Here is a 109,254-nt window from a genome sequence, read left to right as displayed (position 1 = left end):
TAATTTAAACATAAATAATCATCATGGCTTCAGAAAATAACAAGAGCTGCGGAAGTGGATGCGGATGCCACTCCGACGAAGGAATTGAACAGGAAAACTTGTTCAACCGCAGAACCCTACTCAAAGGCGCTGGCGCAACCCTCGGTATCGCAGCATTTGCCAAAGCTTTAGCCCCCATCACCGAATGGACAAAGGACATTTCAGTAGATGAATTTCTCCAGAAACACTACAGGGAGTTAGACAAGAGTGAACTGGCAGCCGTCATCAAGCGGATCGAAGCTGAGACAAAAGAAGACTACGGTAAAGAAGTCACAATCTCAGCCCCACAGGCACAAAAAGGTGTCAAATTTGCTTACGCCCTCAACTTGAGTATCTGTGTCGGTTGCAGACGTTGTGCCGAAGCTTGCCATATCGAGAACAACCACGACAGAGCGTCTGGCAACTCTTACATTCGAGTCCTGGAAATGAGCAAAGGCTCAATGGACATGGAACACGGAAACGCTGACTACAATCACCCTATTCCCCAAGACGACAAATTCTACATGCCGGTGCAGTGCCAGCAATGCGACAACCCACCCTGCGTCGATGTTTGCCCAGTAGAAGCCACTTGGAAAGAACCAGACGGCATTGTAGTGGTCGATTACAACTGGTGCATCGGTTGCCGCTATTGTGAAGCAGCCTGTCCCTACCACGCTCGTCGATTCAACTGGGAGAAACCACAAATCCCAGCGGCTGAAATCAATCCAAATCAAAGTTATCTCAGTAACCGAATCCGCCCACAAGGAGTGATGGAGAAATGCACATTCTGCCTCCACCGCAAACGTGAAGGAAAAATGCCAGCCTGTCTCGAAGCCTGCCCAACCGGCGCTCGTGTTTTCGGAAACATCCTAGATCCCAATTCTGAAATCCGCAAAGTGCTCGAAAATAAGCGCGTGTTTGTCCTCAAGGAAGAACTCGGCACCAAGCCAAGCTTCTACTACTTCTTCGACGAATAGGCCTCCAGCACGCATCCACCTTTCAAAAATTTATCCATAGATCTCGTAAATAATGTCACAAGACTCTGATCTCCACGACGCGACGCACGACGCCAAGTTCCACGCCACCACCTACCCGAAGTTCCTTAGGCTAGCCCTCCATCTCTGCACCCAAGGCAGTTGGTCATTCTATGCCTGGATGATTCTACTCAGCGGTATCACCCTAGTCGGCGCAAACGCCTGGGCCATCCAGGTGCGCGACGGCATGAGCGGCACGGGCATGAGCGACCACGTATCCTGGGGGCTCTATATTGCCAACTTCACCTTCATTGTTGGTCTCGCCGCAGGAGGCGTGATGATGGTCATACCTGCTTATCTTTATAAGGATAAAGACATGCACGACACGGTGATTATTGGCGAACTGCTCGCCATCGCCTCCATTGTTATGTGCCTCATGTTCGTCATTGCTGACCTAGGTCGACCTGATCACTTCTGGCATATGCTGCCCGTGGTGGGGAAATTTAACTGGCCAGTCTCCATGCTCACCTGGGACGTACTCGTACTCAACGGCTACCTACTGATCAACCTGCACATCTGCGGCTACTTGCTCTACAAGCGATTCCTAGGGGAAAACCCGAATCCTAAATTCTACATCCCCTTCGTATTCCTCAGCATCGCATGGGCCATCTCGATTCATACAGTCACCGCCTTCCTCTACTCAGGCCTCGGCGGGCGGCCGTTTTGGAACACAGCCTTACTGGCTCCACGATTCCTCACCACCGCCTTCTGTGCCGGAACAGCATTCATCATTGTCGTCCTTCAGATCATCCGTCGTATGACCAACATGAAAATTGGTGAAGGGTCTATTAGAACCCTCGCAAACATCATGCGGGTCACCATTTGGATCAATATTCTGATGCTTATTTCTGAGCTATTCAGCGAATTCTACACTGGTGGTTCACACGCCTCAGCAGCCCACTACCTCTACTTTGGACACAATGGGCTCAATGCCCTGCAACCATGGATCTGGACATCCACCGTCTTCGTCATTGTCGCTGCGATTCTCCTCCTTCGTCCCAATATTCACAAGCACATGCGCACACTCGATATCGCATGCGTGCTGGTATTCGTCGGCATCTGGATCGAAAAAGGAATGGGTCTCATCATCCCCGGCTTCATCCCCTCTACTCTACACGAATGGGTAGAATACATCCCTACAGCGCTTGAATGGAAAATCAGCGCCGGAATCTGGGCAGCGGGCCTCATGGTCTACACACTCTTACTTAAAGTCGCCATCCCGATCTTCACAGGTGAAGCAATGGAGGTTGCAAAGAAGAGAAAATAGAGCAGATTGCCGCCAGAAACATTATTCATCTATGATATCCTACGGAAAAACAGCTCGCTGCGCACTTGCCGCACTCTGTCATTTAGCCAAGTACTATGAAGACGGCATCCCCCTAGGCTCTCAGAAAATCAGTGAAGCTATCAATCTACCTCAGACACTTGTCGCCAAGGTTCTCACCACAGTTTCCACAGCTGGACTGATCGAAGGCACTCGCGGTCCAAAGGGCGGCTACCGACTATCCAAGGCCCCCAGCGAAATCAACGTCTACCAAATCGTCAAACTGTTTGGGCAGGACAAAAATAACGACGATTTCTGCCCAATGGGACCAGGATGGTGCGGGGTAAAAGACCCGTGTCCGTTTCACGATACGATACAAAAACTCCGCGACACTACCGACAAAGCCCTCCGCTCGACCACTCTCGATAACTTCGCTAGCAATCCTTAAGTCCATTTTGAGGGCAGCAATTGTGCACTCACCAAGCTTTACCGCGAGCCAAAGAAAGCTCAATATTCAGCAGACTACCCCATCATTATAACCCCTTGATAAAATTAAGGATAAAACACTCTTCAGTCTCCTTAATCATGCTGTAATCTTTTTATATCCGAAAGGACATCCTGTATCGTAGTATAGGAATCCCACAGATGGAGTGAACATTTCTAAACAAACACCACCCTAGAAAAATGACAAAACACACAAGAAAGACTCTCATAGCCATGGCCTGCGTTCTGAGCCCATTTATTGACGCTAGCCTCGTTCTAGCTGAAGCTGACGATCACCTCAGCATCCTAAAAGAGCCCTTAGTAGGAGAAGAAGTCGCCATCCTAACCGACGCTCCCAATGTTCCACCACAAATCACCCGAAAGCATCGCACCAAAATGGTTGTGAATTTGGAAGTCACCGAGGTAGTCAAACGCATGGCTGATGGCGTGGATTACACCTTCTGGACATTCGGTGGCAGCGTCCCAGGAAAGTTCATTCGTGTCCGCCAAGGTGACCTAGTCGAATTTCATCTAGCGAACCACCCGTCTAGCAAAATGCCTCACAACATCGACCTTCACGCAGTCACTGGTCCCGGTGGTGGAGCAGCCTCATCTTTCACTACACCTGGGCATGAGTCTGAGTTTTCATTCACGGCTCTAAACCCAGGCCTCTTCGTATACCACTGCGCGACAGCCCCAGTAGGCATGCACATTGCAAATGGCATGTACGGGCTCATTCTCGTAGAACCCAAGGAAGGCCTACCCAAGGTCGACAAAGAATTCTACGTGATGCAAGGTGACTTCTACACCAAAGGAAAATACGGTGAAGCTGGACTCCAGCCATTCAGCATGGAAAAAGCCATCAAAGAAGACGCCGACTACGTTGTATTCAACGGATCTGTCGGAGCGCTCACCGGCGACAATGCGATCACCGCAGATGTCGGTGATACAGTTCGCCTCTTCGTAGGAAATGGAGGGCCAAACCTCGTTTCTTCATTCCACGTGATTGGTGAAATTTTTGATAAAGTCTACACAGAAGGTGGACTGGGAACGCCTAACAAAAACGTCCAAACCACACTCGTCCCAGCAGGCGGCTCAGCTATCTGTGAGTTCAGATTAGACACATCTGGAACCTTCATCCTTGTCGACCACTCTATCTTCCGCGCATTCAACAAAGGTGCCATTGGAATGCTTAAGGTCGGTGGTGGAGATGAAGCTACGAACAAAATCGTTTACTCAGGTAAAACTGATGACCGTATTTACCAGCCAGAAGGCGGAGCTATACAAATTATCCCCCAAACTGCTAGAAAACCAGCTAAAGCTGCAAACAAGGGCGAACGTATTGAGCGTGGCAAGATCACCTACACCCAAGTCTGTAGCGTATGCCACCAGGCTAATGGAAAAGGAATTCCCGCTGCGTTCCCGCCGTTGGCAAAATCTGACTACCTCAATCGCAGCATCGATGATTCCATCAGCGCTCTCGTCAACGGCATCGCTGGAGAAGTCACAGTCAATGGCGCAAAGTTTAACAGTATCATGCCTAAGCTAGATCTATCAGACGATGATGTCTCAAATGTTCTCACCTACGTCTACAGCCAGTGGGACAACAACGGCACTGAAGTCACTCCTGACATGGTCAAGAAAGTCCGAGCCAAAGCTGTAAAGCCCCTCAATACTGGACACTAACGGCTTAACAAATTAGCTAAATGAAACTCACTCGCATCCTTTTAGTCAGTCTACTATCCTTGCTCACCTTGAGCTTAGGATGGGGTGCTAGTGAATCTATCACCGCTGTCCCCATGGTGGAGATTCCAGCAGGCTCCTACATACCGCTCTACACCACAGATAAAACTCCCCGCAAAGTCGACGCATTTAGGATCGACACACTCCCAGTCACCAAAAGACAATTTTGCGCATTTGTCATAGCAAACCCAAAGTGGCAACGCTCAAATCTTCCACGAATTTTTGCAGACAAAACGTACCTACAAGATTGGCTAACCGACACCGATCCAGGTGCCGATTTAGAATCACCAGTCACCCATGTTTCCTGGTTTGCAGCCCGTGCCTATGCCACTCATTTAGGTAAACGCCTCCCCACTGTCGACGAGTGGGAATTCATCGCCCGAGCCGACGAGACTAGGGCAAACGCCACCGCTGATGACTCATACACACAAACAATTCTAGGCTGGTACGCAGCCCCCAACAAATCCCCCATACCACAAGCTAATACCTTTCCCAAAAACTTTTACGGAGTCCAAGCACTCCACGGCCTCATCTGGGAGTGGAACGAAGACTTTAACAACTCCATGGTCACCGGTGAGTCTCGAGGTGACAGCGGCATTGAGCGCAATCTATTTTGCGCAGGTGGAGCGGTAAGTTCTACAGATGTTAGAAACTACGCTGCATTCATGCGTTACGCCTTTCGCTCCAGTCTTAAAGGGAATTTTAGCACCATAAACCTGGGCTTTCGCTGCGCCTCATCTCCGACACCTCTTACTGACTCAAAACCATGAAATCATCTACCTTCATTGCCCTCATTGCATGCTGCCTCGACGTTCACGCCGAGTCTCCTAACAAATCTAGCAAAGACGTGGCTCCCCCCGTAACTCCAAAAATCGAAAAAAAAAGTGGCTCCATGCTGCGCAAATCACCCCAAGCTAGCTGCCGGTGAGATATCGGACTCGTCCATTTACCAAATCGACTCGAGCTGGAAAAACCAAGCTGGATCACAAGTTAAACTAGCCTCGCTCAATGGCAAAATCCAAGTAGTCACTATGGGCTATAGCAAGTGCGAATATGCCTGCCCAAGGCTCATGGCCGACATGAAGGCCGTAGAAAAAGGGCTGCCAGAAAAATTAAGAAAACAAGTAGGTTTCAATTTTTTCTCCGTCGACACCACAGACACGCCTGAGCGCTTAAAAACTTTCGGTAACAGTCATAAGGTTGATTTCACACGTTGGAATTTTTTCAGCTCCAATACCCCCACCATTCAAGAACTCGCAGTGGTTCTTGGAACCAACTATCGTCGGATTAACGATAAAGACTTTGCTCACTCAAACCTCATCACAGTCCTTAACGAAAAAGGGGAAATCGTCCATCGCCAAGAAGGCTTATCAGGACCTCCAGAGCCCATTATTGCGGCTATTGTTAAAGCTGCACGAGCTTCTAAATAAAGAGATTACCTAACACATTTCCATAACAGCACTGAAACAGTCCTCCAGCTCGGAGGATAAAAAAAGCCGGACTCCAACAACTTGGAGCCCGGCTTTTAAAATAAGTGATACTCTACTGGCTAAAGCCACCAAGTGCTCCTTGCCCTTCGCCCTGGAGACGACGGTTCCACGGTATGGCACTGTGCTCACTCTGCGGCCCCAAATCTTTATCTACTGGCTTAGGAAGACTACCACACGAGATGCTCAAAACGCTGACTACTGCTGCCAGTCCTACTGCTATCCATTTTACTGCTTTCATTGGCCGCATACTAAGCCTCGCGCCGCCCCTCGCAAGTGAAATTTCACCAAACCAATAGTTCGTGAATAGTAAGCATTTGAGAATCTACTTCGCAGGAGCAACTACTAGGCCTAGAATCTTAGCTATTCCCCCATCCACGTACCAACGCACCTCGCAAGAATCGATGCTACAGCCATAGACACGGCCGGGATCCTCTTGGTAGGCTGGTCGAGGATCTAGCGAAATTGTCGACTCGATCAGCTCTCTGCGCTCTGGAGAAACCAAACACTCGCAATCCCAAATGACAGGCATCCGCTCGGGCGTCCCCGTTACAAAGCCACCTCTAGCTCCTTCCACTGAGTCACAAAACGGCACGTACGGCTTCACATCTAAAATAGGGGTCCCATCTACCAAATCCACGCCACGCACTTGCAACACAGGCCCTTTGGGGTGGCTTGAGTCGACCTTGACTAACTCAACCACAGAGAGACCAATCCCGTTAGGTCTATACGGAGCCCGCGTGGCAAATACCCCTTTGCGCTCATTCCCACCCAATCGTGGGGGACGCACCGTTCCTCTCCCCTTTTTTGCCTGAGCTTGATGGAACTGGAAGATTAGCCACAAGTGACTGAATCCCTCAATCCCTCTCAAAAAAGCTTCACCACGGTACGCTTCATCGAAAACGACCCGGCCCCATGCCTGAGGAACCAAGCCAGGCTGTCGTGGCACACCAAACTTTTCGCCATAACACGTCTCTACGACCCCAATTGGTTCCATCTGCAAACTCATGAGTACCATGCTTGGTAATCTCACTCTAACTGGCAACTGAAAACTCTCGCTATCCAGCTTCCCAGCATTGACCCCACACCAATCCACCTCTAGTTTGAATGCTCATGCGTATTGCCGCCTTATTTCTAGCTACTCTCATTCTGACGCCATTGGCATCGGCTGCACCCACTGCACCCGCAGCCATCACAGGAATGGAAGCTATCACTCCCTACCAACAAGGAGTCCAAGCCCTGAGCGACCACCTGCCCGACCTCGCAGTCACTCGCTTTGAAGAAGCCTACAAGATTCCCAAACTCACCACGGAACAAAACCGAGAAATCCTCTACAGGCTTAGCGAGGCTCAGGTCCGAGCAAATCAGCCTGAGAAGGCTCTCGACACACTTAATCATAAGTTTTTTAATGACCACCCCGAGAAAGAATTCTGGTTAGCTCAAGCATTGGCGGCCCAAGGAAAGTACATCGAAGCCATTGAACACTTTAAAAAGTTAGATCCTAAGTCGGACTATACTAATGAAGCAACGCTCAGTCTCGCATCCCTCCAGCTAGATCTTGGCTTCCGTGATGAAGCGATCGTGAACTACCTCAAGTCGACTCAGTCAAAAGATGAGGTCACTAAGCTCAAGGCCACCACAACACTCGCTGAGATCTATCTTGAAAGCGGCGATCTAAAGAAAGCTAAAGTGACGATCGAAAGCATTCCAAGCGGCAGTAAGACAGGTATCTTAAAAACAGTACTCGATGCGCAGTTCGCTCTCACCAGCAAAGACTATCCAGCTGCTATCGAGAAGTTCTCAACCTTTTTCAATGGAGAACAGAAACTCCATCCTAGGCTCTATCAGATAGCGCTGATCGGCTTGGCTGACGCACGCCACGCTGCAGGACAAACTCAAGAAGCTGTGCTAGGCCTCATTGATTTCATCAGCACACACCAAGACTCCCCCATCTTACTTCCAGCCTTTGAACGCCTGAGCGCCTGGGCAACCGTGCCAATGCTTATAACTGACCCATTCTACATCCAACTCAGAAAATGGGCCGAACGCGAGCAAGAATCAGCACCAGACTTCGGAATCAATTTCGGCTCAGACTTCATTGTGAGCCCACTCCCCCCTGCAATGGCTCTCAATACCACGAACCCCTATTTACGAGCAATTGCGCATTACTACTATGCCATACACACCGCACAATTAGACATAGCGGGCTCACTAACCAAAGCACAGTTCGAGCTCTCAGCCTTTCGTATAACTTACCCACAACACGCACTCTTTGGTGCATCGATTTTTGAAAGTTCGAAGATCCAGCTTAAACACAAAAAGCGTCTCGGCGCGCTCTACACACTACAAAGTCTAGCAGACCTAGCTCGAGTAAATGAAATTACTCTTGCCCCCGAGGCTCAGTCCCAGGCCGGCTTCATAGCTGGCATACTCAGTGTCGAGCAAGACAACTACTCTGACGCCCTCAAAGCATTTGAATTGGCCGCACGCTCAAACAACACACACCTAGCCAGGGCTGCTAAAATCAACTTGGGACTCTCAGCTCTAAGAAGTGCTGACCTCGCCGCCTTTGACGCCCAGCAAAGGAAGATTACTAACAAAGAGCTCGCTACCGAGCTCAGTATCGAGCGCGCCCTCTGGCTAGCCCACCAAAAGCACCCAGAAGCGCGTGAAGCCCTCAACAGTTTCCTACTAAAGAATCCTAAAAATCCACGTGCTGTAGATGCTCGTATTGCGTTAGCCTCCATCTGTGCGACTCAGCCACCGCTCGATTCATTACTCAGCAAAGCCCTCATCGATAGTGTTGACAGCTCAAATCTCAGCGAAGCACAATTCACCGACTACACCCGAACCAGCTACCTTCTAGCGGAACTCCAACAAGATTGGCCCGCCGCGATCGAAGCACTCGATACCTACTTCAAAAAATTCCCCAGTAATGTGAGTACATCAGAGTTCAAAATGCGTAAGGGTCTTGCCCTCTATCGAAATGGCGAGCACAACAAGTCACGTCAGCTGTTAGGAAAAATTGCCCTAGAAAACCCAGAGAGCCCACTCACCTCCTTTTGTCACTACTATGCTGGGATGGCGGCTAGATTAGAAGGCACACCGCAGGCTCTTAAAGAAAGTGTCGACCTCTTTGAGAACGTCCTCAAAATCAAAGGAGCCCTGGTGCTGGAAGCTCGAATTCAGCAAGCCCGCGTACTGCTCGACATCAACCGTACAGAGGAAGCTAAAATTTCTCTCAACACCGTCTACAAAACAGCATCTACCTCAGCCCAACAACGCGAGATTGGAATTCTTCTGGCCACAGCCCTCCACACCCAAGGTGCCGAAGACCCCGGTCAATACACCAAGGCCATCGCCATCTACGACCAGTTACTCACCCACAAAAAACTTCCCCTAGCATGGAACAACCAAATCCATTACATGAAGGGCCAGACGCTTGAAAGCATGCAGAAAGACAAGCTCGCACTCGACTCGTATTACCAAGTCGTCAACAAAGAAAATATCGACCCCAATGCTCCTGAAATCCAGCAGGAGTGGAAGTGGTTCTACCAATGCGGCTTCAAGGCCATCGCGTTATTAGAAAAAAACAAAAAATATAGGGCAGCAGTAGCAATCGCAAAAAAAGTAGCATCCTACGGCGGGCCCGAGTCAGAATCCTACCTGAAACGTGCACGAGCTCTAGAAATGCAGCACATGATCTGGGAAGAATAGGCCCTCGGGTGTCAATGGTCATGAGTCAAAAGTCAATGGGCCTCATGCTAATGAAACCTTGGCGCGGTATATTAAGATCTCTCCCTACTACGTAGCTGAAACAACCAACTGAACACTTAGCACACTTTATCCTTTCCCCTTTATCCATTTCCCTTACTAAGAACACTATGAACAGCAGAGATAGATTCCTCACCGCCGCGAACTGCGGAGAACTCGAGCGCCCACCCGTATGGATCATGCGTCAGGCTGGCCGCTACCTTCCTGAGTACCGCAAGCTCAAGGAATCCTATTCATTCACAGAGATGGTCAAATCTCCTGAACTGGCCACCGAAGTCACCATGCAGCCACTGCGCCGCTATGACCTCGATGCCGCGATCCTCTTCTCAGACATCCTAGTGATTCCAGAAGCCATGGGCCAACCTTACCACTTCCGCGAAGGCGGCGGCATAGGTATGGACTACGTGCTCGAAACTGAGGCCCAAATCGATGCACTCGATGAGACTGGCACAGCAGAAAAACTCATCTACATGGGCAACGCCCTCACCTCCATCCGCAAAGAAATCGGCATGGACAAGGCACTTCTTGGATTTGGTGGTTCACCGTGGACCCTCGCTGCTTATATGACTGAAGGAGGCTCCTTGAAAAATTGCTCACGTCTCAAGCACATGTTCTACGAGGACCGAGCCTTGTTTGAGAAGCTGATGGAAAAGATCTCCACAGCCCTCATCGACCTCTTCCTCATGCAGATCGCTCACGGTGCTGACGCACTCCAAATGTTTGACTCAGCAGGTGCGTGGTGTTCAGCAAGCGACTACGAAGAAATGTCAGTCAAATGGATGCGCCGCGTCATCTCAGCTCTCCCAACTGACTTCCCAATCATTATTTACGCTAAAGGAATGGCGCACCACTTCACCGCACTCATTGGAGCTGGCGCAAAATGCCTCAGCGTCGACTGGACTGTCGACCTCCCAACATTCCACTCAGCACTCCCGCAAGGAATCGCGGTCCAAGGTAACTTCGACCCAACTATCCTCGACGGCACCGCCGAACGCACAGTGATCGAAGCCACTCGTCTGCTCGACTCCATGAAAGGACGCAATGGCCACATCTTTAACCTAGGCCATGGCATTCTCCCATCCGCTAAGCCAGAAAATGTGGCTGCGCTCGTAGAGACCATCACCAACTACCGCTAGACGATCGTGAGTGAAGAAGAGAAATACCCCTACGCCACTCTCGAGAACGACGGATACGAACTCGATCTGATCGAAGCCGAAAACCGGCAAAAACAAGGCTTTCTCGAAGAGCCCATTCCAGCCGACGACGAGCGCTTCGCTGTCGAGGAGGGAGATATTGTCAAACTCGTATTCCACTACGCCAAGCCGTTTAAAGTAGAGGGTAAATCCCATTCACTTGAGCACATGTGGGCCGTCGTCACCAACACGGACGATGGTATCATCGTCGGCTACCTCGACAACCAACCGCAATACACCAAGCTACTCACACCTGGACAGGAAATCAACTTCCACCCAGAGCACATCATCGCCATCTGGCGCGGGGAGTAGGTACCTCGTAACTCATCATCTCAAGTCAAATGTGAGGTCACAGATTGCGATAGCTGCCAAAGGTAGGAACGTCGCAAGTCTAGCTGTAAAGTCTGGTGATTTCATCTTCTCTCCAATAGGTCTAACCTCTGATCTTTGTTTATTTTTTTGCTCTTGAACTTCTAATTTAGCTTCAAGAATACCATTTAACTGGTCAACTATTGCACAAGCGCTTTTGTATGGCTCTTCATCATCACTTCATGCTTGGATTCCAATTGGAAGTGCTCCCCTCGAAGTAGGGTTACTGCTTTGGGGTTGCGAGTTGCGGTACTGTCTTATCTCCATCGACTAGTGTCTCTGCGACAATGGTTTTTATTTTCCACTGACCAGTGCTCTCGAATGATGCGAGCTAGCTCTTTTGGCCTACGTTGCCCTTCTTCGAGGCCAGTGTGTTGCTTTGCATCGTGAAAACTCTCAGCAAGCAGTGGCCGGTACCGATGTGCGTTTTCCCATTCATATTGAAGAGATCTGAGGGAAATCGCCCTGATATTCAGCCCGTAACACATTTTACACCATTGCTTTACAAAATAAGCCTTCTAGGGTGACTGGAACCACGATGTGAATTCGAAGTCACAGGCTATTCTCAACCAAAACCCAATATACCCTTAAATTCGGCTTTCCACTGTAATTTCGGGATAAACTGTAAATTACAGATCCAAAAATTTACTTACTCCATATGAACTTTATCAGAAAACCTCACTTTCCGATCATTGCCCTTACAGTCATTGTTCTCAGCACATGGCTGGGACTAAAAACTGACAAATCCTCGTCTAATTCAGATGTCCCCGACCAACGCTCCGGGAGGCATACCGTTTCGCAAGTTGCGGATTCCACTTCTACCACAGGCTCTGAAAACACATCGGGCACTATGAACGCGTCAACCGCACCTGTTCAGGCCAAAGAAATCGTTGGAACCAATACGAAGGCGGATCATGCACACAATCACACCCAGCTCGTTGCTGCAGTTAAAAAGCTACACGCGGACAAAGCAAACCAAGCAAAAGCCGCTCCCGCACGCCCAGCAATCAACGATCCGAGGGCGTTGCGCCCATTCGGTAAAGATGCGCCATTTGTGATCAATGACCTGCCAGACGGTAAGCTCAAGGAAAACCTCCTGGCCCTGACTCCTAATCATAAAGCCTAAGCTCTCAAATGGCTTCATTCATTCACTTTCAGCGGTATTGATGCGATTGATAGCCTCAGAGCAGATAAAAAAGGTGGCATTTTCTATACCTGTCTCGGTACCGACGGCCACGGCAAAGGCTGCGCTCATCATTCTCACTCCTCCACCCCATCAACAAAATCAACAAAATCAACAAAATCAGCGAGTAGCGGCGAGGTGGTTGTCGAGGGAACTAGCGAGCCCACTGCTCCAGTCACTGCTGCTGCATCGGTTTCGATCAGTTCCCCTCCTATTTACAATTCAAAGCCTGATGCACCCAATCATATCTACCTCGATTTTAATGGTGGCATTGTCCCTGATACTACTGATTGGGAGGGGGCACCTGCAGGAGGCTGAGACTGTTATGCTTATTCTCTTGATAGTGACTATGATAATTTTTCAGACGCTGATCAGACTGCTATTCGTAGAATATATGAAAGAATTGCGGAGGATTATGCGCCTTTTAACGTCAATGTCACAACTGATAAGACCTATGACCCGGATACCTATACAGGTGACAAAAATAAAGTAGGCTGGCTTCTTACTACTAAGGCTAAGGACAAAAATAATGTTGATACTCCAACACAGAATGGCGGGCGCGCTTATGTTGGTGTATTTGGAAATAGCAACTATGCCACGGCAAAGCAACCAGCATGGGTCACGTATGACAACTTAAGTGGCGGTGATGAAGATAGTGTAGCTGAAGCTGCCTCTCATGAAATGGGACACAATATGGGACTTAGCCATGACACCACAACGAGCGATACCATTGGCTACTATGGTGGGCACGGTACTGGAGATACATCGTGGGGGCCAATCATGGGTACTGGGTTCAATCGTGATGTTACTCAGTGGAGCAAAGGTGATTACTACAATTCTTACAACGAAAGCACTGATGATGACCTAGCGATCATCAGTGCACGCGTGCCTTATCTGGCAGATGATTATGGAGACGACATAGCAACCGCCACGCCTTGGTTCTCCGAAACGGATGGCTCGATCACGCAAGCAGGTCTAATCGAAACCACCGACGACCCCGATGTTTTTGAATTCGCCACAGGTGCCGGCACCGTTGTTTTTAACGCGAATACCTTTAAATCTGATGCAGCCAACAGCCACACCAACGGGGGCAATCTTGATATTAATCTAGAACTACGCGATAGTAGTGGGACACTGATTGCATTAGACAACCCCGCCTTGGGTATGAACGCATCTATATCGCAATCAGTAGCAGCCGGTAATTACTTTCTATTTGTTATACCTAGTGGAGCGGGTTCACCACTAGCTAGTTCACCAACAGGCTACACAAGTTATGGCTCTTTGGGACAATATTCCATCACAGGAACTATCGTCCCAACTGACCAGATTGCTTTAACTTCCCCCAATGGTGGCGAGGAGTGGATGAGAAGCACATCACAACCTGTCACATGGCTTTCAGGAATGGGAGGCCATGTGAAAATCGAACTGTTTAAAGGTGGATCACTTGACAGCAGCCTCGCGGCAAACACTCCTAATGATGGTTTATTCAATTGGGTGATCCCATCGGATCAAGCAGAAGGAACCGACTACAAAATAAAAATTACCAGTATCGATCAACCCTCAAAATTAGATAAAAGCTCTTTAAATTTCTCCGTATTACTTGAATCGAATGATATTCTCATCGCAAATATGGATGCCGATCCAGGGTTTTCAACAACGGGTCTTTTCGAGTTTGGCATACCAAGCGGGGACAACGATGCGGCAAATACAAATACAGGCACAAACATTTATGACACTGATTTAGATAGTACCTGTTTCACGGCAAGCACCTTGACAACATACGCTCTTGATTGCTCGAATCATTCTAATGTGAGCCTTGAATTCTGGGCACATACTTATCTCTACCCAGATTACACTGCAGTGTTTGAGGTATCCAACGATAACATCAACTGGACGCCACTACTCTCGCAAGCTGGCATGTCCACTCGCAGTTGGACGAAATACAGTTACAATATTTCTTCCGTGGCTGATGGGCAACCCACTGTTTATGTCCGCTGGTCAATGCTTGGCAGTGGCACACAGAGGCCAGGCGGCGGACTTGCGATTGATGATGCCCAAGTGGTAGGCGACTTTGTTCCAGCTGACGATGTGAGTCTCACCAGTCCCAATGGTGGAGAAAATTGGATCCCCAATATTCAGAATCAAATCACATGGAACTCTAGCATGGGCGGTAATGTGAAAATTGAGCTTTTGGAGGGAGGCTCCGTCAATGCGGTCATTGCTTTGAGCACGCCTAATGACGGTTCTTACTTATGGACCGCACCCACAGCTCAAATGTTAGGCGGTGACTATAAAGTTCGTATCCAGAGTATTGAAAATACCTTCCCGTATCGACGAGAGTGATACAAACTTCTCTATTATATCTACACCTGTGACCGCCGCCTTACCCTACAACGAAAGCTTTGAGGGATCCACTAACAATTGGACTCAGGAACTATCTGACACTTTGAATTGGACTAAATACTCAGGGCAAACACCATCCGGTTCCGGCACCGGTGGCACAGGACCTACCACTGCTAAAAATGGCAATTATTACCTCTACACGGAAGCATCGAGCAACTCCAATAAAACAGCTGAATCATGCTATTGGTTTGATCTACGCGCAACAGTGAGTCCCGAATTTTCATTCTATTACCACATGTATGGTACAGCTATGGGAACTTTGAAAGTTGAAGGAAGCATTGATGATTCCAATTGGACAACACTATTCAATGAGCCGGGCGATAAGGGAAACGCCTGGAATTCGGCGCAAGTTGACTTGAGTGCTTATGCGGGAAAATATCTAAAATTGAGAATCACGGGTATGACTGGTTACAGTTGGACGAGTGATATGGCCATCGATCAACTCTCACTGGATGAAACGTCTACGACAACATACACCCTTAGCTACAATAGTAATGCATCAATCAGTGGCAACGTTCCCAGTAGCCAGGTGAAAGGTGCAGGTATCAGTCTGACCTTAGCGGATGCGGGCACTATGACGAACACCGGCTACAAGTGCACTGGCTGGAATTCAGCTGCGAATGGCAGCGGTACGGCTTATGCGCTCGGGAGCAGCTATACGACTGAGGCGAATCTAACCCTTTATGCGCAGTGGTCACTCACCGCATTTGAAACATGGACTGAAGGTGGACTTCTATTCTCTGGAGACACAAACAACGACGGTATCTCAAACGGTCTAGCCTGGTTATTAGGCGCGGGAAACTCATCGGAAACTGCCCTAAATCTACTACCAGAAGGTTCGGAGAGCAGTGGGAATTTGGTCATGACCTTCAACTGCCTCAACGCAGCCAACCGTGGTAGCGCTGTGATGAGTATCCAATACAGCAAGGATTTAGGAGTGATCGATTTGTGGACCAATAACTCCGTTGTGATTCCCGAAACAAGTGGCACCGTCGATAGAGTGATCTTCGTGATTACCCCGAACGGTAATGTCAATGAAGTGCAGGCTACCATTCCAGTAGCAGCTTCTTCTGTCTTTGGTAGGATTCACGGAAATGCGGCTCCTTGATGGAAGCGTGAAGGGGATTGATCTTACTACCCCCCCCTAGATTCAACTCCCAAACTATGCACAGGAAAGAGTGGATTTGAGTTGATGTGTCGAGGGGAGCAGGCCAAGCCAACTTACATTTATGAACCTTCTACCACTCCTGCCTTGAATTCGCTCATTCAAAAAAATCACCCAGTTTCCTGCGGCGAAGCAGAAACTGGACGCCAAGGGTTCCAATTCGCAGAAGCTTACACCTTGCCAAAGTCCTAGCCAGCCACTAAGAAATCACAAGTCTTTTGGAAAGTTACAGCCTTGGGTTACTTAGTGTCCCGCACCCCCCTTTCTCCTCTCTCAACAACGCCCTGCCCAAAAGCAAATTCCTAGCAATAACGCACCAAGATCCAACACCTTATAGAATGCACACTTTATTCAGAATCTGCGCGCTACTTACAGCCGCTTTATTTCTCCCCTACCAAGCGCAATCGGCCCCACTGGTTCACCACTGGAAAGACTGCACCCTGAAATTTGATGGTGAGCAGATCGAAGTCGCTAACTCCCAAATTCGACGCAGTTGGCAACTGGGAGCAACATTGACCCCTAAAAGCCTCACCGACCTTCGAACCAAGACCGAATGGATCAAGCCTTCAAACAAGACCACAGCGATCAAGGGATGGAAGGTTACCCATCAAACCACCAAGAGCAACGCCGTCGAAGATGAGTCGCTGCACATCCAACTCGAACACCCAGCCAATGGGCAAAAATACCAAATCCGTATTTTCCCAGACACCCCAACCATAGAAGTCGAACAACTTGCCAAACCCAAAGGCGGGCCGGAATCAAAGGTGGACGATTTAGCTCTGGCTGACCCCAGCAATCTCACATTTACCAATGTGACACTCAAAGACCACACCGACAAGAACCTCAAGGGTCTGGTTTTCACCAAGAACTATCCACTCTCTGAAGCATTCCAAACAAGTGGCAACATTGCATATATCGAGAATAACACTACGCGTTCAGGCATTCTTTTCATCAAGATGGCCCCCTTGCCGCACGCTCGAACCCAAAAGGTAAGTCATGATTTTTCGTGGGACGGCAAAGCCCTGCAATGGATCGGGCCGGGATTTAATTCTATCAGCAAACGCGGATATCCATGCGCTGTCATCTGCTACTCCGGAGGTCGCGCTGGCCGCATCGCTGCCAGCCAAAAGTATCAACGTTCACTGCGCCGCTACGTCCCAGGAAGGGATGGCCAACTTTTAAGCAACACATGGGGCGATCGCAGCCGAGATGCCAAAATTGGCGAAGAATTTCTAATTCGTGAAATCATCGCTGGCAAAAAGCTCGGGGTGGATGTGATGCAAATCGATGACGGTTGGCAGCGCGGCACCACCCAAAACTCCGCCGTCGCCCGCTCCAAATCTGGCGTTTGGTCAGGGTTTTGGAAAGCCGATCCTAACTTTTGGTCGCCTCACGAAGAACGACTCCCCAATGGGCTCAAACCCATCATGCTGGCAGCTCGAGAAGTCGGCCTCAAAACCGGCCTGTGGTATGCTCCCGATTCCGATGATGACTTTGGTAACTGGGAACGTGACGCCAATCGCATCCTAGAACTTTACCGTGATCATGGTGTCACCTATTTCAAACTCGACTCGATTGTCATGACAACGGAGATCGCTGAAAAGCGAGTACTGCTGCTTATGCATAAGGTGATCGAAGAATCCAAAGGCAAGGTAGTCATTGACCTAGATGTCACCGCTGGCATCCGTCCGGGCTATCTCGGAGCCGTCTCTGTGGGTACCGTCTTTGTGGAAAATCGCTACACCGATTGGGGCAGCTACTGGCCCCATAAAACGCTGCGCAACTTCTGGCAGCTCAGTGAATTTATCGACCCTGTTCGTCTGCGGATGGAGTTCCTCAACAACTTTCGCAATGCCACAAAATCTAAGAAATACATAGGATCCGAGCTGGCTCCTTCGACATACCCAGCCTCCTACCTGTTTGCCTCGGTCATGTTTTCCTCCCCTCTCGCATGGTTTGAGGTCTCAGAGCTTCCTGAGAAATTTTCCAGCGACGTGACGCCATTGATCGATGTTTGGAAGAAACACCGCAGCGCCATCCACCAAGGCGATATCATCCCGATTGGGCAAGTCCCCGATGGAAAAAGCTGGACTGGCTTGTGCTCCATTGCAGCCGACCGAAAATCTGGATACGCCGTGATCTTTCGCGAAGTGAATGAGCAAGCGAAGGCAACGTTTGACATCCCTCTGATCAAATCTATCAACGACATCGAAGTGCTGCATGGCGAAGGCGAAGTTTCATTCAAAGACGGCAAACTCCATATCAGCCTTGCCCAACCGCGCAGTTTCATTTTTGTCCGATTCTAGACTGGTCCTCAAAACAGCCATTATTTGCCGAAGCCTCATGTGGTCGCCATGTGGGGCTTTTTTTGTAAGTTACCAGTCGCCAGACTCTAACCTTCAACCAAAATAGCTGAGAGGAATGGTATCAGCTCTTTGCTATGTCAGAGAAGAGGCTGGAAACCTCTTCTACGCTCGCTTGAGCTTATGCTGCTCCCCAATAATCCAAGCCTGTCTCATTACGGTTGATTGGTCTACGGGTTGGATGCCCTATCCCCCCCGGTGATTGGGAGTGGGGTTGGCAGGATATTTATCCCCCGAGGCCGATTACTTGATCAGCGGAGGATCAGGGTCAGTCCACCCAAGCCGATAAGGGCGTTGGAGGTGGGCTCAGGAATAACATCGTTGATGGTGGGCACAGTAACAGCATCGTTCGTGATGGGTTCAAGGGCAACATCGTTGGTGGTGGAATCAGGAACAGCGAGGGCACCACTGCTCACTTTAACATTGTCGATTACCCCAGCAGTTCTGCTGTTACCTGCCGCCCATACGTCTCTGAATTCAACTTGCAAGTCCTTGCCGCCGGCTAAGCCCGCACCTTCATAAGTGAAGGAAATGTTGTGGAATAAAGCGTCATGGGTAACGCTCCCTAGTTTGCTCGCGACCTGCGAACCACCTGCATATAGTCTAACATCATACCAGTCAGCTACAGCGACGTTTTCACCGCCAAGATCCGTCTGGACGTCGAAGGAAACCGTGTAAGTCAGACCTCCTATGACGGACCCGATCATTTCATAGACATTTGCCCTATACCTCTCCGCCGTTTCTCCTCTCTGCCAGCTCAAGTTACCGAATCGATCAGGCAGGAGATCTGGAAAGTGAAGTGAAACTATACCAGGGAGGGGCGAGCCCCAATCAAGCAAGCAAAATAGTCTCGATTCCATTTACGGTTGATTGTTCTCCCAGCTACCAACTTCTCCTGATGAAGGGCCAATCAAAACACCAACGCGACCGCCAACAAGCAGCCAAAAAAGCAGCGGCGCGGAAAGGTCTCCCGCTATTACCAATCATGGTAATGATGTTTGCGTCGGGATTTGCCGGTTTGGTCTACCAAGTCCTGTGGATGAAACAACTCGGCCTGCTGTTTGGAAACACTGCCCATGCCACCTCCATCACATTGGCCGCATTCTTTGCTGGGCTCGGCTTTGGCAGTTGGTGGTGGGGAAAACGCACGAGCGCCTCAGCCAACCCGCTGCGGCTCTATGCCGGACTCGAAGTCGGCATCGTGCTGACAGCTCTGATCTACTTCGTGATCTTGAAGATCTTCTACGGGATTTACCCACACGTCTATGAGTCCCTCTCTGGCACCGCTTGGTTACTCACCATCAAGTTTGCGCTTTCGCTGCTACTGATCTTCCCCGCCGCCTTTTTCATGGGCGGCACTATTCCAGCAATCGGCCAAGCCATCATCCGCCAGCGTAGCCGATTTGGCCGGATGTCCGCCTTTATCTATGGCACGAACACACTTGGAGCGGCCTTAGGCGTGTCCTACGCAGCCTTTGTTCTGATCCCCACCTTTGGGTTCCAGACCACTTACGCAATAGCGATATCTCTATCGGCAGCAGTCGCCGGACTTTCCTGGTGGCTGTCACGCCGACCCGAGGCCGCGGTCGATACGACTGAATCCAACCACATGCTGGATGAGGAACCAGAAAGCGAATCGGTATCCCAAGACAACTCGCTCAGCGACCGCATGATCCTCCCTCTCTGTTTTTTCTCAGGCTTCTCAGTGCTCTCTCTCGAAGTCGTTTGGACCCGCATCTTCGCACAAGTGCATGAAAATTCAGTCTATTCATTTGCGATCATCTTAACAGTCGTGCTGATCTGCCTAGCACTGGGCGCGTGGATTAGCTCGCTGCTAGCACGACTCAAACTACCAGCACTCCAAGTCACAGCAGTGCTGGTGGTCATTGGCGGTGCCTTACTCTTGCTTAACCCATGGATGTTGATGCAGGTGACGAATGACTTACAACCGGTCCACAAGCTCGAGTCCTGGGACAACTACGTGAACCGAATTTTCAGCATCGGCTTTCGTGGCATCGGCTTAACGGTGCTGGCACTCGGCATGGTCTTTCCATTCCTGATGAAGACAACCGAGCAGCATGCCAATCAACCCGGTCGCACGCTCGGACGCATACTCGCAGCAAACACGCTAGGCGCCATCACCGGCGCTCTGATCTGTGGTTTCATCCTACTCCCATCCTTCGGCATGTGGGGTAGTATGCAATTACTCGCCGCCGGCTACCTGATCGTCGGTCTCCTCCTCCCTATCGGCTGGAAGCGTGCCGCCATCCTCACCCGATCTTGTGCTGCCGTCTGCCTCATTCTGCTCTTCACTTTACTGAACCCAGCAAAATTCCCAACCCAGGGACAACACCCAAATTTAAAGCCCTTCAAAGTTCTTCAAGCCTGGGAAGGCAGCGACTGTACGGTGACGGCTATCAAAAATTCCAACGGCCATATCGCGATCAAAATCAACGGCGCTTATTCCTTAGGGTCAACCCAAGTCTTCACCGAACAAGCGAATCAATCACGCATACCGCTGATGGTCTACCCGCAGGTCAAAAGCATTTGTAACATCGGCTTCGGAACCGTTATGTCGGCGGGGGCTTCGCTCGGCCCGGAATTCCCCAATGTGAACCGCGTCATCAGTTGCGAACTCACGGCTGCGGTGGTGGAAGCGGCAAAGCCCTACATCCCACCCGAAATGACCGGCGGCGTTTTTACCGACCCACGCTCGAGCATTCTGATCGAAGATGGCCGCCACTACCTTACGGCGTCGAATCAAAAATTCGACATGATCAATGCCGATCTGTTTCTTCCCTTCCGTCGCGGTGCTGGCAGCCTCTACAGCCTCGACCACTATCAAGCCGCTGCAGAACGCCTCAACCCAGATGGTGTTTTTGTCCAATGGCTACCACTCTACCAAATCACCGAGACCGAATTCGGAGTCATAGTACGGACGATGTTGGAAGCATTCGAGCAAGTCACCTTGTGGCGCGACAACTTTACCCCTGGCAATGAGAAGGTAGCTCTCATCGGACAACGAAACAACAAACCGCTGCCGATCCCGCCACCCGTGGAACGTGATACCATGCTGGAAACGTTGGAGGGTGCGAGCTGGTATCAGGCTTCCTCCAAAATGATAGCTCCATCACCATCGACGATTCTATTCAACTACGTTGGTAATTTGACCGAAGCTCGCCGGCTTTTCGATTCCTACCCGATCAACACTGACGACAAACCGATGATCGAATATCAAACTCCGCTGTTATTTCGTGAGGTGGCGGCAAAAGACAAAGTGATCTGGATGGTCGGCCCCAAACTCACCAACATGATAAATCAAATTTTGTTAGAATCTCCGATTGCGATCGACCCCATGCTTGTTGGCCACCCGACCTCCAGCCGACGACTTTCCATAGCAGGTGGGGCATTCCACCAATCCCTAGTCTCCAAAGCTCTTGGGGAATCAGAGGAGTCGCTGGACGCATGGGACCGATTCCAACAACAATGGCGCATCACGGCTGATGGCAAATAATGATAGCTTATTCAGCCACTTCACGACCTTGTGACGTGGCTCAAAGGCTCCAACACCCGACTTTCTCCTTTATCCCAGCAATCTCGCGGCTAGTGTTGCGGATGTTATTGGCCGCAAGGCTCAGCGAAGACCGCATCCATTCACCAGCCGCGGAAAAACAAACCTCATGAAACCACTGCGCATCAACCTCACGATTCTACTCTCCATGCTAGCCGTGGCCTTTACCACCCCATTACAGGCCAAGCCTCTCAAAGTCTTCATCCTTTGCGGTCAGTCGAACATGGAGGGACACGCACAGACCAAGACCTTCCCCGCGATTGCCAAGGACCCTAAGACAGCGGACATGTACAAGGAGATGGTGGATGCCGATGGTAAACCAGTGGTGTGCGGTGACGTGTGGATCGCCTATTCCTACGGCGATTTCTCGGGAAACCCGGTCGGAAAAAGATCCGGTAAACTAACGGCCGGTTTTGGCAGCCAGCACCATATCGGAACCGGCAAGATCGGTCCTGAGTTCACCTTCGGAATCTACATCCACAAGATCCTGAATGAGCCAGTCCTGCTGATCAAGGATGCCTGGGGTGGCAAAAGCTTGATGGTGGATTTCCGTCCGCCCAGTGCCGGTGAGATCCCCGATGAAAAAGTGCGGGAGAAAGCGAAAGGGAAGACTGGAAGATATTACAAACTTCTAATCGAGCATGTGAAGAAAGTCCTCGCCGATCCCAAGAAGGTGTATCCGGATTATAATGCCAAGGAAGGCTTTGAGCTGGCTGGCTTTGCCTGGTTTCAGGGTTTCAACGACATGGTGGGACCCTACCCGAGGGTTGATGCTGCCAAAGGCAAGAAGAGCCCCAAGGATTTTTCCGAATACAGCCGTCTCCTCTCCTGTTTCATTCGCGATGTGCGCAAGGACCTGTCCGTGGCTAACCTACCCTTCGTGATCGGGGTTATGGGTGTGGGTGGTGAAACGGCGGGTGAAAACACAGATGCATTCCGCAAGAGCATGGCCGCGCCGGCCGAGACTGATGAGTTCAAAGGTAATATCGCCAATGTATTCACTGCCAAATACTGGCCCACCGAATTGGATGCCGTCCTCGCCAAGTCAAAACCGCTCAAAAGTGAACTCTCCAGCAAGAAGAAAGAACTCAAAAAACAGGAACTGAATCGCGATGACCTGCGGAAGCAAGAAGCCAAGTTAACCGAGCTAATGCGCCGCGAATTGGAGAAGGTTCTGACCGACGATGAATTGTTTTTGCTGGACAACGGAATTTCAAATCAGGGGTTCCACTACTACGGTTCCGCCAAGTGCCTCGGACAGATAGGCAAGGCCTTCGCCGAGACCTTGATTGACCTGAAGAAGAACGGGCGAAAGAATCCGTAAGAACCGCTCCCATCCTCACCAACGTTAGTTGCTGGAGGCTCCCTTATACCATCTTCACAGTTACATTGGCGGAATGAGCAAATCTTGGGTTTTACTTTGCCAGCAGAGCTGGATTAATGAGGCGGCACTGATTCTTTCATATTCTCCCAGCGTTACGCGTCAGTCTCATAGCTCGCTATGCTCCTTCCTTGCGCCTTGTTAAAATCTAAAATTATCAGCGTCATTCCGACAATCTAACCGCTCAAATGGTAGTATGTCCCACAGGGGCGCTCTATTGAAGCCTCGAGGGCAACGCCTATGGATCATGATCCAATAAATATTAGAGCCCTGAATTGGGCGACCTCATTGTTGCTTAGCCAAATAGTGTCACGAATCATTTGATCATTCTCCTAAGTGCTTTCTATATGAGTGGCATTCAAGTAAAGATTTGAACCCTTATAAGGTAACACAAAACCTATGAAAGAAATCAGGGGTACAGCTAATGAAAGCTGTACCCCTTTCCCTCATAAAAAAGTACACCTCCCAATGTACTTCCTAGAAAAATGGTGGGCAGAGAAGGATTCGAACCTTCGTACACTTACGTGAGCAGATTTACAGTCTGCCGCCTTTAACCACTCGGCCATCTACCCATCGTAGAAATTTTAGAATCGCATTTGATTCAACGGTTAATACCTCATGCGAGGCGGGAGACTTCTAGGACGACTCTCAGAGATCTGCAAGCTAAAAAGAGATCTTTTTTAGAATTATTTCGCTCTGTTGTTGATTCAATAGAAATTCTGAGTGTAGTTTAACTAGCGATGGAGCTCACCCCAGAAACAACCAAGAACAACATCCAACTAATAGCCAATCGCTTAGGTTTTTCAGACTGCCGGATTGCTCGCGTGAAACGCGCTACACATGCCGACCGGTATTTAGATTGGGTCGAGCAAGGCTGCGCCGGAGAAATGTCTTGGTTAGAGAGAAACAAAGACAAAAGAGTGCACCCAGGTGAAGTTTTGGAAGGCGCTCAGTCGATTATCACTCTCGCTCTCAACTACTTCCCCGGTTCGCAGGCCGCTGACTCCGACTACAAAATTGCTCGGTACGCCTGGAACGATGACTATCACGATATTATCGAAGGAAAACTCAAAGACTTCGACCTAGCGCTATCAGACATGGGAGGAAAACAACGCTACTATGTTGATACCGGCCCTATACTAGAAAGAGATTTTGCCAACGATGCAGGTCTCGGATGGAATGGGAAATCTACAGTTCAGATTCACAAAGGCTTTGGTACATGGTTTTTCATCTGCGAGCTCATCAGCACGCTGAAGATTGAAGCGGATCAGCCATCTGCTGATCATTGCGGAAAATGCACGCGATGCATTGATCATTGCCCAACTCAAGCTATTACTGGCCCCCGTGAGATGGATGCTCGTCGCTGCATTTCCTACCTTACCATTGAACATGCTGGCTCTATCCCATTTGAGCTACGGCCCATGATGGGCGACCGCATTTACGGCTGTGACGTATGCCTCGAAGTGTGCCCATGGAACAGGTTTGCAAAACTCAGCAGAGAAACCAAACTACACGCACGCTCAGAGATCTTTGATCATAAGCTCAGGGACTTCCTAAACATGGATATCGAGTCATTCCGTAAGACCTTCGCTAAATCACCTATCAAGCGGATTAAGCACAATCGATTCATCCGCAATGTTTGTGTCGCAATAGGTAACACGGGAACCACAGAGGACATCCAACTCTTAGAACCTTTTGCAACCGGCGATGACCCTCTCATAGCCGAGCACGCTCAATGGGCAATCGACGAAATCCAAAGGAGATCCTGATGCCCTCAAACAAGTATGGCACAATGAAGCTCCCACCGCAGATTACTCAGATTCTTCCAGCATGATGAAACGTTTCTACCGCGAAAAATACCAAAGACGCTAAAAGGCTAGGGCGATGAAACTTTCCTTACCACGAATGGCACTAGTTGCACGAATGCTGGAAATGGATCCAAACCTAACAAAAAATGACACTCTATCTCTAGAGTGCCATTGTAAAAAATAGGTAATTCTTAGTAGAATTAGTGTGCGCGACAGAATTCCTCGAAACGAGAAACGCCTTCGTTAAGCACATCAAGAGTTGTACAATAACTGATGCGAATACAGCTATCATTACCAAATGCGATACCGGGAACAGCAGCAACACGGTAGCGATTAAGCAACTTGTCGCAGAGATTCACTGACTTCATGCCCAGCTTCTCACAATTGACGAAGAAGTAGAATGCTCCTTCAGGCTCAACCACGCTGATATTTGGGATTGCTTTGAGACGAGCGAGCATGAACTGACGTCGCACATCGTACTCAGCGCGGAGATCTTCCACGAAGGTACTTTTCTGCTCTAGTGCAGCAAGTCCACCGTACTGAGCGAAGGTACAAGCATTAGAAGTTGTGTGCCCTTGAATCTTACTAATCGCGTCGGCAATTGGCTGAGGTGCCGCGATCCAACCGAGACGCCAACCAGTCATTGAGTAGGCCTTTGAGAAGCCACCCACTGTGATTGTCAAGTCGTAGAGTTCCTTACTAAGTGAAGCGATGCTTACGTGCTTTGCTTCGTTGTAAATGAGGTGCTCGTAGATTTCATCGGACAAGATAATGATGTCTTCAAGAAGAGCCACTTCACCGAGAGCTTTAAGCTCGTCTGCTGTGTAGACTGCTCCAGTTGGGTTACCAGGAGAGTTGATAATGATCATTTTAGTGAGACCAGTCATGTTTTCCTCAAACTCTTCAGGAGTAAGCTTCCAACCATTTTCTTCTTTAGTCTCCACAATCACTGGAATACCACCAGCGAGACGCACCATTTCCGGGTAAGATACCCAGTATGGAGCAGGGATGATTACCTCGTCACCTTCTTCAACAATCGCAATGATTGCATTCATACACGAATGCTTAGCTCCACTATTGACGACAACCTGAGTGGCGTCGTAGTCGAGCTTATTTTCTTTTTTGAGTTTCGCTGCAATTGCCTGACGAAGCTCAGGAATACCTGCTGCAGGAGTGTACTTCGTCTTACCTTCCTGAATCGCCTTGATCGCGGCATCTTTGATGAAGTCTGGTGTGTCGAGATCTGGCTCGCCGCCAGCAAGTCCATAAACTTCTTCACCCTTGGCCTTCATTGCCTTAGCTTGATTTGTGATGCTAAGAGTCAGAGAGGGAGTAACTTGAGCTACGCGTGATGATATGCTTTCCATAGTAGTCTTTATTTAAAAAATGATTCGCTCTCAAATGACGAATTCTCAGAATTTTGGAAACCCTGAGATCGCCTTCAAGAGTCGATGCATTACTTAAAGCATCCACTCCAGCTTGCAAGAGAAATGGCATTTACTGACGAGAAATATTCTGCTCCTTCAGCCATTACTAATGCTTACTTCCACGTGCCGTTACCCACTTACCTTTTCGGATCACTTTAGAAAATTGTAAGCCCGCCTTCTCGGCAGCCTCACGTGTCGGCTCCCATTGCTCGAAAAGAATTCCCGAGACAATAAAGTCACCATCCTCTTTCAACGATTTCTCAATCGTCCCAAATGCTTGCTGAAGGATTGTAGAAAAAAGATTAGCTACAACGACTTGCCATTGTTGAGGCGGCGTCCACTTAAGCACGTCTTGCTCAAAGATTTTGATGCCGTCCACTTTGTTGAGAACCAAATTTTGCTCCGAAACTCGGACAGCCTGAGGATCGAAATCATGTGCCTCACACTTTTCCGCTCCGAGCATCCTAGCAGCAATCGCGAGAACAGCCGTGCCACATCCTAAATCCAGCATCTGCCAATCCGAATCTTTACGTTCCCTAGAAACATCCACTAACAACCTCAAACAAGTAGAAGTCGTGGCGTGGTCGCCGGTACCGAAAGCCATCTCAGCGGGCATCCTGATGACGTGCCTCTTTGGAAATTTTTTTTGTAGTTCACGCACCACACCTCCTTCGCGGCTGCCAGTGATCAATAGCGCATCTCGAATCTTCAACGGAGGACGAGTCACCTCACTCAACGCCGCCCAGTTTTGCTCTTTCACCAGGCGAATAGAGCCTCCAAATTGCTCCTGGATTCTCTTCGCCTCTTCTTCGCTCTCGCAATACACCTCCACACGGATCGATTTCCCCCCCTTGATCTCATTGATCACACTGTTCGGGTTTCCATAAAAGCGCTCTTCCCAAGCGTCGAGCCACTTGACTGATGATAGTTTGGACCAATGCCACATAAGCCAATAGTTAGAGTAATGAACCTCCAGAAGCAAGAATATAGCAAGATGGCTTGCTCAAATTTTCTCGACAAAAAAGCGAGTCATAGCTGACTCGCTTTTTTTAAGTATCCGATGGAGCGGGTGAAGAGATTCGAACTCTCGACATCGACCTTGGCAAGGTCGCGCTCTACCACTGAGCTACACCCGCTTTATCGGAATATTTTTACTGCAGGCCCAAATCCTTAGAAGAAAATGGAGCGGGTGAACAGATTCGAACTGTCGACATCGACCTTGGCAAGGTCGCGCTCTACCACTGAGCTACACCCGCTTTGTTGCCTGCGGCGGCGGTTTTCTACACGCTCACCAACTCTGCGCAAGCATTTTTTGACACATTCTTTATACTCATCTCCCCAACTACAAAAAGACCAAGCACTTCGGTCAATCGATTTTATTCCCGAACAATGGTTCTCGACTCATGCATATGAGAACATTAGTTTACTCCCCATGAAATCTTGCCTTTTTATAATCATCGGGGTCCTGATTCTAGCAGGGCTAGTACTATCGCTAGGCACACTCTTCTTTATCAACTCCGACACTAAAGTAAAAGAAGCTGAAGCGAAGACTGAAGAAGTTGCTCCCTAGTTCGACCAACTCTAACATACTCATAAACAAAAAGCCGCACTTCTCACGAAGTGCGGCTTTGCTTTGATTAGATTAGATTAAGCTAGCGAATTAAGCTTCTACTGGTGCCTCCTCTTTAGGAGCATCAGAGTTCTTAAGTTCGCGAACTGCGGCGCGGATGGACATCTTTACGCGACCTTTGTCGTCGATACCGATGCACTTTGCTTTCACCTTATCGCCGACGCTAACAACGTCTTCAGTCTTATCTACGCGGCCTTCAGCAAGCTCAGAGATGTGGATGAGTCCGTCCTTACCAGGAAGGACTTCAACGAATGCACCGAACTTTGTGCAAGAAACGATCTTACCGTCGTAGATCTTACCGATTTCAACTTCAGCAAACATCTGGTTGATCATTTCTTTAGCGCGCTCGAGAGACTCATTCTTAGAAGCGTAGATGTGCACAGTGCCATCATCTTCGATGTTAAGGTCAGCACCAGACTCAGCTTGGATAGCCTTGATGTTCTTGCCACCAGGTCCGATGAGCATTCCGATCTTGTCTGGGTTGATCTTCACAGACTCGATACGTGGAGCGTGCTCAGAGATAGTTGCTGTCTCGTTGATTACAGAGAGCATCTTCTCGAGGATTACGCCGCGACCTTCTTTAGCCTGATAAACAGCCTCTTCGAGGATGCTAAGTGGGATACCGTCGAGCTTGAGGTCAAGCTGGTAGGAAGTCACACCGTCAGGAGTTCCGCAAAGTTTGAAGTCCATGTCACCATAGAAATCTTCAGAACCGATGATGTCGAGGAGACGCTCGTAGCGAACCATTTCACCAGCATCGTTGAAGTCAGTCACGAGACCAACAGAGATACCTGAAACTGGAGCTTTGATTGGAACACCTGCACCGAGAAGGGACATTGTGCCTGCACAAACTGTAGCCATTGAAGAGGAGCCGTTTGACTCAAGAACTTCGGAAACTGTACGGATAGCATATGGGAAATCAGCTTCGTCAGGGATCACTGGTGCGATAGAACGCTCAGCGAGGTTTCCGTGACCGATTTCACGACGATTAAGACCACCGAAGCGACCTGCTTCACCAACGGAGAACGGTGGGAAACTGTAGTGAAGGATGAAGCGCTTGCTGTCTTCGCCACCTGCGTAGTTGTCGAAGTACTGACGTTCGTCAGCTGGAGCGAGTGTGGACACTGCGAGTGCTTGTGTTTCACCACGAGCAAAGAGTGCTGAACCGTGAACGCGTGGAAGCAGACCTTCTTCAGCGAAAAGTGGGCGAAGGTCAGCTGGCTTGCGGCCGTCTGCACGCACACCTTTTTCAAGGATAGAAACGCGGAATGCCTTCTTCTGAAGGTACTCGAATGCTTGCTCGATCTGGAAGTCATTAGTCTCAGGGAAACGCTCCATGATTGCTGTTTCCACTTCTTTACGAAGTGCGCCAACTTTAGTAGCACGCTCAACCTTAGAAGCTGCGTAGATAGCACCTTCGATACGGTCACCTGCGATTTCGTAGGCGATGTCGAGCAAGTCTTGCTCAGCCACAGAAACTGTGAATGGGCGAGTCTCTTTACCAGCGAGAGCTTTGAGCTCCACTTGTGCAGCTACGAGAATCTCCACCTGTGTTTGAGCGAAGTAGAGAGCCTTGACAAATTCCTCTTCAGGAACCTGGTCAGCACCACCTTCGATCATGATCACATTCTTCTCGTCACCAACGTACACGAGGTCAAGATCTGACTCTTCGCGCTGGTCGAATGTTGGGTTCACAATGAACTCACCTTCAACACGACCGATACGCACTGCACCGATTGGGCGAGCGAATGGGATGTCAGAGATAGAAAGCGCAGCAGAAGCACCGTTCATCGCAAGGATGTCAGCATCGTTTACTGCGTCAGCTGAAAGCATCAGCGCTACGATCTGAGTCTCGTATAGGTAACCTTTAGGGAAAAGTGGGCGGAGTGGACGATCAGTCATGCGGCAAGTGAGAATTTCCTTCTCAGTCGGACGACCTTCACGCTTGAAGTAGCCACCTGGGAAAACACCAGCAGCAAATGCGCGCTCTTTGTACTCAACAGAAAGCGGGAACCATGACTGGCCCGGCTTGATTTTTGTTAGGGAACAAGCAGTAACAAGTACTGTTGTATCACCTGATCTTACGACTACTGCGCCATCAGCGAGTTTAGCCATTTTACCAGTTTCGAAACTGATAGGATTCGCGCCGACCTGGCCCGTTACTTTGTGTATGTTCATTTCCATAATTTTCTTTTCTTCTTGTTTCGTCACTCCCGCAGCAAGCCGCAGGAAATTCTTACTTTGTGACCTCAGTCGTCTCGACTGGCCTCAGGAAGCAATGCTGATGACGCACCATCATCCCTCCCTTTTTTCAATCTGTGGACACATTCTCAGTGCGCCGCCATCAGTCGAAACCGACAGCCTTTTTTAACGAGAAAAGGTGCTCCATTTCAGAATGGGCACCTAGAAAGAGAAAGGCCACGGAGAACCGTGACCTTTCAAAAAGTAACTTAGCGACGTAGACCAAGACCTTTGATGGCCTTCTGGTAACGCTCTTCTGAGTTTGCCTTTACATAATCAAGAAGCTTACGACGACGTGACACCATGCGGAGAAGTCCGCGACGGCTGTGGAGGTCCTTCTTGTTCGCATTCATGTGATCGGTAAGATGAAGAATACGCACAGTAAGAAGTGCAACTTGATAATCGGCACTGCCAGTGTCACCTTCGTGAAGCTGGAAGTCTTTCGGGTTGATAGTAATATCGCTCATTTTGAATTAGTGTGTTCAGGACCAGTCGGAATTGACCAGACCTCCCTAGCGGGACGCGGCTTCGTAACCCACCCCAATCGATAAATCAAGCTTTATTCAGCAAGCCAACAACGCTCATGGAATCTGGAACTCCAATGATCAATGACCAATTTCTCTTGCCAGCAGTCTATCAGTCCTCTAATCCACGGGCATGGCAAAAGAAACAACTCTTATCCTTTTCAAACCTGACACCATCGAAAAGAACCTTTCAGGCACAGTACTCGAACGCTTCCTTAAAGAAGGCCTCGTGGTACGCGGCATCAAAATGATGACCCTCAGCGACGAACTCCTCGCTGAGCATTACGCACACGTCGCCGACAAACCGTTCTTCCCTAGCATCGTCGAGTTCATGCAGAAGACTCCAGTCATCGCTGTTGCTCTCGAAGGCGATGACGCGATCGGCCGCGTTCGCGACCTGCTCGGACCAACAAACTCCGAAGAAGCACCCGCTGGCACACTCCGCGGCGACCTCGGCGAGAACATGATGGTGAATGTCTGTCACGCATCCGACAGCCAGGAATCAGCAGCGGCAGAAATCAAGCGCTTCTTCAACGAAGGCGAAGTATTCAGCTTCTAAGACGCCCTCACTCTTTCAAAATGCCTGCCAGCTCACAGCTCGCAGGTATTTTTGTGCCTTTTTACTTCCCAGTCGGGCTCACCTTTTCTTTGTAAGAACGGACGGCCCAGTTGAGCCGAGCATAAACAGCAAGCATATCATCCGCTTTCTCTTGTGAGAAATGCGCCAATCTCCCATCAGCTATAGCCCTTTCGAACGACGACTTGAAGCGAAGGACATTCTGCTCGAGTAATTGATAATCACCTTCTAAATGTGCATTTTCAACACCCCTTCTCTTCATCTCCATATCTCGATACACTAAGATCGTTTCAGCCGCTACTGCTGCACTAAGCGCATCACCTGGGTCACTCACCCTCCCTTCACAAGCTTTAAGCGTATTTTGAGAAACTTTATAGAGTGCCTCGAAACCACCTTCCTCAGCAGCAAAATTCGAATACACAGCATAGTTACCTTGGTTAGTGGGGTCCATCTCGTACGCTAGCGTCATCAACTCCTTCACCTTCTCCTTTTCATAGGCCAACACCTCTGCGCTGCGGTTGCCGGGGAGATTATTTTGCCTAATACCACTCTCTAGCCTTCGTAAGTTTAACTTCAGCTCAGTCATCTTTGGTCGCCCCTCGACGCTGCCCCCTCCATGACTCACCCCACAAGTTTCACTCTCATCCCCTTCACCCACATGTTTATGCCCTATTCCACCATGGTGGATGATACTCACTGGATCCTGTAACGCAGCACCCACAATTTCCCCGTACGGACTAGACTTAAGCTCCAGAGGATTCAACTCCCTCAGCGCCCGCTCCTCAGCAGTCCGCTGAAAACCATCGACAACAAGACCTACTCCTAGGGCCGAAAGAACAAAGACGATCCAATACTTCATTTCTGTTTGGGGGTGAATGTTAGATACGCACAAGTACTCAGCAAAATACTCAAGCCTGCCAAATATTCAAAAACTCCCATAAACTCAGGTGTCGTCAAAGCCCCCTGCTGATGCACAAAACGATGCGTCAGATCCGCTAAATAAAAATGCGGCAACACCACATAGAGAGTATCAAGCGCAAAAATATCTTTCGATAGAACGATCTTCTCCACCACTAAAACCAAATAAAAGCCACACAGATATAAAAATAACCCGCCAGAGTAACCCACTAAAGCCCCAAAACGAGAAGCCAAAGCTATCACGAATTGATTCACCGCGGACACCACCACCAGAAAAAACACCGCGTGCTGCACGTTCAACACCAGCCAATGCCGAAACTCGGTCTCTCCTTCCGGAGCGGCAGCACACACACAAACCGTCACCGCTACCACGACCATCAAAAAGGCAAACAACATCGTCGTCAACCAAAGCCCACAGAGCTGCGAAGACTTGGTCACACCACCACTCAGAAAATACTCCCCGAGCCGTGAGCGCACGTGTCCCCCCCCATATTTGCCGCATTATAGACCAACCAAAAACATGCCCCCGCCCACACTAACTGCCATGCGGCCTGGGCAATGGCTGGGCGACTCACCGATGGGTCGACCTGAAAATTCGTCATCTGCTGCAACACAAACGGCAACACTGCTAACAACAATAACACCAAAAACACCGACTTCTGCCGGATCGCTGTCGCTAGAGATAATTTAAATATTTTATACATCCTTACTTCCTCAATTTTTATTTTAGCCCATTCTTAAGCGTACCCCAGCTACTACCCTGATCACTACTAGCACTAGTAATCTCACCATCAGAAATAAGCACCGCGCTATTGATAACCATACTATCGAAATCCGGATGGCAACTCACCAAACGACAAATTCCATCGTCATGTTCAGACCAGTATTCTAAAAATGCCTCACGCACGTAAGAGTCTAAACCTGTAAATGGCTCATCCAACAACATCACATTCCCTACATCTAAGTCACAACTAAACTCGGCCATCAGCCAGCTAATTTTACGCTTATTTCCAGTAGATAAATTGCGATAATTCTTTTTCAAATCGAGCTCAATATGATCAGCAAATGAGAAACACTCTTTTCGACGCACCTTCGGCACGAGAGCCCTCAAGATCACCTGAGCGGACAAATCGTCATTGTACTCAATGTCTTCAGGTACAAATTGAAGCTTGCCCTGAGTCAGCGTTCGCCCAGCCACGGAAGCCAAACTCCCAGCTATGGTTCGCAGCAAAGTCGTCTTGCCACGGCCATTACGGGCCAGAAGGTAGTGCGTCCCCTCTGCTAGATCTATCTCCTCTTTAGCCTCCGCGATAGAGTCATTTTTATACCCTATACCGAACCCTGGGGGGATAGTAATTCTACATTTTCCGTCCATTTGATCTAGAAGCTAACCATATAATCCTATAGCTCAAGAGAGAAATAGCATTCAGCAACCGTCATTTCTAACACACCTCAAACCTTTACAGAATACTTAGAATGCTGCAACAGCATGAATCAACCTAACACATAAATCTAACACCCTCTTGAAACAACAAGCCTCCACCTCAATAGCTCAAAAAAAAGCCACAACTAAAACTCGCATAATGAACACTGCGCACTCCATCCCTATAATACACTCAACTCACTAAATACGACAATCGCCGAACAAAAAAAAGCAAGAATGTTCAAATTTAGGTGTTGCCAACTTACCGAAATCTATTTATCTATAGGATTACTCAAGTGGTATATTTTTGGTTAGGGATTTATTTGAAACTCATTTTCTCCTTCACAAAAACTATCTAGCCAGCCATAGTATTACTTACCGTGAACCCTCTACGAGAAATTTCATAACCCGATGGAAGCAGCAATCAATATACCGAGTCCACCGCCATTGCCTACTGAGCACAGTTCACAGGCATTTAGCGAGAATATGTCAGGTGACGATCTCCTCAAAATCATGTTTCAGACTTGCCAGCAAAAAGGCGTTTCTGACATTCAGATGCGAGCGAATCGACCGATGTATATTGAGACCCACCACGGTATGGAAGCGCTGCCTTATCTGGGTGTGCTTACTGCGGACTCACTACTAAAGATCTATAAAGCTCTTCTCAACAACAAAGATGACGATTCTCATGGCTTTGGAGACTCAGCAGAAGACAAAGACCACGTCCAGGAAGCCTTTGACAAGTTCTTAGAAACGCGCGTTGACGACTTCTCCTGTAGCGGGGTCCAATACGGTGAGAACGGTGAGATTTCAGGACGCCTTCGAATCCAAGCCCACTTAAGCGCCCCAGGTCTAGGCATCACTTGTCGAATCCTCAACGATTCGATCCCAGAGCTTGAATCACTCGGCATCCTGCCGGATACGATTGTGTCTCTGCGCCAAGGCGTCCTCAAACGAGCCGGTCTTTGCCTCATCACGGGACCGACTGGCTCAGGAAAATCCACAACACTGGCGTCGCTCATTGACTGGGCTCGCCGTCACCACCCTAAACACATCGTCACCATCGAAGACCCTGTGGAATACCAATACCCGTTCGACATGGATGACCCAGATGTACCGGGAATGAAGACACTCGCTCCATCGATCGTCACCCAGCAAGAAGTTGGACGAGACGTAGCGAACTACCGCCAGGGCCTCAAAGATGTCCTGCGTAAAGCCCCACACATCATCCTTCTCGGAGAGATTCGTGACAGGGAAGCGATGGATACCTGCCTTGAGGCTGCACAAACAGGCCACCTCGTCCTCTCCACTCTCCACACCACTGGAGCGGTAAAGACCATGGGTCGTATTTTGGAGATGTACCCGAAAGATAAGCATGCCTCCATTCTTAATCGTCTCGGTGAGATCATGATTTTCATCCATTCCCAAGGCCTCATCACCGGAGTTCACGGACGGGTACTCACCTACGAATTCCTCAATAACAACGACGACTCAGTCGGCGCTGCGATTGCAGCCTACGACCGCGGGGCCAGCGCACTCGAGGACGCCATCCGCCGCTCAGGAAACATCCAGTGGGACAACAACCTACTCAGACTTCACCAACAGGGACTCATCTCTCAGGAAGCTTTTGAAAATGCTAAACTCGCCAAATCTGACGACTAAGCATCTTCAAATAATTCCCCCATACATAAACAATAAACATAAATAATAAATACCATGAAACTAAATAAATCCATCCGCAAGACACCACAAGGTGTGACTCTTATCGAGCTTTCAGTCGTTATCGCTGTGATCCTCGTACTTATCTCGGTTCTCTTCATCGGAGCTAGCTATTATAAAACATCCGCTAACGCAGCAGCCTGCGCAATCAACAGATCATCCATCCAAAAAGCGGCCGATTCTTATATGAATATATCTGGATCTGCCACTACGGCCACCATTTCAGGGCTTATCACAGGGGCCACTGGACCTATGAGCTCAGGTCTCCCGAATTGCCCAACCACGAATACAAGCTCTGTATATTCCATTGCAGTCGCCTCTGGCGCATCTACAGTAACTTGTTCAACAACTGGACATCCTTAATGCTACACAAAGGTTAGCCTCATATCATACACGAACCTAGTCTTACTAATACTCACAATCATAAATAACTTCACTCATCCCCACCTCCCCTAGAAATGAGGTGGGGATTTTTATTCCCCCAGTCCCCATAATGATCTTCGATCAATTCAATACTACACATGAATCTGAGCCAACCCAACACCCTCTCTTTCCCCCAACGCTACAAACAGGCAAAAAGCCTCATCAAACATACAAGCAGGGCCAGCAACCCCAATTGGTACGCTGACGCGCTTGCTATTAACATCCAGATACACATTTTCGTTGGCAGCGATTCGGGTGCGATCTCCTACATTCGCAACATGGAATCGGGCGCATGGGCAAAAGGCCCTAACATCTCTCCTGAAATGGAAGAGGATCCGTCACTCCTCAAGCCCGTACTCGACGGCATCATTACCGAACATTGCGCTAATACGAAAAAACCTGGTATCGGCGTGATCCTCTATGTAGCCGATGAATTTTCTACGGCTGAACTCGGACCTGAGCACCAAAACCCTGCGGAAGTGGCAGAACTCCGCAAGCTCATCAAGGAGAATCCACGTTCGATTCTAGAAGACCATTCCATCTCTAATGAGTCCCACTCCTGGAGACTCTTCCCTTATCCTGGGGCAGCGAGCGGCCAACCTTTCGCCACCGCCATCGCTTTCACCCGCCGCCACGAACACCTGATGCAGAAGTTTCGGAGCTACGGCGAACAAAACAATCTACCGATTCGCACCCGCGCTATCAGCGCGCCACTCTGCGCAATCAGCGCACTACCTTGGCTCCTCGATCAAAAGCCCGAAAATGGCTTTGTAGCTCTCTACCACTACCCGCAATTCACGGTACTGAGCTTTTTTAATACGCATGGCGACCTCGTACTTATCCGGACCCTACAACACCACGGCAACGTCCCGTTCTCACCGCAGTCTGCAAGTGCCATCATGACTACCACGGCTTCTCTAGAGCTAGAGAAGCCGCACGTTTTCATCATTCCAATGGCTGGAGCCGCCCCGATGGGGCTCAGTGACTCGCTGACGAGTATGCTCCCAGACTCACAAGTCATCACCCTTAGTCCCACCAGTTCAGCGCTGCACATTCCGACTGCCCCTAGTGAAACATCTGCCCCTAGTGACTTAGGCGTCACACGCGCATGGAAGTGGAGTGACCTAGCTGCACAAGCAGCAGTAGAATCTGACCCCCTTCCGGCAGCCCCATCCGAAGAAACCGCCATACCTGGAGTCACACGCCCATGGAAGCTCAAAGACATGGCAGCTGTGGCAATGCTTTCCCAAGTAAGGCTTGAAGTAGTCTCAACCACCAACCCACCCTCAGCGAGTAACTCGATCTTAGCAGAGAGCCATACATTCAACACTCTCGTGAAGGAGATGTGGCCGATCCAAGACTTCCTTCCCCCAACCTCTGCAGAAACCGCACTCTACCCAGATCAAGTGGAAATGAAGCTGCTGAAGTGCAGTAAATTAGTTAAACTTGCAGCCGCCTGCTTGGTCGTTGGGTCACTCGCTAAACTTGGCATGGACCTCTCAACATCCGTGGCTGACCCAGCTTGGGGATACGAAACCACACACCCACAAATACAGATCAACTCCTACCGAAAGAGCGCCCTCGAATATGATAAACTCAACAATCTACTCAGCGATCGCTCCCGCGCATGGAGCAACATGGAACTACTCGCACGCCTCATCCCCGCAAAACAAAATATCACCGTAAAGGATTTTATATATAAAACCTCTATTCAGGCTGCCAATGCGACTAATCAGCGGATTCCAGTCATCCGCACATGGACCATCACAGGTAGCGGAGACTCCGCTGCCAGAAATTACCTTGAAACCCTCAATTCTGCTACAGAAATGGCGAAAATATTTGAGAATACCTACCAAGGAACTCAAGATAAATCCTTTAACGTGAGCATTGCAAACCGAAAGCCGCGGCCAGACATCCAAATCAAAAGAGCCAACAACTCAAACAGTCAAAGAAACAGCGCCGCATCGTCACATCCTTTCAAGTTTAAAATGACAATAACCCAACGGCTTGACAACGAAGATGAGCTCACTCTGCCTCTAGCAAAATAGAAATAACCGCCACCACCAATTCTTTATGAAAAGACATTATATTCAATCGATTGGGACATTCTCCATCGCTGTCCCACTGATTGTAACATTGATTGTGATAGGCATTATATCCTTCACTAAATCCACCTTATTAGGAGACTTCTCGCAGAGCCAGCGAATATACAAAACTGAACAAACCCAGATAGCGGCGCTCAGTAAACTAGAAATTAAACATAAAGCACAACAGAGCCAACTCGAACAATGGGACAAACTGCTCACTAGCGACAGTTACAACGAGGTCAACAAACAGCTCCGTATAGCGATTACCAACAACAACAAAAGTAAAACACTCCAACTCACCGACCAAAAAAGTGCGACCCGACCTGCATACGCTGTCGATGCCCCACGATCAGCCTGCGAGTTTGTCCTAGAAGGCACTTTCACCGAACTTCAAAGGTGCACAACCGAACTGGAATGTAAAATGCCCAATCTCATGGTGAACACCATGAACATTAAGCCTCAAACAAACAGTAACCTACTCAACCTAAAACTCAATTACACGATATGGGAAAAGGATCAATAACCACTCTCTGCTGCTATCTCACGCTTCAAAGCTTCACTCTAGCTGAAGACCTAAATGCCGCAAAATTCAATCTCGATTCATCGATGGATTTCATCGCTGAAAAGACTTCAGTTTTTGTAATCAATCGGCGATCAGTCGGTCCTTTTGGTAAACCTCAAGACCCACATAAAAAATTTTAGTTACTAAAAAAATCGACCCTAAAAAACCGACCACTTCAATCACCTCCATAGAGGAACAAATCCTTATTGAGCAGGAAATTACTAAGCTTGGAAAAAAACTCAACGTTATGGGTAGACGCGTCATCATTGGTTCTAAAAACTATAAAAGAGGTGACAAAATCGACATCTCCGTCAAAGGAAAGATTTTCCCACTGAAGTTCAATTCAATCACCTCGAGTAAAGTCACATTCCTTGACCTCAGCGACAAGAGCATCATCTCCTTAGATATGAAATATCGCTCGGTCACTCCAAGGCCCAAAGACCCTACACGAGTTGACATAAACCCTAACAAAACAGATACTCACAAAATCGATTAGTTGATCTTGATCAAGAATAGCCTTGATCACTAACAACATTTCTGTTCATTATAACAAATCTCCCAAAATATAACTAAAAAAAATATGAGAAGCCACCCAACTAGCATGAAGCTACTACCAAGCACGCTTGCCGCATTCGCGCTCTACGCCGCGACTGCAACTGCGCAAGAACCAACTACCCTCCCCTCTACACCACCAGCGGTTGACGCACCAGATATCGCACCAGATATCGCGCCAGATATTGCGCCTGAAAGCCCTGAGCTGACGCCTCCAGCAGCAGCTGCGGCAGTCGCTCCAGCACCAGCCCTTCCCGGCGAGGAGCCCGCTGCCGTAGTTCCTGATCAACAGGAAGAACTAGAAGATGGCATACGACTCAATGATGCTAACCTTAACACAGTCTTTGAGGTACTTGCCCGCGACGCTGGACTCTCCTACTTCCACAACAACCGTATTGCTGGAGACGATTTTAAGGTAAATGGTTACCTCAAAGACGGTGACGCACTCACCCAAATGGAAGACCTCGCTTTCAGTAACGCTCTCACAATGCACCGCCGTGGTAATACTATCTACGCGTTGACTAGCGACCAGCTCAACCAACTTCCTTCCACAGAATGGTCCTACCAACTCAAGTACTTGCGCTCATCTAACATGAAGGATCATATGCGTGAGCTCATCTCTCCACTTCTGAGCCCGAACACAGGAATCGTAAATTATGAGGAGAAAACTAACACCCTCATCATCATCGACACTCCGCACAAAATTGAACGCGTAAAAAGCCTACTTGAGCGCATTGATCGCGCAAAAGGGCAGATCGTTGTTGAAGTGAAAATTTACCGAGTTCTTTCTTCCGTTGGCCAAAGCATCGGATTTGATTGGTCCGATTCATTGGGTGCAAACGCGTCAGTTCCGACCCGCGCAGTCTTGGGACTCAACGACATACTCGGTCTCCCATCAAGTGCTGCCACACCACTTGCCGCAGGAGACTTGGTATTTTCGCCGAACGAAATCAGTGCTGTTCTGACAGCTCTCAATGAAGGCGGCATCATCAAACTTCAGAACAATCCAGTTCTCATTACGGAAGATAACGAGGCCGCATCTATCGCAGTGATTGATCGTATTCCTATCATCACCACAGAAAGCACACAGAACTCATCTGGAGGCAACCCAACTGTCACAGAAGAAGTTCGCTACAAGATCGACGAAGAAGATTCTACAGATCCTGAAACAACTCGAGAAATTGGTACTACCATTTTTGTCACTCCAACACTCCTCCCAGACGGGACTATTCGCTTGAATATGCGTCCAAGAGCTGCCTCAGTTACGCGTCTCATTGTGAGCCCTCAAACAGGCAATTCCTACCCAGAGGTGCGTGAATCTACACTCACAACTATCGCACGTATTCCAGATGGCCACTCACTCATCGTTGGTGGTTTTTTCCAAGAATCTGAGATAGAGAACGAGAACAAAGTACCGCTGTTGGGAGACATCCCAGTTCTTAACTTCTTCTTTAAGAGCAAGACAACATCGAAAGAGCAATCCAGCCTGCTGTTTGTTGTCACTCCAAGTAGCTATAGCCCGGAAAACCATAAATCACATCACCGCACCCATAATCGCCTAGAAAGTAACCTTCAGATTCGCGATAAAGATATGACCTTTGATGATCCCAACAATTACGACCTTGAGAAGCCAAACCTCAAGCGCGCATTGAAAAATTTCGGAAAAGAGTCTGGATTTCAACAAAATCTAAACTCCTCTAACGGCACGAATAAGCCGTACCGCGTGCGTCGATAAACTCAACTCTAAGAACCGATCACCATTCAGAAATAATGTCAGATCTTAACGTGGAGAGCTCAAACCTCACCGAATGGCACTCCTATTCCCTCCAACAAAGCGCGGGAGCCTTTTTAAAGGCTAACATAGCGACTGAGGAGGAAATTACGACAGTTTCCGGACAGTGTATCGAAGCTTGGAACAACAACCTCGCTGCCGAGCCTTTATTTAGGCTCGCAACATTAGAGGACGACGACGAAAGTCAATATGAAGCGAGCATTGAGCGCTGGGGCACAATGCTCGCTTCCCTCGTCACTCCTATCATGCCCCCCGCTCCTTTTGCGGTAAAAATGATGACACCTAGTGCTTTCTACGAAAAGCATGAGCCCATATATGATCTCGCTAGGTCTCTTAAATGTCCCATTCTTTATAATGAAGATGCGGATGTTATTGGACTAGGTTCTATCAATCCAGTGACTGCAACTATCTTTGCTCAAGCATTACACGCCTACGTCACAGAGACCCTACAGATCTCTCCTTATATCACCTGCGTTCGTATGAACTACGAATCATGGAAAGCTCTCACTGAGAAACATTTTTCACGATGATCGAATTTGACGGCCTTCATTTCAATGATTTCATCAGTAAAAAAATCATGCTTAGCCTCGGTGAGCACGATCCTGCATTTGCTGAAATCACCCATGACCAAGTCCAAAACCGTGTCACAAAAACGACGTTTATGGCTGCGGTAGCAAAACTTAACGGACTCGCTTTTTTTCCGAAAATCGCTGAATTCTGTGATGGAGCACTACTAGAAAAATGCGATCCATCCACCCTCACTAGGGGCGACTTCACCCCTCTTTGTATCTACAACGACTCTCTAATTATAGCAGTTGTTGACCCGTGGAAATCTTCTGCAGAGGAATACCTTTCTCCAAGGTTTCCAGAGTACGAAATAATCAAGATCGTTACGATTAAGTCGGAAATTAGCCGGACAATCGAAGCCTCGTCTACCTCGGGTGGACCGACAAAATCTGAATTAGAATCAATCGATGTCGAAGACTTTGAAGAGTTCGACAAAGATTTCGATGTGACATCGACAGACTACGATGAGCCAATGGCGGCCTTGACTGCCACTATCATGGCGGATGCAGTCAAACAGCGCGCTTCGGATGTTCACTTTAAGGTTGAAAAAGAGTCTTTCTATTACTCATTTCGTGTAGATGGAGACCTTGGCGCGAAGCGAGAGCTTCCAATGAAACTTAAGGACAGGATTGACGCCTTTATCCTCAACTTGATGAAGCTTCCTACGGAGATCCGAAACACGGTTTGTGGTATATCTGGTCGATTTACCATTAGTTACTTTCACCGCCCGATTGACATTCGTTATGAACGTCATCGTACCTACAGGGGCTACCACCTTACCATGCGTCTATTGGACAAAGGTCATCTCAATGTGACACTCGGTAAGGGCTCACTGGCCTTTGATGAAGAAACCCTTTTTGCCATTCGCAAAGTGATGAAGGTTCCGGCTGGAATTATTGTGATGTCAGGACCCACAGGCTCAGGTAAATCAACCACCCTCAACGCGATGTTGAGAGAGCTTAATAGACCTGAAGTAAATATTCTCACCCTAGAGAACCCTGTGGAGGACGAAGTCCCAGGAATCACCCATTGTGACTTGAAAAACGCGGGAGAGTTTAAGCCCATGATTTCATCTTTCATGCGATCAGATCCAGATATCATTCTGATGGGTGAGGTCCGAGACACGGAATCCGCTGAACTCGCTATTGAGGCTGCCGTAACAGGCCACAAAGTGCTCACCACTGTCCACACCTCACGCGCTTCACAAATCATTGAACGATTCGAACAACTGGGCATTGAACGCTGGAAGATTGCTCAAACCCTCAAAGCGGCATGCGCTCAGAGATTGATTAAAATTCTCTGCCCGTATTGCAAAATCGAACTCGAAGGCATTTCTGAACTTGACCGAAGAACGTATAACCTTGATGATAGCTGGTCCAATAAAAAAGTTTACGAAGCTAATCACGATGGGTGCCAAGAGTGCCGCAACTCTGGATACGCGGGAAGAACAGCCATCCTAGAAATCATACCTATCACCCCAAAAACATCTGACCAACTTTCTAAAGGCGAAATATCCCCCTATGACCTTGAAGTGAAAATTGCAAAAGAAGGGATCCTTCCAAACCTTAGACGCAATGGCCTCAAGTTATTAGAAGCTGGGAAAACAGATATAGACGCCGTCAGTAAAGTTATCGATATGTCATCCGATGAATAATATCCAATCACCACCAATGACCGAGGGTGCTGCAGCTACAAGTGGTGCTAGCAAGCCAAAAACTGGAATGAACAGAGAGATCAAACTCCCATTCACTTCAAATAAACCCAAAACCTTCAAAACTAAGGAGCTTATTCAGTTCTATCGAGGTGTAGCTTCGATGCTTAAAGCTCAGATCAATACTGCAGATGCGCTAAAGTACTACGCTGACGGTCTACCTGACAAGGGAATGGCTGATTCACTCATGGGTATCCGTAACGATATTCATGCCGGTATATCCGTCTACGAGGCGTTCAAAAAGAGCGCGCGCTTTGACGACATGACTCTTGGATTGGTCAAAGCTGGTATGGATTCTGGTAAATTAGACTCTGCATTCACGGATCTCGCTGCGCGGGCCCAGACTGAAGCATTTTTTAGAAAACAAATCCGCAAAATCGTACTTATTCCAAGTTTTGTATTCCCATTCCTGATCATCGCTTTCATCTACAGTCAAACGAACATTATGCCCAAAATCAAGGGTATGGTTCTTGTTGGTGATTATCAACCACAGGGGCCGGTGAAATTCTTTTTCATGCTCAGTGACTTTGTCATTCAATGGTGGCCAGCAGGAGTCACTATCATCATCGGCATTGTGCTCGCGTTTGTCTTTTCTGAAAAACTCCGTAATATAGTACTTATTCTTGCGACATCGAAATGGCGTCTTTTGGGGAAATTGATCCAGGGGCTAAGACAGGTCACATTCTTAGGCGTTATTAAGCTTTTGCATTCCAACGGAATTAATATGTCCAAGGCGATCCGCACCTCAGCGACTGCAGTGAAAGGCACTCCGCTCCACGACGAATTGCTCAATGCGGCTGACAAGTATGAAAAATCGGGTGTCCCCCTGGCGATTGCTTTCACCAAGTACACCTCGGTAGATGACCAAGTCGTCCACATGATGGCGATCGGCGAGAGATCAGCCTCAATGGGAGCTCAGCTTGAAATGCTAACCGAGATGTATGAGGAAGACTGTAAACAGCACATGGAAGACTTCACTAATATCCTCAGCTTTTTCATCATGCTAGCAGCGGTCAGCATGATTGCCTTCGTATTCCTATCTGTCTTCATGCCAATCTTCCTGATGGGCCCTGAAATGATGCAACAATCCATGTAACTACTACTATTATTATGACTAAAACAAAATTTGACAGATGGCTCATCGAAAATTTCGTTTATGAGCATCACATTAGAGTAGTCCACCTGCCTGAAGTAATCCCTGCTGGCGTGACTGTGACTGAGTTGCAAACCCAAAACTACCACTATCTACTGACAGTGAAGAACAAGTCGAGAGCCGAGAAACTGATTCAACAACTCACGGACCAAGCAATATGTTTTCAACAAAAATCGCCGAGGGACCTCACTGGTACAACTCATTCATTTTCAATAAGAAAAAAAGCTTTTCCTTCAGTGTTTTCTGGTGGATCGTCATTCTCATCATTGCTCTTTATCTTTTCATTCAAATTACACAATTCATGAAAACTGATCTATATTTTGAACTAATCGAGCACACTAAAACGTTACTCAATCAATAATATGAAAATGCATCAAACATCACCAAGGAAAGGGGTAACTCTCATTGAAATCTCCCTTGTCATAGGGATTATTATCATCTTAGTATCAACGACTGGCATCGGTATTTCTTTTTACAAAGATTGGTCAAAAGGGCTCGCTGCTGGCGAGGATCTCAAAGCTGTCTATCAAGCACAAAAATTGTTACTTGCTGATAACCCCACGATTCAGGTAACGGCCATTCAAAGTAACGACCCAACAACACCAAGTACTTACATCATCCCGTATCTACCAAACAACATGACTGCTATACCCTCAGTGACTGATCTAGATGGGGGTAACCGTACGATTACAATTACTGTGAGCCCTCCTGTTTTAAGCGGAGATTACGACCCCTCGCCTCCTGGTGACAATAGCGTGTGGGACGCTGGCAAATAATCCAAATTGGATAGTATATAGAACGTTTTATGGGCCGATTTTGTCTTCTAGCGCTTACTTTTTTAAGTCTCGCCAATCTCCCCCTCTATTCGTCTCCCTCAGTCGCTCTTGTGGTTGAGGATGCAGTAAAGCCTGAGGGTTTTGACTTGATTGGTGTCTATTTAGTCAAGTCCATGGTGCGAGTACGCAAGGGTAAGTCGACAACTATACCTCTTCCAGATACTCGATACCGAGTCTATTCAAACGGCCAAGAAATTCGGCTTTATCAATCTGAGGTGGCGGACGCCTATCATAGTTATCAGATTTATCGTGCCGATGGAATTTCTCAGCAAGATGCTCAAGGAAACATCTCAATCAAGCCTGGAATTCAGGCCAGTCATAGCACCAACCACACTGTAAAACAACTCAGTGTGACTCAAGCTCGACTGACAATCACACAGTTCCCCCCGATTTCAGACACTGTCGTGATAACCTACGCGAAACGCCTTGCCCTAGGGCAGGTAAAACGCTAAATATATTGCGTTCTGCGTTCGGCCAATCGATCTCGCCAGCACCGTCCATTCTCCCGTCCCCCTGGATACCCCACTAGTTCATCTAGAAACACATTCAAATGTCTACATCCACTTCACACTCAAGCAGTGAAATCACACTCACTTATAAATATTTACTGACCTTCAGCACTCTCAGTGCTGTTTTCTTTTGCTGGCTCTACGTCACCAAACCGACAATAGTGAGTGCCATCCCAGATGGCTCAGGAGAAAGTGCCAGACAAGAACCAGACGCAGCAGCCCCCCAAGCAAGTAAGCCATCTGCACCCGAGCAAAATAGTTTTACAAAACTTAACAGTGGTGGACTCCCTGGAGACACACCAGTAAGCAGCGGACTGTCACAAACCAGTGCCGCAGAAAAAAGTTCCAACATTCCACTGCCGAAGAGTGACTCCACTGAAGGATTAGTGGGTTTTGAAGAAACCAATGACCGTATTCAGCACGTCATCACAGCTCAGAGTAACTCATCTTCAGAGCGGATTATTATTCAAGTGCCCGTCATTTATAAAACGCGTGGGCTGAGGTTTGGACCTGAGCAGGCTAATGAGGCTCAACGAGTCCTCCGAGCTCTCAAAATTTATCAGTCACAAATTAAAAAACTTCATCAGGACGGTGAAAATATACAATTGGCCTGGGACAGCTTGCTTATGAGCGCACAACCAATTGCTGCTCTGCGCGCTGACAGCCCTTCACTCCCCCAGAAATCGTCTAGCCATCCTAGCATGCTCTCTGAAAATAGCGCATCAACCATCAAGCTTTCTAAATAATGAAGTACTTTCCTTTTTACATACTCCTAGCACTCCCACTTACGGGTCTCACTCAAGATGCTCCAACCGCTATCATTGTCGAAGACGAGGAGCCTGTTGAGACCGATTTTAGTCCCCCAGTCCTCGATGAGGAAGTAGCTGACAATCAGAATCTAGAAGAGCCGGAGCTTGATGAAACTTCTGACGAGCTCAATAAGCCTGAACAACCAGCTCAGCCTGAAGATCCAGTTTTGCCTGAGCAACCTGAAGATTTGGGGCTCCCAGAGCAAGATGAGCCAGTTGTCGTAAAAGTGGAAATACCCAAGCAAATAAAACTCTCTGAAGATAGTGGCTTCAAGCTCATAAGTCCGTGGGCTCCTAAACCTATGCAACAGGCTCCAAGAGGCTGGCGCTATATCCCAGCACCACAGAATAAAGCCTATCCAGTTGAAGTGAATTTGAGCACTGGGAAAACTCTCTCGCTGAGTATCACACCCTACACCCTTGTCCCTGAAATATCGAACAAAGTCATTCAAGCAAGGGAACCAGGCTACCAACCTGAACGCGGGTATCAACAAGAACATAGTGTTTCCGCACGGCTCAAAACAGCCACCAATAACCTGAAACAAGCGGGAGACTCTTTAGACCAAAGTATTGAAAACCTCTCAGCTCTGGTCGATTCACTCCCAAAATAAGGATATCTAACAACGATGAATCATATTTTAGCTGTCGCATGTGCGAGCATCACGGGTATCACGCTCGGCGTTGCGCTCCATCACAAAATGAGCCTTGGTACGATCCAGCCAACGACTCTCGTCCACTCTCCAATGATGCATCAGACTGATGGGGCTTATTATTCATCAGAGTCCCTACGCGGGACGAGCCAGCTATTTGATCAATCATCTATGATCGCTGCTCATGCTGGCAACAGTTCGCAATTGGAGAGCAGGCTAAACAAGCTTCTTGAGCAACAAGAAACCATGCACAGTCAGCAATCCGAGCTCAACCGTGAACTCAATGCCATGCAGTTTCGATTGGACACACACAGCGCTAGTTTTCGCCCTCTTCGCTCTGAGAGAGAGACTGAAACTCTCAACCCAAGTATGAGTTCTGGGTCTTTAACTCCCTTATTGCCCCCACGCCAATAATTGCTCATTGAAACGAGCCAATCACTTTAGAATTGAATGAACAAAGAGCGACATCAAATCATCAAACAATTGGGCTCAGATGGCTTTGGATGCGTCTACCAAGCGCGTGACACCCAGCTGGATCGCGACATCGTCATCAAGCGACTCAAAACTGTCAGTTCCTCTAGCCAAAATGAACTCAAAGAGCAACTTTTGACGGAGGCTAAAGTCCTCGCTGGACTAAAGCACCCTAACATCGTCTCGATATACGATGTTACTGAAAATGAAAATGGTGGCGATATCATCATGGAACTTATCGAAGGGGATGCCCTCGATACTGTTGTCAAAGAAGCGCCTCTCGATCTTCAACAATTTCTTTTTGTCGCGACGCAGTTGCTCAGTGCCATCGCCACAGCACACGAACACAGCATTCTACACTGCGACCTAAAGCCGGCTAATATCATGCTCACTGAGATGAGTCGCTCAAATTACCAGACGACAGTTATTGATTTTGGTATGTCGCCACCACATGACGAGTCATCAAGCAGCAAGAGTGGCACACAGCATATCGTTGGTTCTATTCACTTCATTGCACCAGAGATCATCGAATCCAACATCAACACCGAAGCCTCTGACATTTACTCACTTGGTTGCATATTCTACTACGCTCTTACTGGGCAATACCCCTTCAAAGGTGATTCTCCCGTTGTGATCATGGCGTCGCACATGAGCAATGACTTTATTCCGATTCGTCAGCATTTACCAGAACTCCCTGGCTCATTTTGCCAATGGCTTGAGTCACATATCCAGTACAAGCAAGATGACCGCATTGAAAGCTGCAGAGAATCACTCAATGCCTTAATGCAACTCGAAGATATTGATGTGCAAGAAGCTCTCTCGGTAATATCCCATGACAGTAGCTTAAATGATTCTATGCAGCATTCGCTTTCAACTCTCACGAAAGCAAATCTAAAGCTATCGGCTAAGCAGGAGGCAGAATTTCAAGCAGAGTTTGAACAAAGCAAAAGAACGAATCTGTCTACAACGCCACAAAACATGGTTCCTATGGCCGAACGTGTCCATCAAGTTCGTCCACAGGACATGTGGTACTTTTCCATTCATGATGTCCGTAAAGGCCCAGTTCCCTTCTCCAAAGTTTGCGAACTCATAGCTGAAGGATTTATTCGTTCTAACGATCTTATCTACCAACAACGGATCGGTGAATGGACCCCAGCAATGCAAATTCCTGAATTTAAAGAGGAATTTCAAGTGGCTGAAGCCATGCCTCCTAGGCCAAAGAGGAAAAAGAGAATCAGCCTCCGGAACTCTCAGCGTATTCGAGCTCAGCGCGCCGCAGCAAAGGCCGCGAAAATCCGTGTAACTCGAGAGGAGGAAAAACCCTTTGCTAGCGAAATCACTCTATTACTAGTTGTTAGCTGTCTAGCGACTGCTTTTCTCCTATTTCAGCCAACTCAATGGCAAGGATGCTTGCTGGTGACTTCGCTCATATTAATTATGGGTTCACTCATCTTGACTAGAATCCGAATGAATCAATATGATGCCCGCTGGATAATTCCAGCTATTTTGTTGCCAGTGGTCAGTGATATAGCCTTCGCATCTCTAAAACCCAAGCATGGAGCTCAGAGCTTTCTCATACTCGTATTGGGTGTAGCGCTCTTCGTCTACTGCTCCAGCCACAGATACTCAAATGATCTAGTGAGTGATTTCAACTTGGAGTTCGTCAGTGACTTACTAAGTGAAGAGCCGCCGAGCAATAACTTGTGAATTTATACAGGATTGCAGAATTTCTCATAATTTACAGAATGAGTAGCTTTTGCAGCAGGTATTCATTTTGTGAATTCTGCAATAATTCTGTATAAATAGATTTATCGAGCTCTGACGGGAGACTCAAAAATTCTCAGATTGTCTGATAAGTATCCAATTTTTGGATCCCTATCATTGTTTACCAATCGGCATTATGACCTCTTGTGTCAACGTGAGTGAAGCTACTATAGCGGCCAACACCCCCAGCAAATTTGCCCTGTGAGCGAATACTACGTGCGACCTTTGAAACTGTGTAGGCTGAAACACCTTTGAAGCGAACATCTACAGCTCGGTTCTCCAAGTGCTGTGAGCGGCTACGCCCACGGACTGCTCGGTTGTAAGTAGGGCTGCGGTAAATCGAAAGAAGCTCTGATACTTGAGCTCTCATGCCAGAAGCCATCGCATCAATCACTCTCAATGTCGGAGCAATACGGCTCCACATATAGCGAGGAGGTAGACTATTCCTTGTACGACCACGACTTCTAAAATGTGGCTCTAGTACCATATAAGGCGTCACGTTTTTCAGGCGTAGGCCTTTGATATAATTGGCATAACGATATACATCCGACCCCTTTTCATTGACCCATGCTTGAGGAATTCCAGCTACCGGCTTGGTGCTGTAGAAAAAGCCTGCCTTAGCATTTTGTATCGACATCATGCAAGTACCAGCAAATGCACCCAGTGCCCCAAGAAAACGACGGCGGCCAGTCACAGCGAGTGGGCCATATATGTCGTTTACTTTATTCATGACAGCATTTGAGCACATTCAAATACGGTATGACCAGAGGAAAATTTATAAAACACTCTATCTTTTAGTTATACGTAATAATTTCACTTTTTTTACAAAAATTTAAAAAAAGGTAGTACTATAGATAAACTCAAGCTTTTCAAGCCCCCTCTCACTTCTCCTGCATGAGCTTCAAAATGTCATAGATACGAAAAGAGGATCATAAACAAAATGCCTAGGCCTAGAGCTCTCAAGTAGCTCAAAACAACCATAAGCGCCCCCCAAGGAATCCATCTATTACTAAGTACCAAGCGCCAGCAGTCGCACTAAGAACAGCAATGTGCGCATCATCATTTAACTGCGAACATGCAGAGCATGCAGAATCCACGAGCAACTAGGACACTGACTTTGGTACTGTTCCTTTTTTAGAAGGTCAATTGAGCGTAGGCGTCCCAGAATTCGGCAGTTTGCTTAGCACAAGGCACCAACTCTACAACTGAAGTCTTTTGCGCTGGCTCAATCTCAATGGCATCCGCACTGGCAAACAGTTTATAATCCATGTCCCACATTGCCGCCCAATCTTTAAACTTAAAATCATGAGCATTGGCTACAATTTTCTGGGTTGGCTCAGACATATTCTTCACCCGAGGGAGACGTTCAAATATTCTCCCCCCGCCATTGTTGATAACGACAATCACACGCCCGCTAGCCTCGCAGCCATCGAGTAATGACGGCCCAGACATATCGTAGAGCGCAGTAAGGTCTCCTACGACGCACCAAGCATCATCTAGTCCATGAGTAAGCCCGATCCAAGTAGACAGCTGGCCATCAATGCCATTGACCCCACGATTCGCCCGCACGTTTTCAGTGGGGTATTCACGTTGGGCAAACTGACCCCACTCGCGGATCGGCAAGCTATTTCCAAGGTAAATACTATCTGCCACGGTAGAATAAATTGACAACATTCGCACCATTCCTGGTTCGCTGTCAGGATACATCTCGAGCAATTGATCAACCTGTCCCCACCGGCGACGGCAATGCTGTAGGATATCGAGTGCATCCCCTAGTTCGCCAATTTCACCTAAACCTCTGAGTACGCGCCCCACTTCCCCATGAATCAAACTGCTCTCACGAGCCAGACCTGAGAAGCCTGTTCGTGTGATTGAAAAAACAGTAATCTCAGGCTGCTTTTCCAAATCGCGCCAGAACCTACCGACTGGCACTTCACCTATCCGGAGAATCAATTGTGGCGAAGTCTCACTCAACAGTCGTTCGGGGTCGGCCACCAGAAGAGGCCCTAGTAACTCTCTAAGTCCAGACGTCGCATCGGCGATCACTGGCAGCTTTACCTCTTTCAAAAAATTGAAGACATCCTCACGATCTTCTGGCTCCAGTCCTCCGACACAAACAACCAAGCCTTTCCAGTAGTCTGCAAAAAAATGCACTAATTGGCTCACATCAAAATTCTCGCTTACTCTCAAAAGCAACCAAGCTAGTTTGGACTGGTCTAGCAATTTCATCTTCTTCAAGGCAGACATTGATGTGCCACGGTAGATTTCCATTCCATCCATCAAACATCCCCTCACAAGCCTCTGTGACATCCATGCAGCCGCCTACATAACTAGAAAAAATTCCGACCTGATCGATCACTTGCGGAGCTCCAGTACCTCGGTATTCAGGAGGTCTATCTGCAGTTATCACCACCAGTGGCCGTCCTTGGTAGTAGCTCTCTACAAGCGCTGGCAGGAGCTCGGCCACTGCGGTCCCTGATGTAGTAACAATGGCACAAGGCTCACGTGAGTCCATCGTTCGACCCAAGGCAAAAAAACCAGCCGAGCGCTCTTCAAAATGTGACCAAATCACCGCATCTTCACTACTCACTAAAGCCTCCACAATACTCAAGTTCCTGGCTCCCGCACAAACTACGTATTCCCGCACTCCAGCCTTCAGGCAGGCCTCAATCACCGATGTTCCTAACGCGTCAATTTTCACGCCCTAGCTCTACCTTAAGTTTGCAATTTAGAAAACTGAAATACTGCGGGAGAATCAAAAACAGAGTACTGCTCTCGCCCTTGAGAGATTTTATGTATCCACACTGGACGATGTTCAGATCCACGATAGCATCCGCTAATATTTTCTACGCTCAGTGAATCAAGCCAAATCATCACCATCAAAATGGAAAGCCATGATCTCTCGGTTTTCACGCGTGACCAGCTCAGGCAGCTATATGCCAGAGATCGACGGTCTCCGATTTGTCGCCATTATGGCGGTGCTGCTCTACCACGCCCATATTCTCTTTTTTGCGAATGCTATCCCACAGACTATCAACTTCCCAATGAGCTGGGATTGGCTCAACTTCGCCATCGGACAAGGCTGGTTCGGCGTGCAGGTCTTCTTTGTCATCAGCGGATTCGTCCTAGCACTGCCATTTGCTGGACATTACCTAGAAGAGCGCAAACCCGTAAACCTCAAGACCTACTACTCGCGTAGAATGGTCCGAATTGGTTTTCCGTATTTAATCGCTCTCACCTTAGGATTACTTTTTGCGCTTGGGGAAGGAATGCCTTTGGTTGACAGCCTGCAACGTTACGGAGCTGGGATGCTATACTCTCATGGTCTATTCTATCAGGGCTCACTCAATCCCATTTTATTTGTTTCGTGGACCTTAGAGATTGAAATCCAGTTTTACCTCCTAGCCCCGCTGTTATGCAAAGTTTTCAAACTTCGTTCATTTGCTCTTAGAGCCATCATTCTTTTGAGTAGCATTCTTTTGTTCCAGAAACTTTCAGGTCAACTCAACCACTACTTCCCGTCAGATATTTGGCCCCATTCAATCGTTGGCCAACTCCAGTTCTTCCTCGCTGGTCTCCTTCTTGGTGATTTGTACCTAAGCTTTTGGAAAAGTAAGCCCAGCTCTAGCTGTTCAGCATGGGCGTTCGATGTAATTGGTGTCGCCTCTTGGCTCTTCATTCCTTTCGCGCTCAAAATCAATGGCTCACATTCTTGGTTAGCCTACCTTCTACTCATAGCCTTCACCTGCGTACTCAGAGGTCGTTTGCTCAAGTCACTACTGTCCCAGCCCTTAGTCGCCACTCTAGGAGGGATGTGCTATTCCATTTACCTTTTTCATGGAGCCATCCTCTACTTCCTCCATTACAACTTCATTATTCCAATATTTGGAGTACACAAGGGCAATTGGCCGATCAACCTTGTTCCGCTTGCAGCACTCATCCTACTCACGTTATTAGGCTGCTCTGTGGCTTACTATTTCATCGAGCGCCCTAGTATGCGTTGGGGTAGTAAAAAGGCTTCAGCTGGACCGAGCCAACCTTAGCCTCTTGCCAGCTCTACTGCTGCACCATGTTAGGCGATTACTTTAGTTTCACAGCTCATTCTCAATTTCACAAACTTGATGTGCGTCAGTATAGTTAGAGCTGTCCCTCATACTGGATCTTGCAATTTACTAACAGTCCTGTGACTCCGACCTTGATGACATTACCCTTTCTTCGCTATTTTGTGTCATTTTTACTGTCACTCATAGAATTAAAGACTTATGATGCAATCTCCCTTATCCACCTCCCTATCCTAACAACTACTCCATGAACACCCAGAATTCTAACAATTATGTTAAATTTCTCTGCTTACTAAGCACGGCTGCGCTCATCCTATTTGGGGTCTACATCCTTATTCATGAAAGCCGCTCCACCTATTCGGCCGGTCATGACACGGAGCATTATGGAGAACTCTTCTCGAGTTACCTGTGGAATATCGACGAAGACACAGCTCAAAAATATGCAGCAGTCATTGCCACTGAAGGGAAATTTATATCTATCTGCGTTACTCACCCAGATCACTCACATTTTGTAGAATATAGTAACCCGGCCAAAGCTGAAGAAATTCGTGAGTTTTTCAGATCAACTGGTCTTATTAGAAATATTGAGAGCGCTAATCTAATCTACCACCACAACCACGACGGCAAGCAGGTGATAGGAAATATCACAACTATTAGAGAAAATTCTAATATATATACCTATATATATATTTCCCTCACTCTCCTTTTGATCATTTCCAGCATCACTCTTGTGAGAGTTGGACGCTCTAACAAAGAGCATCAAAAACACCTTGAGAACGACCTTAGCGAAAACCGTGAGCGACTACAGACAGTTGTCTCAACCTCACCTGTTATTGCGTTCTCACTAGACCGCCAAGGTAAGTTCACAGTTTGCGAAGGAATGGGCCTCAATAAACTACACCAAAAGCCCCTCAACATCATTGGTAAATCAATTGAAACAGTGCATAGAGAGATGCCCACAAATGTCGGTGACTTTCTAAGAGCGCTCAAAGGTGAGAGCTTCAGTGAAATTAGAACGACTGAGGATCGCTCCTTTGAAACTTGGTATTCCCCGATGCGAGAGGACGACAACATCGTGGGTGTAATTGGAGTCTCAACAGACGTCACAGCTGCCATCCAAGCAATGGATTCTTTGAGGGACTATAAGCGCAGCCAAGCCAAGGAGCTTCAGATTGCCCAAAGTGCTCATCAAGCATTCCTTCCAACCAAGGCTCCATTATTAGAAGGTTTCGAGATTGGTTTCCTCAGCAAGCCCTCAACTTCGATAGGTGGTGACTACATTCACTTTGACACTTGCTCAGATCAACAAAGCTTAGGTGTCACCTTTTCGGAGATGTCTGGCCACGGAGTATCATCGGCCTTGCTTGCCTCCATCTTTCACACACAACTAGTAGAGAACTTAAACATATCTACGAAATCTATTGCGAAAGCATTTTACGAGATCAACCTCCGAGTCCACGACCTCTTTCCAGAAGGGAGATTTGCTAGCACCTTTCACACCATCATTGATGCCGGATCGAGCTCGATGCGGTATGTAAAGGCTGCGAGAGAACCCGCCATTTTGTACCGTAACGATGGAGCTACGGAGGTATTTGACAAAGGCGGGCCAGCTCTTGGCCTGCTCCCCTCTGAACTCCTCAATAAAAAGTCCTACACCGAACATTCTCTCCCTCTCTATTCTGGCGACACCCTCTTTCTTTACTCCGATGGACTTGTGGAAGTTGAGAGTTTAGCTGGGAAAACGCTAGGAAGAAAAAACATTATTCAATGGGTTCAAGACGAACTTAAATTAAGCCCTCAAGAGATAGCTGACTCCATTTTCAGAAAAGTTGTTTCTCACTCAGGAGGAGAAGACATTGTTGATGATGTAAGCGTGCTCATCATAAGAAAAATTTAAACTCAGCTATGAGACTGGCGTTCCATATCAGAATAATGGAAATCGGCTTCCTCGCATTGAGCTTAACACAACATTCAGTAAAGCTCATAAAATGAAAATGGCCCAGTTACGGAAATAGTAGGTTTCAAGCGTGCCAGCCACCACACATCTGTAAAAAAACTGCTTTGGAACGGAGCTCTCAGTAGCCTGCACGGATAAACCTACTAACCATAAGTTTGAATCACCGTAATAAATTGAGCCAAATATCGGTCAGCTTTTGCTTCGCCCACGCCGCGAATCGTCCGACCTGATTTCATAGACTTAGGCCTCAGCCTAGTGAAAGACTCTAGAGCTTGATCTGTGAACACGGCATAGGCTGGTATATTCTCAGTTTTCGCGATCTCAAACCTCACTTCTTTTAAGCGTTCATAGAGCTCTGGATCAAAACCAACCTCCTCTAAAACCAGCGCATCATCTGCTGTCGCTACGCTCTGATTTTTGCCCGACTTCGGCCAAACCAGCGAGCACGTAGACTTACCCAACATAATTAATTCTCCTCTAGGCGTAATGCTCACTAACGGGTATTCCCCTTTTTGAGTAAAGACTAATCCCGCATCATGCATCGCGTGAAATAGTTCATTCAGATAAGCAGTTCCGTTCTGTTTGAGTAGACCGTAAGTACTTAGAGTATCGAGCCTATTTTTTTTAACCTCCTGAGATTTACTGCCCACAAGCATCTGAACAATTCGCCCTCGTCCAAAGCGCCCTTGCCACTTTCCTCCTACTTTCCTACTCATCCGAGCCACGCCACTCAGAGCTTTTCTCATTGTTAAAATCTGTGCGCTAGACCCCTCGCTTGCGTCTTTACCAAACTTACTTCGACACACATCACAGCTACCGCAGACTGCGGCGTCAGCCTCACCAAAATATTCCATGATCCATTGCTGCCGACAGACTCTTGCGTAGCACAACTCCACCATCGCAGCTAACTTCGAACTATCGCGTCGTTCTTTTTCTTCCAGCGCTGCCCGATCAATCCCAATCTTACTTGTTAGAACTTCAGGCTTCAGTAACCGTGTTCCCTTTGCGCGAGAGCCCGCTACATCAAACCTCTCCACTAGTCCATTACGCATCAAGGCACCAATGGCACTCCCCACAGCCATGCCATTTTTCACGTCTGCTCCAGACTTAATTTGATCTAATGTCTCATGCACCTCAAAATCTCCATCAGCTTGATTCTGTAGGTGTTGGTAGACATTACAAATCGTGGCATAGCTAGGATTCACTCCTTCAATAAAAAATTCTTGAGTCCGGGTATCGGCATAGTTGAACAACAACTCACAGATCGCCGCCTCTCCGTCTCGCCCAGCACGACCAGCTTCTTGGTAGTATGCCTCCACACTTCCTGGTAGCTCAAAGTGAATTACAAACCTCACATCTGATCGGTCAATCCCCATACCAAAGGCATTCGTCGCCACTGCAACATCCGCCTCTTTTTTGATGAAAACATTCTGAGTCTTCTCACGCATGTCATCACTCATCCCTCCGTGGTAGGCAATACAGCTTATCCCCCAGTCGTGGAGCATTTCTGCAACCTCGTCCACACGCTTGCGTGTCGCACAATAGACAATCCCAGTCTTCCAGCGCTTCACGATTTCTCGGATACGCTTATATTTTTGCTGATGCTTTGAAACCGATGTGATCATCAGGGATAAATTAGGCCTGGCAAACCCACTCACAATTTCAAAAGGTGAGCGAAGGTCTAACACCTTGAGCATATCCTGCCGCACCACTGGAGTCGCCGTAGCCGTCAGAGCGATGCACTGCGGCCTACCAATTCTCTCTAGAGCTTTGCCCAGACGCATGTAATCTGGTCTAAAATCGTGTCCCCATTGGCTCAAACAATGAGCCTCATCCACGGCAAACAAAGCTACATCGATATCTAGCAAAGCAGAGATAAAGCTCTCCACCTTAAATCTTTCAGGAGCCACATACACCAGCTTGTATTCCCCTGCTCGCATACGCGAGATTCGATCTCTTTGCTCTGACAACCCGAGGGTCGAATTGATCATAGTCGCAGGAATCCCTTTCGCCACCAGTCCATCCACTTGATCCTTCATCAAGGCAATGAGAGGACTAACAATAATACTCACTCCCCTGAGACATAAGGCTGGAAGCTGGTAGCATAACGACTTACCTCCACCAGTTGGCATCACAACTAGTCCGTCGCTCCCGGTCATTATTTTCCCGACGACTTCCTCTTGGCCGTCCAAAAAACCGTCAAAGCCAAAGTATTCTTTCAAAGCCTCTATAGGCTGCTTGATCACACGCTCATTCATCGTACTAAGAAACTAAATCGCCAATGGAACCAAAATCTGGGATGAACAAACGCTTATAGAGCCTGCTCGTCGAACCATCTGTCATACTTGCCATGAAATCGCATAAAAGCCGCTGCTTCAGTTCTAGTGACTCAGCTGAATCGAGCTCTTCTGAAATAGCATCTGGCAATAAGTTGTAGCTAGACTTTTCACCCGTAAGGTAACGTTCACTCAACAACCCCCACAATCGTTCTAACATGTGGTTTCCTTTATACTCTAATTGGTTCAGTTCAGGCGACAAAAACACAACTTCGTAAGCCATTTTTTTGAACAACTCGGACTCGGCCTTCACCTTAGATTCGATCACTAGGTCATAATGGTATCGATTAGTTGTACCGCTCATAAAGTTGATACTCTCCTCTAACGAAACTGCTTGTAAATAGATTCCAATTCTGCGCCCAACCATCGGCTCAATCATACCTCCACGAATGGCCGACAATAAATCACCCACAGCTGAGCCAACCTCACGTGAGACTTGTCGACTATCAGCCCACCTCTCTATTTTTTCGATAGTTAAGAAACCAGCACGCACGCTGTCAGCTAAGTCGTTCAAGGAATAGGCGACATCATCGGCCCAATCCATGATTTGGCACTCTATGGATTTGAAACCATCTCGCGCCTTCCCTGGGGAGAGTTCAAGAGGGAAATCTCGCCCCTCTAACACCCAGTCTATGTACTGCACTTGTTGATCGTAAATAAAATGATTCTTCGGAAGCTCACCACCATTGACAGATTTCAGCTCGGACCAAAGTGTCTTGTATTTGAGCACACCATCGAGAAATGCCCTAGAAGGGTTCATTCCAGTCTTTTTAGAGGAAAATATACGCTCTGTGAGTAACCGTAATGTCTGAGCATTGCCTTCAAATCCTCCACATTTACCCATCAATTTGTTGAGCGCCATTTCCCCAGCGTGGCCGTAGGGCGGATGGCCTAAGTCATGAGACAAACAGATCGCTTCTACTAAGTCACCATCAATATAAAAATCTTCAGACAGTAAATCTGACTTCTTTTTAAGAAACTGACAAATCGAGCGACCAATCTGTGCGACCTCCAGTGAATGCGTCAATCGTGTCCTATAGAAGTCGTATTCACCGCTCCAAAACACCTGAGTCTTACTTTGTAACCGACGAAAGGAAGGAGTGTGTAAAACTCGATCTCTGTCGATTTGAAATGTCGACCGAAAATCATCTCGAGGAGTTTCAGCAATCAGTCTCTCGGTATCAAAGGCTGTGTAAAATCGGTTTTCCATAAGGTCTCAGCTAGCATAATTCCAGTCTTCAACTCAGCAATCATAAACGACAATTATCCACTCATTAGAGAATCATCTTGTCACAGCTAATAGTCCTGCCGTTGTTGGCTCGACCAATACGAGCTCGGCTCCCCCCCCCGATTGCACTGGTCGATAGAATCCTCGACGGAACAACTACTAACGAGAATATATTTTCACATTCCTTTGAAAATAAGTGACATAAATATAAATCTAACGTATACCTAACATAATTCACGTTCTTTCATGTGTGAAATACTCCTATGTTTGTACGTTTTTATTCGATACGCGATTCCACCACTAGGTATGGATTTGCGCTAATTTCCAGCTTATCACTACTATCCTTCATGGCTTTGATTTGCTTAGCAATCATCTCACTAGCTAATGTAGAAAAAAGACACTCGAAGCAATGGTTTCACCAGCAGCAGGCTAGAGCAAATGCTCGTATGGCGTTGGGAATTGCTCTGGGCGAGCTTCAAAAGTACGCTGGTCCAGATCAAAGAATCACAGCGAATGCCTCTATACTGGATGCAGACCCTTCTACCCCCGAAATAGATGATGTCCAAAACCCTCATTTATTGGGAGTTTGGAGAAATACAACTGATTCTGGCCTCCACCTTGTAGGGAAAGATGTCGATGACTCTACGACTGCTCTCACCTATAGTGCACGTGATCGTTATGTTGATTTGCGGTTTTCTAACGACCTCTATAAAAACAATCAATGGAGAGACGAACTACGGCTAATCTGGCTAGCCAGCTTCAGAGGAGATAATTCTCAAGCCCATCAATTTCAGCTTACAGACGAGAACTCCATTACACTCGTAGGAAAAGGAACACTCGGATCCGAATTCGCCGAAAATGACCCAGCCAAATTCAACCGTGAAAAACTAGCAGTTCAAAAAATAGCACTTAATCTGAATTCAGGAAGTGGTGCCTATGCTTGGGCTGTAATCGATAATAGCCAGAAAGCTACGATCACTAAGCCCCCTAAACATCTTCCATCACAAACCCAACTGGCGGCATCTCAACGGAGTAACCTGACAGGATACTCAACTACTAAACATAGCAAAAATGGAGTTCATCGTGAATTTGATTCACTAGAAAATGGTTTACAATCTAAAGAGTCAGCAGTTTTAAGCTACGCGAGTGCGGCACTCTTTAGTGACGACTCCAAAGCTACAGCCAAGTCATTAGCCTCACATTTCAACCATTTCACTGATGATAGTTCGGGTTTATTCACAGATCCAATCTTGGGAGGGATAAAGAAGGATCTCACTCCCCTGCTCTTTGGCCATCCAGCTCAGCCTAGTTTAAGTTTCAAACCGCCAAGTGCGAGCACTGCCGATTTCCCTTTTGAAAGCAGCTACCCTATTATTCCAGGAACTCGCCATTTAACGCATGGACCAAACTTCGATGCTCTACGTTACTGGGGGCAATTGAAGTACTCTCTAGGGCTTCAGAAAGGGACAATCGTAGTCGACACCTCAGCCCCCCCTTCATCCTTACGCAAAAGACCTGCGCAATACTGGCGCGGTGAGCAGAACGATGGCTACACCTTCAAGTCGACACATTGGCATCGCGACTATCCAAAGCTACAACCTGTCATGACTGATGCCCGATTCCACTTTTACTTCAGTCTAACAAACAACTCTAAAGAAAACCGTATCCGAACCAATCTAATCCCTAGAGTCTGCTTATGGAACCCGTATAACGTCGAATTAGAATCTCCAGAAATGCTCGTATTGATGCCTAACTTCTTCTGGTCTGGTGGGAATTTTCACTTCCAGTTATCTAGTTCAGATGGTGCATTCGAGGACGAACGCGCTCGCCTTATCAAAAAATTTCCAGAGGAGGAATCTCTACTAGCATGGGACGGAAAATTAAGATTCCAGTGCGGTGCCTCGGACACGGACAACAAGGACTCCACACCCGGACTCTTTCCACATTCACGATATCTAGCATTTGTTATAGAAAAAACCAAATTCCCCGCTGGATCATGCTTGGTATTTTCACCAAAAATCCAGAATGGAGTATCTTCAGGAGGAGTATTTATCCAAAAATACTCATCAGACGACATTTCCCAAAACCGCCTCAGTGCTGAGGAACCTCAAGGTGGATCCCATTTCTACCACGAAACGCAACGCTCCCCATTCTATCAATATGACTTCTTCCCAGAGGTGGGTAAAAAGACGAAGAGAACAAAAAGCATCACTGACTATTTTCTCGATGAAATCCGGCTGGAGGAAGTCATTCACTATGAACCCTGGGTTGTGGCCGCTGACAATTTTGATTTCATTCTGAAAGCTTCAAATAGTGCCAATAATGTTTCAGCAGAGGAAATAGCTGCGAGTTCAAAACATCCTACGCTCCAGTTCATCAATGGTGGCAGTGGAGGAGCTAGAACTTACCCATTTTATTTTTACAGTTCCTCCTTCGGCAATAGCTCCAAGGCTTCAGGCCAACAATTTGGTAAGCTTCAATCCTTTAAAGATAACCCCTATAAAGACGCTCCGTCACTCCATCAAATTGGCTCCAAACTTCTTTGGTTCGATGAAGAATATACCGAAGGGAATAACCCTCCACTCCGTCAGAAATTTTGGAGCAATGCAAGCCACGTCGCCTACAACCCAACAACCATAGCCAACTGGAATGTGCGTCCACAAATCTGCACACGCTCACCAGCCTCAATTTGCAGCAATAGTTGGCACTCTCGAAGCTCAGGAGCTTGGATCACCCAACTCTCTCCCCACTCACCACAGTCGACATACGATCAAGCCACTCTCAATAAAAACGACCAATACGCAAAATTTCCATTATTGGCAGCCGCCGATGCCCCAGGAACTGATTCAGCGGCACTGTTTGATTTACCAGATTCAGTGTATGGGGCTTTGTCTATTGGCAAACTTAGGCACGCGCACCTAAGCCCCTATTCCTGGCACCCGAGTTACCTAATCAGCTCATCCCTACCGGATCTCCACGCCCCACTGGGAGCAACAGCTCACCCTCTAGCAGCCGAGCATAAACGCCCCTCGAGTATTGAAAACCAGTGGGACCTCCTCATTGGAAGCTCACATACGAAGGCATTCAACTACGGCCCAAGAGGATTCCCACCAAAATCCAATGGCCTACTCCATATTGGTGACCAAGCTGAATCGGTAACAATAAATCAGCAAAACATCGATACTCGCGAGGAGATGTTAGCTTACGATATCGTGTTTGAGACAAATCAGAATATCTGGGACAGCTACTTCATTTCAGGTCTGCAGCTCGACACCACAGGCAAAGCATTTGTTGCTAATGCTTTAGATCAACCGAACCTCCTCAACTCCAGATTTCAATTCAACACAGACACGAAGGAGCTCCAAAACTCGCTTGGAAATTTACTAACATCAAGCGAAGGCATGAACCTCGCCTTCTGGAATGCTGGATATATGTTAAAAAATAGATCGGCATTCAATATCAACTCCACCTCCGTTCCAGCTTGGTCAGCCTTCCTTTCTGGGATTCGAGGAATTAAGCGATCACTCCGAGATGGCAGTGTTTCTGGCGGATCAAATCTGTCAGTATTCTCTCGTCTCTCCGAGCCTGTAAACACATCTCTGACCGGCTCTGCTAACCCAGATCATGCAGGAGGCTGGTTCGGTGGCCGATCGCTCGACGACTCAGAAGTTTCTTCGCTCGCTACCGCCATTGTCCAAGAAGTCAAAAATCGTGGTCCATTCATCTCACTAGCAGACATGGTGAACCGTAGACTAATGCCTGAAGGGGAATCTGGACCAAAACCCGAATCTCTAAGAGGCACTATTGAAGCAGCAATAATAACCACCGGCCTCAACGACAACTTCAACACTGGGCCCTGGCTAGCTGCCACTAATTCAGAAAACGATAATAACAAACTCGAATTTCGGCATGATTATCCCGACCGTGCCACTCCATCAAAGGTATGGGGTGCTCCAGGTTACCTAACACAAGGAGACATTCTAGAATCGCTCGCTCCAGCCATGACTGTCCGAGGAGACACATTCACAATCAGATGCTATGGAGAATCTCTAGAAGGCACAAAAATCAAAGCGACAGCCTATATCGAAGCCGTAGTCGTTCGCACTCCCAACTACATCGATGACGCACCACTCAACTCCACTCCCAATCAAAACAATCTAGCAACAGACCCAGCTATTAAGCTCAACTTCGCAAGTGGCTCTGTAAATGAAGGAAGCCTAACTGATTTAAACAATAAATATGGAAGGAAATTTAAAGTAAAATCATTCCGTTGGCTTTCAAGCTCTGAAATCTAACAACAATATTATGTCATTTTTAGCACATCACCTATCAGCATTCATCACGACTTGCTTAATGGCCAACACTTTGATTGCCCAAGAAGCTTCAGTTCCTCCAATTAATAAAGATCTATTCCCACCTAAAGTATCGATTATAGCACTCGGTCCCAAGCCTATGCGTCGATATAAAATGCCCAATAAACAAAATGACTTTCACTCAGGGAGCAGAGTAGCCTCTCTTGGCGGACAAGCGATTCTACTTGAAGCCCCCAAATACTCAACTCCACCTGCCCAACTGTTCTGCAAACAAGATGGAAAAACAAAGTGGGCCCGATTTGATATTGGGTTCAACAATCAAGGAGCCCTTAGAAATGTCCCACCCCTCAAAACTCTAAGATTTTTCGCAAGTATCCCAATTGACAAAAGCACTAAATCCGCCCTCAAGCTCCCACCTCTAGAGCTCAACACTAATACGCTATTTTTCCTAACTCCCACCGGTGGTCAAAGATCTCTTTGGGAAAAAAATCCAAAGCTTACTACCGTCCCCCTCACATGGTCCTCCAAAGGTGACACCCGAATGTTACTAATCAACACGTCACAACAGGTAGTCAACATACACATCAGTAATGGTAAAAAACTCTCCCTCAAATCAGGTTCGCAAACCCGTATCGACCTCAAGGGTCTTGCCCAGAGAAACAAAATCACGCTCATAGCAAAAGGTGTCAATGATTCAAAAATTGCTCTGCAGGAATCTATAAAAACCCTCCCTAGAATCACCAAAGTGTATGCCTTTTACAATGCCGCACCTAAAACCAACGGCGGTCGGACACTCGGCACCTTCCGAGCCGTATATGAAGCACCCAACTAACAGAGCATGAGAACTCACCTTTTCTTTTACTTCCGTAAAAAAGGCCATGCTAGAATTAGCATGGCCTTTAGAATTTTTTAGCGATCAATGCTGGACGTGCTATTTCGTCTTAAAGTGGAGCGTGCCGTGAATTTCGTTACCTTCCTGCTTATTTTCAACTCTGATGTATTCCATCTCATCAGAAGCTTCTATGAGAGCTTCGAGGTAAGGTTTAGCTTCCTCCAATTCTTCAAATTCATTTTCTCCAATCAAGTCAGCACCATGCTCATGCACTAGATTCAACCAATTGAGACTCAGTTCACGCAGTGGTTTAAAGTTTAGCTGAGCTTCTGAAAGTGGGGCTCCAGCTGCCTCTTTTTCGAACACAGCTGAGAGTTCACTAGACTGATCAGAAGAGGTGCCAAAGATGAACAAATCATCGCTCACGGAGATGTTAGGAATACAATTTTGGTGGGTGAACGGAATTTGGAATGTCCAGCTAGTCAGTCCACTTGACTCACTTTTAAATGGTCGCTGCATGGGCATTTCCATACCTGACATCGCGCTAGCCTGCTTCAACAACTTCTCAGCGGTGGTATTAAGTTTATCCCAGCTCAGCCCGATTTTGCTACGGTCGCTCACAGTGCTTAGATAACTAAAACGTGGCACCTTCCCTTGTTTCAGCATTGCTTCTGGAATCATTGGCATCGTTGGCAGCTCACCTTTTAAATCGATAACCACAGCTGACTCCGCTCCTAAGCCTTTACCTAAGTCATCGCGTAAAGCTCCCCACACATCGAGGACTTCCTTTTTAAATACGCCTTCAAACATTGCGAACCCAGCTGTAAATTCACCAAAATTGCTATTATCTATCTCTAGGCCACTCATCTGTTTTGCAACTTGATAGCCCGTGCTCCCAATCGCCTCTAAGTACTCGAGCGAGAGCTCTGTCTGCGCTGGGTTATTTACCCAGTTAGCCGAGAATATAACATCTTCACCTTCTGATACCTTACTGAGGCGACGTTTTGCCTTGAGGTCCACGGTCGGAGCATTTCCTCCGTAGTAACTCTCCACCTTAAAACCTTCGTCGAGCATGGCGACGGATCCAAAACGTCCAGCTTTGAATGGCGCGTAATAATCTTTTTCTCGCTGTACTAGATCAGTGAGGAGAGTCTCTAACACACGAGTGTCGCCAAAGGTATCAGTTTCCTTCAGTCCCGCCAGAATTCCCAATGCGGGTTCTTTTAGCGATGAACTATACTTCATTGTAGTCTTACTGAGTTCCTCACTCATATAGAGCATGCTTACCAAATTTCCCCCTGCATATTGCTGAGCAAACTCCATGCCTTTATCTGCCAGTACTGACTCAGCTGGTGAGGCTGCGAAGTTAAGTTGCTCCACTGATGAACCAATAAAGATCACAACGTAGTCGTCATGAGTTCCAGCGAGCATCACTATATTCTTGGAGGATACGGCCTCCTTAAAGTCCTTGAACGTCTGTTCGCCGAGAACCTCCGTCATCTCCTCTTTCTCTTCCTTTTCAAGCATCTCAGCTAAAAGAGCACCCTTCACTGCAAAGCCGTTGAACTCACCGTGGTCCGCGGCCTCCAAAATGGTTTCATCTTCAACTTGCGCACCCAAGGCCATCCCAGCCAAGCCTTGGAGTTGAGCCACATACGACTCACGCGTATCCTTATCACTCACCTTAAAGCCGAGGTACATTGGCGGCATACTTGCTTGCTTAAACGACTCAAGTGTCTTTGGGTCTTTAGCCCAATCCTTTAAATATTCTTCATCAAACCCTGACATATCACCGCTGCCATCGCCCAACATCTTGCCACACAACTCAACCATCGAACGCATTTGATAGAAGTTACTCGCGGCGGATGCTTTGAGAAGGTTATCAGCCTGAGCTGCCGTGCCTTCGCCGACGGCAAAAAAGAGTTCTTCACCTGCGATCTCAGCAAATTTCTGGAAATCTGGATTAGTAAGCAGGTCATCCATACTTGCGCCCTGTTCTTCAACCATTGTCTCTGCAAACTTTCCGAGTTTGGAGCCACGTAGTTTTTGAGCAAGACCAGCTCCGTCGTAGAGTGTCCAAAACGCATCAGTCTTCTGTGGTAGGAATTTAGCAAAGCCCGCTTGTTTAGCCAGGACCTCTAGCACATCGGGCTTTTGCTCAACGGCTGGCTTCAAAGCTTCCTCGACTTTAGCAACAACATCTGTCGTTGTTTCCGTCGCTTCGTCAGTGACTGTGTTGCTCTCTTGCTTGTTACAAGAACTGAAGCTCACTGCTCCAGCGGCTATGATTGGGAGAATAAAATAATTTGAATGTTCCATGCTGCTGGGGAAAACCTATAAACTCCCCAAGTATTACACAATTGTAAAATCATCGCCAATTTGTAAGGCTGATTTCTTGCCATTCTGCCTAGTTCAGCGCACAAATACCCTATGCCTGAGCTACCCGAAGTCGAAACCACCTGCCGAGGAATCCGCCCACACATCGACGGCCAAACAATCACCCATGTTGACGTCCACAATGGAAGCCTACGGTGGCCAGTCTCTGACGAGATCTATGCTCTGCGTAACTCAACAGTCTCAGCAGTTAAAAGACGCGCCAAGTACATTCTTATCGAATTCACAAGCGGTCATCACCTACTTCTCCATCTAGGAATGTCCGGCAGCCTGCGAATCTCACGTTCTAAAGAAGAACTTCGTAAACACGACCACCTTGTCTTCTATCTGAGTAATGGACTAGAAATGCGGCTCCATGACCCACGCCGTTTTGGTTGCGCCCTCTGGGTCGAAGGTGATTATCGGAAACACCCACTGCTCGCGAAACTGGGCCCTGAGCCGCTGAGCGACTCCTTCACTCTACCTCAATTCCTACAATCCTGCGCCAAGCGTGATCGAGCAATAAAACTTCACATCATGGACAACACCACTGTGGTCGGCGTAGGGAATATCTACGCTTGCGAAGCTCTCCACATTGCAGGCATCACCCCAAAGCGCGCAGCTAAAAAAATCAGCAAGCTGCGTCTCACCAAGCTCTACGAATCCATCCGATTTGTACTCGCTCGCTCTATCGAACAAGGTGGCACCACGCTCAAAGACTTTCTCCATAGCGACGGACAGCCTGGATACTTCAAACAACAACTCACAGTCTACGACCGTGAAGGAAAACCCTGCCAGAGCTGTGGACACACAGTCAAACGCATCGTTCTAGGGCAGCGATCAACCTTCTATTGCCCCAAGTGCCAAAGGTGAGCCCTACACACATTCGCGAGGATAAGACGGGAATTTACTGGAAAACAATAAAACCCGCTTGACTCTCTAGGGCAAACGACCTAATCACTCGCACCCCTCCAAATTTTAACGAAACATTTTCCTATGGCTACAACAGAAGTTATTCTCCGTACAAAGATCGACAATCTCGGCGCTGAAGCCGACGTTGTAAAAGTAAAAGCTGGTTTCGCTCGTAACTTCCTTATCCCACAGGGCAAGGCTTTCGAAGCGACTGAAGCAAACCTTGCTCACACAGAAGAACTCAGAAAAGCACGTGCTGAGCGCGAAGCTGCTGAACTTTCCACTGCACAAGCCACAGCTGCTAAGATCAAGAAGACCAAGCTCACCTTCGCTCTCGAAGTTGGACAAGGCGGCAAAGCATTCGGTTCTGTCACATCTATCGACATCCACAAGAAGCTCGAAGCTGCAGGCATCGTCATCGAACGTAAAGCTCTTCAGCTCTCAAGCCCAATCAAGACTTCTGGTGTTACCAAGGTTGAGGTTAAGCTTCTTGCTGACGTTACAGCGACGCTCACAGTTACTGTTGAGACTCCAGCTTTTTAAGCGTAATCACCCGCTTCTCAATACAATTTCTAAAAGGCGCACCACACGGTGCGTCTTTTTTATTACCCCCTCAAGAACCGTTCTGGCAACTGGCAACTGATTCTAACTACTCACCACACTCCCTTTCGCCAACGGCGAAAATCATACCAGCCTAGGCAAAGGCGAAGCCGCATGCCTAGGTTTGTAACAACAAAAGTCAGTTGGCTGAAGGCCAACCTCACTCACTACTCACTACTCACTACTCACTACTCACGACTGAAACCAGCTCCCCATCACTGAGCTTGGTCACGAGAGTTTCTCCCTTTTCCACAGCATCCACGCTGCGGACCAATTTCCCGTCGCTAGTCATGGTGATTGAGAAGCCACGCTCAAACGCGCTATCCGGCCCCAATGCTCGTAACATCGACTTTTGCCTCAGAACGGCTTGCTCCATTTTCTCCAAACGTTTCCCTAAGATTTGATTTAGCAATTGTTTGCGATGCGCTACTTTTTCAAGCCTTCCATCAATCAACAACTCTGGATGCACTGTCGCATAGCGCTGTTTCATCAAAACAACTTGTTGCTCGCGCTGCTCTATACCGCGCTCAGCAGCATCCTCCATCACCTTTTCCGCCTGCAGCATTCTCTGTAGCGGCTCGCGCAAAACGCGGTCTACCGACATCGACAGCGCCCCGCGTCGCATTCCTTGTAGCTGCATCTCGTACCGGCGCATTTCACCATCAAGAATTCTGAACATCCCAGACTGATAACGCTGGAGCTTGTGCTGCAGTTGCTCACCATCAGGCACCACCAGCTCTGCAGCAGCGCTCGGAGTCGGAGCTCGCATGTCCGCCACAAAGTCCGCTATCGTAAAATCAATCTCATGACCGACAGCTGAAATCACAGGGATCGTACAGCCAGCAATCGCGCGCGCCACCACCTCTTCGTTAAAATTCCAAAGGTCTTCTAGTGAGCCACCACCGCGCCCGACGATGATCACATCGACCTCAGGCAGACCAGATTCTTGCCATTGACTCCAATGATCTAAAGCGGAGGCTATTCCATGCTCTGCCCCCACTCCCTGCACCTGCACAGGATAAAGGATAGGCTGCACCCACGGCGCTCTACGTCCGAGCACATTGAGCATATCTTGAAGTGCCGCACCTGTGCCCGAAGTGATCAAGCCCACCTTGGTAGGAAAGCTCGGTATCGGCTTTTTCAGTTCTTTTGAAAATAACCCCTCAGCATCGAGCTTCCTCTTCAGAGCCTCAAACTTCGCTTGCAACTCCCCTTCGCCCGCCGATTCGACCTGACGTACAATCAACTGCACGCTCCCTCGCGCCTCATAGACAGAAACCTCGCCGAACAAGCGTACTTGCATTCCATTATCTGGCTGCACCTTCGCCCGGCTAGCATTGCCGCGAAACATCACACAACTCATCTGGGCTCCGTCATCTTTCAAAGTGAAATACAGATGGCCACTCGACTGGCGTCGCATATTTGACACCTCACCTCCGACCCAAAGCTCACCTAACTCTATCTCTAGTAAGTTACGCATCTTGCGCACTAATCGGGTCACACTCAGTGTCTTTGTATCAGCCATCGTCGACTATCATCTATAGCTACAGCCCCGTGGCAAATCTCAAATCACCTTACTTTTGTAACAATCATTTCGAGAGCTCGGAGATGGTTTAGCTGTTCGTTGTGATCAAGATTTTCTAAACTGCACTCACTTTCGTGCACATCAATGATCAAGCCCGTAATTCCACACTCCACACTCCTCTGCAAAGCGTTCATACCAAAACCTAAGAAAACAACAGTTGTCTCTTTTGCTACGCTCAGCGGTATTACGCGACTGGAATCACACCAGCACCTAGAGCTACTCCTACCAGCGGAGCAAATCCCTAGACTGCCTCGCTTACAAATTCAGAGAATTCTGGGAAGCTTTCAAACAACTCTGCAATCAGCAGCCCTGCCTGATTTGAGGCTAGATTTGGAACAAGCCTTCTGGATTGAATTATTACAGCTTTCCTAGGAGGCGTCGCAGGCAACGAGTCGCTTTTTAATTCCTTCACACTTCTAACTTCCCACTCCACACTCCCGGCCATGTGGTATTACACTCTCAATGGCCAACAAGCTGGCCCAGTCTCTCAAGCTGAGCTCGCACAGATGCTCAATGGCGCTCTTCCCTCCGACACAATGGTCTGGAAAGACGGTATGGGCGACTGGCTCCCCGCCCAAGACGTCGACGCCTTCCGCAACATCGAGGCGACCCCAGCTGCCCCAACTTACGCGACTGGTATCACACCAGCCCCTACCCTACCAACTAGCGGAGCAAACCCCTATGCAGCACCTAACACAGTAGTAGACCAGAACGCGCAACTCAGTGGTACGGATGAAATCCCAGCCGAGCCCATTCCACTCGACATTGGTTTCTGCATTTCAAAATCCTGGAAGACCACCATTTCATGCTTTGGTACTATATTCCTTACTTGGTTTGTCTACATCCTCATCTCCTCTATCGTTAGTGGTGTTTTATCTGGTCTGGGCACGGCTATAGACGGCCCAACTGTGGCGACTCCTAATACCGACGGCATGACACCACAAGACGTATTTCTCCATTCCCTCAGTCAGAGCCAACAAACTGGCGTGGGATCGACTATAGCGAGCATCTTAAATCAAGCATTCACGATGTTCCTCGGCCTTGGCCTTACTTTTATTGGTCTCAACCTCTTACGAGGAAAAGATGCTAACGTCGGCCAGCTCTTCAGCCAAAGTGGCACAAAACTATTGAGACTCATCGGCGCATCCATTCTCTATGGACTGATGGTAGCCGTCGGATTACTCTTCTTCATCGTTCCTGGCATTTATTTGGCAACCAGGTTCATGTTCTACCAAACTGCCATCGTCGATAAAGACCTCGGAGTCATCGACTCCCTTAAATACAGTTCGGAACTCACCAGAAACAACAAATGGAGCATTATTGGCTTATCCATTATTAATTGCTTCATCGTACTTGCTGGTGTAATTGCACTACTCGTTGGCTTGATCTGGGCCATCCCAGTTGCGTGGCTCAGCCTCCTCGTCGCTTACCTCTATTTACACAACGGCGAGCGTAGCCTCGCTGCTTAGCGACACATTATTTCATTCAGTTTTTCAAAAGGCGACTCGGCAACGAGCCGCCTTTTTTATTCCTTCACACTTCTAACTTCCCACTCCACACTCCCGCCCATGTGGTACTACACACTCAACGGTCAACAAGCTGGTCCGATCTCTCAGGCTGAGCTCGCGCAGATGCTACAATCCACTCTTCCAGCCGACACGCTAGTCTGGAAAGAAAGCATGGCCGACTGGGTTATGGCGAACACGCTAGGAGAATTTCAAGCCCTACCAAATGGCTCACCAAACTCCCCTCCCCCCTTAGCCTCCGCAACTCCCACTAATAATCCCTACAGTTCACCAATAGCGTCATCTCACCAAAACTATCAGGCTGGCGATTACCCATTGCCGAAGGTGAAGAAAGCAAATTTCGGTCTATTAATTTCACTTCTCAGCATTGGCACACTGCTGATGATTGGCGGCTACATTGCTATGTTTACCGGTCTCATGACAAATGTCGCCACCGCGGCATACGAAGAAATCGAACAACTTGAAACTGTTGAGCGGCTAGAGCCTATCGAGCAGAGTCAAGAAGCCTCATCTACTGAGACAGAACCTGCGGCACCCATCGCATCTGAGGATGTCACCGATTTCGACGAAGTCCTGATTGAGGAAGATTCTTATGGGCACTCCGCATCCGAGGTGAATCCATTTGACTCCCTCTCTCCTTCAACTATTGGAATCACCATACTCGGCTGGGCCATCATCGCTGCTGGGAGCATTTTAGGCTTGGTCTATGTCCACCGAGCTTGGCAGCTGCTTCAACCGACCCAAACCACCATCACTCCCGGGCAAGCCGTGGGCTTCATGTTCATCCCGCTTTTTAACATTTACTGGATGTTTATCGCTTACCATAAATGGGCGGTGGAGTGGAACAACACCTGCCGCCAGCACACCTCGCCCACCTATGCTCCAAGAGGTGCGGAAGGCCCCTTTCTCGCCATGGCTATCTGCTACTTGTCTTCAGTCATCACCAGCATTTTAGGCCTCCTCGCCAGCGCCGTCCTCTACATCATAGATATGAAGAGCATGTGCGACGCGATCAACTTCGCCGCCGAAAATGGCGAAGCCCCCAATCAACCATTCCGTTAGAAACCGCTAGGGCCACACTCCACACTTCTCTATGAAACTAAGATTCACACTCGCTCTCACCCTTAGCCTCTGCGGCAGCTTGCTGGCAGCGCCTAAGAACGTTCTGCTCATCGTTGCTGACGACTTAGGTTGCCGTGACCTCGGCTGCTTTGGTTCAGATTTCTATGACACCCCGCATCTCGATGAGCTGTGCGCCGACTCACTAAAGCTGACACAGGCCTATGCAGCATGCCCAGTCTGCTCTCCCTCCCGCTCTGCGATAATGACTGGGAGACATCCGGCCCGCACTAAAAACACCGATTACTTCGGCGGATTTAACCCAGCCCCAGGCAAAAAAGTCCCAGCTCGCTGGAAGAAAATGCCCGTCCTCCCAGCTCCCTATCTAGAAACATTAGACCCAGCGCTCACCACTCTACCAGAAGCTCTGAAAGCCAAAGGATTCCGCACTTTCTTTGCCGGTAAATGGCACTTAGGTGAGGAAGGGTCTTGGCCAGAAGACCACGGATTCGATATCAACAAAGGTGGCTGGTCGCGCGGTGGTCCTTATGGTGGAAAAAAATACTTTTCTCCCTACGGCAACCCAAGACTCAAAGATGGCCCCGATGGTGAACACCTGCCCGACAGACTAGCAAGCGAAACTAACACCTTCATCAACGATACCAGCGACGCACCCTTCTTCGCGATGCTCTCCTTCTACTCCGTCCACACCCCACTAATCGGCCGCAAAGATCTCGTGGATAAATACAAAGCGAAGGCTGCAAAGCTCGGCTACACAGACAAACAAGTTTGGGCCTTTGACGCCCCCCGCAAGGTGCGGGTCAAACAAGACCACGCAATCTACGCGGCAATGGTTGAAGCCATGGACCAAGCTGTAGGGAAAGTCATCGATAACCTCAAAAAGCAAGGGAAGTACGAGGACACACTTATCGTATTCACCTCAGACAATGGCGGGCTCTCGACATCAGAAGGCTGGGCCACATCTAACTTCCCAATGCGTACTGGCAAAGGTTGGCTCTACGAAGGTGGCACCAAAGTCCCTGGAATCATCCGTATCCCAGGCACCACCAAACCAGGCAGCTCTAGCGACCAATTCTTTGTCGGCACCGACATTTTTCCGACAGCACTCGACGCATGTGATCTACCATTGTTAGAAGAAATCCACGTCGATGGCCAAAGCCTGCTTAAGCCACAAAATGACCGCCCACTCTACTGGCACTACCCACACTGGGGCAACCAAGGTGGCTCGCCGGGCTCAGTCGTCCGCCTAGGTAACTACAAGCTCATCCGCTATTACTCGGGCAAAGCTCCAGAACTCTTCGATCTATCAGCCGACGCATCTGAAGAAAAAAACCTCTATTCCTCAAAGCCTGAAATCGCCGCAGAGCTCAACAAGAAGCTCGATGGATGGCTCAAAGAAACCAATGCCACACTCCCACTTAAAAATCCTGACTACCCAGGTGAAATCAAAAAGTGGTAGTCAGCAGGAACCTCACCGCCCACTCAATCATCATTCCTCCCACGGCAGGAATAGCCTTTGACGATAAAGTCGATCAAAGGCTATAAACAAGCTCACACTCTTCTCTATGAACAACTCTATCGACATCTACTCTATCAAATCCTACCTGCTAGGACTGCAAGACTCCATCTGTGCTAAACTCGAAGCCGCAGATGGCAAAGCCACATTCGCCCAAGATTCTTGGGACCGTGAAGAAGGTGGCGGCGGGCGCTCACGCGTGATGACCGATGGCGCCGTCTTTGAAAAAGGGGGAGTCAACTTCTCCCACGTCCACGGCGCATCGATGCCAGCATCTGCGACAGCGCATCGCCCAGAACTAGCTGGCCGGTCATTCGAGGCCATGGGTGTCTCGCTCGTCATGCACCCGCACAATCCCCACGTGCCAACCAGCCATGCCAATGTCCGCTTCTTCTGCGCTAAAAAAGAAGGCGCCGAGCCCATCTGGTGGTTCGGCGGCGGCTACGATCTCACACCATTCTACGGCAACGACGACGACTGCAGGCACTGGCACCAAACCGCCAAAGACGCCTGCGATCCCTTCGGAGCCGACATTTACGACCGCTTCAAAAAGTGGTGCGACGATTATTTTTACCTCAAGCACCGCTGCGAACCACGCGGAGTGGGCGGGCTGTTCTTTGACGATTTCAATGAACTCGGCTTCGAGGACTCATTCGCCTTCATGCGCTCGATCGGTGACAGCTACACCGATGCCTATTGCCCAATAGTAGCAGCACGAAAGGATCTGGAATACAGCGAACGCGAACGCAAGTTCCAGCTCTACCGACGTGGACGCTATGTGGAATTCAATCTAGTCTTCGACCGCGGCACCCTCTTTGGGCTGCAGTCTGGTGGACGCACTGAATCCATTCTCATGTCACTCCCACCGCTTGTTAGCTGGGAATACGACTGGCATCCAGAGTCTAACACACCAGAAGCAAAGCTCTACGACCACTACCTCCAACCTCAGGATTGGATTTAGCCTACCTCACAAACTGTTAGTAAACTCTAAATCTAACGACACATCCCCATAGACGTTCCTATCATTATGACTACTGCTAAAAAAATTCGCCTCGGCTCGCTCATTTTCATCCTCGCTTTGGTGGCTACTATCATTTTCCAAAACCGAGAGAAAGTCACCACTCAGATCCTCTTTGCCAGCATTGAAATGCCCCAAGCATTCTTGCTCTTTCTTACCTTTATTCTCGGCGCTCTCGCGGGCTTTGTGCTCGCATACTTCCGGATCAGTAAACGACTCAAAACCGTACAGAAAAGTATCGAGAAACACTAAGCTGCCCCTGACCATCTCCACCGATGAAAGTCACCACTAGCCAATTGATCGAAAATAAAGAGGAAGTCATCTGGCCACTCTTGACTCATTCCGAGATGACATCCCAAGGGTGTTTCTGCCTCGGGGTACCAAAACCGATGGCTTGTGAGCTGCCTAACTCCATCGGCGGCGTGGGTGCTGAGAGACGCTGTATTTCAGATAGAGGAACCGTTCTCCAACGCATACTAGAATGGGAACCACCCAGTAAACTAAGGTTCACCATGGAATCTACAGACCATTGCTGGGGACCCTGTATCGACTCGATAGAGGAAGAGTTTTCTCTACGCAAAACAACTGCAGGAACCACGGTCACTAGAACCACCCGATTTGTCGCCAAAGGCTGGCTCCGACCTATCAAAGAAATCATGTTCTGGGTCGGCCTCAAGCGCCCTCACCTGTTTGTTTTCAAGAATTGGAAGCAACAATGTGAGGTGGATAAGTAACAACTAAAATTCTCATGAATCTACACTCTAACATCACTCCTGAGCTGGCCACTTGGATAGAAAACCAGCAGATGTTTTTTGTCGGCACTGCGCCGCTCGCTGCTGATGGCCACATCAACAATTCTCCAAAAGGTGGTGAATCATTTCGAGTTCTCGGACCGTTAGAAGTCGCCTACCAAGACTACACCGGAAGTGGTGCGGAAACCGTCGCCCATCTACGAGAGAATGGACGCATCGTTATCATGTTCTGCGCCTTCGAAGGTCCTCCGCAGATTGTTAGACTCCACGGTACGGGTTCAGTCAACCTGCCCGGCGACCCGCGCTTCGAGGATTTGGCAGAACACTTCCCAGAGAATCCAGGAACGCGGGTAATCATTCACATTGAAGTGACCCGTGTCACCGATTCCTGTGGCTACTCCGTCCCCTATTATGACTATAAGGGAAATAGAGACATTCTTGATAAATGGAGCCAGGTGAAAGGACCTGAAAAGTTAGACGCCTACCGAGCCGAGAAAAACCAACACAGCATCGACGGGCTCCCCTCCTTCGACCCATAGAGCTTAACCCTCCAGACCCCCTCAAAAGACTTAACTAAAAAAAGACGAAACCTTTCATTCTATCTGAAATACCGCAAGAGCATCGGCCATCATTGGTTAATTCTGAAAAATTCTGTCAATTCTGTCGAGCGCCGCAGGCAACAACCTAGATAATCTCCCTAGTGTAGCAGCCCTGGTATTAGGATGGAAACAAGCGCACATCATCCTTCTCGAGAGGATGCTCGCTCTTGTTGCCGACGCAATAGACGGCAACCCACTCCGCAAGTCGCTTACCCAGTTTTCGGCAAGCCTCTTTCGCCTCCTCACTCCTTGGTTCACGTGCCGTAATCGTGCCGTAGTGCAAGGTCGTCAACTTACTCACGTAGTCAGTGACCCCGAAGACTAGGAACCCGAAATTAATCAACACCGACAGGATCGATTGACAGGCAATCTCAGAGCCTCCGCCCCAACCGCCTGCTGACGAAAACGCACATCCGATTTTACCATCTATTTTCATCCACTTTTCGAGCATGGTTTCGTCCCAAAAGCGTTTCATTTTCCAGGACATCAACCCCATATTCGTCGGACTGCCAACGGCGATCCCATCGCACCAGACAACGTCCTCGGCAGTAGCCTCATCTATACTCAGTAGGCGGACCTCGATACCCGCCACAGCCTTACACCCTTCGGCTACCAGCTGCGCCATCGCAGCGGTATTACCACTCGCAGAATCATAGAGAATCAAAACTCTACCATCGGAACTCAATTTTTCATTTTCAGCGGTCATTATAGTCTATTTTATTTGTTGATAAGGGCACAATACAAGTCCTTGTTGGGGGCTTTTTCAATCGAAACTGGAACCATTGAACATCATGGTATGCTCAGTCTGATTGATCTAGGAATAATAATCCACTACGAAGCGATCGGAGGCAGAGCCAGGGCTCCTACACGGGGGAGGGACTTGGGCTGATGCCTGCGGCGCTCGACAGAACTGACAGAATTCTTCAGAATTAGCCTACTAAACTGGAGCTACTCACTGCAATTTCCGACAAGCCATGATGTTTCTGATGTCGTTGGTCTGCACTACCCATGAGAAATTCTGTTAATTTTGTAAATTCTGTCTAAAAAAATTCCTAGTATGATAACCCGCCTACTTCTTTTTAAAGAAGCCGCGCTGTTTCTCACTGATCGGCATTTCCAACAACTCCATCACAGCCAGCATATCCTTCCACACAGCTCGCTTCTCATCTGTCGCGCCTGCGTGCAGCAGATAGCTCGGGTGGTAGGTGGCACGGACTGGCACCCCAGCCACTTTATGGAATTGCCCTAGCATATTCGCCACTGGCACATCTGCACCGATCAGGCTCTTGGCCGCTGTCGCGCCTAATACAATGATGACCTTAGGTTTGACGGCTTCGATCTCAGCCATCAAATAGCGTATCGACGCCTGAATCTCATCCGCATTTGGCTTCCGAGTATTAGTGGTCTGATTCGCCATCGCGGGACGGTACTTTACCATATTCGTCATATAGACTTCCTCGCGATTCAGTCCCATTGCCTTTAAAATAGCCCCCATCTTCTTGCCTGCTGGACCAGAGAATGGCTTACCATTGCTCTCGTCATAATAGCTTGGAGCCTCCCCTACCAACAGGACATCGGAAGTGACTTCCCCCTCAGAGAAAACTAATTTATCACGCAGTGTCCCTAGAGATTTCAAGCCCGAATCCTCAGCAATCTGCTGTTTCAGTCCCTCCAGAGATTTACTCAATGGGGCCTGCTGTACAGGAGCTTCCGACGTAGGTATAACGACTGCGGGCTTGGAAGCCAGCTCAGCAACGCGCACCTTGGTTTCTTCCACCTTTGTCTCAGCAATAACTGCTGCCGCCTGTGGTTGGCTTACTAGACTACTTGACCTACCCCTCGACCTCACAAAGAACTCCCTTAAAATCAAGCGAGAACGACCATCCAGATGCACATGCGTCTCCCCCTGACGCTCTAATTGGCGGAGGTAATCGATCAATGGCTCTGCTACAGCGGACATGTCAAAAGACTCCCCATCCAAAGCAAATCCGTCAAGGCCATTCATCCCCCTCACACAATCTCGACCAATCAATGTAGCTAGACTTTTGACATTCCGACATTCGACAGTTCCATGACCTCTTGACATAGCCTCTGTCAAAGATCCCCAAAAGTCGCAGCTAGAAGTTAACCGCACCCGTCTAATACCAAAAAAATAAGATAAGGGAGGAGGAGGAGGAATTTAATTTATTAAAAAATATCACCCCGCTTGCAAAGTTGGCACGCTAGATGCTTCACTGAGTTTTAGACAAAAAAATTGGTCTATATACTATGAACAAACTACTACTCAGTACAGCAATTGGTTCACTCGGCCTGATGGGCACCGCTTTTGCAGGCGACGATTCTGCAGCGGCCATCGCGGACGTGAAATTCATCATCGATAACCTGTGGATCCTTATTTCCGCAGCCCTCGTATTCATCATGCACCTCGGTTTCGCCTCCGTTGAAGCTGGCATGTGTCAGCGCAAAAACACCGTGAACATCATGTTCAAAAACGTCTTCATAGTCTGCATCGGCGCAGTAGGCTACATGCTCTGGGGATTCAATGCCATGTACCCTGGCTGGGAAGAAGCCGCTGGTAACTTCTTCGCAATGGGATCTCCTATTGAAAGTGGATTTGAAGGAGCAGCAGCCACAGCAAACCTTACCAAAGAATATGCAGACTACACTTACTGGTCTGACTTCGTTTTCCAGGCTATGTTCGCAGCCACAGCAGCAACTATCGTTTCAGGTGCCGTTGCTGAGCGAGTCAAGCTTACATCATTCATGATCTTCGCGGCAATTCTCGTAACATTCATTTACCCAATTACCGGCTCATGGGAGTGGGGTGGCGGATGGCTTAACGGATTCGGCGGTGAAAACTCTGCTGAAACTGGTCAATTCATCGACTTTGCAGGTTCATCCCTCGTACACGCTTTTGGTGGATTCGCAGCACTTGCTTGTGTAATCGTACTCGGCCCACGCCTTGGAAAGTACACGAAGAACGGCATCAAGCCAATCCTTCCATCCAATCTTCCCCTTGCGAACATTGGTGTCTTCCTCCTCTTCCTCGGTTGGTTCGGCTTCAACGGCGGTTCCGTGCTCTCTGCAGATGCGGCAGGTGTTTCCCACGTTTTCGTAACCACAGCAATGGCTGGTTTCGCTGGAGGCCTTGCAGCTATCGCATTGTCTTGGATCCTCACTAAGAAGCCAGACCTCTCCATGGCTCTCAACGGAATGCTTGCAGGCCTCGTTTCCATCACAGCTGGCGCAGGTAGTATCCCACCATTCTACGCTCTCGCAGCAGGAGCTGTTGGCGGAGTTCTCGTAGTCCTCGCAGTTGGATTCTTCGATAAGATAAAAATCGACGATCCAGTAGGTGCAATTTCAGTTCACGGTGTTTGTGGTATCTGGGGAACTCTAGCTGTAGCTATCTTCGGAAGCGAAGCACTCGCTGGCGAGAAAATCAGTTTCTCCGCACAGCTCATCGGTACACTCTCTATCTCAGCATTCGCATTCATCACTTCCTTCATCGTATTCTACGCCATCAAGCTTGTAATGGGCGTGCGTGTTGACGAGCAAGAAGAGCACGAAGGCCTCGACGTGGCGGAGCACGGTGTGCCAGCTTACAACGATTCAGCTAACTAATTTCTCAAAACTCTATTAAATAAGCACTAGGGAGAGGCGAAAGCCTCTCCCTTTTTCTTGCTCAAATTTGGCAGCCAAGCCTTCTGAAAGTCAAAGGAATGGCTTGTCTATTGCTCTCGCGCATGGCAATTCGTTGTGATAAACACTCCTGAATATGCGTTTTCTACTGATCGACAACTCGAACACCCGAACCAAGTTCACCATCGGCACTCGTGATGGGCTGGACAACTGGCTGGCGCAAGTTCCCACAAAGGAGATCAGCCCCACAGAGTTAGACAAAACACTCATCGATCAACAGTTCGATGCGGTAATGCTTTGCTCGGTAGTTCCGGAAAAGGCTGCCATCATCGCGCAGTACTTTAGCGAACTCCCCTTCCACCAGCTCGACTACAAAACCGACATGGGCATTCATATCGATTACCCAAAACCTGAGCAGATTGGTGCGGACCGGCTTGCTAATGCTGCTGGAGTCCACGCCCTTTATGGAAGTCCCGCAATTGTTATCGATCTAGGCACTGCTGTCACCTTTGATGCCATTGGAGCAAATGCCACCTACTTGGGAGGCGTGATCGCCCCAGGCTTAGCATCAATGACAGACAACCTCTCAAAGCGTACCGCGCTGCTCCCCAAAATAGAGCTCGCTGAACCCGCCAACGCAATTGGTAAATCTACGACTGAAGCGATGCTCGTCGGCGCGGTATTCGGCTACCGTGGATTGATCAAAGAGATCATTAAAAAAATCACCCGCGAAATGACAGAAAAGCCGATCATCGTAGCAACTGGAGGCGACGCAACTCTCATAGCTGAAGGTCTCCCCGAGATAGACCACGTCTCACCCACTCTTACCTTAGAAGGAGTCCGCAGAGCGGCCACATTACAATTTTAACTCATAGCACTCAATCAGCATGGAATTTACAGATAAAGCAATTGGTATCGATTTTGGCGGCAGCTCAATCAAAATGGGAGTCGTTCTCGGCAAGCAGATCATCGCTGAGGCACCAGTGATCATCCCTAAAGACTATCCAATTCCGACAGAGCTCATCAAAGCTATTGCCGACCAAGTCAACGCACTCAAAGAAGAGCACTGCGACATCAAAGCTATAGGCTGTGGAGTCCCTGGGTTTGTAGACACCCCCACCGGGCGAATTCACAATCTAACCAACGTACCAGGCTGGGTCGACATCCCACTGCGCGATCTACTTTCAGAGAAGACAGGTCTTCCATGTGTGGTAGAAAATGATGCCAACGCGATGGGCATTGCCGAATGGAAGCTCGGCGCTGGTGCTGGCTACCAACATCTCATTTGCCTCACTCTCGGTACAGGAGTGGGCGGCGCAGTGATCGTGAACAACCAAATCGTACGCGGCTCACAATTTGTCGCTGGCGAACTCGGGCAGTCATCTATCAACTACAATGGCAGAGTCGGCGCTTACAATAATCCGGGCGCTCTCGAAGATTACATTGGTAACAATGAATTTGCGATCGACTCTCAGCGGGCCTACCTCGAAGCTGGCATCGAAAAATTCATCGACGACTGCTCCCCCGCAGCACTCGATGCCGCGGCCACAGCCGGCTGTGAGGTAGCGATCGCATGCTGGGATGACTTCGCTCGAAAGCTTGCCTGCACCTTGGCAAACTGCTGTTGGCTACTCAATCCCGAGGCATTTATCATCGGCGGGGGTCTCAGCAATGCCGGCAACACACTGTTCACGCCATTGCGTAAACACCTGGCAGCTCAACTTAGCGCCCCCTTCCGCGACCACCTAAAAATCATCCCAGCTAAATTCTCTAATGAAGCCGGCATCATAGGCTGCGCCGTTCTCGCTCTAGAGATGGCTGATGCCTAATTCCACAATTAGCTCATGTCACACGAGATTCTAGAAGTGCGAACTAGCAAAAAGGCCGGTTACGTTGTCAGCCTTGAGGGGAAAGAACTTAAAATCCCAGAGGCTGGGATCTTCTGCCCCCTGGCGATGCAGCTCTGTCACGCCGTATTAAAAAAGATGGACCCAGCTGGACCGTCAAGGAACCCAAAGGTAGAAAGCTTTTTTCCCGCGGAATCTGGGCACCAGCAACCCGTATCAACGCACTGCGTGAAATACTTGTGGGTGAACGCGAAGACCCATCCTACCAGAAGAGGTTAGACGCCGGCAGAGCGCGTCGCGGGAAAGAGCAAGAGCGCTATATGTTGGAGTTCACCGCGGCCGTCCAACAATTTCTAAATTTTGCCTTCCAGTACGACGAACTAGAGGACCAGATGGCAAAATTGATTGCAGAACACGCAGTCCCAGTCGGCAGCGGCACAGTAGCCCGCACTCAGCGCATCCCAATCGAGCAACGTGCCGAATCAGCCGTCATAGCCTGGATGCGCCACCAAACGACTGCCTATGACGACATGTCCATTCCGAGAGAAAAAGGCAAACGCCGTGAAGTGCGGCGCATGCTAGCCAAGCGCTCGAGAACAATTTTGGAAAAATACCGTGATGGAGTGGAGTTGGAACTCAGTAATTGCCCACTCTATAAGTCACTCAACGCCGAATAGACACAGCATACTTATTCTTCAATAATCAGAGCTCCAGGACCACTCGGTTGAGCTGGAGTCTCTGGTCGCTCTATTACCCCTTCAGGCAGCGGTCGCAAATCAGGTACATCGACTTCTGGTTCAACCGGCACGGCACGTGGTGCCACATCGGGAAAGATGATAGTTTCATCTTCCACCAGCACAGCTCTTGGTGCGGGCGGTGCATCTGGAAGAGCTGCTGCTTCGTCGATAATCGTTGCACGTCCTGGCACACCTAGATCATCAGGAACAGCCACAGGCTCATCTTCTAGAATAATCATCGCTTTCACTGGAGGATTAACGCGAAACATGACATCCTCTTTAATTGGCTCGAAGAAACTCGCCACCATTGGAGCTGCTTTACTACCACCACCGACCTTCTCACCTGGGCGTCCTTCGTAAACCATTGCAAAGGCATATTTGGGATTATCCAAGGGGAAAAAACCTGTAAACCAACCGAGATACTGCTTTTTATCTTCAGGCCCCCACTGCGCTGTACCAGTCTTGCCACAGACGATGGTGTAGCTCAGAGCAGCGCGTTTACCTGTGCCGGCGGGATCATTGACAACCCTCATCAGACCTTCTTGCACCAGCGACACATCGCTAGCATTCATATTCATCAGCTGTCGTGGTTCAGCACGGTTATAAGAAATGATCCGTCCGTTCGCATCTTGCACCTGCCGCACAAGCTGGAGTTTAGGCAGCCTTCCGCCATTGGCGATGCCCGCCATCCCAAGTGCCACCTGCAGCGGAGTCGCCAGAAGCACCCCTTGCCCAATGGACATATTCGCCGTGTCTCCATCGGTCATTCGCCGTTTGTGATGCTTTCGCATGTATGCATCACTCGGCAATAAGCCGGTTTTCTCACCAACCAAGGGAAGTCCCGTTTTGCGGCCATAGCCTAATTGTTCAGCGGTCCTCACAATATTTTGATGTCGCGTTGCGATACCAACTTGAATAAAAAATGGGTTATTGGAGCGATACAGTCCTTTAACAATATTCATCAGGCCCTCAGGTTTTTTCGACCAGTTCCACATCTGGTGCTTTCCCAACTGAATAAACGCAGGCGTATTGATCTGGGTGTAGCGGTCTAACACACCATTTTGTAATGCCGAGAGAGCCACCACCGCCTTGAATGTAGACGCCGGTGGATACTCGGCCTGGTAGGCACGTGCAAACAACGGCGCGTCCGGATTTTCTCGAAGTGCGTCGTAATCTTTAGAGGTAATAAATGGAACAAAGGTGTTGAGGTCATAGGACGGTCTAGACGCCATAGCCACAAGTTCACCTGTGCGCACATCAATAATTACCAATGCCCCTTTGTGTGCGTGCTTTGCGAGAACTTCTTCAGCTCTCTTCTGCCACTCAAGATCAAGTGTAGTGACCACTGTTCCACCTTGCTGAGGCGCCCGCTTATCTTCACGTAGCACTTCCGCTCCTGAGGAATCGAACTGTAATTTTCTCAGCCCAGGAATACCAGTGAGTTGCTCATCATAGAGTTTTTCAAAGCCTGCACGGCCTTCGGTGAATTCAAAAATAGGATCGCCATAATTGATTGGCCCCTTCTCTAACTTCCCTTTAGAACCAACGTATCCGATCATGTGCGCTGCTAGATCTCCCTGTGGGTAATACCGTTGATAAATAGGATGGAGTACAAGACCGTCAATAAGTTGAGGATCCAATAACAGCTTTCGCTCGGCTTCCACCACATGGGTGAACGGCATAGCTAGCCAGCGACGCTGTCGATAATGCTGCCACAGATCATCGTCTGTGACTGTCCAGTTGATACCAAAGATTTCATTAGCCTTTGCAATCCGCTCACGACCCCATGCTACAACAAAATCTCGGTCGGCGTTCTCGAATTGCTGGAACTGCAATGCAGGATACCATACGACCTTGTTCTGAGCTAATGGATTGCCATACCTATCTAAAATCTGACCACGCAGGGCAGGGATCGACAGAGTCATCGTCCTTGCATTTGGCCGCGTTTGGATCGCGGCTAGATCTGCTGAGCGCTTGACTGGAGCACCCAGCTCCAGTGCAGGCTCCAGCGCATTACTCACCAACTGGCTTTGCGCCGGTAGGATGGCTGTAAACAAAAAAAGAGAAGTCAGCACCCCCCATCGGAATAATGACGGAAATGCGCTTTGAACTCTCTTCATCTGTCTCACTTGGAATATTCTACAATATTCTAGAGTGATGAGACAACATGGAAAAATAACAATTCCATTCTCATTTCATCACTCACAGAAATAGACTCTTATAAAGTGATTCCAAGAAGCTCAGGAGTGGCTTCACGTGGACGAGCAGTGAGGATGTCTGGTCCATGTTTTCCAACACACACAGTGTGCTCGAAATGAGCCGAATATTTCTTGTCACCGGTGATGACTGTCCAACCATCACTGAGCACTTTAACCCGCGGAGTTCCCGCATTGATCATTGGCTCGATAGCGAGCACCATACCTTCTTTGAGGCGTGGGCTACGTCCCAGAGGACGGTAGTTCGGCACTTGCGGCTCTTCGTGAAGCTCTTTCCCAACACCGTGACCAACGAATTCCTTCACTACTCCCATGTTGAAAGGTTTCACATACTCAGCAACTGCACCACATAGATCAGCGAGGTATTCACCATCTTTGGCAAAGGCTAACGCCTCGTAAAGTGATTGCTCAGTTACAGCGAGCAAACGCTTAACCTCCTCATCGACATTGCCGACAGGAACGGTTGTTGCATTATCGCCGATCCAGCCATTTTTAACCACTCCGACATCAATACTAATAATATCACCATCTTTGATCACACGATCAGAGCCAATTCCGTGCACCACTTCTTCGTTCGGTGAGATACAAATATTACCTGGAAACCCTCGGTAACCGAGAAATGCCGAAATACAATTGTGCTCTTTGATCAACTCTGCGGCATAGAGATCGACTTCACTCGTCGTCTTACCAGCTTCGATAAACTTCGCTGTAGCTTGCAGGATCTCACTCGCCGTCTCAGTAGCAACACGCATTTCTTTGATGTCTTGAGGTGACTTAATTGGGATCCTGTTCTTGTTTGTTTTGCGCTTCGCCATGGAAATAGGTTGGTTTAAAATTTTAGTCAGAACTTAGAGAGCTCTGCAGGGGGGCTATTTTACTCAGAGAGATGGTTATTGATTACACAGAACACGTCCTCTGGGCTAGCACTGCCATTAACTAATAGCAACTTACCTTTCGCAGCATAGTAGTCAAATAGTGGTTGCGTGAGTTCGCTATAGTTTGCGTAGCGCCTGCGGAAATTCTCCAAATCATCGTCGGATCGTGACACTAATTCACCATTGCAGTCATTACAGTTTAGTTCGTCAGGAGAACTTACTGAGACCGTAGCCCCACAGTCGGCGCACTCACGGCGGCTGATAATGCGTTGCTCAAGTTCATGCTGAGGAACATCCAGCGCAATTGCTAAAGTTGGAGCCTGAAAGGAAGCATCCGATTCCAGCGCTTCAGCTTGAGCCAATGTTCGAGGATAGCCATCTAGCAACCAGCCCGACTCAGAGCGCTTCGCCATCCAAGCTTTGACCAATTCCATGATCAAAGCATCTGGAACATAAGCTCCACGGTTTAAATAATCTTCCACCTCAAGTCCTAGCTTAGAACCGGACTCGACCTCCTTGCGCAACAACTTCCCTGTTCCCAAGGTTGGAACATCCAGAAGATTTTGAATCCGCCGGCACTGAGTGCCTTTACCACTCGCTGGTGGCCCTATGAGAACGATGCGGCGCATAATAAGAGATTAATCTTTTGCTAGAAAATAAACTCAGCAAGCGAGTTGCTTGCCCTATTGATAGAAAAGGCCGCAGGGTTTTGAATCCTAGCGGCCATTGAAAGTGGTTACTTAGTATCGGATACTACGGCTTCATTGAAAGAGCTACAATCCCGAGGATGAAGAGCAATGCTACGACTACTATAAGGTAGAGCATGTTATTGCTGCTTCTTGCTGCGAGTTGCTTATTACGGCGATCAACAGCTCCTTTGAGCTTACCTTGACGGAGGAAGCCATCGTAGTTGCGCTGGAGAAGCTGAGTCTCAACTTGGCGCATAATATCGAGGATCACACCCACCATGATGAGCAGAGAAGTACCACCGAAGAAACCGGTAATCATCGGATTCAATGGATCTGCGGAGAAAAGCGTAGGCATCTGTGACACTGCGAACGGCATTGCAAAGATGATGGTAAGGAAGATGGCACCAGCAAAGGTGAGACGAGTCATCGTGAAGTCGAGGAACTTGGCAGTTGGCTCACCTGGGCGAATACCCGGGATATAACCACCACTGCGCTTGAGGTTTTCTGAAATCTCAGATGGCTGGAACATTGTTGCCACCCAGAAATAAGAGAAGAAGAAGATCATAATACCAGCGATCACATAATACCAAATGCTGTCGTACGAAAGAACCTTATTCAGTGTCAAAGCCCAACTAGCAGACGGGAACATCTGGTTTGCAATCATTGTCGGAATTCCAAGAATCGCTGTTGCGAAGATGATTGGCATCACATTTGCGTAGTTCAACTTGAGCGGCAGATACTGAGTCTGACCACCGTATTGCTTGCGTCCAACCACACGCTTGGCGTACTGGATAGCGATTCGGCGCTGGGCCTGAGTAATCGCAATAGTTGCAGCGACCACGAAGATAAGGAAGGCAAAGAGGAATACAACAAAAGCCGCACCTGCTGGAGTACCACCACTGATGAGTGATTTCCAAAGAAGGGCCAACGCCGTCGGGAGAGATGAGATGATGTTGATCGTAATAATGATCGAAGTACCATTACCGATTCCCTTTTCAGTCATTTGGTCACCAATCCACATAAGCAGGAGTGTTCCAGTCACTACAGTGAGTGTGAAAATCACAATAAAGGTAAAGCCTGGGTTAGGTACCAGCTTACCCACATCTGCAATACCACTGAAGAATGGAAGTGAGCCAGGATTGCTTGATATCTGACGTCCAAGGAAACCACCTTGTACTATCGCGATGATAATCGTAATGAATCGTGTGTATTGATTAATCTTCTGACGACCGCCGTCTTCACGCGAAAGCTTTGAAAGCTTTGGCATAACAGCTGTCATGAGCTGCATCAAGATAGATGCTGAGATGTATGGCATAATACCTAGCGCAAAGAGGCCAAGTTTCTGCAGACCACCACCGGAGAAGATAGTTGCCATGGTATCGAGCAGGCCATTGTTACTACCGCCTTTTTCAGCGATATTTTTCATGTGTTGATCGATCACTCCAGCGTCAACGCCAGGGAGTGTGATGTGTACACCAAGACGGACTATAACGATCATTACGAGTACGTAAATGATGCGTTCACGTAGCTCTGCTACCTTCCAAGTATTCGCAAATGCGGAAATCATAATTTAGTTAGATTGAGGGGCGGCTTGTATAAAGAAGTGAGGAAGCGCGCAAGCGCTTCCTCACATAAAGTTTAAAATAGATGTAAAACACCTAGATGATCGAGGAGCGTTAAGCAGCAGTGCCGCCAGCTTTCTCGATTTTTTCCTTTGCGGAGGTACTAAGAGCGTCAACAGAAACTGTAAGCTTCTTGCTGAGATTGCCGTTAGAGAGTACTTTGATTTGATCGAAAGCACCTTTTACAAGGCCCTTTGCGCGAAGTGACTCTTCATTTACAGTGTCACCCTCTTCGAAGAATTTCTGGAGGTGAGCAGTGTTTACGACAACAACTTTGTCCGCGAAACGGACGTTGTTGAAACCGCGCTTAGGAAGACGACGGTGAATAGGCATTTGACCACCTTCGAAACCAACGCGAACGCCGGAACCTGAGCGAGCCTTTTGACCCTTGTGACCCTTACCTGATGTTTTACCAAGCCAGAGCTTTCACCCTTACCAAGACGCTTGATGCGGTGCTTGGAGCCAGGATTAGTTTTAAGTGTGTGAAGATTCATTATCTTAAATTTCTATGGTTAGAAAGTAGCCGTCCAATGAAGAACGTCTACCTCAGTTTAAATTAGAGTGACTTTGGCTTGAGCTTACCACGTGATGCAAGAACCTCATCGCGAGTGCGAAGTTGAGCTAGTGCAGCAACAGTAGCTTTCACTACGTTTGCGTGGTTGTTTGAGCCGAGTGACTTTCCGAGAACGTTTTTGATGCCGACTGCTTCACAGACTGCACGTACACCACCACCAGCGATAACACCAGTACCTGGGCAAGCCGGCTTAAGGAGAACCTTACCGCCGCCGAATTCAGCGTATACTTCGTGTGGGATAGTGCCATCAACGATAGCGTAACGCTTGATGCGCCGCTTTGCATCTTCTGCAGCTTTCTTGATGCAGTCGATCACTTCGTTAGCCTTACCGTAACCTACGCCAACACGACCTTCGTGTGTGCCGGAAACCATAAGAGCGGAGAAGGAGAAGCGACGTCCACCTTTGACAACTTTAGCGCATCGGTTGATGAATACAACCTTCTCGACAAGTTCAACACCATCTTCGGTAGTTGGCTTTGGAGGAGCTTGACGCTGAGGACGACCACCACGACCACCACGACCACCACGACCACCTTGACCGCGACCACCAGGGCCACCTTGACCACGACCACCAGGGCCACCTTGACTGCGACCGCCAGGACCACGACCACCACGATCCTGTGAAGGAGCGCCAGTAGTTGTTGCTGGAGTTGCTGCAACTGGAGTTGCTGCAGGAGTTGCTGCTGCTGGAGTAGCTGCTGCGTTTTCTTTATTTTCAGACATGCTTTAGTGGTTGATTAAAATTTAAGTCCAGCTTCGCGTGCTGCTTCAGCAAGCGCTTTGACTTTACCATGGAAGAGATGACCACCGCGGTCGAAAACGACTGCTTCGATGTTCTTCTCCTTGGCGCGCTCAGCGATGAGTGCACCAACCTTAGCTGCAGTAGCTACGTTAGAAGCTGCACCTTCGATTGACTTATCAAGGGAAGATGCTGCTGTGAGTGTGTTGCCTGCTTCGTCGTCGATTACCTGCACATAAAGGTGCTGGTTAGAATAGTTAACTGCGAGACGTGGACGCTCAGCTGTTCCCATAACTTTTTTACGGATACGGAAGTGAATGCGCTGGCGGACTGATTTACGATTGAGTTTGCTCATTGTATGAATTCAGTTTGAGATTAATATTTGTTGGCTCGAATTACTTACCAACAGACTTACCAGCCTTACGACGAACGTATTCACCAACATAGCGAATACCCTTACCTTTGTACGGCTCAGGCTTGTAGTACGCGCGAACTTCTGCTGCGAACTGACCTACTGCCTGCTTATCTATACCCTCAACCTTCAGCTTAGTAGTGCCGTCAACAGTGACTTTGATACCTTCTGGAATTGGGTGGAGGATTGGGTGAGATTTACCGAGGCTAAGGTCGAGGGCTTTGCCCGCTAACTTTGCACGGAAACCAACACCGACGAGTTCAAGATCTTTGGAGTAACCTGTGGATACACCGATGATCATGTTGTTGACAAGACTACGCGCAGTGCCGTGAAGTGCACGAACTTGGCGACTTTCGTCAGCGCGAGTGATTGTTACTTCGTTTCCTTCTGCAGAGAAGCCGATGCCTCTTGGAAGTTGGAAGTCGAGCTTACCTTTAGGGCCTTCTACAACAACGAGACCTTTTGTCTCAGTTACTGTGACCTTATCGGTAAGTGTGATTGATTTGAGTCCTACTCTTGACATAATGTTATATTTCTAAAGTTAGGGACTACCAAATGTTAGCGAGATGCTCGCCACCTACGTTTTGCTTCTTTGCCGCTGCACCAGACAACAACCCTTTAGGTGTTGAGAGGATGGAGATGCCAAGACCATTAAGAACACGTGGAACTTCGCTGGCACCGACATACTGACGGAGACCTGGCTTAGATACGCGCTTAAGGTTTGTGATAACTGCTTTACCAGCATCTGAGTACTTTACTGTCACTGTGATGATTTTATCAATACCTTCACCAGAGACTTCAGCCTTCCAGATGTAACCTTCTTCAACGAGGATGCCTGCAATGTCTTGCTTCATTCTGCTGTAAGGGGCTGAGAATTTTTCGTTACCTGCTGCTGAAGCATTCTTCAGACGGGTAAGAAAATCGGAAATTGGGTCGCTAAGAACTGCCATAATATTATTCCTTTGTTTTAAATGTTTTAGTTATGCGAATTAAGCTGTTGCAGCTTCTTTCTTGTTCTCGCGAAATGGCATACCGAGTGCACGTAGAAGTGCGCGGCCTGCATCATCAGTTGTAGCTGAAGTTACGAAGATCAGGTCGAAACCGATCTGGCGCTTGATCTTATCAAGTTCAACTTCAGGGAAAATAGATTGATCTGAGACACCTACTGCGTAGTTACCTTGACCGTCGAAACTCTTTGGTGAAATACCGCGGAAATCACGAATGTTAGGAGCAGTGATGTGGATGAAGCGATCGAGGAATTCCCACATGTTAGCACCACGAAGGGTAACACGTGCGCCCACTGCTTCACCTTCACGAACCTTGAAGTTCGCTACAGATTTTTTAGCGTAAGATACACTAGGCTTTTGGCCTGTGATTTTTGAGATCTCCTCAACGGAGTCTTCAACAGCCTGTTTGCGATCAGTTGCGCGGCCACAGTGAGTGGTCACGACAATCTTCTCCAAACCAGGCACCTGGTGAGGGTTAGTGCATCCGAGCTCTTCTTTGAGCGCAGGCACTACCTTCTCCTGATAGTATGTTTGCATTGATGGTTTCATAATTTGCGGGTCAGCTGGTTGTTTTTAATAGCTTAGCTTAAGCGCTACAGACCGAACGGAGATTGCGTTACAAACACCGAGTCGGGCGGGGGCTTTAACGCACAATTTCCCAATCGGCAAGCGGAAAGCGATAACTACCCCCATTTTTTATATTCCATCCAAAAATAGAGACGGCCCACCACCTCAAAAAAGCAGCAGGCCGTCACCAGACACACACAAGGTCGGACTTCACCGACACCCCGAGTTATAGCAGCAATCATCCAAAAGTCATAATTGATTATACCGAAGGAAACATCGACCAGATCGATATAAGTCACAGCCAGCTCAACGACATATCATTGAGACGAACAAAAAAAGCGGCCGGCAGGATAAACCCACTGGCCGCTTTGAAATTATATTTAGGAGAAATTACCTAGCGTTACGCTCAGCGGCTTCTTTGATCACCTTCTCGGAAATGTTACGTGGACACGGAGCGTAATGTGAGAACTCCATAGAGAACTGACCACGACCAGATGTCATTGTACGAAGATCACCGATGTAACCAAACATTTCAGAAAGGGAAGCCTCAGCCTTAACGCGAACACCTGTAGGCGTTGTGTCTTGAGACTGGATCATTCCACGGCGACGGTTAAGATCTCCGATCACGTCACCGACGTTCAGCTCAGGAGTGAACACGTCGAGCTTCATGATTGGCTCAAGAATCTGAGGGCCAGCCTTAGGGATAGATGCACGGTACGCCGCCTTAGCTGCGATTTCGAACGCTACAGCAGAGGAGTCAACTGCGTGGCAACCACCATCTGTAAGAGTTACCTTAACATCTTCCATTGGGTAGCCAGCGAGAACACCAGCAACCATTGAAGTGCGGAAACCCTTCTCAACAGCTGGGAAGAATTCCTTAGGAACATTACCGCCAACAACTTTGGACTCGAAGAGGAAACCTGTTCCGACTTCACCAGGCTCGATCGTGTAATCAATCTTACCATACTGACCAGAACCACCGGACTGCTTCTTGTGCGTGTAGCTGTCCTTGATTGTCTTAGTGATGGACTCACGGTATGCAACCTGTGGAGCACCCACTGTTACTTCAACGCCGTGTGTGCGCTTGAGAATGTCTACCTTAATGTCGAGGTGAAGCTCACCCATCCCTTTAAGGATTGTCTCACCAGTCTCTTCGTCAGTTTCAACGAGGAAAGTAGGATCCTCTTTAACCATCTTACCGATAGCTATACCCATTTTCTCAGCGTTCACTTTATCAATAGGAGTAACAGCAATTGAAATCACAGGCTCAGGGAAAACCATTGGCTCGAGAGTCGCAGGATGCGCCTTATCACAGAGAGTGTGACCAGTCTGAACATTCTTGAGACCTACGAGAGCGACGATGTCGCCAGCTTGTGCTGAGTCAAGCTCGATACGCTCGTCTGCGTGCATCTCTACAAGACGACCAATACGCTCAGTCTTGCCCGTGAAAGTGTTAAGGATTGTATCACCCTTGCTGATCTTACCTGAGTAGATACGAGTGAATGTGAGAGCGCCGTACTTGTCATCCATAATCTTGAATGCAAGAGCACGAAGTGGTGCGTCTGGTGTCACGATAGCGAATTCGCCAGTCTCTGTACCCTCTTCGTCAACTTCTGGCTGTGGTGGAACCTCAGTAGGGGAAGGAAGGTAGTCAACAACACCATTGAGCACGTTCTGGATCCCCTTGTTCTTGAATGCTGATCCACAGTAAGTAGGGAAGAAATCGAGAGCGATAGTTCCTTTGCGGATACATCTCTTGAGGTCTTCGAAGCTTGGCTCCTCACCTTCGAGGTAAGCTTCCATGAGGTCGTCGTCCTGCTCAACAGCAGTCTCGATAAGCTCCGCGCGGTACTCCTCAACTTGCTCAACCATGTCGGCCGGCACGTCTTGAACTTCGTAATTCTCAGGAAGACCTGAATCATCCCATACCCATGCTTTACGCGTGATGAGATCAACAATGCCCTTGAGCTCAGTCTCACATCCGATAGGAAGAACCATTATGAGTGGCTTAGCCGCGAGGATAGTTTTGATTTGTCCGACGACACCGAGGAAGTCAGCACCAACACGGTCCATCTTGTTAATAAAGATAACGCGAGCAACTGCTGATTCGTTAGCATAACGCCAGTTTGTCTCAGACTGTGGCTCAACTCCACCAGATGCGCAGAAAACTCCAACGCCACCGTCGAGAACTTTAAGCGAACGGTAAACTTCTACAGTGAAGTCTACGTGTCCAGGAGTATCGATGATGTTGAAACGGTGATCGTCCCAGAAACATGAAGTAGCTGCAGATTGGATCGTGATTCCACGCTCTTGCTCTTGCTCCATGAAGTCAGTGGTAGCTTCACCATCGTGAACTTCACCAGTTCTATGTACCTTACCGGTGAGTTTTAGGATGCGCTCTGTTGTTGTGGTCTTGCCCGCATCAACGTGAGCGAAGATTCCGATATTTCTGTATTTTGATAGATCTGTAGCCATAAGAATGGTCCTTTCGTGTTTCGACTTTGTGCCGAGTTACTTGCAGCGTTGCATATATCGCCACAGATCATTTGGCAATCACTCTATGCCAATTTCTTAAAAAAATAACAAATCTCCAGCTAATGTAAGTAACTCTGAGCAAACAGACCTATGCTGGGCACGCCAGTTAGAACGTAATTCCCTTAAGATCCTCATCGCTTAATGCTATTTTTCTCAGTGCAGGATCCAACTCTAAAGCCGGTATCAGATGGCGACTCGCCTCTTCTACATCCCCTAGCACAGCACAATAACATGCCATATTGTAATGAAAGAGCGCATCCTTCATCAAACTCTTAGGCCCACTCATCAAGAAGCTCTTGGCTGCCAGCGTATCGCCCGTTTCATGCAAACAATAGGCCGCGTGTAAAAAGTAGGCGCGCTTGCTTGGCTTCAGCGCACAAAGAAGGCTAGCTAACTCTGCGCCGCGATTCCAATGCTTTTGCATCATTTGGGCAGCAAGCTCAAGCTCGGAAGAATGCACACCTTGTCGCACATTCACAGGTAGGCGCTCAATTTCCAATACAGCCTCAACAGGCATCTCTAATTGCAAGTAACCTTCCGCAGCAGCTAAGCACCGTTCCTCATTCATCTCAAGCACGACGCTAGCACAACTCCTCAGTCCAGCGCAACCGCCGATATCCAGACTAACCTAAGACAAATGCGGCACAGTAACTTGCAAGCAGAAGAATAAAACACAGAGTTGGGAGGATCGGGTATTTCATGAGCGTATAAGACCTAGCTCCATAGCTTCTTCAGGCAAAGGGAAAACTCAATGATTCAGAATAGAAATTCACCTTTCCTAGCCTTGCATATCCGAAATTCTCTTAGCAGACTGCCGCGATGAAATCTGAGCAGCAGCGCCAGCCAGTGGAATGCGAGTTCATGCCGAATGATTATTTCGCGAAACTCGATCCCTCAACAATCTTCGACAACGATCAACCACTCGAGCTTGACCTCGGCAGTGGCGACGGCTCGTTCATCATCGGCATGGCTGCTCACCATCCCGATCGCAACTTCCTTGGAGTTGAGCGTTTACTCGGCCGCGTAAAACGCGTTTGCCGCAAAGCTACGCAAGGAAAACTAGCTAACTGTAAAGTACTCCGACTCGAGTCAAAGTATGTGATCGAATGGTTATTCCCAGAGAACTCCGTCGACCGAGTCCACTTACTTTGCCCTGACCCATGGCCAAAGGCGCGCCACCACAAAAACCGTCTTGTCCAACAAGGCTTTCTCGAAGCTCTCTATAAAGCGCTCAAGCCGGGTGGAGAATTTCGCTTCAAAACCGATCACCCAGAATACTTTGAATGGGTCGAAGAGGAACTAAAAACCTTCCAAAAACTCGAACGACTTGAGTGGCCGGAGGACGCCTTCTTTTACCCAAAGACCGACTTTCAACTCCAGTGGGAGGCCGAGGGCAAAGTCATCGAACGCGCCCGCTTCCGCAAACCTGAGTAGCACTCACCACTTTCCACTTCACACTTATCACTCCTAGCTTCAGCCTAGGCACCGTCATGAAACCAGACAACATTAGCAAGTACCGCCCATTCCCCCCCGTAAATTTGACCGACCGTACATGGCCAGACCAGCAGATCACCTCTGCTCCGATCTGGTGCTCTGTCGACCTCCGCGATGGAAACCAGGCTCTACCCCAGCCTATGACCATCGAAGAAAAACTCGAATTCTTCGACCTTCTTTGCCAAATTGGTTTTAAACAAATCGAGATTGGCTTCCCATCTGCCGCTGACACTGAATACAACTTCTGTCGTCGTTTGATTGAGGAAAACCGCATCCCAGAAGATGTGACTATCCAGATCCTCGTTCAAACTCGCGAGCACCTCATTCGCCGATCCTTTGAAGCAATCAAGGGAGTTAAGCGCGCCATCGTGCACATTTACAACTCGACCTCCCCACTCCAGCGCCGCGTCACCTTTAGCGACGCCTCACGCGAGCAGATCCGTGACATCGCTGTGGCCGGAGCCGAGTTAGTCAAAGAACTTACCCCTACGATTCCAGAAACTGAAATCGTCCTCCAGTATTCCCCAGAATCCTTTTCCGATACCGAGTTAGATTTCGCGGTCGAATGCTGCAATGCGATCATCGACATCTGGCAGCCGACCCCCGAGAAGAAAATGATCATCAACCTACCGGACACCGTCCAGTGGGCCACCCCTAACATCCATGCCGACCAGATCGAATGGATGTGCCGAAACTTGGCTAAGCGCGGCGCGCTCTCAGTCTCATTGCACACCCACAACGACCGAGGAACTGGAACCGCAGCAACTGAGCTCGGCCTCATGGCTGGCGCTGACCGTGTAGAAGGCACTCTCTTTGGCAATGGCGAACGCACTGGCAACCTCGACATCGTCACCGTGGCTCTCAACATGAACTCCCATGGAATCCCAACAGGTCTCGACTTCAGCGATCTATCATCCATCCGGGCAGTTTACGAGCGAGTCACACGCATGACTGTCTCTGACCGCTCGCCCTATGCTGGCGAACTCGTCTTCACGGCGTTCTCTGGATCTCACCAAGACGCCATCAAGAAAGGCCTCGACCGCCGCAGAAAAGAACGCACTGAACAAGCTGATCTAGCATGGGGAGTCCCCTACCTCACCATCGACCCGGAGGATATCGGACGCTCCTACGAGGCGATCATCCGCATCAACTCACAGTCAGGCAAAGGCGGCGTAGCCTACATCCTTGATCGCGAGCACGGCTTTGATCTACCTAAGACCATGCACCCACAGGTAGGAAAGAGCATTTACGAGCTAGCTGACTCACAGAGTAAGGAACTCGATGCCTCTGAGATCCGCGAAGCATTCTTCGAGCACTTCGTTAATGTTTCTCAGCCGCTGCAGTTGATAGAATACGAACTCGACCACAACAGAGCTGCCGCAGGCCAAGTTCTCTGCCACGCATGCATCATAGTCGATGGAACTGAAAAAGAAATCTCTGGCGAGGGCAACGGCCCGATCAACTCCTTTGTGCACGCGCTCGAAACGGCGGGTCTCAAGGACTTCACTCTCACAGACTACCGTTCGCACGCGATCCGTGGCGGCTCAGACTCTGACTCAGCTGCCTACATCCAGCTTCGCTCAAATGAAAACAGCGGAATACTCTGGGGCTGCGGCGTCGACCCATCTATCGAGATGGCTGGCCTCAAAGCCCTCGTAAGCGCCTACAACCTCCTCCACGGATAACGCTATGATCGAATTTAAACTCTTTGGTATACCGATCCGAGTGGAGCCTATTTTTTGGCTCACAATGGGATTCTTAGGTCTCATGCGTTATGACCCTCGTTCAAGCGCAGACCTACTTATGCTGGCAATGTTTGTCATAGCAGGCTTCCTCTCGCTACTCATTCACGAGATGGGCCATGCTCTGATGATCAAGCACTATAAGCTGCCAACTCAAGTCGTGCTTTCCAACTTCGGTGGCTACGCGACCTACCCAGCTGGCATCTTAAACCGTAAGCAGTCATTCTTAGTGACCGCAGCAGGCCCAGGAAGTCAAATTCTAGTCGCGATAGCAGTCTTTTTCATCTCCCCCTATCTTGGACTAGCTGGGAACATGCTCTCACACTTCATTGGAACCTTCGTTCTCATCAGTGTAATATGGGCAATATTCAACTGCCTCCCCATCCTTCCTCTTGACGGAGGTCAAATGCTGGGCGCTATCATGGGCCCTCGCCGCAAAGCTGGCGTTCACCTAACTGGGATTATCATCGCCGCACTCATAGGAGTGGTAGCAATCTACATAGGATATTACATAGCGTCCCTCTTCATGGGTATGTTCGCTTACCAGAATTACCAAGCGTGGCAGCAAACTAAGAGCTAACATTTCACATTCTTACTATAAAAATGGCCTCACAGCATATTCGCTGTGAGGCCATTTTAGTTTAGAGCTTTCTTAAAATTAGTTAGCCTGGTGCATGTACACATCTTGCTGCGGGAATGGGATAGAGATTCCTGCTTGATCAAAGGCCTTCTTCACATTCTCAATGATCGAGAAGTTCACACCCCAATAATCGGCAGCCTTCACCCATACGCGAACCGTAAAATTCACTGAACTATCAGCTAACTCACCCACCACAATAAATGGCTCGCGCCCCTCTTGTTCGGTGATTATTTCTGTATTTGCAGCAATGACCGACTTCAGCACTTCGCGCGCTTGGTCGATGTCGTCACCATAACCAATCCCGAAAGTAAAATCCACACGGCGCTCGGGCATCGTGGAATAGTTCACCATTGAATCGTTAGAAACCTTACCGTTCGGCAGGTGGATCATCTTGTTATCAGGAGTCAACAGGATCGTCTGAAAAATCTGAATTTCTTTCACGCAACCAGTGAACCCTTGAGACTCTATCACATCGCCAATCTTGAATGGACGGAAGATAAGAAGCATCACACCGCCAGCGAAATTCTGTAATGTACCGCTGAGAGCCATACCAATAGCTAGACCCATTGCTGCGAAAATGGCAGCGAAAGAAGTTGCTTGAATCCCAACGGTTTCAATGGCTGAAATAGCCACACCCACCTTCACTAAAGTCGATATCAGTGTGCAAATAAAAGGTTTGATCGTTGGATCCACACCTTTTTTATCGAGCTGTTTTCCAACTAAAATAGCGATCCACCCCGCCACCTTCCAGCCGACGGCTAGAGTGATCAGAGCCAATAGAATTTTAACTCCCCAGTCAGCTCCTTGAGCTGCTAGGACGGACATATCAATTGCGGCAATAAGCGTATTCATCGCATGCTGGTATAGGTGTTAGCCTACAAATAATCCACCCTCAATTTTACACGACTGATAGCTCACCCGCCATCTTCGGCTCGCATTCTCGCTAGAACCTCAGACATATCTTCTAGATTATCCCAGATCTCTTTTAAAAAGTACAGAGGAGCACCACAGCGCACGGCCATTGCAATGCAGTCGCTTGGACGAGCATCGAGCTCGATAACTTTGCGCTCCATCACTTCATTTTGGGCCTCTAGGAAAAGCCGGGCAAAATACACTTCACCTTCCACTTTTACAACCAACGCACGCATCATACGCGCGCCCATCGCCTTTAGAGTATCGGTAAAAAGGTCGTGGCTCAGTGGCCTGGGCGCCGGCTCATTTGCCAAGGCCATATTAATAGACGCTCCGATTGAAGGATCTACATAAAAGACAATCACCTTCTCCCCGTCACCGAGGAAAACGGCGCATCCGGCTTGGGTTGGCATGAGCGCTACCGGCTCAACTCTCACTACATCTGCTGGCATAATCTTTGCTCTTTATATTGAGCGAGCGAGGTATTTACGAGACTGGATTACATACTTTTCAGCCCAATGCCTCACTTTTGCTTGATCCACTAGATCCAGACTTCTCACTACTTTAGCTGGTGAGCCCATTACGAGTGAACCTGGGGGAATCACAACACCACTGGTAACCAGAGCATTCGCTCCGATGATCGAGCGTTCGCCGATGACGGCTCCATCTAAAATGCAGGAACCCATACCAATAAGAACTTCATCCTTCACTGTGGCCGCATGGACAATCGCCCCGTGACCGACAGTTACATATTCACCTATGTAAGTCCCAAAATCATCCGAAAGGTGAATCACGGCATTGTCTTGCACGTTCGAACGCGGCCCAATCACAATCTCATTAATGTCACCTCGCAATGTCGTATTATACCAAATACTCGCTTCCTCACCAATAGTCACACGACCAATCAAATCAGCGCTAGCTGCAATAAATGCACTTGAATGCACCTCCGGTAAAAACTCCTCATAAGACTCAATCGCCATGCCCTCAATCTATGGCGCATCTGCATTCTCACAATGATTTTCTACACTTCCCTTGCTCTTGACCTATTTCTGGGCGAATCTATGCCATTCCTCCCACTCCCTCAGCGGAAGGTAACTCCATATTTATGCACGAATCCCTTACAGTTATTGGTATCATCCTCATCGGCATGGCCCTTCGTTCCTGCCGCCGCCGCATCTTCAGAAAGATCGGTGCGCTCGTCTACCTGCTCGCTAGTGGGACCGTCGTCTACTTTATATCGGGAAACATCCCACTCTCGATCGCCTCTATCTTCGTCTGGTTTTTCCTCCCATGGATCGAGCTAGGCACGAGGGTTCGCAAGCTGCGACTACCGCTAGAGAATCACCTCAATGAGGAAAGAAGTCCAAGGCTCCAGCAATTTCCAGAAGCCGCACATAATATCGACGAACTAGAAACCCTCGATTTCGAACACAGCTCAGACTACAGCTGGGACTGGGCCGGCTCAGCCCAACATTACAGCTTCTTTTGGCACCCAGAAGAACGAACCGTTGTCACAGTTTGCCTCTGCAAACAAACGAATGTTGCCTTTTCGTACGTCACCATTTCATCCCGTGCTTGTGATGGTAAAATCTACCGCACTAGTAATTTCCCATTCTCATCTACTTTAAAGAACTCCCCAGCTGTGGCCTGGAACCAGATTGCATGCCGTCATTGCTCGCTTGAGCAATCGCTCGAGTCCCATAAACACTTTATAAAAAAGAAGGGTGGATCGTTTGACAACCTCATGATGCCTGACCCCGACATCCTCAACGAAGAAGTAGAGAATGACATGCGTGTTCAAATCCGCCACAACCTCGACACCGGTATCATCACCATCACTGACAATGGTAAATTTCGCTATTCCTTCCGTGGACTTTGTTTCCTGTGGAAGCAATTCATCAAGGATATGATTCGTCTGAGCTAGACTGAGCGCCATTTAGGTCATCTCCGTTCTGGTCATGCTAACAATCTTTCCTACACTCGCGCTATGAATGCAGAAACAACGAACACCATGCCTGCTAGGAATATTATCCTCGTTGGCTTTATGGGTTCGGGAAAATCAACCATCGGCCGCGAGTTGGGTAAGTTACTCAGCTACCCGCTGATCGATACCGACAGTAAAATCGAAGAACTTGAGAAACTCAGCGTGGCAGACATTTTCTCACTTAGAGGCGAGAGCTATTTTCGCAATTGCGAGACTCAAGCAGTCGATCAACTCATCAGCGACGGAGTCACCCACCACATCATCGCCACTGGCGGTGGACTACCGATAAAAGAACAAAATCGCCCGCTCTTACGCGAACTCGGTTACGTGGTCTGGCTCGATGCGAATACCGACACTCTACTGGAGCGCACATCGCGCAATAGTAAGCGACCATTACTGCAAACCGGGAATCCTCGCGAAACCATCGAAAAGATGCTCAACCAGCGCAATGCCATTTACAGAGAAGTCTCTCACCTACGCCTGCAAACATCAGGCCTCAATATCGCGGAGACAGCGCATGGCATTCTCGAGAGTGCCCGATACTTTTTTGGACACAGCTAAGACACGATTACGGTTGCATCTAAGCTCCGAGTGTGAAGAATCCCAGCTCTCTCTATTACCCCGCCAAAGCTCTTTCCGCACCACACATACCACATGGCACGCCTAAAATCATTTTCTGACTCAAAAGGACGCATCGCATTCGATCTCGTCCGCAAGGAAATCAAACAGGTAGAAAAGCAGATCTCTGAGCAGGTCAAAGCTTTTGACTCTGAAGTGGAGCCATACATCGACTACATCTGTAACACGAGCGGCAAGCGCATTCGTCCAGCCCTCGCCATCCTCGCAGGTGGCGCACTAGGAAAAATATCTGACGACAACCTCAAGATTGGCGTCATTTTTGAGCTCATTCATATGGCCACTCTGGTTCACGATGACATCATCGACGAAGCCGATACTCGCCGTAAAACGCCCACACCTAATGCCAAATGGGGCAACGGAATGGCGGTCCTACTAGGTGACGCTCTATTCTCTCACGCTCTTCTACTCGCCACAGAGTTCGGTAGCATCGACATCTGCCGCAAGGTCGGCACAGCTTCACGCGAAGTTTGCCAAGCGAAGTCATTCAGACGCAACGCCGATTTGACCTCGGCCTGACAAAGCAAGAATACTTCCGCATCATCGCTATGAAAACGGGCGCGCTCTTTGCCGCATCAGCCGGCATTTCTTCCTCACTCTCAGGTGCGGATGCTGAAACCGAAGCAAAAGTCTATGACTACGGCCTCAAGCTAGGCACCGCCTTCCAGATCTACGACGACTGCCTCGACCTCGTCGGCTCCGAAGACCAAGTTGGCAAGACTCTGCGCACCGACCTAGAAAAAGGTAAGCTCACACTGCCTCTTCTCAATCTGCTAGAAACAGCTCCCAACAGCACGAAGAAGCTGCTTAAAAAGAACATCAAAGACCAGCAACCGCTCGACTTTGAAGGCTTAGTAGGAGCCAAAGCCTACACTGCATCTATTGAGGCCTCACTCGACACCGCAGTTGAGATGCTCGATGAAGCAAGAGACAACCTCAATTGCCTAGAAGACAATAACTACACCAAAGGGCTGTTAGAAATCACCGGCTACCTCGAAGACTTGATCAACAAGTGCCGCAGCTAAAACTCACCCATCATGTCTAAAGGAAGACTCATCGGCGGCCTCATTATCCTAGCTGGATTTGTGGCCGCCTTTTTTGGGATTACTGGTCTCTTCGCCGCCTGTTTTCTCTGGGTCACCGGCACTGCAATATTCGCCCATTCATTTTTAAAATAATCCCCCACATGACACCGCCTCCTCCCACACCCGTTCAGAAGAACGACAACGACCAGCTAAAGCTACTCGTCATTTTCCATTACATTCTTGGAGGATTCTCAGCTCTAGGCATCCTCTTCCTCGGCTTGCATTACTTCATTATGAGTAGCGTCTTTCGCAATCCTCATTTCCTCAGCGAAATAGAAAAAACACAGAATCTGAGATCGCTTTCTCACCAGTTGTGTTTCTTGATTATTTCGTCTGGATGTATGTTCTCATGGGATTCATTGCGGTAGGGATAGCAGTTCTAAATGCACTCTCTGCCAGATTCCTCGCTCTGCGTAAAAATCGTACATTCTCTCTCGTCGTCGCTGGGATCAACTGCCAGCAAATGCCCTTTGGAACCATCCTTGGCGTATTCACATTTATCGTACTATTGAGAGGCTCAGTTCGCGGCTCCTACGAGCAAGCTTTTACTCAGCAATAGAGCATTTCAGGCACATCCGAAGTCTCTAGCAGATGATCCTTGGCGCATGACTTAGGCTGAATTAGGATATTTCTAGAATAATATCCAACAACTCTACTCTTACCTGCCATGACTAAAAAAGAATTCTGTGACCTCGACTGTTTTATGCAAGGCTCATCCGCCGCAACCCAGCTGAACCCAACTTCCACCAAGCTGTCCACGAGGTCGTCGAGAGTGTTATGCCCCTCGTCTATGATTCTAAGAAATACAGAGACGCTAGCATCCTAGAGCGCATGACTGAGCCAGACCGCATTATCACATTCCGCGTCACATGGATGGATGATGCTGGCAACGTTCGCGCCAACCGAGCTTGGAGAGTGCAGTTCAATAACAGCATAGGCCCCTACAAAGGTGGGCTGCGCTTCCACAAAGATGTCGACCTCGACACTCTCAAATTCTTGGGTTTCGAACAAACCTTCAAAAACTCCCTCACAGGTCTGCCGATGGGTGGGGCCAAAGGTGGATCTAATTTCAACCCAAAAGGAAAAACCGACGCGGAAGTCATGCGTTTTTGCCACGCGATGATGACCGAACTCCAACGTCACATTGGAGAAGACACGGATGTCCCAGCTGGTGACATAGGCGTCGGTGGACGTGAACTCGGCTACCTATTTGGCCAATACAAAAGACTCAACAATCGCTTTGCCGGAGTCCTAACCGGTAAAGGCCTCTCCTTTGGCGGCAGCGTTGGTCGAAAGGAAGCCACCGGCCATGGAGCTGTCTACTTCCTAAGGGAAATCCTCCAACACCGTGGTGAAGGGCTCGAAGGAAAATCAGCCATTATCTCCGGTTCAGGCAACGTCGCACTTTACGCTATTGAAAAGTTAGAAGAGCTAGGCTGCAAGGCTCTCACAGCCTCCGATTCATCAGGCTTCATTTTCGACCCTGATGGCATCAGTGGTGAAAAACTCGAATTCCTTAAAGATCTCAAAGAAGTACGCCGCGGTAGAATCCACGAGTACGCTGACAAGTTTGGCTGCGAGTTTCACCCAGGTAAACGCCCATGGGCAGTGAAAGCCGACTACGCTCTCCCCTGCGCGACTCAAAACGAAGTCGATGAAGCCGATGCTAAAGTAATGGTCGCCAATGGTCTGCACGTTCTCATCGAAGGAGCCAACATGCCCACGACAGCCGACGGTGTGACAACACTACAACAAGGCGGCGTCATATTTGGCCCAGCCAAAGCTGCAAATGCTGGTGGTGTTGCGGTCTCAGGCTTAGAACAAAGTCAGAATGCCCTACGCATTGCTTGGTCCCACGAAGTAGTAGACACCAGACTCAAGGGCATCATGGCCGGTATTCACCAGAAATGTCTCCGCCACAGTCTAGAAGTTCACGGTACTATTGATTATATCAAAGGCGCCAACATTGCAGGGTTTGTGAAGGTTGCTGATGCTATGGTTGCCTATGGAGCAATCTAATTTTGTCCATAAAGATGGAAGATATGGCCTGTTTCGCCAGTACAATAAGAATGCTGAAAACAATCACCGCAGCCATACTCAGCCTTACCCTCGCTGTTACTTCTCAGGCAATTAGCAAAGAAGAGCTAGTTAAGCGCCAGTGTAGGTCGATCCACTTAGGCTACACAAAATCAGTCGATGACCCATGCTACGCTTATATCGACCTCAGTGTAGAGAAGTCCTCACCCGGCACGTACTTTTGTGCCCTAGGATTTCATATGGGACACCTTGGAATGCAAGAACTCGCCAATGGTAAGAAAGTCATCATCTTCTCCGTCTTGGAACACAAAAATGGCCGAATTTCAAAAAATGTTCCGGAAAATATGCGAGTAAAACTCATCCGTAAGGGTGATGACGTGCGCTTCAGTAGTGAAGGCTCTGGCGGTCAGAGCTTTTACGACTACGATTGGCAAATTAGAGAAAAAGTCAGCTTCTTAGTGAAGTCGATTCGTGTCAACGACACCACGACCCGTTATACTGGCTACTTTTATAACAACAAAACCAAGGGTTGGCAGCTGATGACTGAGTTCCAGACATTAGCCAAAGGCAAGCAACTTGGTAACGGTATCTACTCCTTCGTCGAAGACTTCCTCCGCAACTACCAATCAGCAACAGTTGTCCGTAAAGCAAGCTACACCAATGCCTGGGCATCAACTGACGCAAAGACTTGGCGACCAATGCCAAAAGCACGCTTCACCGGCGACAGCACCCCATCTAAAAATGTCGATGCAGGTCAAATCAGTCATGGATTCTTCCTCCAAACTGGCGGAACAACCAACCAAGCAACTTCTAAGCTTTGGAGCACTATCGAAACCACCCCAGCGCAAAAAAAATCGATCAAAGTCCTCCCGAAGGAATTGACGGATGCCTAATCCCAATCGAACAACTCAGTCTCCACTCCCCCACGCAAGAGCTAAGTCTAGCTCACGCTGATAAAGCGACCGCTACTACCGCATCCCACATCCAACGCCCAACCTCGTTTTTTCACAAAACTCAGTGCTCTCTCTAACTGCCTGACTCCATATCCCGAGCCCCTATGTTGCTCACACCACCTCTCAGCTATCGCATCGTAGTTCTTTCCAGTCAGATTTGCCTCCACACACTAAGCTCTAAAAATCCTATAGAGGTATGTCGATAATCATACTCGCCAAGCCAACTTAAAAAAAATATGGGCCGTCCACACCATGTGAACGACCCAAAAAATTCCTAATTAGTCTACTTGTCTTTACGCATTGCTAGCTCGGCTTTCACCAAATCTTCCAGCTCAGTATAGAGTTCTTCATTTTCCTTAAGGGCTGTCTTAGCTGCATCGCGGCCTTGGGCTAGCTGGTTACCATTATAGGAGAACCAAGAGCCACGCTTGAGGATGATATTGTACTCTATCGCTAAATCGAGGAGTGAGCCCACTGAAGAAATACCTTCGTTATACATGATGTCGAACTCAGCTTCCCTGAATGGTGGGGCTACCTTATTTTTTACCACTTTGATTTTCGTGCGGTTGCCCTGCACTACTCCATCAGTTGACTTGATCTGACCAATCCGGCGAATATCTACACGCATCGAAGCAAAGAATTTTAGCGCACGACCACCAGGAGTGGTTTCTGGGCTACCAAACATCACGCCGATCTTCTCACGGATCTGGTTAGTGAAGATACACACGGTGTTTGCCTTGGAGATGAAGCTCGTGAGCTTTCTCATTGCGGCACTCATCAAGCGCGCTTGCGCACCGACAGTGGAATCTCCGATTTCACCTGCCAGTTCTTGCCTGGTCACCAAAGCAGCCACCGAGTCGAGCACGATCACATCAATTGCATTCGAACGGACCAAAGTCTCGCAAATCTGCAATGCTTCCTCACCTGAAGATGGCTGAGAAATAAGAAGGTCATCTAGATTCACCCCAAGACGACGTGCGTATTGAGGATCGAGCGCGTGCTCCACATCAATAAATGCCGCGAGACCACCTTGCTTTTGAGCCTGCGCGATCGCTGTCAATGTCAGCGTTGTTTTACCTGATGACTCAGGCCCAAACACTTCAATAATACGACCTTTCGGGAAACCTCCGACTCCGAGAGCTCGGTCAATGAGAAGGTTGCCTGTCGGGATGACGTCGACGTCGACACAGCCCGCATCGCCCAAACGCATGATCGCTGTCTCACCAAATTCCTTTTGAATATGCGTGAGCGCTAAATCGAGATTCTTCTTGCGTGCTTCTAATAGCTTTTCGTTGGCCTTTTCTTGAGCAGCGGATTCTTTTGTAGACATATGAGTAATAAGTTCAGGTTGTGCAGACACGGTAATAATTGGTTGTCTTGATACACTCAGACTGCACCTCACCGTATTCGCGGTCAACACAAAATGTGTTCTAAAGAACATTTTTTAGACTTACTTAAAATTGAGTCGGCAGACTAATCACTCCAAAGGCTTCTTTCTGAGACCTCTCAGACTGTACATGCTTGATTCACGAACTCTCAGTAACTTCCTAGCTCCTGTCGTTCGCTTCGAGTAGAGCGATGGTCGACCCTACCTTCATACTAAAGGAAACCTCCCATTGGCGTCAACCTAAGCACTTAAGGTGACCTATCCTTCTCTGGGCTAAAGTCTTACCTTTTATTCGAACTTCATGTGACAACTCCCTCAGTCGGTATGGATACGCAATATTCATGGAGTCAAGTTGTGATAAACATGAAAGCATCCAGTCCATGAACTTCTCGATGCTCAATTTACACCGTTCTATACTATGGTGTGCAGCTACCACCGCTTGGACCTTTGATGTCAGTAAAGCTAAGATTTGAGCGGCTTTCAGAATCAATTGCAAATGATTCTTGTTAGTCGGACTTCTCATTGCTTTTTGCATGTTACTTGCACCCTTTAGGGCTCGAAACGTAATCTCTATGGCCCAACGTTGTTCATAAAATGAGATGACCTCATGGGTACTTAGCTGTTCCTCTGGGATGTTTGTGATGTAAAGGCTCCACTGCTCTCGAAGGTCTCCATTGGATCTACGCTTCCTCCTCTTTGTATCTCCTTTTTCTTTCCGCTTCGCTCGTCTGCGGTCCACAGTTTCCTTACTACATCTCACCGCGACTAAACGGCAAGTGTGGCCATGCGCGGTAATACGTACATGTATATCTAACGTACTCTTTAAAGTCGTTGAAAGGAGGCTTTCTAAAGTATTCCCATCTTCGATCCAGACTTTTATTTGACCATGTAAACGACTCATCCAGAGCGCCTCAATACCCTCGGCATACTTAAATGACTCCAAAGCTGAATAACCTAAATCTCTAATTTTCATGTCACCCTTCTCAAGCAGTGGTAACAGGTTCCTCCCTAGTGTTCGATCTTGCTCTTTGCCGTTAGATTCTTGGATTAGCAGGATGTCGTTGGTCAAAAAGTTCATCGTGAGATCAATCTTCGCACAAGATATCCGCGTCGACTTGTTAGAAGTTCCAGCATAATGTTTATGATTCTTTTTGTGACTCCGTATCTGTGTGGAATCTTGGACAATAAGCCTTTTACACTTCGAGTTGCGGGGGCTGAGATTCTCTGGAGTTTGTTGTCCATTTACTTTGTCCAATACTGCTTGTAAAAAATCAGGGCAAGAGTCTTTCTTAATACGCTTCCAGAGAGCTTGCTTTGATAGCGAGTTATTATTTATAGTCGCCATGCGACTGGCCAATTTTCGTAACGAGGCCTTTCCATCTTCGAGTGATCTAAAAAGTGATCGCAAGAATCCTTCTGCCGAAAAGTGCTCACTTTCTCGTTCGATAAATCCCACACTCTTGGCAATTGATTCAAGGTCACCAAGATAATGTTCGATTACAACATTTCCACCATCACGCTTCTTAAATTTGGACATGCCAAGCATGCGTGATCTGGCCTCACGTCAAGAATAAACATACATTTATTTATGTATTTATCTTTAGATAAATAAGTTACGACTTAGGTTGACGCCAATGGGAAACCTCCGGCAACTAGCGCTGTTACGCTGGAAGGGATTTCAAGCTAGCCAAGGCACGACGATGATACCCCACCGCTGTCATCGGTCTGCCCCTGCAGCAGAGCTGTATCAAGCCACAGCTGCCCAGAGGAGGCGACTATTGATTACGAGTTTGGCTGCTTTTGAGAATTTTTCATCTTTCGCGATTGAGATTGATTATTGCTCCAGTCTAAAAACTGCGAACTTCGCTCTACTACAGATCAGTTTCGATCGGTCCCCACTGGATTTCGGCGAGTTCCCCACCGTTGAACCAGAGATATAACTCTACATCTTCGTACATAACTCCACGGCTCGTTTCAGGTTTTGAGGCTCCAATATTTTGCCCATCTAGGAAGGCAACGGCTTCATCACGCTTCAGGCCGATGAGCTGCTTGCCAAAAAGTGTGACCTCTGGGCTAGCGACCTCGATCGTACAAAGCTGGTAGTTCTCGCTTTCATCAAAATTGAGTGAAATCCCGAGGTTCCAATAATGCCATGCGATCGATTCTTCGTCACCAAGATCGATTTGATCCACTTCCTCTGGCTCACCAAATATAGCACTCACCTCGTCGCGGGTGGCTCCGAACGGTAAATCTGCCAAACCTTTTCCTAGCATGATGTGCTGCGCTTTGCTCATAGTGCCAAGCTACACAGAGGATTTACCACAGGTCAACACCGAGCTGCTTCAAGCTCTGCCAGCTGCCCCCCTCTGGCGCGACCTCATCCTCAACGCCCCAAGAAAGCAAGAAAGAGACAGACATAATAAAGAAGAGAGATGCTTCTATACTCTATTCCATATGGATTCTGCAAAATGATGATCCTCCTATAAGGTTCTATAGAGCACGAATCGACTTGATATAAATCGCTGAATACGAGAGGTTTACAGATATTTCTAACGCGCCAAGAAAACAAGAAAAAGACACAAGAAAAAGACAGTCTAATAAAAAAGGAAGATGCTTCTATCCTCTATTCCATATAGATTCTAGACACAAG

General features: G+C 48.4%; 98 protein-coding genes, 3 tRNA genes and 1 pseudogene. 62 read left to right on the top strand and 40 right to left on the bottom strand.

All coding sequences use genetic code 11. The features are described from left to right. Positions 1-23: 23 nt before the first annotated feature. The 7 genes from BSZ32_RS12870 to BSZ32_RS12845 all read left to right on the top strand — a co-directional run bounded on the left by BSZ32_RS12870 (position 24) and on the right by BSZ32_RS12845 (position 5,972). Positions 24-995: a 4Fe-4S dicluster domain-containing protein gene (locus BSZ32_RS12870; protein ID WP_105043790.1), complete on the top strand. Its 972-nt coding sequence runs from the start codon at positions 24-26 to the stop codon at positions 993-995. A 52-nt stretch (positions 996-1,047) separates the two neighbouring features. After that, positions 1,048-2,319 carry a sulfate reduction electron transfer complex DsrMKJOP subunit DsrP gene (gene dsrP, locus BSZ32_RS12865; protein ID WP_105043789.1) on the top strand — a complete coding sequence of 424 codons (1,272 nt, stop codon included), beginning with the start codon at positions 1,048-1,050 and terminating at the stop codon, positions 2,317-2,319. A gap of 31 nt (positions 2,320-2,350) precedes the next feature. Next, positions 2,351-2,764 (top strand): RrF2 family transcriptional regulator, encoded by a 414-nt coding sequence (locus BSZ32_RS12860; RefSeq protein ID WP_105043788.1) that lies wholly within the window; start codon positions 2,351-2,353, stop codon positions 2,762-2,764. 236 nt (positions 2,765-3,000) lie between these two features. Continuing rightward, the gene (gene nirK, locus BSZ32_RS12855) at positions 3,001-4,485 is read left to right on the top strand and encodes a copper-containing nitrite reductase (RefSeq protein ID WP_105043787.1); all 1,485 of its coding nucleotides are present in this window, start codon (positions 3,001-3,003) and stop codon (positions 4,483-4,485) included. Between the two features lie 20 nt (positions 4,486-4,505). Beyond that, a complete protein-coding gene (locus BSZ32_RS12850) occupies positions 4,506-5,312 on the top strand; it encodes a formylglycine-generating enzyme family protein (protein ID WP_206018836.1) in 807 nt (268 codons plus the stop codon). Next, complete coding sequence (locus BSZ32_RS18925; RefSeq protein ID WP_165788541.1) at positions 5,309-5,470, top strand: hypothetical protein; 162 nt, start codon at positions 5,309-5,311, stop codon at positions 5,468-5,470. Before BSZ32_RS12850 ends, BSZ32_RS18925 begins: the two co-directional genes overlap by 4 nt. After that, positions 5,427-5,972 carry an SCO family protein gene (locus tag BSZ32_RS12845; RefSeq protein WP_105043786.1) on the top strand — a complete coding sequence of 182 codons (546 nt, stop codon included), beginning with the start codon at positions 5,427-5,429 and terminating at the stop codon, positions 5,970-5,972. The genes BSZ32_RS18925 and BSZ32_RS12845 overlap by 44 nt, the downstream gene beginning before the upstream one ends. A 112-nt stretch (positions 5,973-6,084) precedes the next feature. Here the strand turns inward: BSZ32_RS12845 and BSZ32_RS18455 are convergent, their stop codons facing one another. Both BSZ32_RS18455 and tsaA read right to left on the bottom strand, forming a co-directional pair. Next, entirely contained in the window at positions 6,085-6,270 is a 186-nt protein-coding gene (locus BSZ32_RS18455) for a hypothetical protein (protein ID WP_129589745.1), read from the bottom strand. A gap of 84 nt (positions 6,271-6,354) precedes the next feature. Next, on the bottom strand, positions 6,355-7,026 hold the full coding sequence (gene tsaA, locus BSZ32_RS12840) for a tRNA (N6-threonylcarbamoyladenosine(37)-N6)-methyltransferase TrmO (RefSeq protein ID WP_105044853.1): 672 nt from the start codon (positions 7,024-7,026) through the stop codon (positions 6,355-6,357). A 116-nt stretch (positions 7,027-7,142) separates the two neighbouring features. Between tsaA and BSZ32_RS12835 the strand changes: the two genes are divergently transcribed. The 7 genes from BSZ32_RS12835 to BSZ32_RS12800 all read left to right on the top strand — a co-directional run bounded on the left by BSZ32_RS12835 (position 7,143) and on the right by BSZ32_RS12800 (position 18,422). Further along, positions 7,143-9,746, top strand: a complete 2,604-nt coding sequence (locus tag BSZ32_RS12835; RefSeq protein WP_165788834.1) for a tetratricopeptide repeat protein — start codon at positions 7,143-7,145, stop codon at positions 9,744-9,746. A gap of 167 nt (positions 9,747-9,913) precedes the next feature. Continuing rightward, positions 9,914-10,939: a uroporphyrinogen decarboxylase gene (hemE, locus tag BSZ32_RS12830; protein ID WP_105043784.1), complete on the top strand. Its 1,026-nt coding sequence runs from the start codon at positions 9,914-9,916 to the stop codon at positions 10,937-10,939. Positions 10,940-10,945: 6 nt separating this feature from the next. Further along, complete coding sequence (locus BSZ32_RS12825) at positions 10,946-11,308, top strand: DUF2314 domain-containing protein (RefSeq protein WP_165788833.1); 363 nt, start codon at positions 10,946-10,948, stop codon at positions 11,306-11,308. 715 nt (positions 11,309-12,023) lie between these two features. Further along, positions 12,024-12,491: a hypothetical protein gene (locus BSZ32_RS12820; RefSeq protein ID WP_105043782.1), complete on the top strand. Its 468-nt coding sequence runs from the start codon at positions 12,024-12,026 to the stop codon at positions 12,489-12,491. 438 nt (positions 12,492-12,929) lie between these two features. Beyond that, on the top strand, positions 12,930-14,891 hold the full coding sequence (locus BSZ32_RS12810) for a Ser-Thr-rich GPI-anchored membrane family protein (protein WP_105043780.1): 1,962 nt from the start codon (positions 12,930-12,932) through the stop codon (positions 14,889-14,891). Further along, positions 14,860-16,059 carry an InlB B-repeat-containing protein gene (locus BSZ32_RS12805; RefSeq protein ID WP_165788832.1) on the top strand — a complete coding sequence of 400 codons (1,200 nt, stop codon included), beginning with the start codon at positions 14,860-14,862 and terminating at the stop codon, positions 16,057-16,059. The genes BSZ32_RS12810 and BSZ32_RS12805 overlap by 32 nt, the downstream gene beginning before the upstream one ends. 395 nt (positions 16,060-16,454) lie before the next feature. After that, entirely contained in the window at positions 16,455-18,422 is a 1,968-nt protein-coding gene (locus tag BSZ32_RS12800; RefSeq protein WP_105043778.1) for an alpha-galactosidase, read from the top strand. Between the two features lie 308 nt (positions 18,423-18,730). On the opposite strand, the gene BSZ32_RS12795 is transcribed toward BSZ32_RS12800, so the two are convergent. Next, positions 18,731-19,339: a hypothetical protein gene (locus tag BSZ32_RS12795; protein ID WP_105043777.1), complete on the bottom strand. Its 609-nt coding sequence runs from the start codon at positions 19,337-19,339 to the stop codon at positions 18,731-18,733. A gap of 38 nt (positions 19,340-19,377) precedes the next feature. Here BSZ32_RS12795 and BSZ32_RS12790 point away from each other — a divergent pair, with 38 nt between their 5' ends. Further along, the gene (locus BSZ32_RS12790; RefSeq protein WP_105043776.1) at positions 19,378-21,993 is read left to right on the top strand and encodes a fused MFS/spermidine synthase; all 2,616 of its coding nucleotides are present in this window, start codon (positions 19,378-19,380) and stop codon (positions 21,991-21,993) included. Between the two features lie 166 nt (positions 21,994-22,159). Beyond that, complete coding sequence (locus BSZ32_RS12785; RefSeq protein ID WP_105043775.1) at positions 22,160-23,374, top strand: sialate O-acetylesterase; 1,215 nt, start codon at positions 22,160-22,162, stop codon at positions 23,372-23,374. A 543-nt stretch (positions 23,375-23,917) separates the two neighbouring features. Here BSZ32_RS12785 and BSZ32_RS12780 read toward each other — a convergent pair. Continuing rightward, positions 23,918-24,003, bottom strand: a tRNA-Tyr gene (locus BSZ32_RS12780). A gap of 168 nt (positions 24,004-24,171) precedes the next feature. On the opposite strand from BSZ32_RS12780, the gene queG reads away from it, so the two are divergent. After that, positions 24,172-25,200, top strand: coding sequence for a tRNA epoxyqueuosine(34) reductase QueG (gene queG, locus BSZ32_RS12775; RefSeq protein WP_105043774.1), 1,029 nt, complete (start codon positions 24,172-24,174; stop codon positions 25,198-25,200). A gap of 239 nt (positions 25,201-25,439) precedes the next feature. Here queG and BSZ32_RS12770 read toward each other — a convergent pair whose 3' ends face one another. The 4 genes from BSZ32_RS12770 to BSZ32_RS12755 form a co-directional block, all read right to left on the bottom strand. After that, positions 25,440-26,606, bottom strand: coding sequence for a pyridoxal phosphate-dependent aminotransferase (locus BSZ32_RS12770; RefSeq protein WP_105043773.1), 1,167 nt, complete (start codon positions 26,604-26,606; stop codon positions 25,440-25,442). A 166-nt stretch (positions 26,607-26,772) separates the two neighbouring features. Continuing rightward, positions 26,773-27,612, bottom strand: coding sequence for a 50S ribosomal protein L11 methyltransferase (locus BSZ32_RS12765; protein WP_105043772.1), 840 nt, complete (start codon positions 27,610-27,612; stop codon positions 26,773-26,775). A 115-nt stretch (positions 27,613-27,727) separates the two neighbouring features. Further along, positions 27,728-27,802: transfer RNA gene (locus BSZ32_RS12760), tRNA-Gly, on the bottom strand. A gap of 45 nt (positions 27,803-27,847) precedes the next feature. Further along, positions 27,848-27,922: transfer RNA gene (locus BSZ32_RS12755), tRNA-Gly, on the bottom strand. A 176-nt stretch (positions 27,923-28,098) separates the two neighbouring features. Between BSZ32_RS12755 and BSZ32_RS18920 the strand changes: the two genes are divergently transcribed. Then, positions 28,099-28,236 (top strand): flagellar basal body-associated FliL family protein, encoded by a 138-nt coding sequence (locus BSZ32_RS18920; RefSeq protein ID WP_165788831.1) that lies wholly within the window; start codon positions 28,099-28,101, stop codon positions 28,234-28,236. A gap of 90 nt (positions 28,237-28,326) precedes the next feature. On the opposite strand, the gene BSZ32_RS12750 is transcribed toward BSZ32_RS18920, so the two are convergent. Both BSZ32_RS12750 and rpsO read right to left on the bottom strand, forming a co-directional pair. Beyond that, positions 28,327-30,474, bottom strand: coding sequence for a polyribonucleotide nucleotidyltransferase (locus tag BSZ32_RS12750; RefSeq protein WP_105044852.1), 2,148 nt, complete (start codon positions 30,472-30,474; stop codon positions 28,327-28,329). Positions 30,475-30,746: 272 nt separating this feature from the next. Further along, positions 30,747-31,004, bottom strand: a complete 258-nt coding sequence (gene rpsO / locus BSZ32_RS12745) for a 30S ribosomal protein S15 (RefSeq protein WP_105043771.1) — start codon at positions 31,002-31,004, stop codon at positions 30,747-30,749. Positions 31,005-31,194: 190 nt separating this feature from the next. Here rpsO and ndk point away from each other — a divergent pair, with 190 nt between their 5' ends. Further along, the gene (gene ndk / locus BSZ32_RS12740; protein WP_105043770.1) at positions 31,195-31,620 is read left to right on the top strand and encodes a nucleoside-diphosphate kinase; all 426 of its coding nucleotides are present in this window, start codon (positions 31,195-31,197) and stop codon (positions 31,618-31,620) included. A 61-nt stretch (positions 31,621-31,681) separates the two neighbouring features. On the opposite strand, the gene BSZ32_RS12735 is transcribed toward ndk, so the two are convergent. The 3 genes from BSZ32_RS12735 to BSZ32_RS12720 form a co-directional block, all read right to left on the bottom strand. Next, positions 31,682-32,497, bottom strand: a complete 816-nt coding sequence (locus tag BSZ32_RS12735; protein ID WP_105043769.1) for a hypothetical protein — start codon at positions 32,495-32,497, stop codon at positions 31,682-31,684. Then, positions 32,494-33,033: a hypothetical protein gene (locus BSZ32_RS12730; protein ID WP_129589744.1), complete on the bottom strand. Its 540-nt coding sequence runs from the start codon at positions 33,031-33,033 to the stop codon at positions 32,494-32,496. The genes BSZ32_RS12735 and BSZ32_RS12730 overlap by 4 nt, the downstream gene beginning before the upstream one ends. Before the next feature lie 244 nt (positions 33,034-33,277). Then, positions 33,278-33,931 carry an ATP-binding cassette domain-containing protein gene (locus BSZ32_RS12720; RefSeq protein ID WP_105043766.1) on the bottom strand — a complete coding sequence of 218 codons (654 nt, stop codon included), beginning with the start codon at positions 33,929-33,931 and terminating at the stop codon, positions 33,278-33,280. A gap of 459 nt (positions 33,932-34,390) precedes the next feature. Here BSZ32_RS12720 and BSZ32_RS12715 point away from each other — a divergent pair, with 459 nt between their 5' ends. The 15 genes from BSZ32_RS12715 (at position 34,391) to BSZ32_RS12635 (ending at position 49,527) form a co-directional block, all read left to right on the top strand. Further along, complete coding sequence (locus BSZ32_RS12715; RefSeq protein ID WP_105043765.1) at positions 34,391-35,641, top strand: type IV pilus twitching motility protein PilT; 1,251 nt, start codon at positions 34,391-34,393, stop codon at positions 35,639-35,641. A gap of 54 nt (positions 35,642-35,695) precedes the next feature. Further along, positions 35,696-36,061 carry a type II secretion system protein gene (locus BSZ32_RS12710; protein ID WP_105043764.1) on the top strand — a complete coding sequence of 122 codons (366 nt, stop codon included), beginning with the start codon at positions 35,696-35,698 and terminating at the stop codon, positions 36,059-36,061. 158 nt (positions 36,062-36,219) lie between these two features. After that, a complete protein-coding gene (locus BSZ32_RS12705; protein ID WP_105043763.1) occupies positions 36,220-38,169 on the top strand; it encodes a hypothetical protein in 1,950 nt (649 codons plus the stop codon). A 25-nt stretch (positions 38,170-38,194) separates the two neighbouring features. Next, complete coding sequence (locus tag BSZ32_RS12700) at positions 38,195-38,731, top strand: hypothetical protein (protein WP_105043762.1); 537 nt, start codon at positions 38,195-38,197, stop codon at positions 38,729-38,731. Positions 38,732-39,017: 286 nt separating this feature from the next. Continuing rightward, on the top strand, positions 39,018-39,266 hold the full coding sequence (locus BSZ32_RS12690; RefSeq protein WP_105043760.1) for a hypothetical protein: 249 nt from the start codon (positions 39,018-39,020) through the stop codon (positions 39,264-39,266). Positions 39,267-39,371: 105 nt separating this feature from the next. Continuing rightward, positions 39,372-41,057, top strand: coding sequence for a type II secretion system protein GspD (locus BSZ32_RS12685; protein ID WP_165788830.1), 1,686 nt, complete (start codon positions 39,372-39,374; stop codon positions 41,055-41,057). A gap of 35 nt (positions 41,058-41,092) precedes the next feature. Continuing rightward, the gene (locus BSZ32_RS12680; RefSeq protein WP_105043758.1) at positions 41,093-41,644 is read left to right on the top strand and encodes a hypothetical protein; all 552 of its coding nucleotides are present in this window, start codon (positions 41,093-41,095) and stop codon (positions 41,642-41,644) included. Then, the gene (locus BSZ32_RS12675) at positions 41,641-43,335 is read left to right on the top strand and encodes a GspE/PulE family protein (RefSeq protein WP_105043757.1); all 1,695 of its coding nucleotides are present in this window, start codon (positions 41,641-41,643) and stop codon (positions 43,333-43,335) included. The genes BSZ32_RS12680 and BSZ32_RS12675 overlap by 4 nt, the downstream gene beginning before the upstream one ends. Then, positions 43,328-44,488, top strand: a complete 1,161-nt coding sequence (locus tag BSZ32_RS12670; protein WP_105043756.1) for a type II secretion system F family protein — start codon at positions 43,328-43,330, stop codon at positions 44,486-44,488. The genes BSZ32_RS12675 and BSZ32_RS12670 overlap by 8 nt, the downstream gene beginning before the upstream one ends. Before the next feature lie 425 nt (positions 44,489-44,913). Next, complete coding sequence (locus BSZ32_RS12660; protein WP_129589743.1) at positions 44,914-45,321, top strand: hypothetical protein; 408 nt, start codon at positions 44,914-44,916, stop codon at positions 45,319-45,321. A 29-nt stretch (positions 45,322-45,350) separates the two neighbouring features. Further along, on the top strand, positions 45,351-45,833 hold the full coding sequence (locus tag BSZ32_RS12655; RefSeq protein ID WP_105043753.1) for a hypothetical protein: 483 nt from the start codon (positions 45,351-45,353) through the stop codon (positions 45,831-45,833). Positions 45,834-45,931: 98 nt separating this feature from the next. Continuing rightward, positions 45,932-46,636: a hypothetical protein gene (locus BSZ32_RS12650; protein WP_105043752.1), complete on the top strand. Its 705-nt coding sequence runs from the start codon at positions 45,932-45,934 to the stop codon at positions 46,634-46,636. Further along, positions 46,636-47,310: a hypothetical protein gene (locus tag BSZ32_RS12645; RefSeq protein ID WP_105043751.1), complete on the top strand. Its 675-nt coding sequence runs from the start codon at positions 46,636-46,638 to the stop codon at positions 47,308-47,310. Before BSZ32_RS12650 ends, BSZ32_RS12645 begins: the two co-directional genes overlap by 1 nt. A gap of 15 nt (positions 47,311-47,325) precedes the next feature. Further along, positions 47,326-47,763: a hypothetical protein gene (locus BSZ32_RS12640; RefSeq protein ID WP_105043750.1), complete on the top strand. Its 438-nt coding sequence runs from the start codon at positions 47,326-47,328 to the stop codon at positions 47,761-47,763. A 36-nt stretch (positions 47,764-47,799) separates the two neighbouring features. After that, on the top strand, positions 47,800-49,527 hold the full coding sequence (locus BSZ32_RS12635) for a protein kinase domain-containing protein (protein WP_105043749.1): 1,728 nt from the start codon (positions 47,800-47,802) through the stop codon (positions 49,525-49,527). 178 nt (positions 49,528-49,705) lie between these two features. Here BSZ32_RS12635 and BSZ32_RS12630 read toward each other — a convergent pair whose 3' ends face one another. The 3 genes from BSZ32_RS12630 to BSZ32_RS12620 form a co-directional block, all read right to left on the bottom strand. Beyond that, a complete protein-coding gene (locus BSZ32_RS12630) occupies positions 49,706-50,314 on the bottom strand; it encodes a YcbK family protein (RefSeq protein ID WP_165788829.1) in 609 nt (202 codons plus the stop codon). Positions 50,315-50,718: 404 nt separating this feature from the next. Continuing rightward, the gene (locus BSZ32_RS12625; RefSeq protein ID WP_105043747.1) at positions 50,719-51,750 is read right to left on the bottom strand and encodes a hypothetical protein; all 1,032 of its coding nucleotides are present in this window, start codon (positions 51,748-51,750) and stop codon (positions 50,719-50,721) included. 1 nt (position 51,751) lies between these two features. Further along, a complete protein-coding gene (locus BSZ32_RS12620; RefSeq protein WP_105043746.1) occupies positions 51,752-52,285 on the bottom strand; it encodes a thiamine pyrophosphate-binding protein in 534 nt (177 codons plus the stop codon). Between the two features lie 193 nt (positions 52,286-52,478). On the opposite strand from BSZ32_RS12620, the gene BSZ32_RS12615 reads away from it, so the two are divergent. Together BSZ32_RS12615 and BSZ32_RS12610 are read left to right on the top strand one after the other, a co-directional pair. Continuing rightward, positions 52,479-53,627, top strand: coding sequence for an acyltransferase family protein (locus tag BSZ32_RS12615; RefSeq protein ID WP_165788828.1), 1,149 nt, complete (start codon positions 52,479-52,481; stop codon positions 53,625-53,627). Positions 53,628-53,892: 265 nt separating this feature from the next. Then, positions 53,893-55,542: a SpoIIE family protein phosphatase gene (locus BSZ32_RS12610; protein ID WP_105043744.1), complete on the top strand. Its 1,650-nt coding sequence runs from the start codon at positions 53,893-53,895 to the stop codon at positions 55,540-55,542. A 203-nt stretch (positions 55,543-55,745) separates the two neighbouring features. Here the strand turns inward: BSZ32_RS12610 and BSZ32_RS12605 are convergent, their stop codons facing one another. Both BSZ32_RS12605 and dgt read right to left on the bottom strand, forming a co-directional pair. Continuing rightward, positions 55,746-57,860, bottom strand: coding sequence for a RecQ family ATP-dependent DNA helicase (locus BSZ32_RS12605; protein WP_105043743.1), 2,115 nt, complete (start codon positions 57,858-57,860; stop codon positions 55,746-55,748). A 4-nt stretch (positions 57,861-57,864) separates the two neighbouring features. Continuing rightward, positions 57,865-59,148 carry a dGTP triphosphohydrolase gene (gene dgt, locus BSZ32_RS12600; RefSeq protein WP_105043742.1) on the bottom strand — a complete coding sequence of 428 codons (1,284 nt, stop codon included), beginning with the start codon at positions 59,146-59,148 and terminating at the stop codon, positions 57,865-57,867. Between the two features lie 464 nt (positions 59,149-59,612). Here dgt and BSZ32_RS12595 point away from each other — a divergent pair, with 464 nt between their 5' ends. Together BSZ32_RS12595 and BSZ32_RS12590 are read left to right on the top strand one after the other, a co-directional pair. After that, on the top strand, positions 59,613-63,461 hold the full coding sequence (locus BSZ32_RS12595) for a hypothetical protein (RefSeq protein WP_165788827.1): 3,849 nt from the start codon (positions 59,613-59,615) through the stop codon (positions 63,459-63,461). Positions 63,462-63,471: 10 nt separating this feature from the next. Continuing rightward, positions 63,472-64,311: a hypothetical protein gene (locus tag BSZ32_RS12590; RefSeq protein ID WP_129589742.1), complete on the top strand. Its 840-nt coding sequence runs from the start codon at positions 63,472-63,474 to the stop codon at positions 64,309-64,311. A gap of 99 nt (positions 64,312-64,410) precedes the next feature. Here BSZ32_RS12590 and BSZ32_RS12585 read toward each other — a convergent pair whose 3' ends face one another. Next, on the bottom strand, positions 64,411-66,630 hold the full coding sequence (locus BSZ32_RS12585; protein WP_105043739.1) for a hypothetical protein: 2,220 nt from the start codon (positions 66,628-66,630) through the stop codon (positions 64,411-64,413). Positions 66,631-66,741: 111 nt separating this feature from the next. Here BSZ32_RS12585 and mutM point away from each other — a divergent pair, with 111 nt between their 5' ends. Then, positions 66,742-67,557 (top strand): bifunctional DNA-formamidopyrimidine glycosylase/DNA-(apurinic or apyrimidinic site) lyase, encoded by an 816-nt coding sequence (gene mutM, locus BSZ32_RS12580; RefSeq protein WP_105043738.1) that lies wholly within the window; start codon positions 66,742-66,744, stop codon positions 67,555-67,557. 123 nt (positions 67,558-67,680) lie between these two features. After that, positions 67,681-68,139 carry a 50S ribosomal protein L9 gene (rplI, locus tag BSZ32_RS12575; protein WP_105043737.1) on the top strand — a complete coding sequence of 153 codons (459 nt, stop codon included), beginning with the start codon at positions 67,681-67,683 and terminating at the stop codon, positions 68,137-68,139. Between the two features lie 238 nt (positions 68,140-68,377). Here rplI and xseA read toward each other — a convergent pair whose 3' ends face one another. Beyond that, a complete protein-coding gene (xseA, locus tag BSZ32_RS12570) occupies positions 68,378-69,721 on the bottom strand; it encodes an exodeoxyribonuclease VII large subunit (RefSeq protein WP_105043736.1) in 1,344 nt (447 codons plus the stop codon). Positions 69,722-70,224: 503 nt separating this feature from the next. Between xseA and BSZ32_RS12560 the strand changes: the two genes are divergently transcribed. The 7 genes from BSZ32_RS12560 (at position 70,225) to BSZ32_RS12530 (ending at position 76,212) form a co-directional block, all read left to right on the top strand. Beyond that, a complete protein-coding gene (locus BSZ32_RS12560) occupies positions 70,225-71,250 on the top strand; it encodes a DUF4339 domain-containing protein (protein ID WP_105043734.1) in 1,026 nt (341 codons plus the stop codon). Positions 71,251-71,349: 99 nt separating this feature from the next. Beyond that, positions 71,350-72,369 carry a DUF4339 domain-containing protein gene (locus BSZ32_RS12555; RefSeq protein ID WP_105043733.1) on the top strand — a complete coding sequence of 340 codons (1,020 nt, stop codon included), beginning with the start codon at positions 71,350-71,352 and terminating at the stop codon, positions 72,367-72,369. Between the two features lie 31 nt (positions 72,370-72,400). Continuing rightward, on the top strand, positions 72,401-73,846 hold the full coding sequence (locus BSZ32_RS12550) for a sulfatase (RefSeq protein ID WP_105043732.1): 1,446 nt from the start codon (positions 72,401-72,403) through the stop codon (positions 73,844-73,846). 106 nt (positions 73,847-73,952) lie between these two features. Then, the gene (gene hemF, locus BSZ32_RS12545) at positions 73,953-74,864 is read left to right on the top strand and encodes an oxygen-dependent coproporphyrinogen oxidase (protein ID WP_105043731.1); all 912 of its coding nucleotides are present in this window, start codon (positions 73,953-73,955) and stop codon (positions 74,862-74,864) included. A 66-nt stretch (positions 74,865-74,930) separates the two neighbouring features. Next, positions 74,931-75,173 carry a lipopolysaccharide assembly protein LapA domain-containing protein gene (locus tag BSZ32_RS12540; protein ID WP_105043730.1) on the top strand — a complete coding sequence of 81 codons (243 nt, stop codon included), beginning with the start codon at positions 74,931-74,933 and terminating at the stop codon, positions 75,171-75,173. A gap of 23 nt (positions 75,174-75,196) precedes the next feature. Then, positions 75,197-75,655, top strand: coding sequence for an SRPBCC family protein (locus BSZ32_RS12535; RefSeq protein WP_105043729.1), 459 nt, complete (start codon positions 75,197-75,199; stop codon positions 75,653-75,655). Positions 75,656-75,669: 14 nt separating this feature from the next. Then, the gene (locus BSZ32_RS12530; RefSeq protein ID WP_105043728.1) at positions 75,670-76,212 is read left to right on the top strand and encodes a pyridoxamine 5'-phosphate oxidase family protein; all 543 of its coding nucleotides are present in this window, start codon (positions 75,670-75,672) and stop codon (positions 76,210-76,212) included. Between the two features lie 178 nt (positions 76,213-76,390). Here the strand turns inward: BSZ32_RS12530 and BSZ32_RS12525 are convergent, their stop codons facing one another. After that, entirely contained in the window at positions 76,391-76,978 is a 588-nt protein-coding gene (locus tag BSZ32_RS12525; protein ID WP_105043727.1) for a flavodoxin family protein, read from the bottom strand. Between the two features lie 363 nt (positions 76,979-77,341). Continuing rightward, positions 77,342-78,277, bottom strand: coding sequence for a uracil-DNA glycosylase (locus BSZ32_RS12520; RefSeq protein ID WP_165788826.1), 936 nt, complete (start codon positions 78,275-78,277; stop codon positions 77,342-77,344). 308 nt (positions 78,278-78,585) lie between these two features. Here BSZ32_RS12520 and BSZ32_RS12515 point away from each other — a divergent pair, with 308 nt between their 5' ends. The 4 genes from BSZ32_RS12515 (at position 78,586) to BSZ32_RS19395 (ending at position 82,438) form a co-directional block, all read left to right on the top strand. Continuing rightward, a complete protein-coding gene (locus BSZ32_RS12515) occupies positions 78,586-79,896 on the top strand; it encodes an ammonium transporter (protein ID WP_105044851.1) in 1,311 nt (436 codons plus the stop codon). Positions 79,897-80,050: 154 nt separating this feature from the next. Beyond that, positions 80,051-80,782 carry a type III pantothenate kinase gene (locus BSZ32_RS12510; RefSeq protein WP_105043725.1) on the top strand — a complete coding sequence of 244 codons (732 nt, stop codon included), beginning with the start codon at positions 80,051-80,053 and terminating at the stop codon, positions 80,780-80,782. Between the two features lie 19 nt (positions 80,783-80,801). Further along, on the top strand, positions 80,802-81,743 hold the full coding sequence (locus BSZ32_RS12505; protein WP_105043724.1) for an ROK family protein: 942 nt from the start codon (positions 80,802-80,804) through the stop codon (positions 81,741-81,743). A 257-nt stretch (positions 81,744-82,000) separates the two neighbouring features. After that, complete coding sequence (locus BSZ32_RS19395) at positions 82,001-82,438, top strand: DUF2293 domain-containing protein (protein ID WP_206018835.1); 438 nt, start codon at positions 82,001-82,003, stop codon at positions 82,436-82,438. Between the two features lie 11 nt (positions 82,439-82,449). On the opposite strand, the gene BSZ32_RS12495 is transcribed toward BSZ32_RS19395, so the two are convergent. The 12 genes and pseudogenes from BSZ32_RS12495 to BSZ32_RS12440 form a co-directional block, all read right to left on the bottom strand. Then, the gene (locus BSZ32_RS12495; RefSeq protein WP_165788825.1) at positions 82,450-84,555 is read right to left on the bottom strand and encodes a peptidoglycan D,D-transpeptidase FtsI family protein; all 2,106 of its coding nucleotides are present in this window, start codon (positions 84,553-84,555) and stop codon (positions 82,450-82,452) included. A 161-nt stretch (positions 84,556-84,716) separates the two neighbouring features. Continuing rightward, entirely contained in the window at positions 84,717-85,529 is an 813-nt protein-coding gene (gene map, locus BSZ32_RS12490) for a type I methionyl aminopeptidase (protein ID WP_105043722.1), read from the bottom strand. Between the two features lie 59 nt (positions 85,530-85,588). Then, positions 85,589-86,218 carry an adenylate kinase family protein gene (locus BSZ32_RS12485; protein WP_105043721.1) on the bottom strand — a complete coding sequence of 210 codons (630 nt, stop codon included), beginning with the start codon at positions 86,216-86,218 and terminating at the stop codon, positions 85,589-85,591. A 124-nt stretch (positions 86,219-86,342) separates the two neighbouring features. Next, on the bottom strand, positions 86,343-87,845 hold the full coding sequence (gene secY, locus BSZ32_RS12480) for a preprotein translocase subunit SecY (RefSeq protein ID WP_105043720.1): 1,503 nt from the start codon (positions 87,843-87,845) through the stop codon (positions 86,343-86,345). A 109-nt stretch (positions 87,846-87,954) separates the two neighbouring features. Next, positions 87,955-88,394 (bottom strand): annotated as a pseudogene (gene rplO, locus BSZ32_RS12475) (50S ribosomal protein L15). 62 nt (positions 88,395-88,456) lie between these two features. Beyond that, positions 88,457-89,197 (bottom strand): 30S ribosomal protein S5, encoded by a 741-nt coding sequence (rpsE, locus tag BSZ32_RS20385; protein ID WP_105043719.1) that lies wholly within the window; start codon positions 89,195-89,197, stop codon positions 88,457-88,459. Positions 89,198-89,211: 14 nt separating this feature from the next. Then, the gene (rplR, locus tag BSZ32_RS12465; protein ID WP_105043718.1) at positions 89,212-89,568 is read right to left on the bottom strand and encodes a 50S ribosomal protein L18; all 357 of its coding nucleotides are present in this window, start codon (positions 89,566-89,568) and stop codon (positions 89,212-89,214) included. Positions 89,569-89,608: 40 nt separating this feature from the next. Then, the gene (gene rplF / locus BSZ32_RS12460; RefSeq protein ID WP_105043717.1) at positions 89,609-90,148 is read right to left on the bottom strand and encodes a 50S ribosomal protein L6; all 540 of its coding nucleotides are present in this window, start codon (positions 90,146-90,148) and stop codon (positions 89,609-89,611) included. A gap of 25 nt (positions 90,149-90,173) precedes the next feature. Then, positions 90,174-90,575 carry a 30S ribosomal protein S8 gene (gene rpsH, locus BSZ32_RS12455; protein ID WP_105043716.1) on the bottom strand — a complete coding sequence of 134 codons (402 nt, stop codon included), beginning with the start codon at positions 90,573-90,575 and terminating at the stop codon, positions 90,174-90,176. A 39-nt stretch (positions 90,576-90,614) separates the two neighbouring features. After that, positions 90,615-91,181: a 50S ribosomal protein L5 gene (rplE, locus tag BSZ32_RS12450; protein ID WP_165788824.1), complete on the bottom strand. Its 567-nt coding sequence runs from the start codon at positions 91,179-91,181 to the stop codon at positions 90,615-90,617. A gap of 408 nt (positions 91,182-91,589) precedes the next feature. Further along, positions 91,590-93,674 (bottom strand): elongation factor G, encoded by a 2,085-nt coding sequence (gene fusA, locus BSZ32_RS12445; RefSeq protein ID WP_105043715.1) that lies wholly within the window; start codon positions 93,672-93,674, stop codon positions 91,590-91,592. 166 nt (positions 93,675-93,840) lie between these two features. Beyond that, positions 93,841-94,302: a TPR end-of-group domain-containing protein gene (locus BSZ32_RS12440; RefSeq protein ID WP_105043714.1), complete on the bottom strand. Its 462-nt coding sequence runs from the start codon at positions 94,300-94,302 to the stop codon at positions 93,841-93,843. Positions 94,303-94,553: 251 nt separating this feature from the next. Between BSZ32_RS12440 and trmB the strand changes: the two genes are divergently transcribed. The 3 genes from trmB to BSZ32_RS12425 are packed head-to-tail and all read left to right on the top strand — an operon-like array spanning position 94,554 to position 97,550. After that, a complete protein-coding gene (gene trmB, locus BSZ32_RS12435) occupies positions 94,554-95,168 on the top strand; it encodes a tRNA (guanosine(46)-N7)-methyltransferase TrmB (RefSeq protein WP_105043713.1) in 615 nt (204 codons plus the stop codon). Between the two features lie 56 nt (positions 95,169-95,224). Next, positions 95,225-96,913, top strand: a complete 1,689-nt coding sequence (leuA, locus tag BSZ32_RS12430) for a 2-isopropylmalate synthase (RefSeq protein ID WP_105043712.1) — start codon at positions 95,225-95,227, stop codon at positions 96,911-96,913. A gap of 4 nt (positions 96,914-96,917) precedes the next feature. Continuing rightward, positions 96,918-97,550, top strand: a complete 633-nt coding sequence (locus BSZ32_RS12425; RefSeq protein ID WP_105043711.1) for a metalloprotease — start codon at positions 96,918-96,920, stop codon at positions 97,548-97,550. A 78-nt stretch (positions 97,551-97,628) separates the two neighbouring features. Here the strand turns inward: BSZ32_RS12425 and BSZ32_RS12420 are convergent, their stop codons facing one another. The 3 genes from BSZ32_RS12420 to BSZ32_RS12410 form a co-directional block, all read right to left on the bottom strand. Then, positions 97,629-98,462, bottom strand: coding sequence for a mechanosensitive ion channel family protein (locus BSZ32_RS12420; protein ID WP_105043710.1), 834 nt, complete (start codon positions 98,460-98,462; stop codon positions 97,629-97,631). Between the two features lie 62 nt (positions 98,463-98,524). Further along, complete coding sequence (locus BSZ32_RS12415) at positions 98,525-98,974, bottom strand: bifunctional nuclease family protein (protein ID WP_105043709.1); 450 nt, start codon at positions 98,972-98,974, stop codon at positions 98,525-98,527. Positions 98,975-98,986: 12 nt separating this feature from the next. Continuing rightward, positions 98,987-99,502, bottom strand: a complete 516-nt coding sequence (locus BSZ32_RS12410; protein ID WP_105043708.1) for a gamma carbonic anhydrase family protein — start codon at positions 99,500-99,502, stop codon at positions 98,987-98,989. Positions 99,503-99,627: 125 nt separating this feature from the next. On the opposite strand from BSZ32_RS12410, the gene BSZ32_RS12405 reads away from it, so the two are divergent. The 8 genes from BSZ32_RS12405 to BSZ32_RS12380 all read left to right on the top strand — a co-directional run bounded on the left by BSZ32_RS12405 (position 99,628) and on the right by BSZ32_RS12380 (position 105,157). Continuing rightward, positions 99,628-100,446, top strand: coding sequence for a hypothetical protein (locus BSZ32_RS12405; protein ID WP_105043707.1), 819 nt, complete (start codon positions 99,628-99,630; stop codon positions 100,444-100,446). 63 nt (positions 100,447-100,509) lie between these two features. Then, entirely contained in the window at positions 100,510-101,067 is a 558-nt protein-coding gene (locus tag BSZ32_RS12400) for a shikimate kinase (RefSeq protein ID WP_105043706.1), read from the top strand. Positions 101,068-101,160: 93 nt separating this feature from the next. Continuing rightward, on the top strand, positions 101,161-101,661 hold the full coding sequence (locus tag BSZ32_RS20155) for a polyprenyl synthetase family protein (protein ID WP_276308437.1): 501 nt from the start codon (positions 101,161-101,163) through the stop codon (positions 101,659-101,661). After that, on the top strand, positions 101,613-102,167 hold the full coding sequence (locus tag BSZ32_RS20150; protein ID WP_276308436.1) for a polyprenyl synthetase family protein: 555 nt from the start codon (positions 101,613-101,615) through the stop codon (positions 102,165-102,167). Before BSZ32_RS20155 ends, BSZ32_RS20150 begins: the two co-directional genes overlap by 49 nt. Positions 102,168-102,179: 12 nt before the next feature. Beyond that, a complete protein-coding gene (locus BSZ32_RS18915) occupies positions 102,180-102,320 on the top strand; it encodes a hypothetical protein (protein WP_165788823.1) in 141 nt (46 codons plus the stop codon). Between the two features lie 220 nt (positions 102,321-102,540). Beyond that, positions 102,541-102,786, top strand: coding sequence for a hypothetical protein (locus tag BSZ32_RS12390; protein ID WP_129589741.1), 246 nt, complete (start codon positions 102,541-102,543; stop codon positions 102,784-102,786). A gap of 137 nt (positions 102,787-102,923) precedes the next feature. After that, complete coding sequence (gdhA, locus tag BSZ32_RS12385) at positions 102,924-104,246, top strand: NADP-specific glutamate dehydrogenase (RefSeq protein WP_105043704.1); 1,323 nt, start codon at positions 102,924-102,926, stop codon at positions 104,244-104,246. Between the two features lie 50 nt (positions 104,247-104,296). Continuing rightward, the gene (locus BSZ32_RS12380) at positions 104,297-105,157 is read left to right on the top strand and encodes a DUF3472 domain-containing protein (protein ID WP_165788822.1); all 861 of its coding nucleotides are present in this window, start codon (positions 104,297-104,299) and stop codon (positions 105,155-105,157) included. 343 nt (positions 105,158-105,500) lie between these two features. Here BSZ32_RS12380 and recA read toward each other — a convergent pair whose 3' ends face one another. The 3 genes from recA to BSZ32_RS12365 form a co-directional block, all read right to left on the bottom strand. Then, on the bottom strand, positions 105,501-106,547 hold the full coding sequence (recA, locus tag BSZ32_RS12375; RefSeq protein ID WP_105043702.1) for a recombinase RecA: 1,047 nt from the start codon (positions 106,545-106,547) through the stop codon (positions 105,501-105,503). Between the two features lie 292 nt (positions 106,548-106,839). Then, positions 106,840-108,141, bottom strand: a complete 1,302-nt coding sequence (locus tag BSZ32_RS12370; protein WP_165788821.1) for an IS4 family transposase — start codon at positions 108,139-108,141, stop codon at positions 106,840-106,842. Between the two features lie 334 nt (positions 108,142-108,475). Further along, a complete protein-coding gene (locus BSZ32_RS12365; RefSeq protein WP_105043700.1) occupies positions 108,476-108,898 on the bottom strand; it encodes a hypothetical protein in 423 nt (140 codons plus the stop codon). Positions 108,899-109,254: the final 356 nt, after the last annotated feature.

Source organism: Rubritalea profundi, assembly GCF_002954445.1.
Classification (GTDB): domain Bacteria; phylum Verrucomicrobiota; class Verrucomicrobiia; order Verrucomicrobiales; family Akkermansiaceae; genus Rubritalea; species Rubritalea profundi.
Note: the sequence above shows the minus strand (reverse complement) of the source record. Positions and strands in the feature narration are given on the sequence as shown.

Coding starts and splice junctions, on each gene's coding strand:
- BSZ32_RS12795 (WP_105043777.1), bottom strand. CDS start 19,339: ATGGAATCGAGACTATTTTGCTTGCTTGATTGGGGCTCGCCCCTCCCT.
- BSZ32_RS12630 (WP_165788829.1), bottom strand. CDS start 50,314: ATGAATAAAGTAAACGACATATATGGCCCACTCGCTGTGACTGGCCGC.
- BSZ32_RS12680 (WP_105043758.1), top strand. CDS start 41,093: ATGTCAGATCTTAACGTGGAGAGCTCAAACCTCACCGAATGGCACTCC.
- BSZ32_RS12560 (WP_105043734.1), top strand. CDS start 70,225: ATGTGGTATTACACTCTCAATGGCCAACAAGCTGGCCCAGTCTCTCAA.
- BSZ32_RS12410 (WP_105043708.1), bottom strand. CDS start 99,502: ATGGCGATTGAGTCTTATGAGGAGTTTTTACCGGAGGTGCATTCAAGT.
- BSZ32_RS12790 (WP_105043776.1), top strand. CDS start 19,378: ATGAAGGGCCAATCAAAACACCAACGCGACCGCCAACAAGCAGCCAAA.
- BSZ32_RS12645 (WP_105043751.1), top strand. CDS start 46,636: ATGAAGTACTTTCCTTTTTACATACTCCTAGCACTCCCACTTACGGGT.
- BSZ32_RS12420 (WP_105043710.1), bottom strand. CDS start 98,462: ATGAATACGCTTATTGCCGCAATTGATATGTCCGTCCTAGCAGCTCAA.
- BSZ32_RS12860 (WP_105043788.1), top strand. CDS start 2,351: ATGATATCCTACGGAAAAACAGCTCGCTGCGCACTTGCCGCACTCTGT.
- BSZ32_RS12520 (WP_165788826.1), bottom strand. CDS start 78,277: ATGAATGGCCTTGACGGATTTGCTTTGGATGGGGAGTCTTTTGACATG.
- BSZ32_RS12700 (WP_105043762.1), top strand. CDS start 38,195: ATGAAAAGACATTATATTCAATCGATTGGGACATTCTCCATCGCTGTC.
- fusA (WP_105043715.1), bottom strand. CDS start 93,674: ATGGCTACAGATCTATCAAAATACAGAAATATCGGAATCTTCGCTCAC.
- BSZ32_RS18920 (WP_165788831.1), top strand. CDS start 28,099: ATGAAATCTTGCCTTTTTATAATCATCGGGGTCCTGATTCTAGCAGGG.
- BSZ32_RS12370 (WP_165788821.1), bottom strand. CDS start 108,141: ATGTCCAAATTTAAGAAGCGTGATGGTGGAAATGTTGTAATCGAACAT.
- hemE (WP_105043784.1), top strand. CDS start 9,914: ATGAACAGCAGAGATAGATTCCTCACCGCCGCGAACTGCGGAGAACTC.
- leuA (WP_105043712.1), top strand. CDS start 95,225: ATGAAACCAGACAACATTAGCAAGTACCGCCCATTCCCCCCCGTAAAT.
- BSZ32_RS12720 (WP_105043766.1), bottom strand. CDS start 33,931: ATGGACGGAAAATGTAGAATTACTATCCCCCCAGGGTTCGGTATAGGG.
- BSZ32_RS12835 (WP_165788834.1), top strand. CDS start 7,143: ATGCGTATTGCCGCCTTATTTCTAGCTACTCTCATTCTGACGCCATTG.
- BSZ32_RS12800 (WP_105043778.1), top strand. CDS start 16,455: ATGCACACTTTATTCAGAATCTGCGCGCTACTTACAGCCGCTTTATTT.
- BSZ32_RS18915 (WP_165788823.1), top strand. CDS start 102,180: ATGTCTAAAGGAAGACTCATCGGCGGCCTCATTATCCTAGCTGGATTT.
- rplF (WP_105043717.1), bottom strand. CDS start 90,148: ATGTCAAGAGTAGGACTCAAATCAATCACACTTACCGATAAGGTCACA.
- rplE (WP_165788824.1), bottom strand. CDS start 91,181: ATGAAACCATCAATGCAAACATACTATCAGGAGAAGGTAGTGCCTGCG.
- dgt (WP_105043742.1), bottom strand. CDS start 59,148: ATGGAAAACCGATTTTACACAGCCTTTGATACCGAGAGACTGATTGCT.
- BSZ32_RS12405 (WP_105043707.1), top strand. CDS start 99,628: ATGCACGAATCCCTTACAGTTATTGGTATCATCCTCATCGGCATGGCC.
- BSZ32_RS12655 (WP_105043753.1), top strand. CDS start 45,351: ATGGGCCGATTTTGTCTTCTAGCGCTTACTTTTTTAAGTCTCGCCAAT.
- BSZ32_RS12590 (WP_129589742.1), top strand. CDS start 63,472: ATGTCATTTTTAGCACATCACCTATCAGCATTCATCACGACTTGCTTA.
- BSZ32_RS12690 (WP_105043760.1), top strand. CDS start 39,018: ATGGGTAGACGCGTCATCATTGGTTCTAAAAACTATAAAAGAGGTGAC.
- BSZ32_RS12735 (WP_105043769.1), bottom strand. CDS start 32,497: ATGAAGTATTGGATCGTCTTTGTTCTTTCGGCCCTAGGAGTAGGTCTT.
- BSZ32_RS12535 (WP_105043729.1), top strand. CDS start 75,197: ATGAAAGTCACCACTAGCCAATTGATCGAAAATAAAGAGGAAGTCATC.
- BSZ32_RS12605 (WP_105043743.1), bottom strand. CDS start 57,860: ATGAATGAGCGTGTGATCAAGCAGCCTATAGAGGCTTTGAAAGAATAC.
- BSZ32_RS12870 (WP_105043790.1), top strand. CDS start 24: ATGGCTTCAGAAAATAACAAGAGCTGCGGAAGTGGATGCGGATGCCAC.
- BSZ32_RS12415 (WP_105043709.1), bottom strand. CDS start 98,974: ATGCCAGCAGATGTAGTGAGAGTTGAGCCGGTAGCGCTCATGCCAACC.
- BSZ32_RS12510 (WP_105043725.1), top strand. CDS start 80,051: ATGCGTTTTCTACTGATCGACAACTCGAACACCCGAACCAAGTTCACC.
- dsrP (WP_105043789.1), top strand. CDS start 1,048: ATGTCACAAGACTCTGATCTCCACGACGCGACGCACGACGCCAAGTTC.
- BSZ32_RS12440 (WP_105043714.1), bottom strand. CDS start 94,302: ATGAATGAGGAACGGTGCTTAGCTGCTGCGGAAGGTTACTTGCAATTA.
- BSZ32_RS12595 (WP_165788827.1), top strand. CDS start 59,613: ATGGCGTTGGGAATTGCTCTGGGCGAGCTTCAAAAGTACGCTGGTCCA.
- BSZ32_RS12515 (WP_105044851.1), top strand. CDS start 78,586: ATGGGCACCGCTTTTGCAGGCGACGATTCTGCAGCGGCCATCGCGGAC.
- trmB (WP_105043713.1), top strand. CDS start 94,554: ATGAAATCTGAGCAGCAGCGCCAGCCAGTGGAATGCGAGTTCATGCCG.
- secY (WP_105043720.1), bottom strand. CDS start 87,845: ATGATTTCCGCATTTGCGAATACTTGGAAGGTAGCAGAGCTACGTGAA.
- queG (WP_105043774.1), top strand. CDS start 24,172: ATGGAGCTCACCCCAGAAACAACCAAGAACAACATCCAACTAATAGCC.
- BSZ32_RS12635 (WP_105043749.1), top strand. CDS start 47,800: ATGAACAAAGAGCGACATCAAATCATCAAACAATTGGGCTCAGATGGC.
- BSZ32_RS12660 (WP_129589743.1), top strand. CDS start 44,914: ATGCATCAAACATCACCAAGGAAAGGGGTAACTCTCATTGAAATCTCC.
- rplR (WP_105043718.1), bottom strand. CDS start 89,568: ATGAGCAAACTCAATCGTAAATCAGTCCGCCAGCGCATTCACTTCCGT.
- BSZ32_RS12750 (WP_105044852.1), bottom strand. CDS start 30,474: ATGAACATACACAAAGTAACGGGCCAGGTCGGCGCGAATCCTATCAGT.
- mutM (WP_105043738.1), top strand. CDS start 66,742: ATGCCTGAGCTACCCGAAGTCGAAACCACCTGCCGAGGAATCCGCCCA.
- hemF (WP_105043731.1), top strand. CDS start 73,953: ATGAACAACTCTATCGACATCTACTCTATCAAATCCTACCTGCTAGGA.
- BSZ32_RS12380 (WP_165788822.1), top strand. CDS start 104,297: ATGCTGAAAACAATCACCGCAGCCATACTCAGCCTTACCCTCGCTGTT.
- BSZ32_RS12650 (WP_105043752.1), top strand. CDS start 45,932: ATGTCTACATCCACTTCACACTCAAGCAGTGAAATCACACTCACTTAT.
- BSZ32_RS12425 (WP_105043711.1), top strand. CDS start 96,918: ATGATCGAATTTAAACTCTTTGGTATACCGATCCGAGTGGAGCCTATT.
- ndk (WP_105043770.1), top strand. CDS start 31,195: ATGGCAAAAGAAACAACTCTTATCCTTTTCAAACCTGACACCATCGAA.
- tsaA (WP_105044853.1), bottom strand. CDS start 7,026: ATGGAACCAATTGGGGTCGTAGAGACGTGTTATGGCGAAAAGTTTGGT.
- BSZ32_RS12610 (WP_105043744.1), top strand. CDS start 53,893: ATGAACACCCAGAATTCTAACAATTATGTTAAATTTCTCTGCTTACTA.
- BSZ32_RS12640 (WP_105043750.1), top strand. CDS start 47,326: ATGAATCATATTTTAGCTGTCGCATGTGCGAGCATCACGGGTATCACG.
- BSZ32_RS12785 (WP_105043775.1), top strand. CDS start 22,160: ATGAAACCACTGCGCATCAACCTCACGATTCTACTCTCCATGCTAGCC.
- BSZ32_RS12710 (WP_105043764.1), top strand. CDS start 35,696: ATGAAACTAAATAAATCCATCCGCAAGACACCACAAGGTGTGACTCTT.
- BSZ32_RS12400 (WP_105043706.1), top strand. CDS start 100,510: ATGAATGCAGAAACAACGAACACCATGCCTGCTAGGAATATTATCCTC.
- BSZ32_RS12555 (WP_105043733.1), top strand. CDS start 71,350: ATGTGGTACTACACACTCAACGGTCAACAAGCTGGTCCGATCTCTCAG.
- BSZ32_RS18925 (WP_165788541.1), top strand. CDS start 5,309: ATGAAATCATCTACCTTCATTGCCCTCATTGCATGCTGCCTCGACGTT.
- BSZ32_RS18455 (WP_129589745.1), bottom strand. CDS start 6,270: ATGAAAGCAGTAAAATGGATAGCAGTAGGACTGGCAGCAGTAGTCAGC.
- BSZ32_RS12540 (WP_105043730.1), top strand. CDS start 74,931: ATGACTACTGCTAAAAAAATTCGCCTCGGCTCGCTCATTTTCATCCTC.
- BSZ32_RS12705 (WP_105043763.1), top strand. CDS start 36,220: ATGAATCTGAGCCAACCCAACACCCTCTCTTTCCCCCAACGCTACAAA.
- BSZ32_RS12765 (WP_105043772.1), bottom strand. CDS start 27,612: ATGTGGCATTGGTCCAAACTATCATCAGTCAAGTGGCTCGACGCTTGG.
- rpsO (WP_105043771.1), bottom strand. CDS start 31,004: ATGAGCGATATTACTATCAACCCGAAAGACTTCCAGCTTCACGAAGGT.
- BSZ32_RS12585 (WP_105043739.1), bottom strand. CDS start 66,630: ATGGAACATTCAAATTATTTTATTCTCCCAATCATAGCCGCTGGAGCA.
- nirK (WP_105043787.1), top strand. CDS start 3,001: ATGACAAAACACACAAGAAAGACTCTCATAGCCATGGCCTGCGTTCTG.
- BSZ32_RS12550 (WP_105043732.1), top strand. CDS start 72,401: ATGAAACTAAGATTCACACTCGCTCTCACCCTTAGCCTCTGCGGCAGC.
- BSZ32_RS12530 (WP_105043728.1), top strand. CDS start 75,670: ATGAATCTACACTCTAACATCACTCCTGAGCTGGCCACTTGGATAGAA.
- rpsH (WP_105043716.1), bottom strand. CDS start 90,575: ATGGCAGTTCTTAGCGACCCAATTTCCGATTTTCTTACCCGTCTGAAG.
- BSZ32_RS12685 (WP_165788830.1), top strand. CDS start 39,372: ATGAAGCTACTACCAAGCACGCTTGCCGCATTCGCGCTCTACGCCGCG.
- BSZ32_RS12670 (WP_105043756.1), top strand. CDS start 43,328: ATGAATAATATCCAATCACCACCAATGACCGAGGGTGCTGCAGCTACA.
- BSZ32_RS12715 (WP_105043765.1), top strand. CDS start 34,391: ATGGAAGCAGCAATCAATATACCGAGTCCACCGCCATTGCCTACTGAG.
- BSZ32_RS12525 (WP_105043727.1), bottom strand. CDS start 76,978: ATGACCGCTGAAAATGAAAAATTGAGTTCCGATGGTAGAGTTTTGATT.
- map (WP_105043722.1), bottom strand. CDS start 85,529: ATGGCGAAGCGCAAAACAAACAAGAACAGGATCCCAATTAAGTCACCT.
- BSZ32_RS12675 (WP_105043757.1), top strand. CDS start 41,641: ATGATCGAATTTGACGGCCTTCATTTCAATGATTTCATCAGTAAAAAA.
- BSZ32_RS12770 (WP_105043773.1), bottom strand. CDS start 26,606: ATGGAAAGCATATCATCACGCGTAGCTCAAGTTACTCCCTCTCTGACT.
- BSZ32_RS12850 (WP_206018836.1), top strand. CDS start 4,506: ATGAAACTCACTCGCATCCTTTTAGTCAGTCTACTATCCTTGCTCACC.
- recA (WP_105043702.1), bottom strand. CDS start 106,547: ATGTCTACAAAAGAATCCGCTGCTCAAGAAAAGGCCAACGAAAAGCTA.
- xseA (WP_105043736.1), bottom strand. CDS start 69,721: ATGGCTGATACAAAGACACTGAGTGTGACCCGATTAGTGCGCAAGATG.
- BSZ32_RS12820 (WP_105043782.1), top strand. CDS start 12,024: ATGAACTTTATCAGAAAACCTCACTTTCCGATCATTGCCCTTACAGTC.
- BSZ32_RS12365 (WP_105043700.1), bottom strand. CDS start 108,898: ATGAGCAAAGCGCAGCACATCATGCTAGGAAAAGGTTTGGCAGATTTA.
- rpsE (WP_105043719.1), bottom strand. CDS start 89,197: ATGTCTGAAAATAAAGAAAACGCAGCAGCTACTCCAGCAGCAGCAACT.
- rplI (WP_105043737.1), top strand. CDS start 67,681: ATGGCTACAACAGAAGTTATTCTCCGTACAAAGATCGACAATCTCGGC.
- BSZ32_RS12615 (WP_165788828.1), top strand. CDS start 52,479: ATGATCTCTCGGTTTTCACGCGTGACCAGCTCAGGCAGCTATATGCCA.
- BSZ32_RS20155 (WP_276308437.1), top strand. CDS start 101,161: ATGGCACGCCTAAAATCATTTTCTGACTCAAAAGGACGCATCGCATTC.
- BSZ32_RS12485 (WP_105043721.1), bottom strand. CDS start 86,218: ATGCGCCGCATCGTTCTCATAGGGCCACCAGCGAGTGGTAAAGGCACT.
- BSZ32_RS12505 (WP_105043724.1), top strand. CDS start 80,802: ATGGAATTTACAGATAAAGCAATTGGTATCGATTTTGGCGGCAGCTCA.